This is a genomic window from Paramesorhizobium salinisoli, from assembly GCF_003335045.1.
In the GTDB taxonomy this organism is placed as follows: domain Bacteria; phylum Pseudomonadota; class Alphaproteobacteria; order Rhizobiales; family Rhizobiaceae; genus Paramesorhizobium; species Paramesorhizobium salinisoli.
The window spans coordinates 455,535-550,275 of record NZ_QOZG01000003.1 but is presented as its reverse complement, the minus strand read 5'-3'; the positions used below and the strand labels follow the sequence as shown (position 1 = coordinate 550,275).

The window sequence follows — 94,741 nt, the reverse complement described above, 5'->3', positions numbered from 1 at the left end:
CGGGCGATCACTCGGCGCGATGAAAACCATGCGCGCGACGAAGCCGTCTGAAAGGTTCTTCTCGGACAGGCCGCCATAAAACCGCGAAGGCGTCGATGTCCCAACAATGGTTAGAGACGGGCAGTGTATCGGCTCGCCCACACGCTCCTCGTCTGCTGTCTCCTTTCCGAACCAGACGCCTGTGGATTTCGAATAGAGCTCCAGCATCGCCTTGCGGATGGTCGATGCCCAGTTGCCCGTCCCGGGAGCGTTGATGGCCTCGAGCACATCCCCGATCTCATCCCACGGCAGAACCACAACGGGCTTCCGGCGTAGAATTTTCTCGATTGCGCTCGAACTGGACACTTCGCCCGCACCGACGAGATAGGCCATGTCGCTATCCTGCAGCGCTTTTACGAGCCGCTGCAGGGGTGCTTCCTTGCCAAATCCGGGGCCTGCAATCCCGGCGAGATATAGATTAACACCGCACCCCGTGGGGCCGACAACGCGACGACCATAAAAAGCTGACATGAAGGCCACTGCGGCCATTACGGCGAGTTCTGGTGACCGCCTGCGCGAGGTGTCTAGTATCCATCGGCAGATATCGCCCATTAGGCCGCCGGCGGCGTCGGCAGTGAACGGGTTTATCATATCGATTGGCTTGCGCTTCGATGCTACAAGCGCCGTAATGGCTGCTGCTGTTGGCATCAGCGGTGCGCCCTTGTCGATCCAGCCTAAGGCCTCTTTATCCTTTCCCAGACGATCGCACAGCCATTGCGCAGCGCTGGTCACGCCATCGCCCACACCTGCGTGAACCGTCACATCGATGGCGGTATGTGTCTCTCCGCTTCCCCAATCTGTGATGCCATCTGGGTGGAAGGAAAGATTGGCATTCTTCACACCACGCCATTGGCAAACAGCACGATAACCAGCGCCCTGAAGCGTGGTTTTCGGTAGCCCAAGGGCCGGAACCCACGCGCCCAGATCGTCAAGCGCAGCTTGGTTCACACGCCGGAAAAAATTATCGGCCACGTTGTCATTCGAGGCGGTGCGCGGCTTCGGCGCGGCCCTCCGCTCGCCATGCGGCGATAGCAGGGTTTCGACGTCGCGCATGAAGTTTTCGAGACACGGCCAGTCGATAAGCGGAAGCTCTACCGCCTGCTTCATCAACGCGGTTGCCGGCGTCCAGACATATGGCTTGCGAGTTTCAGGATGAATGCCATCGACCACTACCTGCTGGCCGATACCCATGATTTCGATTCGCTGCTCGATGCCGTCGATTTTGAACCAGGACGACTGCATCTTATCCCGAGGCTCAGTCGTCCTGAAAAGAAACAGCGACTTCGGGGCTTTTCCCACACGCATCGGCGCATACTCGCCGCCGGGCAGTTCCCGCACCATGGCAATTACCGCCGCTGCCAGCTCAGGTCGCATGATATCAACGTCGATTGCCACGACGTCGCCGGTCAATATCCCGGTGTTCGTATGCTCCGGGAACGCTGTTTCCCAATAGGCGGCGTTTTCGTAGGTGGCGTTAAGATTTTGCCAGCCTCTGAATGCATCCGGAGCCTTCCCCTTGCAGGGGACGATGCGGTAGCCGTACGAAATCAAATTCTGTCGCGTCGCCAGGATACTGGACGTGTTCTGTCTTACTGTTTGGGCCACAAAAACCTCGCGTGTGTGCCATGCCCATTCCGCACCTCGGAACAGGCTTTTCTAGATTCATGATGATGGGGTTGGGGTTGTTCGCCGGGGTTTAGTCCGCTACGCGCGGCTCTTCTTGGCACCGAGGCGCGGGTAGGGGGCTAGGCGGCGCTCGGCGCCAACGTCCCCGGCTTGAGCATGGTGCGCCCGTCGATATGGCCGACCACGGTGCCGTCCTGCTTAGGGGTGGAGGTTGTGTTGTCGTTGGCGGCTTGCCGGTTGGCGATCTTGTCTGAAATCCATTTCACGACCTCCGTTTTCACGAACGCCACACGCCGGTCCCCGAGCGGGACGGCATTGGGGAATCGGCCCTCTGCGCGGTACCGGTTAATCATTGTGCGGCTTAAGCTAGTCAGCCTGGCGGCGTCGTTGATGGAAATTAGAATCTGGGTATCGTCGGGAATCATCAAGCCTCCTCTTCGCGCGGGACGGAATCCAAGCGCGTCAAATCTCGTTGCAGATTGAATAATGAGATTGGTGTTGATCGCTGACCCTAAGGGCCGGTTTTGGCGCGGAGCGCCGAGGTCTCACGCTGCAAGAGCAGCAGCCTCAAAATCAACGGGCGGACCCGGTGAGATTACTATTGAATGACGGCACCACCCGTCGAGGAGATAGAATCATACCATAGACGATAATGATATCCATTGCAACCATAAAATTACCATATCTTGTATTTTATGACCTACTTATGTTCTGAGCTACAATATGTAGTCCAATCCTGCAACAGGGTGCGGCGCCTATCGAACAGGTCGGACCTGGCATATGCACGTTCGACAGCATTTCCAGTCTGATGGGCGAGGCAGGCTTCCGCGACTGCGTCAGGGTGCCCGTTCTCCTGCGCCCAGACGCGGAAGCTAGATCTGAATCCGTGGACGGTGAAATCGCCGCCTCCCGCGGATTTCAGAGCTTTCGCGAGGCTCATATCTGAAAGCGGCGTGTCTTTCTTCATGCCCGGAAATACCAGCGAGGAGAGCCGCTGCTTCTCCATCCTCTTTATAACGGCAAGGGCGTCGTCGGTCAGAGGTACGCGATGCGCACGGCCCATTTTCATCCGGTCCGGGGGCAGGGACCACGTTGCGGCATCTAGGTCAAATTCGCTCCATACCGCGCCGCGAACCTCGCCGGATCTTGCGGCGGTGAGGATGGCGAATTGTAAGGCAGCCGAACCCATGCCTCGGACTTTCGTCAATTCGATCATAAAGGCCGGCACGTCCTGCCACGGCATCGATGCATGATTGCGCTTGCGGAGCACATCAGGCGTCGGCAGCACTCGTGCCAGATGGTCACCCCACGCGGCCGGATTATCGCCGGCGCGCAATCCTTCCGTTTTTGCCGCATCTAAGATCACCTTGATCCGCTCGCGGAATTTCGACGCTGTTTCGTTTTTCTCGGCCCAGATCGGCTTCACGACGCGGAGCACTTCATCCGTCCCGATATCGGCGATCGGTATCTTGCGGATCGATTTCGCATGGTTCGACATAGCGTTTCGCCACGACGCTTCAGTTTTATCAGAGCGCCATTTTCCAGCGTTCACCATATCCTCTATGAACTGATCGGCGAACTCGCCGAATGTCTTCGGCTTGACGACGACCTTGCGCTCCGGCAGTTCCTTGAATGGATCACCGCCGTTGCCGACGATTTCCCTGATCGCATCGGCTTTCCTCCTGGCCGTAGCGAGCGAAACCTGTCCGGTTCCTGAGCCGTACGAGCCAAGACCCATTTCACGGCGCCGGCCATTCTTTACATAGATGAAGACCCATGAGCGCGTCCCAGTCTTGGATCGATGGAGCCACAAGCCATCCCCATCGCGCAGTTTGGCCTTGTCGCTGTTGTCGATTTCCTTAACGGTAAGGAGGTTCCGCGCCATGGTGCGCCATATCCTTTTTCCTAATTTCTTTCCTAATCCTGATCGGTTGCTATAGCGGACACGCCATAATATCCATTATGATAATATCCATACAATACATTGAATTAAAACAAGAAATTTTATGCTTGAGATTTTCATGAAAGTCAATAAGGACATAAAAATGGCGCATGTCGGGTGCGCCATTCTCGAATGGTCCGCTCTGGCTCCTTTTCATGATCCCTGGACGAGTTCTCTAACTTCGCTCAACACACTGACGCCCAAGATAGCCGGGCAACCCCAATAGTCGAAGATGCCGGCGCGTCTGCTGTTTTGGCCGCATACGACAAATACGCCGGTGCCGAATGTCTCCTTGAGATGGTTCGCCAGCCAGCCAACGAAGCCGCTGTTATCGTCACCTTCGGTGAAATGAAATCGCCAGATCGCGAATAGTTCTGCACCCTCATCGGTACATGGTACCAGTTGGCTCCAGATCTCGTCGTCCCGAACCAGAGCCAGGGCGTCTTGTCGTGCCCGCTGTGCAAACTCCGCGTGGGAGAATTCGTCAAAAGCGTATGTCCCGTCGTATACCTTCAGGTCGCACCGCGTAATCACGCGCCTGAGCCGCGCTTGGGTCTGCTCCGGCGTCTCAGTTGAAATGTTCACCATTTTATCCACCTGTTTATCGACCGTTGTCGCGATCCAGAGGTAAACGACCCCGAGAGAGGATGTGTCCTTTTTGGCAGTCGTACGGCGGAAATTCTTCTGATCCTTTGCGCCCAAATCATCCTTCTTTCCGGGTGCAGCTCAGGAGCAGTCATGAAGCGCAGATCATTTTTCGCAATGCTGGAGCTCGCGCCTGCGGCTGCCGGTGCGCCCGCGGTTGCGAAGCAGGTCTCGCCTCCCGGCAAATTCTGCAACGAAGTGCTTCAGCGACTGAAGCGCTCACGCCACAGCCGCATCCCGACTTTCCTTCATCCTTGGCGACAGGATCCGCCACGCAACAGGCATCAACCGTGTTTGGTGCTGGACCTCCGCAGCAAACCGCGGCCTCGCGGCCTGCCGCGAAAAATGACGTGCGACAGACGCCGGTCTCCGGGAGCACGAGATGAACATCGTCGGCCGCCACCAATTCGCCCGCGAGGGCGGCGAGATGCGCTGCCGCTTTTCGACGATTATAGAAAAAGATATGCGTCAGATCGCCTCCAGCGTCACGTTCTCAAAAGGGCAGGCGCGGCGCTACCAGCGAGAATATGCCCTCATCCGGAACCGTCCGAAGCACGAGGTCTGATCTCCAGCCAGTACACTCAATGCTGATTGATGTCCTCAAGGAAGCCAAGCACGGCATTGTTGAACAGCTTCGGCCGTTGCAGCGGGGCAAAATGACTGACATCCGGCAGGATGAGGAAGTTCGCCCCTGGGATACTGTCAGCAAGATATTGGGCATGCTCCAGCTTGATGAACTCGTCATGTTCGCTTTGCACGATCGTGACCGGCACCCGAATTGCCTCCAGGTCCGTGACCGTGTAATTCGGTTCAGTCCCCATCATCAGACTGACAGCCTCAACAAATGCCTGAAACGCATCAGGTGTCGCCGAGAGTTCGGCATAGTCTTTGGCGTGGCGAGCAAAACACCTGTTGACCACGGGCGTGGACACAAATTCTTTGGTGCCGCCCGGGTCCATGTTGCAGCCGAAGAAGAAAACCCCGGTCACACGATCGGGGACCTTGGAAGCAAGGATCAGGGCGATACACGCTCCATCGCTCCAGCCCACGAAAGATGCTTTTTCGAGATGCAATCTATCCATGACGGCTACGACATCCGTTGCCATCAGTTCATAGGTATAAGGCCGTGAATCGCGTGTGCTGCGGCCATGGCCGCGGCTGTCGATGACCACCACATGATATCCGGAATCGACGAGTGCGGAGATTTGGCAGCCCCAGTTGCCGCTGTGTCCAAGCCCGCCATGCAGTAAAATCACTGGAATGCCGGAGCCATAGGACGCGTACCAGATGCGGGCACCGTCATGTTCGACATGGCCTTGGCTTGATGCAGCAGGCAGCGGCACCGCCCCCTCAGCCTCGAAGGTCTTCAACTCGTCATCGTGAAAATCCATTCTTGATCCGTCCTGGAATGTCGTGGCCCCTGCGGTCCCGCGATCAGCTTTGCCCGACCTTGTAAAGCCGGACCGGCCTGTCCGGTGCGCGTTTGATCATGCCTTTGGCCTCGAGATCGAGTTGCACCGCTTTCAGCCACCATCCTGCAGTTTTGCCCCCAGGGAACAAATCGTCCGGAAGACCGGGGAGCAGCGCTTCTTTCGCATCGGCCACGGTCAGCCCCGGCGCGTTGCCGGGCAGCACGGCCAGAAGCGCATGGCGCATCGCCACGTATTTGGTGCGATTGACCCGCTCCGTCCGTCCGGGCGTCGTAATGCTCTCGATTTCAATCTTGTCGTCAGACATCGATCTTCCCCGCGGCTTTGATTTCAGGATTTCGGAACCCCATTCCAATCCATGCCCAAAGAAGCTTCGCATAGAAGGAAATGCTGTGGGTCTTGAGATTCGGGATGTCGTTCGGCAGATTGGACGCATCGGGTAAATCGCCGGTCATCGTCCTCAATTGCGGTGCCGGGCGTGTGTCGTCGGGCCACAGGTGCAGATAGATGCTCAGCCAGTGCGCGCCCTTTAGTTCGAGAAAAATGGGCGTGTTGCAGCAGGTTGCAACAAAGCGGCGCGAGCCGGCATCGGCAGACAGCCGGAATTCCTTCAGATGCTCTGCGCCAGAAAGCACCCGGACGCGGTCTTTGCGGTAATCGGCGCACGGCGTCGCGGCGTAGGACGTGAGAATATTTTGCGCGCCGGGAAGAGCCGCAAACCGAGCGGCAGCCGTTCGGCAACTGGTGCACAGGCACTCGGACACGAGGAACGGCTCTCCTCGCAGCTCCAGGCGTGTCTGTCCGCATGCGCACCCGATATGCGTCTTGCTCATGCTGCGTTATCTTTCGTGACGTGGAACAGGTGCCGGATGTACCGGTCGAGATGGTCGAGACTTTCTCGTGCGAGTTCCGGATTATCGCCCGCTTTCGCCAGGACGAACCCGCCCTGGATAATGGTTTGCGTGTGCCGGGCAAGGCTTTCGGCGGTCCAGTCGCCGGTGATTCCCCGCGCGCGCCGGGCCATCTCGATGTCGGCCTCCAGTGTCGCCGCATGGCCGAAGATGCTGCGGCCACAGGCATCGCGAATGTCCGGCGAGCTTGCATAGATTTCCTGCGCCATGGTGCCGACCAGACACGTGAATTCGGACAAGTCGCCCACGATAATCGCTTTGCGGAAAGCGATATAAGCAAGAACGCGCTCCAGCGGATCGGCCTGCGCGTGATATGGTGCTGCCTCGAAGAAGCGGGACGTCGTCTCGGCCCAGAATTCGGCCACCGCAACGCCCAATGCTTCCTTGCTTCCGAAGTTGTGGAAGAATGCCCCCTTGGTGACGTCTGCCGCCTTGCAGAGGTCATCGACTGTGGTCGCTGCGAAGCCCTTGGCGCGGATGATATCGCGCGCTGCTTCGAGGAGCCGGGTTCGTGCGTTTCCACGTTCCGGCGATTGTTTCGTGGGTCTCGACATCGCAAATACATACCATACAGTCGGTATAATGCAATAATATAATTCGATATGGGCGGCCCAGCTTAGTTCCGGCCGGTCGGCCGAAGTTGTATTATCCGGAGGCGTGAACCATAATCCCTGATCGCCCTTCGGTGGGTGCCTGACATGCTGAAATCGAGAAATAACAGAAGATATTGCACGGTAATCGGCGGTACGGCGGAACATAACGGTTGAGCGGACAGGCACTGCAGTTTCACCATTCCTCTGAAACCGCAGGTGCTCGCAGAGCCTATGATCCAACCGTGGCTGCCGATCAGCTATCCGGGTGGGGCGAGGAAATTCTGCATCATCGGAGAGTGAAGCGGCTCGCTACGGCCGGCTCATTGCGCATTGCGTCAGGTTCATTGTAGATAGCGGGTTCGCTGTGCTCTTTTTGGCGGCTTAATAGCGGATACTGTCATGACCACCCTCCAGCAGGTTGCCTCCCGTGCTGGCTGTTCGCTCGCAACGGCATCGCGAGTTTTGAACGGCACCGGGCCGGTCAGCGACGAGATGGTTCGGAAAGTCCGCCGCGCCGCGGCCGAGGTGGGATATCGTTCAACGGCGGGAACGTCGGGCTCGTCCAGGCGACGGCCGGTCGTAGGGGTGCTCATTCCGAGCATCACCAATCCGGTGTTTGCAGCGTCCCTCAACGGTATCCAGAACCGCATGCTGATTGCCGGCCATGGTGTTCTGATCGCTCAGTCGGAGTATGATCCGGCGCGCGAGGTGGATGCGGTCGCTTCCCTTCTCAATCAGCAACCAACGGGGCTGATCCTCACGGTCTGCGATGCTCAAAACAGCAAGGTATTGTCAGCGGACCTGCCGCCGTGGGTGCTCCTCGGCAATCCAGCGACCCCAGGCGCTCCGGCAGTAATATGTGCTGATAATCGCCAGGCCGGACGCGACATCACCGAACATCTTCTGGCCTGCGGCCACCGACGCATCCTGTTCGTCTCCGGTTATTTCAAGGCTTCAGACCGGGCAAGGCTGCGCTACGACGGATATCGCGATGCCATGAAGGCAGCGCATGTGGCTGCGCTCGAAGCCGTGCAAATTCCTTTCGTCGATGAACTCGAAACGCTCGATCTCTCGGCAACCCTTTCGCATTTCGCGCCTTCGGCCATCATCGCGTCGAACGATCTTCTGGCGCTTTGCGTCATCGCGGCGGTCAGGCGTCATGGGCTGTCCGTGCCGGACCATATCTCGGTCGCGGGTTTCGACGGCATCGCTATCGGGCGGTTGACCGAGCCGGTGCTGACGACTGTGGAGTTGCCGGATGCGACCATGGGGGCGGCCGCCGCGTCGCTGCTGCTCGATATGGCGGAAAACGGCGCCATGCCGCGGCAATTGCAGGTTGCACACCGGCTGCGCCGGGGCGGTACGGTACGCGACATCACGTGAGGGCACTGATTTTGTGTAGAAAGCGGCCGCCACGGGCGCGGCGGCCGCTGAATTCGAGTGCATTTAGCTGCGCGGCAGCAGGCCTTCGACCTCGGCGGCTGCGTCGTTCAGCGCTTCTTCAGGTGTTGCGGTCTGCTCGACGATACGTGAAAGGTTCTCGACGATGGTCTGGGTAACCTTCACGCCATTGCTTCCCGGAAACGCATACCAGGGGATCATGCGCGGCATTTGCTCAAGGCCGGCGCGAAACAGCGGGTTTTCCTTGTAGAACGTGCCGAGATATTCCGGGGAAGCGGCTGCCAGTTCATTGTTGGGAACATAGCCGGTGCCGGGAACCACGACCGATGCGCCATAAGGCCCGGCGGCGAATTTGGCAAATTTCCATGCGGCCGCCTGTTTATCTGCATCCTTGGTCAGGATGACAACGGCATTGCCGCCGGTAGGCAGCTTGCCATTGACCGGATCGATCAGCGGAATGGGGGCCGTGCGCAGATCGAATTTGGTGCCGACATTCTTGATGGTGTTGCGCAGCGCGCCGGTAGTCTGAAATGCGAGACCAACCTTGCCGGCAACGAAGGCCTGTTCGCCGGCCTGCTTGGTGAGGACAGGAAGACCGCCCTCCTTGACCATGCGGTCAAGAACTTGGACAGCTTTCTGGCCTGCGGGACCGTTGAAGGTCACTTTGCTCTCGTCCTCGCTGAGCATGGTGCCCCCGGCGCCGAACAGCAGCGCGGAGAACATCCAGTCGTCGCCCTGCCAGCGAAAATCGATGCCTTCATTGCCGTTGCCGAGCGCCTTGATCTTGCCACCGAGCGCGATCACCTCGTCCCATGTCTTCGGCGGAACGTCCGGATTGCCGCCGGCGGCGCGCACCAGATCGGCGTTGTAATACATGATCGGATTGGACGTGGCGAAGGCGAGGCCGACCTGCTTGCCCTTGACCTGGGCGAGCTTCAGGATGTTTTCGGAAAAGCCCTGGGCGGCCATGTCGCCTTCCCCGGTGATCAGGGGGCCGAGATCAACGGGGATATCGCGTTCGTTCAGCATACGCAGGCGATTGAGGCCGATGAAGGTTACATCAGGCATTTCCGCCGTGCCCGCCTGACGCATGATCGTCTGGATGCCTTCTTCATAGGTCGCCGAGGGATTGGCGAACTGGATCTTGATATCCGGATTTTCTTCCATGAACTTCTTCGAGATCGTGTCCATCACGTCCTTGAAGAAGCCCGGCATGGGATAATGAACGGTCAGGGTCGTTTCGGCATGGGCCGGGATCGACATGGCAACCGACATTGCCGCGGCGGCGAGGGCCTGCTTGATATGTTTCATCGCATGGTCTCCTTGAGTTGAACTTACGACTGGTCAGCCTTTGAGACCGGTCATGGTGATGCCCTCGACGAAGCGCTTCTGCGCGAGCAGGAATGCTATGACGAGGGGAAGGGTGATGATGAGCGTGGCGGCCATCAGCGCGCCGTAGTCGTCGCCGGCCTCGGCCGCCAGGAAGAACAGCACGCCGAGCGGCGGCGTCGCATAGGACTGGTTGGTGACGACGATCAGCGGCCAGAACAGGTCGTTCCAGTGCGCGACCACCGAGAAGATGGCAAAGGCCGTGACCGCCGGCCACGCATTGGGCACGATCACGCGCGCGACGATGCCTGCCTCCGACATGCCATCGAGACGCGCCGCGTGAATGAGGTCGTCCGGCATGGCCCGGAAGAACTGCAGGAACAGGAAAATGCCGAACACCGAAATCGAAAATGGCGCAACAAGTGCCGTGTAGCTGTTGAGAAGCGCCAGCTTGTCGAACGCCACATAGAGCGGCAGGGCGGCGGCGTGGATCGGAACCAGAAGTCCGAGCATGACCGCGGCCATCAAAATGCGCGCAGCGCCGAATTTCAACTTGGCCATGGCGTAGGCGCAGGGCACCGCGACCACCACCTGCAGCACCAGGATCAAGCCGCAGACGATCACGCCGTTCAACAGGAGGTTCGGCATCGACACCCGTGTCAGGGCCTTGGTGAAATTGGCCATATAGGCGAAGTGCTGCGGGATCAGCGACAGCGAGGCGGAAAATATCTCGCTCTGATCCTTTCCGGCGGTCGAAATCATGAAGATGTAGGGCGCGAGAAAAATCAAGGCGCCGAGCGATAGAAGCGCGAGGCGGAAAACCCGCCCGAGTGTCAAGGGCTGGGTCATGTGTAGTGCACCTGCCGGTCGAGGAAGCGGTACTGGAGGATCATCAAGACCACGAGGATGGCGAGAAACACCACGGTCATTGCCGAGGCATAGCCGACCTTGAGGTAAACGAAGCCTTCCTGATAGATGGTGAACAGCAGCATTTCCGATGCCTTGTTCGGTCCGCCTTCAGTCAGGGTCTTGACCGTCTCGAACACCTTGACCGAATTGATGACGCTGATCGTGGTGACGAAAAGCGTGGTCGGCCCGAGCATCGGCCAGGTCACGAGGCGGAAGCGGTCGATGGCGGATTGCGCACCATCGACTTCGGCCGCCGAATATAATTCACGCGGGATGGCGGTCAGACCCGCCATGAACAGCACCATGTTGAAACCGACGGATTGCCAGATGCCTATGATCGAAAGGCCATAGAGCACCGTGCTCGACGCTCCGAGCCAGTTCGGACCAGCAATGCCGAACAGGGCAAGAAAGGTGTTGAGAGGGCCGATGCTCGGATGGAAGAGATATTGCCAGACCGTCGCCATGGCGACGAGCAGCGAGGCGACGGGAAGAAAATAGACCGTTCGGAAAAAGTTGCGGCCGCGCGGTTCGGATTCAATCAGCAAGGCGATGCCGAGGCCCAGCACGATCGATATGGGCGTGACGATCGCCGTATAGACGGTGGTGTTCCACAATGAGCGGCGGAAGGTCCGGTCGCTGATCAGGTCGGCATAATTTTCCAGGCCGACGAATCGGAAGCTGCCATAGCCGAGTTCGAAATCGGTGAAGCCGAGGACAATCACGGCGATTGTGGGAAGCACGATGAAAACAAGCATCAGCACGATGGCGGGCGAGGCGAGCAGCCAGGCTATCCGCGCCTCGCGCCGGGCGGCTGTTTCGACCGCTGAAACGGGGAGGGCGATATCAGCCATGAACGGTCTCCCTCACAGCGGCTGAAACAGGCGTGGACGGAAGGCGATGGCCGTCTTCGGCAAAGAGCATTATGCGCGAGGGGTCGAGATCAAGGCCGATCGCCTGGCCGGCAACCAGCCCGCGTGCTTCGGCAGGCGTGACCTTGGCGAGCACGGTGTCGCCAATGGCGGAAAGCCTGGCAAAGACGATGACTTCTGAACCGAGGAACTCCAGGCGCTCCACCCGTGCGGCAAGCGTGCCCTGGCCTTCGGCGCGCAACTGCACGAATTCCGGACGGATGCCGAGCGTAACATTTGCAGCGCCTTCCCGGCTTGTGGAGGACGCCAGGCGCAACGTGCCGAACTGCACCATGCCCCGCGCATCACGAATGGTCGACAGCAGGTTGATGCGTGGCTGGCCGATGAAACGGGCAACCTCGACGTGATCTGGATCGTCGTAGATCGTCTGGGGCGCAGCGATCTGGAGCAGATTGCCGCCGATCATCACGGCCACCCGGTCGGCCATCGACAGCGCTTCGGACTGATCGTGGGTGACGTAGAGGGTCGGCACGCCAGCGCGGCGATGCAGTTCGACGATCTCGCCGCGAGCATGGACACGCAGATTGGCGTCGAGATTGGACAGCGGTTCGTCCATGAGGAAGACGCCCGGATCGCGCACCATGGCGCGGGCGAGGGCCACGCGCTGGCGCTGGCCGCCGGACATCTGGCCCGGCTTGCGGTCGAGCAGATGGTCGATCTTCAGCGACGCGGCGGTGGCCGCAACCTGCTTCTGGATATCGGCGCAGATCCGGCGCTGGCCAGGTAGCATCGGACCGATGAAAGGTAGCCGCTGCGCGCTGCTCAGCCTGCGCATGGCGAGAGGGACGGCGATGTTCTGGCCGGCGGTCAGATGCGGGTAGAGCGCATAGGATTGGAACACCATCGCGACATTGCGATCTGCGGCTCTCAATTGCGAGACTTCACGGCCCCCGATCCGGATTTCTCCGCTGTCGGCGTGGTCCAGCCCGGCGGCAATGCGCAGCAGCGTGCTCTTGCCGCAGCCGGAAGGGCCGACCAGAGCGATGAATTCGCCCGCCTCGGCCTCCAGCGAAACGCCTTTCAAAATAGCGTTTCCGGCAAAGGATTTCCTGATATCGCGCAGCCCAAAGACGCTCATTGCGCAGCCTCAACTATCGGCTTGGGAGCGGAGTGCGGATAGACCTCGTGGATCACTTCATCGATGTAGTACGGCGTCAGTTCCGGCAGGGCGACGATCTCGCTCGAGACATCATCGCCAAGCGTGTGGATGACTGCGCCGACGATCCGTTCGCCGGGCATCTCGCGCTCCAGCGTGTCGATGATGAAGGCGGAAGAGGGGCCCCAGACGAGCGCGGTGTTTTCAAACGTACCTTTCCAGGCCCAATGCAGATGGCCGCTGGCAAAAAGCGCCACGTCATGAGCCGCGAGCAGATCGTAGAGGCGCTGGCGCGGCGCCGGATGGGTGCCCCAGTAACCGGTGTCGCCTTCATGCGGCTCGTCGACGAAAAGCGGCTTGTGGGTGAAGATCGCCACGCGCCGGTCGGCACGACCCGCCAGCACCTCTGCGAGCCAGGCAAATTGCAGCTCTTCCTCGACGTCGCCCTGACCGAACAACAGGCTGTTCAGGCCGATCAGCCGCCAATTGCCGTGGTTCGACACCCAGTAATCCTGCCCGACCATACGGCGCCAGCGCTTAAGCCGGGCGATATCCACGGGCTGGCGCGAACCGGGGAAATGGCCGACATCATGGTTTCCCGGCACGATCAGCACCGGGACAGGAAGCTGGCGCATCAGCTCCATCGAAAAGGCGATATCGTCCTCGCGATCGGCGCCATCGATGGTGAGATCGCCCGTATGGATGACAAGATCCGCGCCCGTTTTGGCGATCCAGGCAGCAAGCGGCTCCCAGTTGCCGTTGAAATGCACCTTGCTGGGGCTGAGATGGGTATCGGTGATCTGGACGATCTTCATGCTGCGTTCTCCGCATCGGCTTATTGCAACCGCGCCAGAGTAGTCCGGCACTTCGCAGCCTCTGTAGAGTCTGCATATGTCAGGCGATTGACGCGTGTTTTCAGTGGGATTTCAGGTTTGTCACATTACCGTCAAACCGGGGAGTTCCGGCTGCGCCCGTGGTGATCCTGAGACTGCCGCCTTTGTGGCGGCGCCGGGAACAATTTGTCTGCGGTATCGTTCCTCGCTGCACATCGCCAAACCGCAGGAGGTCGCGTGCGTTTCATTCCCACTGTCTTCCATGGAATTGCAGATTATGTCGTCGGTGTTCTGGTCATCGCCCTGCCGTTTCTGCTTGCGCTTGAGGGAAATGTGCGAGGCATCACGATCGCGCTTGGAGCGTTCGTTCTTCTTTACAGCCTGATGACCGATTACGAATTGGGTGTGGTTCGCTTCCTGCGCATCCGCTTTCATCTCTTGCTGGACGCGCTCTTCGGTGCGGGGATGCTTGTTTTGCCGTTTGTCCTGGAGATACCCGCAGCCAGTCGCTGGCCATTTTACCTCATCGGCGTTCTCGCCCTGCTATTGGCCGCAACCACGAGGATCCGCGCGGAAGGCACTGCCGCCCCCGGCAATCACAACGTGAACCCGGGATCACGACGTGAAGGAGATATACGATGAAGGCACTGTGCTGGCACGGCAAGGGAGATATCCGTTGCGACGAGGTTCCGGATCCCAAGATCGAAGACGGCCGCGATGTCATCATCAAGATGACTGCCTGCGCGATCTGTGGATCAGATATTCATCTGATGGACGGCTACATACCCTTCATGAAAAAGGGCGACATTCTCGGTCATGAATTTATGGGTGAAGTCGTCGAAGTCGGCAGGGATAACAAGAAGCTGAAAGTCGGCGATCGCGTCGTCGTCCCTTTCACCATCTGCTGCGGCGAGTGCCAGCAATGCCTTAGGGGCAACTGGTCGGTCTGTGAGCGCACCAACCGCAATGCCGATAATGCCACCAAGGCATTTGGTTATCCAACCGCGGGCCTGTTCGGCTATTCCCACCTTACCGGAGCTTATGCCGGGGGGCAGGCGGAATATGTGCGTGTACCCTATGCGGATGTTTCTCCGATCGTCATCCCGAACGGGATGTCGGACGAACAGGCACTATTCCTTGGCGATATCTTCCCAACCGGATGGATGGCGGCGGCGAATTGCGAGATCGAGCCGACGGATATCGTCGCCATCTGGGGATGCGGGCCTGTCGGCCAGTTCTGCATCAAGAGCGCGCTGATGCAGGGCGCGGCCCGCGTCATTGCCATCGACAACGTTCCGGAACGCCTGGCGCTCGCCCGGTCGGCAGGCGCGGAAATCATCAATTTCGATGAGATCGACGGGACGGTCCCCGACCATATCAAGGAAATGACCGGCGGTCATGGCGCGGACAAATGCATCGATGCCGTCGGAGCTGAATCCCACGCCACGGCTTCTTTTGACGCGATAATCGACAAGGTCAAGGCTGCAACGCTGCTGGGGACCGACCGGCCCCATGTGCTGCGCACCGCCATCATGGCCTGCCGTCCAGGCGGTATCGTTTCCGTACCCGGCGTCTATGGCGGTTTCCTCGATAAAATTCCCTTTGGCGCTGCAATGAACAAAGGGCTGACAATTCGAACGGGCCAGACTCATGTCAACCGCTACGCGCTGGACCTGCTGCGGCGTATCGAGGAAGGAGAAATCGATCCTACCTTCATTATCACCCATCGGGCGAAACTAAACGACGGTCCCGCCCTCTATGAAACGTTCCGCGATAAGAAGGACAATTGCATCAAGGTTGTTCTGACGGCGTGACACCATTTGCCAGGAGCGCGATATATCGATCCTTGCAAGACCTCATGGACTTGCCGCTGTCTGATTGGCCACCTCTGATTGGCACCTGCTGATTGGCCAACGTCACCATCTCCCGGCATCGCGCTTGGAGTCATCCCCGCCAACAGCGCCACGTCGGCCATAAGCGCCGCGGTTAAACGGACTATGATCCGCCGGGGAGTTATCCCCCGTCAGCACAACACGTAAATGGGGAAGACGATCAAGACCGTGAACGGCGCGATCCGCCTTGCCGGAGCCCAAGGCAAAATCCATCGGAAAATTGAATTTGGCGTCCGATTGAGTGATCAGTCCGACATAGCACATAGCAGCCAGCATCATTGTGCCAAGTACGGCCGTTACGAAAAGAACCATGTACTCAAACACTCTGGCCATAGGCTTCGCTTGCCCTCTACTGCAGTTCTTCCCTTAACCTTGCGATGGCGCGCAGCTCTTTTCTCGAGGGTTCCGTATCCGCTACGCTGTATCTCGTCCCGATCGGATGAATCATGGCCCGGCAACTTGGGCGGGGGAGCTTCAGGGACGCCGGGCCATGTGGCACATTGGATGCCATTGCCTGGCGCAGTCGGGTGTCCACGCTTCGGCGCGTCGGTAACGGTCTTGCCGAGACTTTGTTCCTCACCCGACAAAATATCTGCAGGAAATCATCATGACGCGTTGCGAGATTACCGATATCAACGAGGAAGGGATTGAATGAGATCGGCGATGCCGAACCAGATGATCTGGATTCCGATGCAAAGCACAATAAAGGCCGACAGGCGCACCAGTACGCTCGTACCGTTCTTTCCCAGCACTCTTTTCAGTTCGTCGGCATAACGATAGGCGAGATAGACCGTTGCGCAGATCGCCAGAAGCGCGACGATGACGGCGATATCATGGATGGCGGCCCCGTCGAAATCCGTCAGGAGGTCGGGCCGTTGGCTGCCGATGGTGATGGCCGTGGTGATTGTCCCCGGCCCGAAGGTAAGCGGCATCGTCAGGGGATAGAAAGCCAAGTCGAGAGCTCCCTCCTCGGACCTGGCGCGCCCGGGATCCGCCTCCGCCGGAGCGTCGGTGCTGTTAAGCATTTTCCAGCCCATCACAGCGATCACCAAGCCGCCGGCGACGCGAACGGCCGGAAGGCTGATGCCGAAAAACCCCAGGATGTACGATCCGCTGAAAAGCGAGCAGGCGAGCAGCAGGAAGCCGCCGACGGCGATACGCCATGCCAGCTTATGGCGCATCAGCTGCGAGCAATTGTTCGTCACGTTCAGAAAGATCAGCGCTCCCCCAAGCGGATTGACGATAGGAAACAGCGCCGCGTAGGTCAAAAAGAAGGCATCGATGACGTTGTTCAAAGCACCTACTCCCCGCCGTCCTTTCAACCTGATCGTAATGACTGGTTGAAGACTTAGGAGCATGATCCTAAAAAGTTGCCGAATTATGCAGTAGCGCCTTGGCTTCAGCTCCAGAGAAGACCTTACTCGCAGCGAAACCGTCGATATTCCGCTTGAACTCGACACCGACAAGCAGATCCCGCCTTGCCGCGATTACCAACACGACGGCGCGAACCGATGCCCCAATTTTGCCGCTCTGCCAATGCACCCAAGACAGGCGCAACGGAGACAGCGGAATCGTGAAAGCGGCCATGCCTTTGGAGAGGGTCCAGTCCCTTCGAAAACTCGTCCTCGCGGTTCTGTTGGTGGGGATACTTGCGTTATGCCTGGTCTCCGGGTCCCGGTGGCCAGATGATGGACCGGTGGAACTCACCATCGAAGCGATAAGCTTCGTGCTTTTGGCGATCTGTATCCTCGGGCGGACCTGGTGCAGTCTCTACATCTCTGGTCGCAAAATTCGTGATCTCGTCGATTACGGTCCGTATTCGATCACACGCAATCCGCTCTATTTCTTTACATTTCTGGGTGCGGTCGGCGTGGGACTGCAGATGGACAGCGTATTGTTCGGCCTCACCGTAGGGATACTGACTTTTGTCGTTTTCTCGGTTGTGGTGCGCCATGAGGAGGCGGCTTTGACTGTCGCCCATGGCTCGAGCTATACCGATTACAGGGCGAGGGTGCCAAGGTTCATGCCCCGACTTCGGCAGTGGACTTCGGTCAGCAGGCTCGAGGTGCAGCCGCATCTCGTGGTTCGCACCTTCTTCGATTCCCTTCTGTTCCTGCTGGCCGGCCCTGTCGTTCAGGCCATCATCGCCATCCGGAAATCAGCCGATCTCCCGGTACTTGTGCTGCTGCCCTGATCGCTGGAGGCGGAGCTGTGGCTCCGTTCAGATGCGCTCCTTCTTCGGCAGATGGCTTTGGAATTTAGCGGGATCGATGTCATCCCAACTGCCGTTCAGCGCCATGTAGACCTCTTCCGGATCAAAGCCCATATCGCGTATGATATGCGGTCCAAGGCGGGAGAGCGCGACAAGTTCCCGGCGCTCCTCACGGTGGCGGCGCATGGCGCGCCATCCCATAAGCAGAGTGCCCAAGACGTCGTAACGGACGCGCTTTTCGCGCAATCTGGCAGTTAATTCTATTGCAGTCATTTTCATGCTCCATCCGATCGCGACATTGGACCGGTTCAAGCTGTGAGGGTTATCGTCATTGAACCGGTTCAATTATATATCGTTGCCTGCGATCGTCAAGTAAAATTTGAACCGGTTCAAGATTGATGCTATATCAAGTGTTTAGGCAATGAGACCAAGGTTGGCATGGCGAAAATCAATTTCGGAAAGGCGCCGACGCTGCACGATCTGGCCCAGGCGGCGGGCGTGTCCAAGGGGACGGCGTCCAATGTCTTCAACCGGCCGGAGATCGTGCGGGAGGAGGTGCGCGAGCGCGTTCTCGAACTCGCCAAGGCGATGGGCTACCGCGGACCCGACCCGAAGGGACGCCTGCTTAGCGCCGGCAAGGTGAATGCCATCGGCGTCGCGACGGTGCTCCCGCTCAGCTATTTCTTCGAGGATCCTTACGCGCGCGTGCTGATGTCGGGTATCACGGAAGCATGCGACGCCAGCGGTACCGGCATCTCGCTGGTCTCGGCGGCCAACGAGGAGGAGCTTGCATGGAACATGCAGAACGCGCTCGTCGATGGCTTCATCCTGTTTTGTCTCGAAGGGGCGGACAAATTGATCCAATCGTCGCGCGAACGGCAACTGCCTTTCGTCGCGCTGGATCTCGGAAGCGGCGATGAAACCATGTCGGCGGTGGGTATAGACAATTTGGCCGGCGCGCGCCTGGCCGCCCAACATCTCCTCGATCTGGGCCATCGTCGATTTGCCGTTCTCGGCATGCCTTTTGTCGAGCGTGGCTCTTCGGGGCGCGTGGGCATGGAGCAGGTGAATACCACCAGCTTTAATACCTCGCGCGATCGGGCGAAAGGCTATTTCCAGGCGCTCGAGGCGGCGGGAATAGATAGCGCGGAGGTGCCGATCTACGAGACCCGGATTGATCGGGAAACCGTCTATCCGGCGCTGGAGGAGATCTTTTCGTCACCGCTGCCGCCGTCGGCGCTTCTGGCGCAGTCGGACCGGATCGCGTTTATCGCGCTTGACTGGCTGAATAAGGAAGGGATCTCGGTTCCCGACGACGTTTCCATCGTCGGCTTCGACGGCGTGCCGGAAAGCGCTGCCTCGATCCCGCCGCTCACCACGATCCAGCAGCCGATTGCGGAGATCGGTCGCAGGGCGGTGAGGGCGATCCTTGACCACGCCGGCGAGGTCTGGCGCGAGAAGATCGATGTGGAACTGGTCGTTCGCAACTCGACCGCACCGCTAAAAGACCAATATCGCGCGGGATTGATCTGAGATTGCCGGCTCGGCTAGCCGAACATGAGCGAGCGGTGCGTTGCCGCCCCTGCCATGGCGCCATCGCCGACGGCGAGGGAAACCGACCCCGCTGCCCGGGCCGCGTCGCCACAGGCAAAGATTCGGGGGATGGTTGTTTCCTTCATGGCGTTGGTGGTGATGAAAGGTCCAAGCGGACCCTCTTCGAGCGCGCAGCCCAGTTGCTCGGCAAGCGGGCTCGTCGGCCGGGTGGCGGGGGCGGTGAAAAGACCGGCGAGCGAAATCACCCTGCCGCTGGCGAGCCGGATGTCGGCATGACCAGTAATCTCGGCGACCGGTTCGGACACCACGGTGACGCCGCGGGCGGAAAGCTGTGCAAGTTGCTCGTCGTCGGGCGTAAAGGTGTCATTGATGAAAAAGCTCGTCTTGCCCCAGTCAGGAAGCATCAGGGCCTGATGCATGGATATAGGACCAACGGCGAGAACGCCGATGCTCCCCTCATCGAGCTCATAGCCATGGCAATAAGGGCAGTGAAACACGCTCTTTCCCCAGCGCTCCTTCAGGCCGGGCACGTCGGGCAAGATATCCTCGACGCCAAGCGCCAGGATCAAATGCGTGCTTTCATAAGTCTGCCCGGCTTCCGTTTCGATGCGGAAACCGCCGCCCGCCTGAGCGGCGCCCAGAGCCTTGCCGTTGGTCCAGGTGACCGTGGGATAGGCGAGGAGTTGCTGCTTCGCTTCTTCTGCAATCTGGTCCGGCGCGTGGCCGTCACGGCCGAGGAAGCCATGCGAATGCTCGGCGAAGCGATTGCGGCGCTGGCCCGCGTCGATCATCATGATCCTGCAGCGCGCGCGGGCAAGCTGCAATGCCGCCGCCATTCCCGCATAGCTGCCACCGATGATGATTACGTCAAACTGCATTTTGTTGGCTCCGTATTTTCTCGTGGTGAGCGGCGAGGCGCCCGGTGAAATCCTCGGCGAGTTGCGCCAGGGTCAAGCGGCCGAACCGCTCCATCAAAAGCGTTTCCACCTCACGGAAGGTATCGTCCAGCGCCGCGTTGACGGCCTGTTCGACAAGGCATTCCGGCGCTGCGTTGCGATTTCCGATGGCGAACACGGCTGGCTCGCCCAGCGCTGCGTGGATGTCGCGCAGCGTCACCGCGTTGAGGTCGCAGGCGATTGTCCAGCCGCCATTGTGCCCCTTTTCGGAGCGGACCAGCCCTGCCTGGCGCAATCCGGCCATGGTGCGCCTGACGACGACGGGATTGGTATGCATGCAATGGGCAAGCGCTTCGGACGTCATGGGACCATCATTGGCGGCCATGTGCAGGAGTGCGTGGAGGACGGAGGAGAGGCGGCTGTCACGTTTCATGTAACTTTACGTATTACATGATGCAGCGAAATGCAAGAGACGTATCTTCTGCATCGAACAGGCACTCTTGCGTTTGCCCGGCCGATAGCAAGAATGGCGGAACGAGATTCATAAAGGGGAAATGGGATGCTCATCAAACGGGATTTTTATATCGACGGCAAATGGGTTCCTCCTCTGAAGGCTTGTGATTTCGACGTGATTAATCCAGCGACGGAGAAGCCGGTTGCCGTCATCTCGATGGGAACGCCTGGGGATATCGACCGGGCCGTGGCGGCAGCGAAGAAGGCGTTCGAGACCTATAGCCGGACATCCCTGGAGGAGCGGCTGGCGCTGTTGGAAAAACTGCTGGCGATTTATGAGCGGCGCTATGATGAAATGGCGCGGACCATCACGCTGGAACTCGGCGCGCCGATCACCATGAGTACCCAGCAGCAGGCCGATGTCGGCATCGGGCATCTTAAGGGTTTTATCGAGGCGCTGAAGAACTTGTCCACCCGCGAGAAGCTGCCGAACGGCGATATCGTCGTGCGCGAGCCGATCGGCGTGTGTGGGCTCATCACGCCGTGGAACTGGCCGATCAACCAGATCGCGCTGAAAGTGGTTCCGGCATTGGCGACGGGAAGCACCTGTGTGTTGAAGCCGAGCGAATTCACGCCGCTCAACGCAATGCTCTATGCGGAGATGATCGACGAGGCCGGGTTTCCCCGGGGGACTTTCAATCTGGTCAATGGCGATGGTTCGACCGTCGGCGCGGCTCTGTCGCGGCACAAGGACGTCGATATGATGTCGTTTACCGGCTCAACCCGCGCCGGTATTGCCGTCAGCAAGGACGCCGCCGATACGGTCAAGCGGGTGACGCTGGAGCTTGGTGGCAAATCGCCCAACATCGTCTTCGATGATGCCGATCTGGAGGACCGGGTGGCAAGCAGCGTGCTCGAATGCTTCAACAATAGCGGTCAGTCCTGCGATGCGCCGACGCGTATGCTCGTGCAGCGCCCGGTCTATGACAAGGTGGTCAAGATCGTCGAGGAGGCGGGCAGCAGGGCGCGGGTCGGCAATCCGGAAGAGGAGGGCGACCATATCGGCCCGCTCGTCAGCCATATCCAGTTCGACCGGGTGCAGAAATTGATCGAGGCGGGGATAGAAGACGGTGCTCGCGTCCTTGTCGGCGGCCCGGGCAAGCCTGAAGGCTTCGAAACAGGCTATTTCGTTCGCCCGACGGTTTTCGCCGACGTCCGCAACGACATGCGTATCGCCAGGGAGGAGGTCTTCGGCCCGGTCCTGGCGTTGATCCCGTTCGATACGGAGGAGGAGGCGATCGCCATTGCCAATGACACGCCTTACGGGCTCGCAGCCTATGTCCAGACGGGCGACACCGAACGCGCCGAAAGAGTGGCGTTAAGGCTGAAGGCGGGCATGGTGCATATCAATGGCGGCCCGCATCGTTATGGCAGCCCGTTCGGCGGTTACAAGCAGTCGGGCAATGGCCGCGAGGGTGGGAAATTCGGGCTTGAGGATTTCCTTGAGGTCAAGACCGTTCACCGGCCGTGACGGATTATTGGCCGATGGTCATCAACCGATCAGTTCCTCATCGATTTCAATGAGATATGGCTTGCCGCTCGCCCTTGCCTGCAAGAGGGTGGCGGGAAGATCGTCGAGATGCGCAAGACGTTGCGCCTGGATGCCGTAGGCCTCGGCGATCTTGAGGTAATCCGGCGGCGTCGGGCGCACGCCGACGGGAACGATGGCGACGTCGCGCATGGCGCGCTCGATCTCCTGATAGCCGCGATTGTTCCAGACGATGAAGATGACCGGCGCATTTTCATCAACGGCCGCGCCGAGTTCTCCGAGCACGAACTGGAAGCCGCCGTCTCCGACGATGCAGATGGTCGATGTCTGCGGTTGGCCGAGAGCGGCGCCGATGGCTGCGGGCGGGCCGAAGCCCAGTGCGCCGAAGCCGGTGGCGGCGTTGAACCAGCCGCCGGCGCGGTCATGATCGTAATAGAGATTGCCGGAATAAATCGCCTGGGTGGAATCGCCGATAATGAGTGAATTGGGCAGCGTATCGCGCAAAATATCGAGGAAATGCACATGGCTTTGGATCCTCGGTCCAATTTCCGCCCATGCGGCATCCCGGGTTGCCTGGGCACGCCTCGCGCCCGAGCCGGCGTTGCGCCGCTCGGGGAGACGCGCGGCGAGTGCCGTCACGGCCTCATTCGCGGATGCCTGGATCGGCATGAAGGCGGCATGGCGGCCGAGTTGATCCGCGTCGATATCGATACGGACGAGGCGCTGCAATTTGGGAAAGCCGCTATCGCCGTACATATCGTAATCGGTCGGTCCCATCTCGGTGCCGATGGCGATCACGAGATCACTGTCCGACAACAGTTTCCTGGCAGATTTCAGGCTAGGGCTGGCCGGAACGAGCAGCGGGTGTGCGTGCAGGATGCCGCGCGCGTTGGTCGTTGCCACGACAGGCGCGTCGAGCTTCTCCGCGAGATCCTTCAGGCTCTCCGTCGCATTATTCTTTGCGCCGCCGCCGATCAGTATGACCGGGCGCTCGGCCGTAAGACAGAGTTCGGTCAGTTCCGCCAGCGTTTCCGGTGATACCTGGGGAAATTGCGCGCTATCCGGCAATCGGCGTGCATCCGCCAGAGGCTCCGCCATGACATCGAGCGGGATTTCGATATGGACAGGCCCCGACCTGCGGGACGAGAAGAGGGCGAATGCCTGCGCCAGGACACCCGGCAGTTCATCGGGATTCTCGATCCGGTGCGAAAACATCGCGACAGTCCGCATCATAGCGCGCTGGTCGGGCAGTTCATGCAAAAAGCCCATGCCCTTGCCGAGCGTGTGGCGCTCATTGACGCCCGAGATGATCAGCATCGGAATGGAATCGGCGCGGGCCTGGCCCATGGCGGTGATGGTATTTGTAATACCAGGTCCGGTAATGACGAAGGCCACGCCCGGCTTGCCCGTGGCGCGGGCATAGCCATCGGCCATGAAGCCCGCGCCCTGTTCGTGGCGCGGGGTTATGTGGCGGATCTTCGAGGCGGCGAGACCGCGATAGAGCTCGATCGTGTGGACGCCGGGGATGCCGAAAACAGTGTCGACATCATAGGTCTCGAGCAGATGAACGAGGGCCTCGCCTGTCGTGGTCATCCGTATTTCCGTGGCTGGAGGCGGGATGCGAGACGCACGATGCCGGCGCAGGCCGCATCGATCTTGTCGTCGGCGACGCTGAGGCTGAGCCTGAGATAGCCGGACAGGTTCTTTCCGAAGGATTCGCCCGGCATGACCGCCACGTGCTCTTCCTCCAGGAGACGCATGGCGAATTCATTGCCGCTCAGGCCTGTCGCGCGAATATCGGCAAGAATGAACATGCCCGCCTGCGGCACCTTGCTGAGGATGCCCGCGATGCCGTCGAGCCGTTCGGAAATGCGCTCTGCGCGGCGCAGATAGTTCTCGCGCATGGTGGCCGCCGCCGCTGAGGGACGGCCAAGCGCATAGGCTGTCATATCGGCGATGAAAGGCTGCACGCCGAACAGCATGGATTCCGAGAGCGGCAGCAGACGCTGGGTAAACTCCTTCGGCCCGACGCACCAACCGCTCCGGAAGCCCGGCGCGGCATGGGATTTGGAGATCGAGGACACGGCGATGGTACGGTCGGCCAATTCAGGGAGATCGAGCGGCGACGTGAACGTGCCGCCGAAGATCAAGAGTTCGTACACCTCGTCGGAAACGATCCAGAGATCGTGCTTCCGGCAGACTTCGCCGATATCCGCCAGTTCTTCCTTGCTGAGCACGGCGCCGGTCGGATTGTGCGGCGTGTTGAGAAGCAGCACTTTCGCTTTCGGCGTGATGATCTTTTCCAGATCGGCGGCCTGCATGCGGAAGCCCTTTTCCGGATGCAGCGGCACGGAAACACGGGTGGCTCCCGTGGCGCGGATAACGCCGTCATAGGTGGCGTAGAGCGGATCTCCGGTGATGATTTCATCGCCGTCTTCGGCAAGCCCGAGCATGACCATGGACAATGCCGTCTGCGTTCCGGGAAAGCACATGATGTTGTCGGCGGTGATCGGCCTGCCGGTCCGCTCGCTGTATTTGGCGGCAAGGGCGGCGAGAACGCCGGGCTCGCCGCGCCCATTCGAATAGCCGGTCCGCCCGGTACGCATCGCCTTGTCGGCGACATCGATCATGTCGGAGGGCGTGGGGATATCGGGTTCGCCGATCGTCAGCTCGATGATTTCGGCCCCAGCCCGCCGCATCTCGCGCGCACGCAGGTGGACGGCCCATTTATCTGATCCCAACCCGGCCAGGCGGTCGGTAACGGATGCATAGCGCATTATGCTGCGCCTCCTTCTGATTGCAGAGAAATTCCCAGAACCGCCTCGATAGCCGAAACGCCCGTTTCCGCCAACTCACCTTTGGCGAACTCATCGGCCGCGAGGCAGCCTTCCAGCCATAGACCATCGATGATCGCATTGATCGCGATGGCATGGCGGCGGGTGTGGTGCGGTTCAGCAGGCCTGCCGGCGGCGAGCAATGCCTGGCGAATGAGGATCTCGAGTTCGTCGCGAAAGCCGAGATAGCCCTCGCGATGCACAGTAGCCATGGCCGGGTCGGCATGGACGAGCGCGATGAAACCTGCCCAAAGCGAGAGGTTGCGTGGGTCCATGATGGGCGCGCCGAGATTGGCGGTCACGAACGCGGAAAGCCGCGCACGCGCATCGTCGGGTGCGTTTTCCAGGGCCGCGCTTGCCTGAACCGTCATGCGGTCCATGACGGTCCGGTAGGCAGCGCCGATCAGATCATCCTTGGTGGGAAAATAATAGCGGATCAGACCGGGGGTTACGTCGGCGCGCAGGGCGATCTCGCGCACGGTCGCACCCACGAGCCCTCGTTCGGCAACGCATTCCAGCGTCGCCGCGATCAGGTCCTCGCGCCGCTTGTCCTCGCCCTCGCGGCGGAAGCTCTTGCGCGTGGCGATCTGTTCCGTCATTGCCGCCAGACCGGCCGCGTCAGGCAGGTCGGGCCGCCCTCGCAGGCTATGCACAACGCATCCGCCTCAAAAGTCGAGACCTTGCATCCCGCGGCCTCCATGGCGGCCTTCGTTCCCTCGAAACCGGCAACGGCAATGATTTCATAGGGGCTGGTGGGCAGTACATTCAAATTGAGCCCGTTGCTGGCGGCGAATTCGTCTTCCGGCGCCGCAACCAGGCGAATGCCCCGTTCCTTCAACAATTGATAGAAGGCGGCGGGGAGGAGGGGCATGTGGACCAGCGCCAGCTTTTCCGCCAGGGGGGAAATAATCGACATGAGATGCAGGCAGGCGTCTTCGCCATGCCAGAGCGGCAGGTCGAAACCAAGGACCGTGACGCCGAGCGGCTCCAGGATCGCAGCCAGTTGTTCGATTCCGGTCTGGTTGGTGCGCACGCCGCGCCCCACCGCCAGGGTCTTGTCATCTACCCAGACGCAATCGCCGCCTTCGACCGTTCCCGGCGCTTCGATGCGGCCGAGGATTGGAACATCCATCTGTCTGTAGGTTTCGTGATGCAGTTCAGGCTCCTCCTCGCGCAAGCGCTTGCCCATGCGCAGGAGGATCGCTCCCTTATTGGTGACCAGGGACGGATCATGGGTGAATATCGAATCGGCGAGACCATCATTCCCGTCGCGAATCCAGGTGATCTCCGCACCGGAGCGCGCAACGAGATCGGCAAAGACGCTATGTTGCTGCGACGCTTTCTGCGGATTGAACTGGGGGCCATAGTGCCAGATATCGGGCTCCGCCCCCGCCATGACGCGGTCCGGCAGGCGCATGATGACGCGTTTGAGGGGGAGGGCCATCGATTGTGAACCGAATGCGGTCATGCTTTTGCGCTCGCTTGAAAAATTTACACTGGGAGTATTTATACGCTTGCATAATTACAGCGCAAGTGGTGTGATGAGCCTAATTTGGGCAGTTCAGACCCATGGTGAGAAAAGAGGCGGATCGAGTGATTTGATGAGCAATCGTGCGGAACCACGATATATGGATGGCATGGAATGACTGCGCCTTTGGCCACAGCCGTTTCGGCGGATCCTCTCCATCCGGTGACGAGCGAGCAGGCCGAAGCCATCCATGTCCGGGACCTGCACAAATGTTTCGGCGAGCTCGAAGTTCTCAAGGGTGTTTCGCTGACCGCGCGAGACGGTGATGTGGTTGCGCTGATCGGCGGCAGCGGGTCGGGGAAGTCCACCTTTCTCAGATGCATCAATTTCCTAGAAAATCCGACCAGTGGCGTCATCCGCATCAATGGCGAGGATGTGCGGATGATCAGCGATGGCCATGGCGGGCAATATCCGGCCGACCGTCGCCAGATCGAGCGCATCCGCAGCCGCCTTGGCATGGTCTTCCAGAATTTCAATCTCTGGCAGCATATGACGCTGATCCAGAACGTCATCGAAGTGCCCATTCATGTTCTCGGCGTAAAGCGCGACGAGGCGATCGCGATTGGCGAGCAACTGCTTGAGCGGGTTGGGCTTTCCGAAAAACGCGATGTCTATCCTGCCTATCTCTCCGGCGGCCAGCAGCAGCGGGGCGCCATCGCGCGGGCGCTCGCCATCCAGCCGCGTGTCATGCTGTTCGATGAACCGACGTCGGCGCTCGATCCGGAACTCGTGGGCGAGGTTCTGAAGGTGATCGCCGATCTCGCGAAAGAGGGGCGCACGATGCTGCTCGTCACCCACGAGATGAAGTTCGCCCGCGAAGTGGCGAGCCATGTGATGTATCTGCACAACGGCGTCGTCGAGGAAGAGGGGCGGCCGGAAACAGTGTTCGGATCGCCGAAATCCGAACGTTTGAAGCAGTTTATTCGCAGTGTTTCTTGAAAAAACGGGGAGAAAATCCCGGGGAACGAAGGAAAAATGGAGATGAAAATGAAGGCTTTTCTGAAAACGGCCGTAACCGCCGTTACGCTGATCATGGCTGGAATGGGAACCGCAAGCGCCGAAACGATCAAGGTCGGTATCGCCGCCGAACCCTATCCGCCATTCGCCTCGCCGGATGCATCGGGCAAATGGAATGGCTGGGAAGTCGAGATCGCCATGGCGATCTGCGAACAGGCGAAGCTCGATTGCGTTATCACGCCGGTTGCCTGGGACGGCATCATTCCGGCGCTCACGACCAAGAAGATCGACATCATCACGGCCTCCATGTCGATAACCGACGAACGCAAGAAGACGATCGATTTTTCCGACAAGTATTACAACACGCCGACGGTCATCCTCGGCTCCAAGGACGTGAAGATGGATGCGACGCCGGAGGGCATGAAGGGCAAGGTGCTCGGCGTGCAGGTTTCGACGATTCATCAGGTCTATGCCAAGAAGCATTTCGCGGACACGGCCGCCGAAATCAAGGAATACCAGACCCAGGACGAGGCTAATCAGGATCTGGCTGCCGGGCGCATCGATGCGACGCAGGCGGATTCGCTGGCGCTGGAAACCTTCGCTGCGACCGATGCGGGGAAATGTTGCGAGATCAAGGGCACGGTGGCCGATGATATCGAAGTCCTCGGACCAGGCGTCGGCGTGGGCATGCGCAAGGGAGAAGACCAGTTAAGGGAAAAGATCAACGCCGCCATCAAGGACATCCGTGCAAACGGAAAATATGACGAGATATCGAAGAAGTATTTCACCTTCGATATCTATGGCGGCTGAGATGAGCCGGAGGAGCGACACGCTTCCTCCGGCATTTCATCATCTGGCGTCCATTCATAACCCGTAAAGCGAGAACGGCTTGGCCGACGCATCGATTTTTCCCGCCGCCATCTCCGGTATGTTCGAGCTTCTTTCGCCGGTACCGCCGGGCTGGGGCGGCAATCTGCTGCGTGGGCTGGCGAATTCGCTGCAGATCGCATTTGGCGCGTTCGGTCTTGGGCTGCTGATCGGCACATTGGGCGCGTATGGCAAGCTCTATGGCGGGCCGGTCATTCGCGATATCCTGGCGATCTACACCACCATCGTGCGCGCTGTTCCCGAACTCGTGCTGATCCTGCTGCTCTATTATGCGGGGACCGACCTGATCAATCGCGTTCTGGAGGCCATGGGCTATGCGCCCGTCAATATCAGCGGTCTGGTGGCGGGTATCGTCGTGCTCGGCTTCGTGCAGGGCGCCTACGGAACCGAAGTGTTGCGCGGCGCGATAAAGGCGATCCCGCAGGGCGAAATCGAGGCTGCGCGCGCCTATGGCATGTCACCCGGCGTGATGATGCGGCGCATCATCCTGCCCGCCATGCTGCCCCATGCATTGCCGGGGCTCGCCAATCTCTGGCTGATCGCGACCAAGGACACGGCCTTGCTCGCCGTTGTCGGCTTCAGCGAATTGACGCTTGAAACCCGGCAGGCGGCGGGCGCGACCAAGGCCTATTTCCTGTTCTACATGGCGGCTGGAGTACTCTATCTGCTGGTCACTCTCTCTTCCAATGCGATCATCGGCAGGGTGGAAATATGGGCGCGCCGCGGCATGCCGTCGATCAGGGAGGCCTGAGGGAGATATGAGGATGACCGAGACGGCGGTTCAAACCTTTCGCATCGCGCCCAAGCAGAATGGAGACACGGAGGCTCGCCGTCTCGCGCCACATCGCATCGTGCTGGCGCTGATCGGGCTCGGGCTGGTTGCCGCCTCGATCTTCTTTCTCAGATGGGACTGGCTGCCCAACTATTACGGCCTGATCGCGCAGGGCCTGTGGCGCACGATCTGGATCCTCGCGGTGACGTGCGTCCTCGGTTTCCTGCTGGCGGTGCCGCTCGGACTGGCGCAGGCGGCGGGGCCTGCCATTGTCGCAGTGCCGGCGCGCGCCTTTTGCACAATCATTCGTGGCACGCCGCTGCTGTTGCAGCTCTGGCTGCTCTATTACGGGCTCGGCTCGCTGTTCCCGCAATATCCCTGGATACGCGAATCGGAACTGTGGCCCTATCTGCGCCAAGCCTGGCCTTATGCAGTGCTGGCCCTGACGCTGTCCTATGCCGGGTACGAGGGTGAGGTGATGCGTGGGGCGTTTGCCGGCGTGCCGAAAGGGCAATTGGAGGCGGCACGTGCCTTCGGCATGCGGCGCTTTACGATTTTGCGGCGGATATGGCTGCCGCAGGCGATCCATCGGGCCTTGCCGACACTGGCGGGCGAGGCGGTGCTGCAATTGAAGGCGACGCCGCTTGTCGCGACGATCACCGTGATCGATCTCTACGCGGTGGCGTCACGCGTGCGGCAGGATATGTTCATCACCTATGAGCCACTGCTGCTGCTCGCCGCCTTCTATCTCGTCATCACCGGCGTCATTGTTTTCCTGTTCCGCCGGCTGGAGAGGTTGATCCCGTCGAAGCTGGGGTGAAGATCAGAGCGGTTCATTTTTAAATAGAAACGCTGGCGGGACAGCGCCCCCCTCTGCCCTGCCGGACATCTCCCCCGCAAGGGGGGAGATTGGCTGTTCTCATGACGGTTCACTATTCTGCGACGCTGGCGATTGGCTGGACAGCCGTGAAGGCCAATCTCCCCCCTTGCGGGGGAGATGCCCGGCAGGGCAGAGGGGGGCGCCTCGCGATTCCATCAAAACCGTTCTAGAAAACAGGCCAGCCGTTCAGCCCAAGCGCCTGAACCGCCTCGCAAATGCGGCGGAAGCTTGCGCCTGCACGTTCGACGCTGTGGCGTGCGCGGAGATAGCCATGGACGAGGCCCTGCTCGTTTCTCCACAAGGCTTTGCCGCCCGCGGCGACGATCCGGTCGCAATAGTGCCGCCCGTCATCGGAAAGCGGGTCGCATTCGGCGGATATGACGATGGTGGCGGGGAGGTTGGAAAAATCAGGATCGGAAAGCGGCGCGAAGCGGGGATCGTTCGACCAGTCACGGCCGCCGCTCCTGATTTGCGCATAATATTGCACATCGCCGGTCGTGAGCATGGGCGCTTGCCCATGCGCGAGGTAGGAGCCCTCATCCATCCTGCCGCCCAATCCCGGATAGATCAGAACCTGACCGACGGGCGCGCGTTCGCCGCAGCGTGTATGATGCGTGACGGAAGCGGCAAGATTGCCGCCGGCGCTATCGCCGCTGAGCACGATCGGTAGATGCGACGCCGCAGCGATATGGTGGAAGACAGCAAGGCAATCCTCGAATGAAGCGGGATGCGGATGCTCCGGGGCGAGCCGGTAATCGACAGAGATAATGCGAAAGCCGGTCGCCTCGCACAGTTCGGCGCAGACATCGTCATGGCTGTGGAGCCCGCCGACGACAAAACCGCCGCCATGGAAATAGAGGCAAATGGCATCCGGCTCGATGGCTTTCTTGACATAGACCCTGATCGGAATGCGATGCATGCGGGCTTCGATAACGTATCGACGGAGACGATGCTGGCGGGCTTGCCTGCGTGAAACGCCTGGGCCATGCGGTCATAGATTTCGCGCTGCTGCTCAACCGTGAGGTTCACCGTGTCAGGTGGATAGAAACTGTGGGTGCGCTCGATAAACGCCCATGTTTCCCCGTCGATCAAACTGACATAGTCGGTGCTCATCTACCTTTCCACACGGGATCGCGCTTCTCAGCGAAGGCCTTGAAGCCTTCCTGACCGTCTTCGGATGCATAGAGAATATCGACGGTGCGGAATTTGCGCTTGGTGATCATGTTCATGGCCTGCTGGAAATTCATGTTCTCCGCTTCCCGCGCGACCTCCTTGATGGCGGCGAATACCAGTGGCGGGCCGCTTTCGAGCAGGCGGGCGATCTCCCAGACGCGGTCCATGAGCCTGTCCTTCGGCAGGATTTCGTTGACGAGACCCCAGCGATGCGCCTCGGCGGCATCCATCCAGCGGCCCGTAAAAAGCAGGTCCATGGCGACATGATAGGGGATGCGCTTCGGCAGCTTGACCGTCGCGGCATCGGCCAGCGTTCCCGCGCGGATTTCCGGCAGGGCGAAGGTGGAATGATCGGAGGCGTAAATCAGGTCGCAGGAAAGCGCCAGTTCGAACCCGCCGCCGACGGCCATGCCATTGACAGCGGCGATGACCGGCTTGTTGAGGTCGCGCAGCTCCTGCAATCCGCCGAAGCCGCCCACGCCGTAATCGCCATCGACCGCATCGCCGCCTGCCGCGGCCTTCAAGTCCCATCCGGCGCAGAAGAACTTGTCGCCCGCCGTCTGAACGATGGCGACGCGCAGATCGGGATCGTCGCGGAATGCCTGGAAGGTTTCGCCCATCAGCCGGCTGGTCTTCAGGTCGATGGCATTGGCCTTCGGCCGGTCCAGCGTGACTTCGAGAATACCGCCTTCGCGGCGCGTCCTGATCACGTCGCTCATTTCAGCTCTCCTTTGGTGACGAGCAGGGCATCGGCAATCCATGCGCCTTTTCCCTCGCCGCAGACAAGTAGCGGGTTGATATCGAGTTCCGAAATCCGCCCGGCATGCGCCACGGCGAAGGCGGCGATCGCATGAATGGCGTCCAGTGCTGCCTCCAGGTCCGCCTTCGGCCTGCCGCGATAGCCGTCGAGCAGGGGGAACATCCGGAGGGAACGCAACGCGGCCTCGATGTCGTCACGGCTCGAAGGCAGGAGGACGGTTACGGTATCCTGCAACAGTTCCACGAGAACGCCGCCTGTCCCGAGTGTCATGACGGGTCCGAATTGCGGGTCGTCGACGATGCCGACCAGCAATTCGCAAACCGTTCCGGTGACCATCCGTTCGACATAGAGGCCGGAACCGAGATGCACGAGTTCGCCGGCTGCCGACCGGATCGCTCCAGCATCGTCCAGACCGAGTCGCACGGCATTCATCTCGGATTTATGGGCGACGCCCAACGCTTTCAGCGCGACGGGATAGCCGAGGCTTTCGGCGGCGGCCACGGCCTCATCGGCATTCACGCAGCTTCTGCCTGCCGGGACCGGCAAGCCATGGCGGCGAAGAAGGGATTTCGCCTGCGCTTCGTCCACCGTTTGCTGATCTGCATCAATCTTTGCCATTGGGCAGGCAACAGGCGGGGCAAGCGGCTTTTTCCACGCCTCGCCGATGAAGGCTGCGGCTTGCGCGGCGTCGAAGGCCTCGGTGATGCCGCAGAGGGGGGCGATGCCGCGCGCCATCAGATCCGCCATATAATCCTCGGGAATATTCTCCGACAGCGAGGCGATCATGGCGCCTTTGGCCCTGTTAGCCTTCAGCGCGGCTTCGAAGCCACGCACCGTCGCCCACCAGTCGACATCCGAACAACGATCCCTGCGCGGGAAATCGATGACGAGGCAGTTGAGCGAAAAGCCGCCGGAAACCATGGCGGTGAATGTCCGCGTCAGCGCCGGCTCATCGTTCCAGATGAAGGTGTGATAGTCGAGCGGGTTGGCAACGGCGACCAGCGGCCCGAGCGTCGATTTGACATGGGCGCGATGTTCTGGCGTCAGCGGCGGGAATTCGACGGTCCTGCCTTCAGCGGCATCGGCCATGACGGACGCCTCGCCGCCGGAACAGCTCATCGATGAGAGCGTATTGCCGTCGAGAGGTCCATGCACATGAAGGAGCTTCAGCGTTTCAAGGAAGGATGAAATCGAATTGACGCGGGCGATGCCAAGCCTTTTCAGGAAGGCGTCGGATGCGGCGTCCGATCCTGCCAGCGAGGCTGTGTGCGAGACGGTTGCCGCTTGCGCCTGGGCTGAGCGGCCAACCTTCATGGCGACGATGGGTTTTTGCAGCTCGCGGGCGCGTTTCGCCAGCGCCTCGAAACTGGATGCCGACTGGAAGGCTTCGATATGGAGGCCTAGCGCCGTCACGCGTTCATCCTCGATCAGCGCGATGGCCATGTCGGGCAGGCCGGTCTGCGCCTGGTTGCCCGCCGTCATGATATGGGCGATCGGCAGGCCGCGCGTCTGCATCGTCATGTTGATGGCGATGTTGGAGGATTGGGTGATGATGGCGACGCCCTTCTCGTCAGGTGAAAGCCGCCGCCCGCCATGCTGGTCAGGCCAGAGCAGCGCGCCGTCGCAATAGTTGATGAGGCCGTAGCAGTTCGGCCCGATGATCGGCATGTCGCCTGCGGCTTCGACAAGCTCGTCCTGCAGCCTCGCGCCGTCCGCATCGTCCGCGCCGGCTTCCAGAAAGCCCGAGGCATAGCAGACGGCGACGCCCGCGCCTACTTCGCGCAGTTCGCGCACGATATCGAGAGTGAGGAAGCGGTTGACGCCGACGAAGGCGGCGTCAGGGCTGCCGGGCAGGTCGGCGACGGAGCGATAGGCCCTGAGGCCCAACACCTCGTCATGCCGGGGATGCACAGGCCAGATTTCACCTGAAAACCCCATTTTCTGCGATTGCTTTATGACTTCGGCGGCTTGCAGGCCGCCAAAGACGGCGATGGATTTCGGGCGAAGCAGACGGTCAAGCTTATGGGCCATCATGCACCGTGAGAGCGCAGCAGGGCGCGGGAGATGATGTGACGCTGGATCTCGGATGTACCTTCCCAGATGCGTTCGACGCGGGCGTCGCGCCAGATGCGCTCGAGCGGCAGATCGTCCATCAAGCCCATGCCGCCATGGATCTGGATCGCCTCATCGGCGACGAAGGCGAGAACTTCCGTTGCCTTGAGCTTGGCCATGGCCATGTCGGCATCCGTCACTGTACCCTGGTCGAATTTCCAGCCTGCCTCGAATGTCAGGAGGTCGGCGGCTTTCAACTCGGTTGCCATATCGGCGAGCTTGAAGGACACGCCCTGGAACTTGCCGATCTTTTGGCCGAACTGTTCGCGTTGCGCGGCATATTCGATGGCATGGGAAAGCGCGCGTTCGGCGCGGCCAAGGCAGGTGGCGGCCACCTGCAGGCGCGTCGCGCCGAGCCAGCTATTGGCCACCTCGAAGCCTTTATGCACCTCTCCGAGAATGGCGTCATGGGGCAAGCGGCAATCGTCGAACTCGATAATGGCGTTGGAATAGCCGCGATGCGAGACGTTGCGATAGCCTTCGCGGATCGTCATCCCGGGATGACCCTTGTCTACGAAGAAGGCGGTGATCTTCTTCTTTTTGCCGCGCGGGGTGTCCTCCTCGCCGGAGGCCACGAAAAGAATGACGAAATCGGCCTCCATCGCATGGCTGATGAAGTGCTTGGTGCCGTTGACGATCCAGTCGCCGCCTTTTTCCACGGCGGTCGCCTTCATGCCGCGCAGGTCGGAACCCGCGCTGGGCTCGGTCATGGCGAGACAATCGGATTTCTCGCCGCGAATGCAGGGATAGAGGTATTTTTCCTTTTGGGCATCCGTGCCCGCGAGAAGGATGTTGGAAGGCCGCCCCACGCAGGTCCAGTGGAGCGCGTAATTGGCGTGGCCGAGCTCCTTTTCGTAAAGCAACCAGGTGACCGTATCGAGGCCTGCGCCGCCGACCGATTCAGGCATATTGGCGGCATAGAGGCCCGATTCAATGGCCTTTTGCTTGATCTCGTCCACAAGTTCCGGGCGCAGGACGCCGGTGCGCTCGACTTCCGCTTCATGCGGATAAAGCTCGTTTTCGACAAAAGCCCTGGTTGTCTCGACGATCAGCCTCTGCTCTTCGCTCAGACCGAAATCCATGGCGTCAGCCTTTCTTTTTCCTGGGCTTGCCGGCCTTGGCCTTTTCCGCCGTCTTCGAAATCGCAGGCTTCTGCGCCAATTTCGATAGGCGTTTGGTGTAGTCCTTGTAGAGCGTCCCGGCGCCCCAGCCCTTGCCCTTGTTCTGGCGTGACAGGGCTTCCATGATGGCGACCAGATTGTCGTCCCGGATGCGTTCGAGCTCGCGGATGGAGAGGCCATGCGCCTGCTCGTCGGACTGGTCGGCGATCTTGTCTACCAGTTCGTCCGTCAGTTCCGGCACATCCATCAGCTTGGTCCACGGCCATGACAGGCAGGGGCCGAACTGTGCCATGAAGTGACGCATGCCCGCTTCGCCGCCGGCGACACGATAGACCTGGAACATGCCCATCTGCGCCCAGCGTATGCCGAAGGAATAGCGCATGATATCATCGAGTTCCTCGACCGTGGTGATGTCGTCCTTGATCAGCCACAACGCCTCGCGCCATACCGCTTCCAGAAGCCGGTCGCCGACGAAGGCCTCGATCTCCTTGCGGATCACCACCGGCTTCATGCCGATCGAGGCATAAAGCGCATGCGCTCGTTCGACGGCTTCGCTGGAGGTGAGCTTGCCGCCGACGATCTCGACGAGCGGCAGGAGATAGACCGGGTTATAGGGGTGACCGACGACCAAGCGCTCGGGATGCTGCATGGCGGTCTGCATCTGCGAGGGGAGGATGCCCGAGGTAGACGAGCCGACAATCGCATCGGCTGCCGCGTGCCGGTCGATTTCTGCCAGCACCTTGTGCTTGAGATCGAGCCGTTCCGGCACGCTTTCCTGAATGAAATCAGCGCCCGCGACCGCTTCGGCAATGGTTTTGGCGAAAGTGAGCTTTCCCTCGCGGGGCAGGCCGTCCGGCAGCATGGCCTTATAGGCGCGGCGGGCGTTTTTCATCACCTCGCTCACCTTGCGCTCCGCTTCCGGGTCAGGGTCGAAGATCGAGACGTCGATACCGTTGAGGAGGAGGCGGGCGACCCAGCCGGCACCGATGACACCGCCGCCGATGGCTGCGGCCTTGCGAATTTTCACCATGATGATCTCACATTGTCCTACCAGCGCTTCGTCAGTTTCATGCGGGCGCGGACCTCGTCCGGCCCCAGGATCTTCGCGCCCATGCCCTCGGCAATCCTGACGGCGCGTTCGACCAGCGGCCCGTTGGTGGCGAGAACGCCCTTGTCGAGCCAGAGATTGTCTTCGAGCCCGACGCGGATATTGCCGCCGGCCAGCACCGCCATCGCCGCATAGGGCATCTGGTTGCGGCCGATGGAGAAGGCCGAGAACGTCCAGTTGGCGGGCAGATTGCTGGTCAGCGCAAGGAGCGTGGTGATATCGTCCGGCGCTCCCCAGGGGATGCCCATGCAGAGCTGCACCATGACGGGATCGTCCAGCAGGCCCTGATCGTAAAGCCATTTGGCAAGGACGAGATGGCCGGTGTCGAAAATCTCGACTTCCGGGCGCACGCCCAATGCCTGGATCTGCGCCGCCATGGCTTTCAGCATGGCGGGCGTATTGGTCATGACATAGTCGCCCTCGCCGAAGTTCATCGTGCCGCAATCGAGCGTGCAGATTTCAGGCAAAAGCTTCGCCACATGCTCCAGACGCTCGGTCGCGCCCACCATGTCGGTGCCATCGGGGGATGGCGGCAGCGGCTTTTCGACATTGCCCAGCGTCAGGTCGCCGCCCATGCCGGCGGTGAGGTTCAGCACCATGTCGACGCCGGATGCCTTGATATGCTCCACGACTTCAGCATAGAGCGCCACGTCCCGCGCGCCTTTGCCGGTCTCAGGGTTGCGGACATGGATATGCGCGATGGCCGCACCGGCATTGGCGGCGGCGATGCACTCATCGGCGATCTGGCGCGGCGTCACCGGGACCTTGTCGGAACGGCCGGTCGTATCGCCCGCGCCGGTGACGGCGCAGGTAATGAACACCTCGCGATTGGGGGTCAATCCCATTGCTGTTCTCCCTTTATTTTGTTGTCCCGATCATGCCCGGATTGTCAGGCCATGATTTGCGATATACGAATTGCAATTGATGAATAGCGAAGCCTCGCCACTCTTTATGCCTGACGCAAAAGCGCTTGAGGTGACCGTGCTGGTCTTCTCCGGCGCGTCGCTGATGTGCGTCGCCTCGACGATCGATCCCATGCGCGCGGCCAACCGCGTTTCCGGCGGCACGCTGTTTAAATGGAGGATCGTTTCGCTCGACGGCAAACCTGCCATCACGACATGCGGCCTGCCGATTGCCGTATCCGGTTCATTCGACGCATCAGAAAAGGCGGATATGCTGCTGGTTGTCGGCGGTTTTGGAACGTCCGAAATTGCGCGCACGACTTTCACCGCCAATCTGCGCCGGGCCGTCCACAATTACCGGATGATCGGCGGCATCGAGGCTGGCTCCTGGCTGCTTGGCCGCGCCGGGCTTCTCTCGGGGCGGAAGGCAACGACCCATTGGGAGGACATGGAGGAATTCACCGCCGCATTTCCCGATACCGACGTGCGGCCCGACCGCTATGTCATCGACGGGCCGGTATTCACCAGCGGCGGCGCGTCACCGACCTTCGATCTGATGCTGCACCTGATCCGCTCGCGCGTCGGCATGTCCGTGGCCCTCGATGTGGCGAGCGTGTTCATCTATGACGAGGCTCATGCCTCCAGCGATGCGCAGCCGCTGGTCTCGCTCGGGCGGCTCGACGACGTGCACCCGAAACTGGCGGAGGCAATCCGGCTGATGGAACGCCATATCGATGCGCCGCTCACCGTCGGGGCCATTGCGAAACGCTGCGGGCTCAGTGCGCGCAGCCTCGAAAAGATATTCCTGAAAGCGGTCGGCGAGGGGCCGGGGCGCTATTATCTGCGCCTGCGGCTGAAAGTGGCGCGGCGGCTGGTCACCGATACGCGGTCGCCGCTCGCCGATATCGCGGCGAGGACGGGGTTTTCCTCCGCTGCCGCCTTCACCCGCACGTTCAGACATTTCGAGGGCAGGCCGCCCAGTGCGATCAGGGCCGCCCATCGCTAGTTCAACAAAAAATCCAACAAGGAGCACGGCATGCCAGAGGGTGAATTGTACCGTTCCGCACCGATCGCCATCGAGAAGGAATGGATCGACTATAATGGCCATCTGAATATGGCCTACTACAATGTCGTGTTCGATCGCGGCGGCGATGAGTTCCTGGCCGAGCTCGGCTTCGGCCCGTCCTATGCGGCCGAGCGCAAGCTGACCATCTACACGGCCGAAGTCCATATCTGCTATGTCAGGGAATTGCATCTGGACGACGCCGTGACTGTGACGAGCCAGCTCATCGATTTCGACGAAAAGCGCCTGCATACCTATAATGAGATCATCCACCGGGACGGCTGGGTGGCGGCGACCGCGGAAGTCCTGTCGCTGCATATCGACATGAGCGGACCGAAGGTCAGCCCGTTTCCGGCCGACATTCGGCCGAAGCTTGAATTCTACCGGGATGCCCATTCGAAGCTGCCGATGCCGACGCGGGTTGGGCGAGCGATCGGCATCAGGAAGAAGTAGTCCCAGCAAACTGCTCGACCAGCCAGCGCTCGAACTGCCGGATACGCGTCTCGTTGACGCGTTCCCTGCGGCAGATGAAGTACCATGCGCCGGGCTGGGGAATTTTCGCCTCGAAAGGCGCCATAAGCCGGCCGGCCCGAAGATCGTCTGCGACGAGAAAATCGGGCGCAACGGCGAGCCCCTGGCCGTCAAGAGCGGCCTGAAGGGCGGCCAGATAGGTATCGAATTTCAGCGTGATCGCCCGGTTCGTATCGCCAATGCCAGCGCCCTCCAGCCATGTGCTCCAGTCCTCGGGCGCGGTGTAGAGGGAAAGACGCGGCACCCTGGCGAGCGCCGCGGTGCCGGTTTCCCCATCCATGCGCGCCGCGACCGCCGGGCTGCATACGGGAAACATCTCCGCCTTGGTGATCAGCCGATAGTGCAGGTTCAGCCGCTCCGGGCGGGTGGTGTGGATGATGCCGATATCGGAACTGTCAATGTTGAGTTCCCAGTCGAACTGGCTGGTGCCGATGCGGATGGCGAGGCTCGGATTGATCCGCCGGAAATCAGGGAGTCGCGGGATCAGCCAGCGGATCGCGAAAGTCGGATAGGTCTCGAGTGCGAGATCGTCCGTCGTGCCGATCCGGTTGATCAGCGCCGTACCCCTGGCGATCTTTTCAAAGGCGTCGTGCATATAGGGATAATAGAGCGTGCCGGCATCCGTCAGCGACACGCCGCGCGGCAGGCGCTCGAACAGCTTGACGCCGAGGATGCTCTCCAGTTCCGCGATGCGGTGGCTGATGGCGGATTGGGTCACGCCCAGCTCGTCACCGGCGAGACGGAAGCTCAGGAGCCGGGCCGATGCCTCGAAGGCCCTCAGGGAGCCGAGCGGCGGTATGCGATGCCTCATGGCGGCAGGTTCCTGTTGAAACGCAGGGGTGAGGATAATTCATGTCTGCCTGAATAACCATCGCTTGAACGCGGCTCAATGCGGAATCATTCTAATCTCTGCCGCATGAGACGGCGGGGAACACTCCATCAGCAAGTCATGGGCCATCAGCAAGTCATGGGCCATCAGCAAGTCATGGGCCATCAGCAACAGATGGCCATTTGCAAGAGGCGAGAATGAGAGCGGAACAGACATTGGCCGACAACGCGCCCGCTCCGGACAGGATCGACCAGCTCATCGCTGCGCATCGTCCCGGCCACGGACTTGTCCGCGCCTTCTACACCGATCCCGATATTTATGCCCGCGACATGGAGCGGGTTTTCCGCCGCCATTGGCATTGCATCGGGCATGCGAGCATTATTCCCAATTCGGGCGATTTCGAATTGTTCAAGATCGACAGCGAGGCGATCATCGTTTCGCGTACCGAGGATGGATCGGTCCATGCCTTCCTCAATGTCTGCCGGCACCGGGGTGCGGAGGTCTGCACCAAGCCAAAGGGCAATGCCCGTTTCTTCGTCTGCCCCTACCATGCCTGGACCTATGCCAATGACGGCAGGCTGCATGCAGCGCGACTGATGCCGAAGGAATTCGACCGCAGCGCGCACGGGCTGAAAAAGCTGCATGTGCGGGTGGCGGAAGGGCTGATCTTCATCTGCTTTGCCGATGAGCCGCTGGATTTCTCCATCGTGGAGCAATCACTGCGCACCACCTGCGGCCAATATGGCTGGGGGGAAGCGAAGGTGGCGCATCGCGAGACCTATCCGGTCGATGCCAACTGGAAGCTCGCCGTTGAAAATTATGTCGAGTGCTACCATTGCGGGCCGGCGCATCCGGAATATTCGCAGACCCATGCACTGGAGCAACCGCTTGAAAAGATCGCCGAACTGAACGCCAGGATGGAGCAGCGAACCTGCGCGCTCGGTCTCGATATCGCCACGGGCGACCATTGGCAGAATTCGGCCGGGGGGCGCGAGGCGATCCATACGTTCCGCTATGCGCTTTATGACGGGGTTTCGAGCGGTAGCGAGGATGGGTCGCCGGTCGGGCCGCTGATGGGGCGCTTCCAGGCATTTGACGGCGGGGTGACCTCCATTCATCTCGGGGGCACCAGCTTCCTCGTCTGCTACCCCGATCACGGCATGATCTACCGCTTCATCCCGAAGAACGTCGAGACATGCGAGATGGAGCTCATCTGGCTGGTGCGCGGCGATGCGGAGGAGGGCCGGGATTACGATCTGGAAAAGCTGACCTGGCTCTGGAAGGTCACCACGGCGGAGGACAAGACCATCATCGAGCACACGGCCCGCGGGGTCCGCTCGCATTATTTCGTGCCGGGTCCGATCGCGCCAATGGAGCAGAATGAGCTGCGGTATATCCAGTGGTATCTCGATGAGATCTCGCGGTCCTGACCTGAATCTCAACGCATCCCAGGCGGGTCGGGTAGAGCAAAAAGAAGAACATGAGGGGACTGTGAATGTCTGAATTCCCAACGTCGGCGCGCGTCGTCATCATTGGCGGTGGAGCGGTCGGCGTTTCATCGCTCTACCACCTCGCCAAGGCCGGGTGGACGGATTGCGTTCTGCTTGAAAAGAACGAACTGACCTCGGGCTCCACATGGCACGCCGCCGGCAATGTGCCGACCTTTTCCGCCTCGTGGTCGGTCATGAACATGCAGCGTTATTCGGCGGAGCTTTACCGCAGGCTGGCGGATGAAGTCGATTATCCCATGAACTATCACGTCACCGGCTCGCTGCGGCTTGCCCATGGTAGGGAGCGGATGCGCGAGTTCGAGCGGGTCAAGGGGATGGGCCGCTACCAGGGGATGGACATCGATGTTCTCGGCGCGGACGATATCAAGGGATATTATCCGTTCCTCGCCACGCATGATCTTGCCGGTGCGCTCTACGATCCGAACGATGGCGATATCGATCCGGCGCAGTTGACGCAGGCGCTCGCCAAGGGCGCGCGCGACCTGGGCGCCAGGATCATCCGGTTCTGTCCCGTTACCGACGCGCGGCGCGAAAACGGGGAATGGGTGATCTCGACGCCGCAGGGCGAGATCCGCTGTGAATATGTGGTCAATGCCGGCGGATATCGCGCGCAGGAGATCGGCAGCCTGTTCGGGCGGCAGGTGCCCATGATGGTGATGAGCCATCAATATCTGCTTTTCGACGATATCCCCGAGATCGTCGCCTGGTCGCGGGAGAGGGGGCATAAGCTGCCGCTCCTGCGCGATGTGGATTCCTCCTATTATCTCCGGCAGGAAAAGAACGGCATGAATCTCGGCCCTTATGAGCGCAACTGCCGGGCGCATTGGGCGACCGCCGATGATCCGATGCCGGAGGATTTCTCATTCCAGCTCTTCCCCGACGATCTGGAGCGGCTCGAATGGTATCTAAACGACGCCATCGCCCGCGTGCCGATCCTTGGGACAGCAGGCCTTTCCAAGGTCATCAACGGCCCGATACCCTATGCGCCTGACGGCAATCCGCTGATCGGGCCGATGCCGGGCGTTCCCAATGCGTTCGAGGCCTGCGTCTTCACCTTCGGCATCGCCCAGGCGGGCGGCGCGGGTAAGGTGCTCGCCGAATGGGTGACGGAAGGGGCGACGGAATGGGACATGTGGTCCTGCGATCCGCGCCGCTTCACCGCATTCGCTTCCGATCCTGATTATTGCGTTGCCAAGGGAATGGAGGTATACGGCCACGAATATGCCATCCATTTTCCGCGTCACACATGGCCGGCGGGGCGCAACAGGAAGCTTTCGCCGGTCCACGATCGTATCGCGGCGCTTGGCGGCCAGTTCGGCGTCTATAATGGCTGGGAGCGGGCGAACTGGTATGCGGGGCCCGGCGACGATATTTCGGAAGAGGCAACGCAGACCTTCGCCCGAAGCGGGCCGTGGCTAGAGCGTATCCGCGAGGAATGCCACGCGGTGCGCGATGCCGTGGGCATTCTCGATTTGCCCGGCTTTTCGCGTTTCAGGGTGGAGGGCGAAGGCGCGCGGAATTGGCTGGGTGGGTTGATCACGGGTCTCGTACCGAAGCCGGGACGCATCGGTCTTGCCTATTTCGCCGACGAGAAGGGGCGCGTCGTCACCGAGATGTCCATCATGGCGGTCGAGGAAAATTTGTTTTACCTCGTCACTGCCGGCGTTGCCGAATGGCATGATCTGGAATGGCTACGGAAGCATCTGCCGGAGGGCAGCGCGATCGATATCAGTAATGTCACCGACCAGTTTTCCTGTCAGATCGTCACGGGGCCGAAGGCGCGGGATCTTTTCCGCGACATCTGCGATACGGATCTGGAAAAGTCCTGGCTGTCGCACCAGGCAACGCAAATCGCCGGGCGGGATTGCAGGCTGGTGCGTGTGTCCTTTGCAGGCGAACTCGGCTGGGAGGTGCACAGCGCAAATACCGATACGGCTGCGATCTTCGACGCGGTGTGGGATGCGGGGCAGAAATATGGCCTCAAAGCCTTCGGGATGTTCGCGCTCGACTCGCTCCGGCTCGAAAAGGGTTATCGCGCCTGGAAGGGCGATCTTTCGACCGACTACACGCCGCTGCAAAGCGGTCTTGATCGCTTCATCAAATGGGAAAAGCCTGACTTTCTCGGCAAATCCGCTCTGCAACGCGAAAAGCAGCAGGGTGTGAAGAAACGTTTCGTGACGCTTACGGTCGAGGCCGGCGATTGCGACGCGCCGTATATGTCGACGCTCTGGCACAAGGGCGACATTGTCGGCGAGACGACATCGGGCGGCTGGGGGCACCGGATCGACAAATCCATCGCACTCGGCATGCTGAAGACGGAACTGACGGAACCCGGCACCGAGATCGAAATCGAGATATTCGGCGAGCGCTTCAAGGCGACGGTGCATCCGGATCAGCCGCTGTGGGATCCGAAGAACGAAAGAATTCGCGCATGAGCTTTCTTCCGGCCAAGGCCAGAGCCGTCATCATCGGAGGCGGCATTTCGGGCTGTTCCGTTGCCTATCACCTCGCCAAGCTCGGCTGGACGAATATCGTCCTCCTGGAGCGCAAGCAACTGACCTCGGGCACAACGTGGCATGCGGCGGGGCTCATCGGCCAGTTGCGCGCTTCACAGAACATGACGCGGCTCGCCAAATATTCAGCCGACCTCTACGTCAAACTCGAGGCCGAGACCGGCGTCGCCACGGGGATGCGGCAGGTGGGTTCGATCACGGTGGCGCTGACCGAGGAGCGCAAGCACGAGATCTACCGGCAGGCTTCGCTGGCGCGGGCGTTCGATGTCGATGTCAGGGAGATATCGCCTCGCGAAGTCAAGGAGATGTATCCGCATCTTGATATCCAGGATGTAGTCGGGGCCGTGCATCTGCCGCTCGATGGCCAGTGCGACCCCGCTAATATCGCCATGGCGCTGGCGAAGGGCGCGCGGCAGCGTGGCGCGAAGATCGTCGAGGGCGTCAAAGTCACCGAGGTTCTGAAGAAAAACGGTCGTGTTTCGGGCGTTTCATGGTCGAAAGGCGAGGAAAACGGCACGATCGAGACCGATGTCGTGGTCAATTGCGCCGGCATGTGGGCGCGCGATCTTGCCGCCATGTCAGGCGTCACGGTGCCGCTTCATGCGTGCGAGCATTTTTATCTCGTGACTGAAGCCATCGAGGGGCTGGGCCGCCTGCCGGTGCTGCGGGTGCCGGACGAATGCGCCTATTACAAGGAGGATGCCGGCAAGATGATGCTCGGCGCCTTCGAGCCGGTGGCCAAGCCATGGGGCATGAACGGCATTTCCGAGGATTTCTGCTTCGACCAGTTGCCGGAGGATTTCGAGCATTTCGAGCCGATCCTGGAGATGGCGGTCAAGCGCATGCCGATGCTCGCCACCGCCGGCATCCATACCTTCTTCAACGGTCCTGAGAGCTTTACGCCCGACGATCGTTATTATCTCGGCGAAGCGCCGGAACTCGGCGGCTACTGGGTCGCAGCCGGCTATAATTCCATCGGCATTGTCTCTTCCGGCGGCGCGGGCATGGCGCTGGCGCAATGGATTCATGACGGAGAGTCGCCTTTCGATCTCTGGGAGGTGGATATCCGCCGCGCCCAGCCTTTCCAGAAGAACCGGCTTTATCTCAAGGAGCGTGTCTCCGAGACGCTCGGGCTGCTCTATGCCGATCATTTTCCCTACCGGCAGATGGCGACGTCGCGCAATATCCGCCGCTCGCCGCTGCATGAGCATCTGAAAGCCCGCGGCGCGGTGTTCGGCGAGGTGGCGGGATGGGAACGCGCCAACTGGTTTGCCAATGAAGGGCAGGAGCGCGAATACCGCTATTCCTGGAAGCGTCAGAACTGGTTCGGCAATCAGCGCGAAGAGCATCTTGCGGTGCGCAACGGCGTCGGCCTGTTCGACATGACGTCCTTCGGCAAGATCCGCATCGAGGGGCGCGATGCGGCTTCATTCCTGCAAAGGCTTTGCGCCAACCAGATCGATGTAGAGCCGGGCCGCATCGTCTATACGCAGATGCTGAACCACCGCGGCGGCATCGAGAGTGACCTGACCGTCACGCGCCTATCGGAAACTGCCTTCCTCGCCGTCGTTCCCGGTGCGACGCTGCAACGTGACCTTGCCTGGATGCGCGGACATCTGGGGGATGAATTCGTCGTGATCACCGATGTCACGGCGGGGGAATCAGTGCTCTGCCTGATGGGGCCGAAATCCCGAGCGCTGATCCAAAAAATCAGCCCGAACGATTTTTCCAACGCGGTCCATCCGTTCGGAACGGCGCGCGAGATCGAAATCGGCATGGGGCTTGCCCGGGCGCACCGCGTGACCTATGTCGGCGAGCTCGGTTGGGAGCTTTACGTCTCCACCGACCAGGCGGCGCATGTCTTCGAGGCCATCGAGACGGCGGGGCAGGGTATGGGGCTGAAGCTTTGCGGCCTGCACACGCTCGATTCCTGCCGAATCGAGAAGGCCTTCCGGCATTTTGGCCACGACATCACCGATGAGGATCACGTTCTTGAGGCAGGCCTTGGCTTTGCCGTGAAAACTGACAAGGGCGATTTCATCGGCCGCGACGCGGTGTTGAAGAGGAAGGAAGCCGGGCTTGACCGGCGGCTGGTCCAGTTCCGTCTGTCCGATCCGGAGCCGCTGCTCTTCCACAATGAAGCCATCGTGCGCGACGGGCGGATTGTCGGAACCATCACCTCGGGCAATTACGGCCATCACCTCGGCGGCGCGATCGGCCTTGGCTATGTCGCCTGCAAGGGCGAGAGCGCGGAGGAGATTCTGGGGTCGGATTATGAGATTGAGATCGCGGGACGGCGGGTGAAGGCCGAGGCGTCGCTGAAACCGATGTATGATCCCAGGGCGGAGCGGGTGAGGGTGTAGTCAAAGCGAGCCGATTGAGGGGATTGCCTCCGCCTATGATGGTGGATGGTACGCCAATGCGGCGGTTTCGGGATAGAGCCGGTCGAAGAAGGGCAGGCATTGTGCGCCTTTGAGCGTCAGGAAGTCCTGAAAAGCCTTCATCGCCGGTGATATCGTCCGATCCGTCCTGGCGACCGAAAACCACTGCCGGCGGATTGGCATGCCGGTCACATCAAGGATGACGAGCCGTCCCATTTCAAGCTCCATCGCGATCGTGTGGGCGGAGATGAAGGCGATGCCGAGGCCGGCCATGACGGCCTGCTTGATGGTTTCGTTGGAGGACATCTCTGTTCCCAGATCGTCCAGCCTTCCCGGCAACTCGCTCAGGAAGATCTCTAGCGAAATGCGTGTGCCGGAACCCGATTCCCTGACCAGGAAATGCTCCTGCGCGATCCGTTCCTTGGTGATGTCCCGGCACTTGGCGAGCGGATGGTCGGGGGCGGCGATCATGACCAGGGGATGATCGCCGAAGACGGACGACCGCAGGGGGATATCCCTCGGCGGGCGCCCCATCAGGGCAATGTCCACCTCATGGTTCTTGAGGCTCGCTATCGTCTCCGCCCGGTTGCCGATGGCGAGCTTGATGGCGATATCGGGATGATCCTTGCCGAAGGTCGCCATCATGCGCGGCGCGAAATATTTGGCCGTCGATACGACCCCTAGTCTCAAGCTGCCGACCCTCAATCCCTTGATGGCGTCGATCTCGTCGTCGAGGAGGCGCAGCCTTTCCTGAATCATCTGGCCCGCATCGACAAAGGCGAGGCCGGCCGCTGTCGGCTTGAGGCCTTCATTGGTCCGGTCGAACAGAATGATGCCCGCATCCTCCTCGACCTGTTTCAGCTGGAGCGTGACGGCCGGCGGGGTCAGGCCCAACTCATTGGCCGCGCCGACAATGGTGCTGTGGCGAAGGATCGCCTGAATAGAATTCAACTGTCTCAAGGTCAGATTGCGCATATGGTCTAAGTTAGAGAAATTTACTGAAGTCGTAAATATAATAAATTTTACTTAAAGCACCCCATCTGTTTCCATCCTCCCACAGACCCGTCGAGGATGCGGGTCACGGGAGGGACACCATGATCACGGCGACACTTGACGCCTTTCTCGGTTCTTATGCGGGTGACGCCGACGGATTGCGCAGCGCCGTATCCGCTACTATTCGGCATTTGTCGTTAACCGCCGTCAAAATCCGTAACACGATCAATCAGGGCGCGCTCGGCAAGGCCTTCAACGGCAGCCACAGCGGCAGGAATGCCGATGGCGATGCCCAGAAGGATCTCGATGTCTTTGCCGACGACATGTTCCTGGAGGCCATGCGCCATGCGCCGATCGCGCTTTACGGTTCGGAGGAACTGGACCAGCCAGCGGTGCTCGATCCGCGCGCGGTGCTTGCCATTGCCATCGACCCGCTGGACGGGTCTTCCAATATCGATACGAATGTCTCGCTCGGGACCATCTTCTCCATCCTCCCAGTGGTTGGCGAACCGGTCAGCGAGCCTGGTGCCTCCTTCTACCAGGAAGGCAGGCATCAGCTCGCTGCCGGCTTTTTCATTTACGGGCCGCAGCTCGCTTTGGTGCTGACGGTCGGCAGCGGCACACATGTCTTCGTGTTTTCTACGCGGCTTGGAACCTTCGTTCAGGCCTATCCGGGAATCGCTATTGCGCCGCGCACGCAGGAGTTCGCCATCAACGCCGCCAATTACCGGCAGTGGGATGAAGCGGTCAGGCTTTATATCGATGATTGCCTGAAGGGAACCGAGGGCCCGCGCGCCAAGGATTTCAACATGCGCTGGATCGCTTCGCTGGTGGCCGAAGCCTATCGGATCCTGGTGCGCGGCGGCGTGTTTCTCTATCCCGGCGACAAGCGCAAGGGTTACGGCTCAGGGCGGATCAGGCTCGTCTATGAGGCCAATCCGATAGCCTTCCTCGTCGAGCAGGCGGGCGGTGCTGCGACCGATACGATCCATCGCATTCTCGATATCGTCCCACAGAACATGCACCAGCGGGTTCCGCTGGTCTTCGGATCGTCACGGGAAGTCGAGCGAATCGGACGTTACCACACGGAGCCCAGCAATATCGGCGAGCGCGCGCCGCTCTTCAGCAATCGCGGCCTGTTCAGGGCCTGAGGGGGAGACGAGCGACATGTCGACAAAGCATCCCATCATATCGATTACCGGCTCCTCCGGCGCGGGGACGACATCGGTCAAGCGGATTTTCGAACTGATATTCCGGCGCGAGGAGATCGAGGCGGCGTTCATCGAGGGCGATGCGTTCCATCGCTACGACCGGCAGGCCATGAAGACCAAGGTCGCGGAGGAGGAGAAGAAGGGCAATCCGAACTTCACGCATTTCCATGTCGATGCCAACGAGTTGGAGACGTTGGACGGGGTTTTCGAGGAATATGGCCGCCGGGGCACGGGAAAGACCCGGACCTATATTCACGATGAGGAGGAAGCCAAAAAGTATGGCGTGCCGCCCGGTTCCTTTTCTGAATGGAGGGAATTTCCCGCGAGCGACCTCCTGTTCTACGAGGGGTTGCATGGCTGCGCGGTGACGGACAAGGTCAATTTGGCGCGGCATGCGGATCTGAAGATCGGCGTCGTTCCCGTCATCAATCTCGAATGGATCCAGAAGATCCATCGCGATCGCTCGACGCGCGGCTATTCGACCGAAGCGGTCATGGATGTGATCCTGCGGCGCATGCCGGACTATGTGCGCTACATCACGCCGCAATTCACGCTGACCGACATCAATTTCCAGCGGGTTCCCATCGTCGATACGTCCAACCCGTTCATTGCGCGCTGGATACCGACGCCCGATGAATCGATGCTGGTGATCCGCTTCGCCCGGCCGCGCGGCATCGATTTTCCCTATCTCCTGTCGATGATCCACGACTCCTTCATGTCGCGGGCCAATTCCATTGTCGTGCCGGGGAACAAGCTCGACCTTGCCATGCAACTCATCCTGACGCCGCTGATCATGCAGTTGATCGAGCGCAAGAACCGTGCCTCGTGAGGAGAAGACGATGAACACGCAAGCTTTGCTGCAAACCGCGACCGAACCGCAACTCGTCAGCGAGAGGGACATGGCCAATGCCATCCGCGCCCTTGCCATGGATGCCGTGCAGAAGGCCAATTCCGGCCATCCCGGCATGCCGATGGGCATGGCGGACGTCGCCACGGTGCTCTTCAACCGTTTCATCAAGCTCGATCCGCTGCACCCGCAATGGCCGGACCGCGACCGCTTTGTGCTTTCGGCCGGCCATGGCTCGATGCTGCAATATGCGCTGCACTATCTGATCGGCTACCCCGACATGCCGGCCGAGGAGTTGCAGCGTTTCCGCCAGCTCGGCGCGCGGACGGCGGGCCATCCCGAATATGGCCATGCGCAGGGCATCGAGACGACAACGGGCCCGCTGGGGCAGGGGATTGCGACGGCGGTCGGCATGGCGCTTGCCGAGCGGCTGATGCGCGAGCGCTTCGGCGCGGAAATCGTCGATCATTTCACCTATGCGATTGCCGGCGATGGATGTCTGCAGGAAGGCATCAGCCATGAGGCGATAGACTTGGCGGGGCATCTCGGTCTGTCGCGGCTGATCGTGCTTTGGGACAATAATTCCATCTCGATCGACGGGCCTACCTCGCTTTCCACATCGATGGACCAGCTTGCCCGGTTCAGGGCGGCGGGCTTCGACGTCTGGGATATCGACGGCCATGATTTCGAGGCGATTGCCGACGCGATCGGCCAGGCGCGGGAGACGGACAGGCCGTCGCTGATCGCCTGCCGGACGATCATCGGCAAGGGTGCGCCCAATCTGCAGGGCACGGAAAAGACCCATGGCGCGCCGCTCGGCGACGCCGAAATCGCGGCGGCGCGGGCGGCGATCGGATGGCCGCATGCGGCATTCGAGGTCCCTGAGGCTATCGTTGAAACCTGGCGCAATGTCGCCCGTCGCGGCGCGGACCAGCGGCGCGACTGGTGCGCCCGGCTTGCGGCATCGCCCGACATGGGCGTCTTCAAGTCGGCGGTCGCAAAGGAGCTGCCGGAGACGCTTTTTGAAGAGCTGGACGCTTTCCGCCGCGAGCATCTGGAAAAGGCGACGAAGGTCGCCACCCGCAAGGCTTCCGAGATGGTGCTCGGCGTCATCAACAAGGCGACGGCGCTCACCGTCGGCGGCTCCGCTGATCTCACCCATTCCAACCTGACGCTTACATCCGGGATGGGCAGCATCTCGGCGCGCGATTTCAGCGGGCGCTATGTCCATTATGGCATCCGCGAGCATGCGATGGCGGCGGCGATGAACGGCATCGCGCTGCATGGCGGCTTCATCCCCTTTGGCGGCACATTTCTGGCTTTCGCCGACTATGCGAGGGGCGCGATCCGGCTTTCGGCGCTGATGGGCCAGCAGGTGATCTATGTCATGACCCATGACTCGATTGGGCTTGGCGAAGACGGGCCGACGCACCAGCCGGTCGAGCATCTCGCCATGCTGCGGGCAACCCCCGGGATCGACGTCTATCGCCCGGCCGACATCATTGAAACGGCCGAGTGCTGGGAGCTGGCGTTGAAGCATAGGAACAGGCCGAGCGTTCTCGTGCTGTCGCGCCAGAACCTTCCCATGCTGCGCCTTGCGCACGGCAAGGAGAACCGGTCGAGCCGTGGCGCATACGTGCTGCGCGAGACGGCGGGACCGCGGGCGGCGACGCTGATTGCCACCGGCTCCGAGGTCGAGATCGCCTGTGCCGCCGCCGATATTCTGCGCGCCCAGCACGGAATTGCCGCTGCTGTCGTCTCTATGCCGTGCTGGGAACTCTTCGAAAAACAGATGCCTGCCTATCGCCGCTCCATCCTTGCGGCGGCCCCGCGCGTCGCCATCGAGGCGGCCGCGCGGCAGGGATGGGACCGTTGGATCGGCGAGAATGGCGATTTCATCGGCATGAACGGTTTCGGCGCCAGCGCGCCTGCCGCCGATCTCTACCGGCATTTCGGCATTACGCCGGAGGCCGTCGTCGAACGCGTAAGAAAACTGATCGATTGAGACAAACGGCACCTCGCTTAGGAAAGGAGCATGGATCATGGCTCGCATTACGTTACGTCAGCTGCTCGATCATGCTGCAGAGCACAGCTACGGCGTTCCCGCCTTCAACATCAACAATATGGAGCAGGGCCTCGCCGTGATGCAGGCTGCTGCGGCATGCGATGCGCCGGTCATTCTTCAGGCCTCGCGCGGCGCGCGCTCCTATGCCGGTGACGTCATGCTTTCGAAGATTGTCGAGGCGCTCATCGAAATGTATCCGGCGATCCCTGTCTGCTTGCACCAGGACCACGGCAACAATGAAGCCACCTGCCTGACGGCTATCCGCCACGGCTTCACTTCGGTGATGATGGATGGCTCGCTGGAGGCGGATGCCAGGACGCCGGCGAACTACGAATACAATGTGGCGATCACCGAACGGGTGGCGCGGATGGCCCACTGGGTCGGCGCGTCGGTGGAAGGTGAGCTCGGCGTGCTCGGGTCGCTGGAAACGGGGCAGGGCGAGGCAGAGGACGGGCATGGCGCCGAAGGGACGCTGTCGCACGACCAGCTTCTCACCGATCCCGAACAGGCGGTGGACTTCGTTATGCGGACGGGGGTTGACGCGCTGGCGATCGCCTGCGGCACTTCGCACGGCGCCTACAAGTTTTCGCGCCGGCCGGATGGCGGCATCCTCGCCATGCATGTGATTGAGGCCATCCACTCCAAACTGCCCGATACGCATCTCGTCATGCACGGCTCCTCCTCCGTGCCGCAGGAACTGCAGGACATCATCAACAGGCATGGCGGCGAGATGCCCCAGACCTATGGCGTACCGGTCGAGGAGATCGAGCGCGGCATTCGCCACGGGGTGCGCAAGGTCAATATCGACACGGATTGCCGCATGGCGATCACCGGTCAGTTCCGCCGCATCGCCTCCGAAAGTCCGGCTGAATTCGACCCCCGCAAGTTCCTCAAGCCGTCGATGGACGCGATGCGCGACCTCTGCCGCGACCGTTTCGAGAGGTTCGGCACTGCCGGCCGCGCATCGAAGATCAGGGTTATTTCGATGGACGAGATGGCGAAGCGCTATGCCGCCGGCCAACTCGATCCGCAAATCGCAACCGCCAAGGCCGCCTGACAAGCAAGCGACCAGTATCCCTAGAAAGGACCAGTGCCATGGCAGACTTGACCAGCATGACCAAGACCGTCACCGGAGCCGAACGCTACAAGGCCGGCGTGATGGAATACCGGAAGATGGGCTATTGGGAGCCTGATTACGAGCCTAAGGATACCGACATCATAGCGCTCTTCCGGATCACTCCGCAGGATGGCGTTGATCCGATCGAGGCGGCGGCGGCGGTGGCGGGCGAAAGCTCGACTGCGACCTGGACCGTGGTCTGGACGGACCGGCTGACGGCCTGCGAAAAATACCGCGCCAAGGCCTACCGCGTGGATCCCGTGCCCAACGCGCCTGACCAGTATTTCGCCTATATCGCCTATGATCTCGACTTGTTCGAACCGGGGTCGATCGCCAATCTGACCGCGTCGATCATCGGCAATGTCTTCGGCTTCAAGCCGCTGAAGGCGCTGCGGCTCGAGGATATGCGCCTGCCGGTCGCTTATGTGAAGACATTCCAGGGGCCTGCAACCGGCATCGTGGTCGAGCGCGAACGTCTCGACAAATTCGGCAGGCCGCTGCTCGGCGCGACGGTCAAGCCGAAGCTTGGCCTGTCGGGCCGCAACTATGGCCGCGTCGTCTATGAGGCGCTGAAGGGCGGGCTCGACTTCACCAAGGATGACGAGAACATCAACTCGCAGCCCTTCATGCATTGGCGCGAGCGGTTCCTCTACTGCATGGAGGCGGTCAACAAGGCGCAGGCCGAGACGGGGGAGATCAAGGGAACCTATCTCAACGTCACCGCGGCGACGATGGAGGACATGTATGAGCGGGCGGATTTCGCCAAGGAGCTCGGCTCCAACATCGTCATGATCGACCTGGTGATCGGCTACACCGCCATCCAGTCAATGGCGAAATGGGCGCGGCGCAACGACATGATCCTGCATCTGCATCGCGCCGGCCACTCGACCTATACGCGACAGAAAAACCATGGCGTCTCGTTTCGCGTCATCGCCAAATGGATGCGGCTTGCCGGTGTGGATCACATCCATGCGGGGACGGTCGTCGGCAAGCTGGAGGGCGATCCCGCCACGACGAAGGGCTATTACGATGTCTGCCGCGAGGAATTCAATCCAATGCGGCTCGAAAACGGCATCTTCTTCGACCAGCCCTGGGCCTCGCTCAACAAGATGATGCCGGTCGCCTCCGGCGGCATTCATGCCGGGCAGATGCACCAGTTGCTCGACCTCCTGGGCGAGGATGTCGTGCTGCAGTTCGGCGGCGGCACCATCGGCCATCCCATGGGCATCGCGGCTGGAGCTACGGCGAACCGCGTGGCGCTCGAATGCATGGTGCTGGCCCGCAATGAAGGGCGGGACATCGTCCATGAAGGGCCGGAGATCCTGCGGGCGGCGGCGCGGCATTGCCAACCATTGCAGCAGGCGCTCGATGTCTGGAAGGACGTCACCTTCAACTACACCTCGACCGATGCGCCGGACTTCGTGCCGACGGCCACCGCAGCTGAATAGGAGAGAACCATGCGCGTTACCCAGGGAGCATTCTCGTTCCTGCCTGACCTGACCGACGAGCAGATCGCAAGGCAGGCGCAATACTGCATCGACAATGGCTGGGCAGTCAGTCTCGAATTTACCGACGATCCGCATCCCCGCAATACCTATTGGGAGATGTGGGGGCACCCGATGTTCGACAATCCGGACGCGGCGGCGCTGATGATGGAGCTGAAGGAATGCCGCAAGGTCTATGGCGACCGTTATATCCGTCTGGTCGCCTTCGACGCCAGCCATGGATGGGAGTCGGTGAAGCTCTCCTTCATCGTCAACCGGCCGGCGAACGAGCCGGGGTTTCATCTGCAGCGGGAGGAAGCGCCGGGACGTGTGATCCGTTACACCACCCGGTCCTATGCGGCGGACAAGCCTGCGGGAGACCGTTATGGCTGATGCAGCGGTCCAGTTGTCCGCTGAAGATGGCGGCGATATCCCCGCCGCCATCGACCTGCGGGCGGAATATGTCAAGTCGGGCGTGAAGGATGTGCTCGATGAACTCGACCGCGAGCTGATCGGCCTCAGGCCGGTCAAGCAGCGCATTCGGGAAACGGCAGCGCTGCTCCTGGTTGAACATGCGCGGCGGCGGCTCGGGCTCGCGCATGAGACGCCGACGCTGCATATGAGCTTCAGCGGCAATCCCGGAACCGGCAAAACGACTGTCGCCTTGCGCATGGCCAATCTCCTGCATCGCCTCGGCTATATCCGCAAGGGCCATCTCGTCTCCGTCACGCGGGACGATCTGGTGGGGCAATATATCGGCCATACCGCGCCGAAGACCAAGGAGATCCTCAAGAAGGCGATGGGCGGCGTGCTGTTCATCGACGAGGCCTATTATCTCCACCGCCAGGAGAATGAACGCGATTATGGCCAGGAGGCGATCGAAATCCTGCTTCAGGTGATGGAAAACCAGCGCGACGATCTGGTCGTCATCATGGCCGGCTATGCCGACCGGATGGACCGGTTTTTCGAGAGCAATCCGGGTTTTCGCTCGCGCATCGCCCACCACATCGATTTTCCGGATTATTCGGGTGATGAACTCCTGCAGATCGCGGAAACCATGCTCGCGAAGCAGAATTATCAATTCGACGGGAAGGCGCGGGTAGTCATGGCGGACTATATTGCGGCTCGCCGCAAGCAGCCGCACTTCGCCAATGCAAGGTCCATCCGCAACGCGCTCGACAGGGCGCGGCTGCGGCAGGCGAACCGCCTGTTCGAGACCGTGTCGGGTCCGGTTGATGCCGAGGCGCTGTCGACGATCGGCGCGGAGGATATAAGTGTCAGCCGCGTTTTCGCGATGGCGGAGGCTGCAAAGGAGGAAAAACGCTCATGACGTCCAAGACGATTATCGCGCCATCGGTGCTTTCCGCCGATTTTTCCCGGCTGGGCGACGAGGTCGAGGCAGTGGTTGCGGCGGGTGCCGACTGGATTCATCTCGACGTGATGGACGGGCATTTCGTGCCGAACATCACCTTCGGTCCGCCGGTGATCAAGGCGATCCGCAGCCGAACCAAGGCGTTCTTCGATTGCCATTTGATGATCGCTCCGGCCGATCCATATCTTGCCGCTTTCGCCGATGCGGGCTGCGATCTCATTACCGTGCATGCGGAAGCGGGGCCGCATCTCGACCGGTCGTTGCAGGCGATCCGCAATCTCGGCAAGAAGGCTGGTGTCTCGCTCAATCCTTCGACGCCCGAAAATGTGATCGAGTATGTGCTCGACCGGCTTGACCTCATCCTCTTGATGACCGTCAATCCGGGTTTCGGCGGCCAGGCGTTCATTCCGTCTGTCGTCGAGAAGGTCAGGCGGATCAGGGCGATGATCGGAGCGCGCCCGATCCATATCGAGATCGATGGCGGTGTGACGCCTGAGACAGCGCCGCTCGTTGCCGCAGCCGGAGCTAATGTGCTGGTCGCCGGTTCTGCGATCTTTGGAGGTAATGATCAGGCTGCCTATGCGGCGAATATTGCGGCGATACGGCGTGCCGCCGACAGCGCGATACGCAAGGCGGCCTGATAGTGAAAGGAGATATAAAATGGCTTCAATGCCGCCGGTTTGCGATTTTGGCTGGAAGGCGATCGACGCGACGCTGATCGGTGTGGATGGCGAACGCCATTCCGTTCTGGGCCAGGCCGGGCCCAATGGGCTGGTTGTCGCCTTCATCTGCAATCACTGTCCCTATGTGAAAGCAGTGATCGAAAGGATCGTTCGTGACGCGCATGATCTGAAGGATTTCGGCGTCGGGTTCGTCGCCATCAACTCCAACGATGCCGAAGCCTATCCCGCCGATTCCTATGAGAATATGAAAATCTTCGCGCGGGAGAACGGCTTTCCATTCCCCTATCTCCACGATGCGGAGCAAACGGTCGCCCACGCATATGGCGCGGCGTGCACGCCGGATTTCTTCGGTTTTAACGGTGCGGGAGAATTGCAATATCGCGGGCGTCTCGATGCCTCGCGCAAGGCGGAAGGCGCACCCGATCTGCGCCGCGATCTCTTCGAGGCGATGCGGCAGGTGGCGGAAACCGGGCAGGGACCACGCGAGCAGGTTGCCTCGACAGGCTGCTCCATTAAATGGCGCGAGTCCGTCTGAACAGACAATCGCCGGCAACTTTGCCGGCGATTGGGTCCGCTATTGCACGTTCTGTTTGAGATAGGCGAGCAGATTGGTGATATCGGCATCGTCTTTCAATCCGGCAAAGGCCATTTTCGTGCCTTTCACCTTGGCTTTCGGAGCGTGCAGATAGTCACGCATTGAGGCGTCGTCCCAGACGAGGCCAGCCTTTCCCGCCTCAACCATGGCTGGAGAAAACTTGAAGCCGGGATGCGTACCGGCCGTTCGGCCCATCACGCCCTTCAGGGACGGGCCGACCTTGTTCTTGTCGGAATCGACCACATGGCAGGCGGTGCATTTCTTGAAAACATTTGCCCCGGCTGTTGCATCCCCCTCTTGTGCTCCAGCTTCGGCAGCAGCAAAAATCGCGACTGATACGCCGATCAGAAGGACTTGATATCGCATGGCATTTCCTCATTCTCGCCAAGGGTGCCCTAGACGAAGGCGCCGCCGGTTCCATGTGCCGACAACCGCCATTTTGGATCGCCCCGGATATCCTGCCTCCCGACAAGGCCGGTTCGATCACCCGAAAAATTACTTGTCGGGACAGATAAGTCAATCATTCGGCAGCGTATTCGTCTGGGGCATTTTGTCTGGGACGTATCCGGTGATTTTGAGACCGCTCCGGGATTTCGAAAACACCCTGGATTGACGCGCGGGATGCGTGGTCGTAGTCTCGGCAGATAATTTCTCATCCGGGCACCTTGAGAAATCCTGAGACGGAATAGCTCTGTTCGTCAGCCGACGGTCGCGCAGATAGACCGACGGATTGGAGGTGCCGACATGGATATGATTGATCTGGTCCTTACTATCTGCGTCATTGCGAATCCGTCGGACTGCCGGGAAGAGCGGCTGCATTTCGAGCGGCGCGGCAATCTCAACAGTTGCATGTTCACCGCCCCGACCGAAATCGCGAAATGGGCGCAGGCGCATCCCCATCTTCGCGTCGTGCGCTGGAAATGCGCCTATCCGACAGAAGAGCGGATGCTTTGACGGATGCTTACCGGGCTGAAGACATTCTCTCGCCGGACGATTTTGAAGCAGGGCAAAGCGGCGATTGCCGGAGTTCTGTCATGTCGCGTTCTTCCGCCGGGTCCGGTTTTTGCCGCGGGAGGCGTTCTGCCGGTCAGGCAAGTGGCGGATGGCATATTCGCCTTTGCCGGAACCGATGCGCTGATGACCGACGCCAATCGGGGCGAGATTTGCAATGTGGGTTTTGTGATCGGCGGCGATGGGGTTGCCGTCATCGACAGCGGCGGGAGCGTCGCGGAGGGAAGGGCGCTGATCGCCGCCATCCGCGCCGTCACCGACAAGCCGATTGCCTACCTCATCAACACGCATATGCATCCCGACCATTGCTTCGGCAATGCGGCATTCGAGGGCACGGGAGCGGTCCTCGTCGGCCATCATAATCTGCCACGCGCTCTGGCGAGCCGAGGCGAGTTCTATCTCTCCAGTTATCGCGAAAGCATGGGCGAGGCACTGATGCGGGAGATCAGGATCATCCCGCCGACAAAGCTGATCAACGACGAGGAAAATCTCGATCTGGGTGGGCGGATCATCAGGCTGAAGGCCTGGAAACCGGCTCATACGGACAATGATCTGACGGTTCTCGATGAGAAGACAGGCGTTCTCTTTACCGGCGATCTCTGCTTCATACGGCATCTGCCGACGCTGGACGGATCCCTCACCGGCTGGATCGCGCAGTTGGAGGCGTTAAAGGCGATCAGGGCAAAAATCGCTGTTCCCGGCCATGGGCCGGTTCCGGCCAAGTGGCCTGATGCGCTCGAAGATGAGCGGCGCTATTTCGAGGTGCTCACGCATGACATCCGCCAGGCGATCGCCGCCGGCGTTCCGCTTGCAATGGCCATCAGGACGGCGGCCGAGAGCGAGCGCGGCAATTGGCATCTCTTCGACGCATATAATGTCCGCAACGCCACGGCTGCGTATGCAGAGCTCGAATGGGAGTAGGGGGCGGCGCGGTTTGATTTGATCTCGGACGGTGGTATGATGGAGCCAGCCGGGCACCGCCAAACAATCTGGTGGAGGCTGAGATGAATGCTCAACCGCAACGAACGCGCAGCATGCGCCATCGTATCAGTCTGGTCGTGCTGACGGCGCTGCTGGGTGCATTTCCCTTGCTGCCGGTTCACGCTGAGCAGACGAGCGTTCCCGAAAATGCTGTATGGAGCAGTCTGAAGAGCGATGTCTTCGGCGACAGGGTCATAGAGGCCGCGAACGGAGTTATCAGGATCGAAGCGCCGAAACGCGCCGAGGATGCCGCGATCGTCCCCGTCGACCTGCATTTCAATTCCGAGAAGGCGGGCAGGATCAAGGCCGTTACCTTGATCGTCGACGAAAATCCGTCTCCGGTGGCGGCCGTGTTCAAATTCGGACCGGACGCCGGGGTGACGCATCTGGCGACACGGCTCAGGGTCAACGCCTATTCCTATGTACGCGCCATCGCCGAGACCGAAGACGGCAAGCTTCACATGGTTCAAGCTTTCGTTAAAGCCTCGGGCGGCTGCTCCGCGCCTGCCATGAAGAACCAGGATGAAGCGATGGCGTCGCTCGGCAAGATGAAGCTGCGGGTGTTTCCGCCGAAAGCACCCGGCGCCGAGGCCATGAATCGTGCGACCGAGATGCAACTGATGATCCGCCATCCCAACAATTCCGGGCTGCAGATGGATCAACTCACCCGTTATTACATCCCGGCCCATTTCATCCAGGGACTGACCATCTCGCAGGGCGACCGCCTGATCATGACGATGGAGGGCGGCATCTCGATCTCGGAGGATCCGAATTTTCGATTCGAATTCCATTCGAATCCGGGAGAGGACATCAAGGTCGAGGCGTCGGATACAGAGGGAATGAAGTTCGAGAACCAGTGGCCGCTGGCATCATCCGCGCTTTAGAGCAGGATGAAATTAGCTGAGCCGGATATCCTGAACCTTTGTTTTTGCCACATGTTCCTCTCCGAAAAGTCTGCACCTTTTCGGGGTCATGCTTTAGAAACAACGAACATCCGCTTCGGCCTGCGCGCGCTTGAGGTCAGTGGTGGCTGATTTTGCCGGTGCGCTCTGTCGGAAGATGACGCCTTTCTCTCCTGGAACGAGCCCCATCTGCTTGAATGTCTCCGCGGTGACATAGCGGTCATAGGGGATAACCGAGGCGATCACATCGATCGAGCAGGAGCAGCGCTGGAGCGTGTCGCGGTTCTCGCCATTGGCCTTCATGCAACCGTAGACATATTCCGCCAGGACGGCCGTCGGGTAATCCGCTGCCGCGTTCGCAGGTGCACAAACCGTTACAGACATTGCAGCGGCAAATGCGATTTTCATGAGTTTCACCATGGTTTACGGCCTCCCTTCCAACTTGCAGTTCTATAGTGTAGTTTTCATATTTTCTTCTAATTCAAATGTAAGTTCAAAGAATTCAGAAGTCATCAAGTATTGTTTTATATCTGTAGAGTAGATTTATTTACGTCATCATTCTTTCATTTATTGTGCGTTGCAAAATAAGTATCGCGGCGCAGCGTGATGCGTGCGCTGCAATATATATTAATTGATAAACATGCTTGCGCAAAGCATTTCTATCTCCTATCGTTCAATTGTTTCCGGCTTCAAGGACGTTACCGTCAAGGGAGTGGTGACAGTCTTCGTAGGCCAAGTGGGGTGGGTGGTAACGGTGCCCTCCACGCGCCTGGCTTAGGTCGTGACACGCTGCCGGAAATACTTCCCATTTGCGTGAGCTGGTGGTTCGGAACGCTTGTGAAAGCTTCTCCGTCCATGGCTCATCGAGATGATCTAGGGAGGATTTCAAAATGCGTGTACATAAACATTGTATGACAGTTGCTTTGGCTGCGACTGCATTATCTTTTTCTATGATGGCCGGTGCGTCAGCTAATGACGAACTTCAAAGCCTTGCCTCGGATGCCAAAAACTGGGTGATGCCAACCGGCGATTATGCAAACACCCGTTATTCCAAGCTGAACAAGATCAATAAGGACAATGTCAAGGATCTCCAGGTCGCCTGGACGTTCTCGACCGGTGTCCTGCGCGGCCATGAAGGCGGCCCTCTGATTATCGGCGACGTCATGTATGTCCATGCGCCGTTTCCGAACACAGTCTACGCACTCGATCTGAACAATGACGGCAAGATCCTCTGGAAGTATGAACCCCGGCAGGATTCCAACGTCATTCCGATCATGTGCTGCGATACGGTCAATCGTGGCGTTGCCTATGGCGACGGCAAGATCTTCCTCTATCAGGCCGATACGACGCTCGTCGCGCTCGATGCAAAAACGGGTGAAGTCGCGTGGTCCGTGAAGAACGGCGAGGCGGCGGACGGCAGCAAGGGCGAATCCGGAACATCGGCGCCCATGGTCGTCAAGGACAAGGTCATCGTCGGCATCTCAGGCGGCGAATTCGGCGTCCGGGGCCATTTGACGGCCTATAACGTCAGTGATGGCAAACAGGCATGGCGCGCCTATTCCATGGGTCCTGATTCGGAGATGCTTATCGATCCGGAAAAGACCACGCATCTCGGCAAGCCGGTCGGTGCCGATTCGGCCACCAAAACCTGGGAAGGCGATCAGTGGAAGATCGGTGGCGGAACGACATGGGGTTGGTATTCCTATGATCCGAAGCTGAACCTGATCTATTATGGCACGGGTAATCCCTCGACATGGAACCCCAGCCAGCGACCGGGCGACAATCGCTGGTCAATGGCTATCATGGCCCGCGATGCGGATACCGGCATGGCGAAATGGCTCTACCAGATGACCCCGCACGACGAGTGGGATTATGACGGCGTCAACGAAATGATCCTTGCGGATGGCATCGAAATCGAGGGAAAGCCGCGCGACGTTCTCGTGCATTTCGACCGCAACGGCTTCGCTTATACACTGGATCGTGCTTCCGGCGAGCTTCTGGTGGCCAAGAAATATGATCCGGCAGTCAACTGGGCGACGGAAGTCGTCATGGACAAGAACAGCGAGCAGTATGGCCGGCCTCAGGTCGTCGATAAATATTCGACTGCCAAGAACGGCGAGGACGTGAATACGACAGGTATCTGCCCGGCAGCGCTTGGCACGAAGGACCAGCAGCCGGCGTCCTATTCGCCGAAAACCAAGCTCTTCTATGTCCCGACGAACCATGTCTGCATGGATTACGAGCCATACAAGGTCAGCTATACCGCAGGCCAGCCCTATATCGGTGCAACATTGTCGATGTATCCCGCGCCGAACAGCCATGGCGGCATGGGTAATTTCATCGCCTGGGATGCGGCCAAGGGAGAGATCGTCTGGTCCAAGCCGGAGCAGTTCTCCGTCTGGTCCGGGGCGCTCGCCACGGACGGCGATATCGTGTTCTACGGAACGCTGGAGGGCTATCTGAAGGCGGTCGATAAGGATGGCAAGGAACTTTACAAGTTCAAGACGCCATCCGGCATCATCGGCAACGTCACCACCTATGAACACAACGGCAAGCAATATGTCGCTGTTCTGTCGGGTGTCGGCGGCTGGGCAGGCATCGGTCTTGCAGCGGGCCTGACAAAGGGCACGGACGGTCTCGGCGCGGTCGGCGGCTATGCCGGTCTGTCGGAATATACCGCACTTGGCGGTCAGTTGACCGTCTTTACGGTTCCCGAGCAATAAGGGAACCCAACCGGAAGGTTGAGCTTGCGTTCGCAGGCTTTGACAAGGGAGCCCGGATCTGTCGACGACGCGGTCAGACATGGGCCGGGCTCCCTTTGCCTTCCATCCTCACGAATACGAATAAAGCCACCGCGGGAGCAGCATGGATGCATGTTGCTTCAGGTTTGGAATGCGAGGTTATGAATGCCCGTTCGGATGAAACAGTTTTGCGTCGCGATCGTTGTTAGCGTGCTGGCAGGGACGGTTAATGTCCATGCCGACGACAAGGCAACGGCAGCCGCTGTCTCCAACGAAGACGGCAAATATTTCGACAAGGATGGCACGCCCACTTTCAATATCAAGGAAGACGGGACGGTGGATTGGTATACTTATAGCGGCTATCGCCGTTTCAATTCGGAATGCAATGTATGTCATGGCGCCGATGGCGCCGGATCGTCCTTTGCGCCCGCACTTGCCAATTCGCTGAAGACGATGAGCTATGCCGACTTCCTGTCCACCGTCGCAGAGGGCCGGAAAAACCTCAGTGCCGGCAAGGAAAGCGTCATGCCGGCATTCGGCGACAACAAGAACGTCTATTGCTACCTGGACGACATCTACGTCTATCTGCGGGCGCGCGCCGTCGGCGATCTGCCGCGCGGGCGACCGGCGAAAAAGGATGACAAGCCTGCGGCGGCGAAAGAGCAGGAAACCTCCTGTATGGGTGGATAAAATGGGAAAGGTCAATAGGATCAAAGGCATGTGGCGGATTCTGGCTGCAGTGCTGTTCATGACCGCAATGGCTGCCCCCTCTCGCGGGTTGGCGCAGGAGACGGGGCTGGGTGCCGCCGGTGAACTGGTCGATCCGGATGTCCTGCGGGTCTGCGCCGATCCGTCCGACATGCCGTTCTCCGACGAAAACGGCAAAGGCTTCGAGAACAGGCTGGCGGAGCTCGTGGCTGCCAAGACCGGACGCAAATCCGTGTCCTATACCTGGTATCCAATGGCGACCGGATTCGTGCGCAACACTCTGCGGTCCAATCGCTGCGATATCATCATGGGGTATGCCCAGGGAGACGAACTGGTCCAGAACACCAATGCCTATTATCGCTCGACCTATGTCATGGTCTACAAGAAGGGAAACGGCCTCGACGGCATAGATACGGTCGAGGATCCGCGACTGGCGACGAAGAAGATCGGGATCGTCGCAGGCACGCCGCCTGCCGCCAATCTGGCAAAAGCCGGTTATATGCGCAATGTCCGTCCGTACCCTCTAATGGTCGATACGCGCCTGGCGCCTTCGATGGCCGAACTCATGCTGAAAGAGCTTCAGAGCGGCGTGATCGATGTTGCCATTCTTTGGGGACCGATGGCCGGGTACTATGCGCATGAACTCGCGCCCGAACTCGCCATCGTTCCGCTTCTCAAGGAAAAGACCGGGCGGATGGCATTTCGCATCACCATGGGCGTGCGTCCCTCAGACCAGGAGTGGAAGCGGACGTTGAACAAGGTCATTCGCGAAAACCAGCAGGAAATCAACAAGATACTGCTCGATTATCATGTGCCGCTGATCAACGAGCAGGACAAGCCAATCACGCAATAGGGACCGGCACAGAAACCGGTTACGATTGGAGGAAAAGAAAATGCCGGTGCGCCGGTGGGTGTCAGCAATCGTCGCAGCATTGGTCCCATGGACCGTTGCGCAGGCTTTTGCCGAAAGTTTGCCGGAACCCGACGGTTACAGGACAGAGAACTATCGCGCGGCGGTCCCAGCGACGTTGAAGGGGGCCAAGGTGGTTTCTACCGAGGAAGCGGTCGCACTCTGGAAGAATCGGTCAGCTCTTTTTGTCGATGTGCTTCCCTATGATCCCAAGCCGGAAAAACTTCCGGCGGGAACTATTTGGAAGGAAAAGATAAGGCAAGATATACCAGGTAGTATCTGGTTGGCGAACGTAGGGTACGGTGTCCTCAACATGGAGACCGAAGCTTATTTTCGTAAGGGACTGGAATCGCGCCTGGGTGATGACAAGGATGCTTTGGTGTTATTCTATTGCATGGAAAACTGCTGGATGTCTTGGAACGCCGCCAAAAGGGCGGTGGGATGGGGATATCGGGCGGTGCTCTGGTATCCCTTGGGTACGGATGGCTGGGTGGCTGCGGGGCAGCCGACGGAAAAGAACGTACCTTTAGGGTTCTGAATCGTGCGCAAAAAGCGTATGATAAAAGGAGATCAGCTTTCTGATCTTTATTGAGAAGGAGAAGAGCATGAAGAAGACATGGACCAAGCCGACCATGTGCCAGGTCGCTGCGGGAATGGAGATGTCACGCTACCTTTCCGCAGAACTGAAGGCCAAAAAGTAAGATGGTCGATCTGCTCCGCGCAAACTCTGCGCGGAGCAGATATCTCTGCTGATTGGATTGGTGCCGGAGACAGGAGTCACCGGCAGGGTGGGTGCGCGTAATGCATTTGAAGATCATCGGCTCCGCGGCGGGCGGCGGTTTTCCCCAGTGGAATTGCAATTACCGCCTCAGCCGGGCGGTGAGGGCGGATAAACCGGGCTTCCAGCCACGGACGCAATCCAGCCTCGCCGTAACGGCCAACGGAACGGCCGAGGGTGCAGCCTGGGTGCTGTTCAATGCGTCTCCCGACATACGCCAGCAGATCGCGGCAACACCTGAGTTGCAGCCACAGCCGGACGGCCCATTGCGCTCGACGCCGATTCGGGCGGTGGTGCTGACCAATGCCGATGTCGATCATATCGCCGGCCTCCTTACCTTGCGCGAGCGCGAACCTTTCGCGATCTATGCGACGGATCGGGTGCTGGAAGTGCTCGACGCGAATTCGATTTTCAACGTGCTCGACCGCTCGATCGTTCAGCGCCGCAGGCTTTCTCTTGGCGTGCGCACGGATATTCTGGACGCCGAGGGGCAGCCCACCGGGATTGCCATAGAAACCTTCTCCGTGCCGGGAAAAGTGGCGCTGTTCCTGGAGGATGAGGCGAGGTCGGCAGAAGGCTTCGGCACGGAAGAGGGCGACACGATCGGCGTGCGGATCGGGGCGGTAAGCAGCGCCGAAACGGCGTTCTATATTCCCGGTTGCGCGCGCATCGATGCGCGGTTGAAAGAGCGTATCGCGGGTGCCGCCTGCCTGCTCTTCGACGGCACAGTCTATCATGATGATGAGATGGTAAGGGCCGGCGTTGGCGCAAAAACCGGGGCGCGCATGGGGCATCTGCACATCGCAGGCGAAGCGGGGTCGATGAAGATGCTTGAGGATCTGCCCATCGGAAAGCGCATCTATGTGCATATCAACAACACCAATCCCATCCTGGATGATGCCTCCCCCGAACATGCGGCGGTGAGGGCAGCGGGATGGGAAGTCGCCTATGACGGAATGGAGATCCGGCTTTGAAAGATTTTGCCAGCGCCGCAAGAGAAGGGCTGACGAACACGCAACTGGAGACAGTGCTGCGGGATGTCGGCTCAGCGCGCTATCACAATCTCCATCCGTTCCATCATCAGATGGTGAGCGGCGCGCTGACGAAGACGCAGATGCAGGCCTGGGCGCTCAACCGCTATTGCTACCAGTCGGTCATTCCGCGCAAGGATGCGATGATCCTGGCGCGCGCGGAAGATCCGGCCTTCCGCGCGGAATGGCGCAAGCGTATCGAGGACCATGACGGCGGCGACGGCTGGAACGGCGGCATTGCCCGTTGGCTGAAGCTGGCTACGGGCCTCGGGCTGGACGCCGGGATGGTCAAGAGCGAGCGGCTGGCGCTTCCCGCCACGCGGTTCGCCGTCGGCGCCTATCTCTCCTTCTGCACCAATCGCAGCCTGCTCGAAGCCGTGGCGTCGTCGCTGACGGAACTTTTCTCGCCGGTCATCATCGGCGAACGGGTGCCGGCCATGCTGGCGAAATATGACTATGTCTCGGAAGACATCCTCGCCTATTTCAAGCCGCGCCCGACACAGGCCTCGCGCGACTCCGATTTCGCGCTCGCCTATGTGCTCGAACATGCGACGACGCCGGAAAAGCAGCAGGCGGTGATCGACGCGCTGGTTTTCAAATGCGATGTTCTCTGGGCGATGCTGGATGCGCTCGACTACGCCTATGGCGAAAAAGGACATGTGCCGCCGGGCGCCTTCAATCCGGAGGAGGGATGATGGAAGCCATCCGCATCCGTGCTATAGTGTCGATGCAGTCGAGGCCCAAATTGCGGCGGCATGCACGGCTGCAATATGATCCGGTTCGAGATGCCTGGGCGCTTCTGTCGCCGGAGCGGATATTCTGGCCCAATGAAGTCAGCCTCGATATTCTGCGGCTTTGCGACGGCACGCATGACGTTGCGGAAATGATCGCATTGCTTGCCGACCAATATGGCGCTGATGAAGCCGATATAGCCCCTGACGTGACGGCATTCCTGCAGGAATGGTCGGACAAATTTCTGGTGACGCTGCAGCAAGTCCAGGAAAAGTGTGATGCGGTTTTCCGTCCGGACTTGAGAGAAAACGAATGACCGAAGCCATTCTACCACCTATTGCCATGCTGGCGGAGCTGACGCATCGCTGTCCGCTGCAATGCGCCTATTGCTCCAATCCGGTCGAGCTTCTGAAGGCCAACCGCGAGATGGGGACGCAAGGCTGGCTCACGCTTTTCGAGGAGGCGGCGGATCTGGGCGTTCTGCAGGTGCATCTGTCGGGCGGCGAGCCGACGCTGCGCAGCGATCTCACGGAAATCATCGCCTGTCTGGCGGGACGCGGCGTCTACACCAATCTCATCACCGCCGGCGTCGGCATCCCGGAAGGGCGGATCGAGGCGTTTGCCGCGGCGGGTCTGGACCATGTGCAGCTCAGCTTCCAGGGTGCGCATCCCCAGACCACGGAAAAGGTCGGCAATCATCGCGGCGCGCATGAAAAGAAGATCGAGACGGCAAGGCGCGTCCGCGAGGCGGGCCTGCCGCTGACGATCAACGCGCCAATCCATCGCCACAACATGCATGAAGTGCCGGATTTCATCGAGATGGCGCTGTCGCTCGGCGCGGAACGGCTGGAAATCGCCAACGTGCAATATGCCGGCTGGGCGCTCATCAATCGCGATGCGCTGATGCCGGACCGGGAGTCGGTCGAGCGCCAGGTGCAGATCGTCGAGGAGGCGCAGGAGCGGTTGCGCGGTATCATGACGATCGATTTCGTGACGCCCGATTATTTCGCGATATATCCCAAGCCCTGCATGGGCGGCTGGGCGCGTGACGCCTTCATGGTGGCGCCCGATGGCACGGTGTTGCCCTGCCATGCTGCCCATACCATCAAATCCCTGCATTTTGAACAGTTCGGCGACTGGAAACTGGGCGATATCTGGCGCGATTCTCCCGCGTTCAACGCGTTCCGTGGCACTGACTGGATGGCGGAGCCGTGCCGCAGCTGCGAGCGGCAGGAGCTCGACTGGGGCGGCTGCCGCTGCCAGGCGATGGCCATTGCCGGCGATGCCGCGGCAACGGACCCGGCCTGCATCAAGTCCCCGTTGCATGCGCGCATGGGCGCACTCATCGAAGAGGCCGCCAGGATGGGCGCTGCGTCCAGCGACACCGGGTTTCAATACAGGCGGATAGGGAAGGTGGCGGAACCTATTCTTTGATGATCGACTGGCTGATGGTATTTGCAAGCTTGTAGAGGCGCTGTTCGAGGATCGTCGGCACCTCGCAGATATAGGTCAGCGATTGTGTACGCTCTTCGAAAATCCGCGTTTCCCAGGTCAAGCGGTCGTTGTGTTTGGTGAGTTCGGCCTGATCGGCGTCTGGTTTTGCCCGCATTGCATCGACTTTCTGTGCTTCCCGACGCAAATCGGCCGCCATATCGCGCTGTTTGGCGGCATAGCGGGAGATGCCCGAAATGATCTGCTGGCGTTCCCAATTGAGCTTTTCGAATATCCCCTGGAAAAGCTGCATCAGCTTGTCGTTGATCTCGTGGCGGGGGATGCTTTGGATATAGGTCGCCAGCAGCTTCTGCGCGTCCTCGACGGTATTGCGTCGCGCGGCCATCTCAGTGGCCAAATGCGATATTGCGGGATCATCGGCCCATTTCGCGGCATTTTCCGGCAGGTCCGGTCCTGTCCATACCTGCGCGATGGAAAGCTGCGGGACCTTGCGCTGGATACAGGGCCAGTCGGGATCGGTATTGGCAGCGGCGAAAGCCGGCACTGGCGATGCTGCGGCTAGCAGCAGGGCGATGAAGCCACGACATAGTATCTTCAAGCGTTTCAACTGTTTCCTCCCGTATCCTGTTTGCGGATGATGAGACCTCTTGACGGGTCGTAGGCGATGATGGCGCCGCCGAGGAAGATGAGCGTAAACGCCGCGACGACGGCGAGCGAAGTCCATTCGATCTGGCCGTAGAAGGCAAAGCGGACGAGTTCGACCGCGTAGGTAAATGGATTGAGCAGACAGATCTTGTAGAGGAGCGGGCTCGCCTCCTGGACGCGCCAGAGCGGATAAAGGGCGGAGGAGGCGAAATACATCGGGAAGATCACGAAATTCATGATGCCCGCGAAGTTTTCAAGCTGCTTGATCATCGACGAGAGGAACATGCCGAGCGCGCCCAGCATCAGCCCGGCAAGGAACAGCGCAGGCAGGATCATGAGATAGCCAATGAATGGCGCCTTGACGTCCCAGAACCAGGCGATGGCGAGGAATACATAGACCTGGATCAGCGAAACCGCGACGCCGGCCAAAAGTTTGGAGACCAGCAGGAACCAGCGCGGAAAGGGGCTGACAAGCAGGGTGCGCATATTGCCCATTTCCCGGTCGTAGACCATGGAGAGCGAGGATTGCATGCCGCTGAAGAGCAGGATCATTCCGCAAAGGCCGGGGGTGATGTAGACCTCGTAGAGCACATAGGTCTGGTACGGTGGAATGATGGAGACGCCCAGCACCTGCCTGAAGCCTGCGGCGAAGATGAAAAGCCAGAGCAGGGGACGCACCAGCGACGAGATGAAGCGCTCACGCTGGTTGAGATAACGCAGGCCCTCGCGAACCAGAATGCCCTTCAGGCAGATCATGTAATGGGTGAAGCCGAAGCGTTTGTGCTCGGTTATTGCATGGGGAATCGGGTGGGCCGCATCGGTCATGGCTGGCCCTCAGGCAGTGGAGGCGGTGGTGAGCCGGTAAGGCGGGCGAACGCCTCACTGATCGTGCCGGCGCCGGTTGCCTCAATGAGGTTCGCGACGCCGCCATCGGCCATCAGCCGGCCCTTGTCGAGAACGATCACCTGATCGGCGTCGTTGACCTCATCAATCAGATGCGTCGCCCAGAGAACGCTGATGCCCTCTTCCTGCACGAGCTTGCGGATATCGGCGAGGATGGTCGCGCGCGAATTCACGTCGAGGCCCACCGTCGCCTCGTCGAGCAACAGCAGCGAAGGGCGGTGCAAAAGGGCGCGGATGATCTCGACACGCCGCATCTGCCCGCCCGAGAGGCTGCGCGCCTTGTCGTTCAGGCGATCGCCCATGTCGATCGATTCAAGCAAGGCCTCGATCCTCCGGCGGGTCTCGCGCGCGCCGATGCCATGCAGGGCGGCGTGATAGGAGAGGTTCTGCCGCACGGTCAGATCGAGGTCGAGCGTGCGCGCCTGGAAGACGATGCCAAGTCGGCGCAGCGCATCGCCCGGCTTGCGGCTGATATCGTAGCCGAAAACGCGTATCTCGCCGCTACCAGTCGCAAAGAGATGGCTGACGAGCGAAAACAACGTCGTCTTTCCCGCTCCGTTCAGTCCAAGCAATACGGCGAAGCGTCCGGGCTGGATAGCGAAGGAAACGTTGTCGAGCGCCTTCCGCGCGGCATAGGAATGGCTGACCGACATCAATTCCAATGCGGGAACCGGCGGCGTTTCGTGCCGCGCGGCAACATTTCGTCCAGCATTGATGTTCATCGGGTTGGCCTCCCGGCGGATAGCGTTTCAGTGCTAACCGCCCCATTCCCTGCTGCATAATTCTTTATATCGGAATCGATCTAAGGATAAAATTATGCAGCATTTAAACGTGTTAGAGCGTCATTTGCGCGTCCATAGGATACGCGGCGCTCTATGCATCGGGGGCGGCTATTTGATGATTATCTTGCCCTTCATCCCCTTATCCGCCAAGTCCGGAACCGACCACGTATATTCACCGGGCCTGACGGCGGTGAACTGCACGTTGATCGTGCCTTCCGCATCGAACTCCAGCCATGCCGGCGCGCCGTTCATGTGCACTTCCAGATCGTTGATGACGATCTGGTTCATCCAGACATTGCGGAAGAGATCGGTGACGAATTTATATTCCAGGCCTGCGGCAGAGGTGATCTTCCAGCGATAGCCCTGGCCCGCGACCAGTTCGAAATCCTTCTGGTTGACCGCGAAATTGTCGGTCTTCGATCCCAGGATGAGTTCGGGAACATTCTTGCTTGCGCGGGTGACCTTCGGCGCCTGTGTCTGTTCCTGGGCCTTTGGCGCATCATCATCGTCATCGTCGGCCTGAGCCAGGGCAGGCGAGGCGATCGCAACGCCGATGAGTGCCGTAAAGGCGATAATGCTGAATTTCGACATAGTGTCCTCCCATCAGATAGATCAGCGCTTGAGAAATCAGTTCGGGGCGACGGCGACACCCCAGGGCAGGGCCCCGACCGTTACTGATTTGACCGGTTCGTCCGCCGCCGTGTCGATAAAGGTAACATCGTTTGACAAGCCATTGGTGCTGATGATGAATTTTCCGTCGGGGGTAAAGGCGAGCTGCCAGACCCGCTGGCCGACGAGAACATATTTCTCGACCTCATAGGTTTCGGCATTCACCACCGCGACGCGGTTGGCGGGGCCGAGCGCCACATAGGCTTTCTTGCCGTCGGCGGAGATGCGCACGCCCACAGGCTGGATTGCCTCCGACCGCAGCCCCTGGATCTCGAAGGTGATCTTGTGCTTCACCTCCCGCGTGCTGTTGTCGATGACCGAGACCGTCCCGCCGATCTCCGAGGAAACCCAGACTTCCGATCCATCAGGCTTGAACTCGGCGAAGCGCGGACGCGAATCCACCAGCACATTATGGGTGATTTCATGCGTCGACGTATCGATGAAATGCGCCATGTTGGTCGTCTCTGATGTGTTGACCATGGTTTTTCCGTCGGGGCTGATGCCCATGCCCTCCGGCTCGACGCCAACGGGGATTTCCGCGATCACACTCTTTTTTTCAACGTCGATGGCTGTGACGAGATTGTCGTCTTCATTGGCGACGTAGAGCGTCTTGCCGTCGGGCGATAGAACAAAGAGTTCCGGGTCCGGGCCGGATGGCAAGGAGCCGACGATCTCATGGGTGGCGGTATCGATGATTTCGACCGTGTCGTCATCGCTGGCGCAAACATAAAGAAACTTGCCATCATGGGAGACGGTGATGCCGCGCGGCCGCTGTCCGACATCGATGGTCTTGACCACCTCCATCGTCGCGGAATCGAGGAGCGTGACGGTGTTATCCTTCTCGTTGGAGACATAGACCATGTTGGCCCATGCGGCCTGCGCGGAAAATTGCAATGCCGCCGTCACCGCGAGCATACTCATGTGACTTCGCATTCTTGTCCTCCCCTTAATTCAACTTGCATTTTGTCTCCGGTCTATCGATGCCGAGCGTGTCGAGTTCGCTGTACTGATGCAGAAAGCCCTCCTGCGGTGAGGTGGAGACGACCCCGCGGCCGTCCGCAAGCAGGATGGGCTGTCGCAACTGCCAGTTCCAGTTGCGGAAGGTCACCTTCTGGCCCTTGAAGGCGGCGATCGAGAAATCATCGGCTTTGATGAAAGCCTCTATTTTCGCGGGATCGTTTCCGCTGGTGCGCGTCGCCGCCTCGCCGAGGATACGCACCGCCGTCCAGGCCTGCATGTCCTTCGAAAGCATCCGGCGCTTGGTTGCCTTGAGGAAGCGGCTCTGGATCTGCGATCCGCCCCATTGCTCGCTTGCAGGATGCCAGCTCGACGCGATCAGGCCGGCGGTGCCTGCTACGGGGCGCGGCGTCCAGGTGCGATAGGGAACATAGCTGCCGAAAACTTCGCTTTCGTCCGCGACTATGACCACGTCATGCTCCGGCAGATTCTGCGTGAAAACCGGCATCTGCTTCTGCACCTGGATCACGCCGGTATCGGTGCGCCGCGCGGAGCCGCGGTCCTCATAGAGACGCTCCTCTACGATGGTCGCGCCAAAGCGCGTCGCCGCGCGGCGGATAGCATCGGCATAGAGCTGGTCGGGCTGATGCGAGCCGTAGAGCAGCACCCATTTGCGCCATTGCTTCCAGACCAGATATTGGGCTAGCCCATCGGCAAGCATGGTTCGGGTCGGCGCGGTATGGAAGATATTGGCGCGGCAATTCTCCTCGCGAAGGCTGTCATCCGTCGCGCCGACATTGAAGAGTAGCACGCCATTGTCGCGCGCGATATCGGCGATCGACATCAGCTGCCCGGCCGAGACATCGGTCAGGACAAAGCGGTCGCCGCGCGCAAGCATTTCCTTGAAGACGGGCACGACATCGGCATCAAATTTCGTTTCGGTCACGTCGAGCGTGAAGCTCTGGCCGAGGAACCGTCCCGTCGTGTTGTTGTCGTTGATGGCGACACTCGCCCCGGCCACGCCTTCGTCGCGCGGCGGCACGTCGAGCACCGAGAGGGCGAGTTGCGGTTCATAGGCGCGCAGATAGCCGATCTGGACATCAATGGGGGGCTTTGCCGTTTTTTCTGTCGAAGTTTGTTGCGCCTGCAGTGCGGATGCGTTGACGCAGAGAAAAAAAAGGCCGAATAAAAACGCGGGAGTGTTTGGCACCATACTCTTCATGACCATACCATTCGTACTTGCCGCCGTACCGCGGTGGCAGTCGTATTCAGATCGTAGTAGGTGCCCACAATGTTTTTAAACAACCCTGCCGTAATCTCAAGTGATAAACTGATTATTTCCAGGTGGAGGGGTATTTCCCATGACCTTGGGGGAGACCTGCGATGACTAAAATGCTGGCAAGCGTTCGCGACCGCCGGGAAGTCGAAATCGTTCTGAAGGGCGGGGCCGATATCATTGACCTGAAAGACCCCGACAATGGCGCTCTGGGCGCTGTCGCGCCCGAAACAATCAGGGACGTGGTTGATTTCGTGGCGGGCGTGCGGCCGGTAAGTGCGGCCTGCGGCGATCTTCCGATGGAGCCCGAGGTACTTTTGCGGGAAGCAGGCGAGATCGCGGCTACCGGCGTGGAATATGTCAAGATTGGTTTTTTCCCCTCGGAGCATTTGCCTGAGTGCATCGCGGCACTGAAGGGGCTTGCGCAACAGCGCAAACTCATCGGCGTACTGTTTGCAGATCATGCCTATCCGGACGATCTGCCGGCTGCTTTCAAGGAGGCAGGCTTTCACGGCATCATGATCGACACGGCCAACAAGGCAGGCGGGCGGCTGCTTGACCATCTGAGCCCCGATCGCATCGGCGGCTTCATCAAGTCGGCCCATGATTTGTCGCTGATGGTGGGGGTGGCCGGGTCGCTGGAAGCCCCGGATATTCCGAGACTTCTGGTTTTCGCGCCCGATTTCCTCGGCTTTCGCGGTGCCTTGTGTGAAAATCAGAAGCGAAATGCTGGAATCAGCGAGGAAGCGACGGCGAAGATCAGGGCGCTTATCCCCGAGGAACGGACACCGGCTACAGATGCTTCGCGCGTCGATTATCAATTGCTGGCGGCGAGGGGTTATTTCCCTAGCCCGGAGGATTCCAAGCTCGGAACCGACAAGATCTTCGTGCGGGACTTCGTCCTACCGGTGCAGATCGGCGCCTATAGTTTCGAGCATGGCAAGGCGCAGAAGGTGCGCTTCGATGTGACCGCCGATGTGCTGCGCGTAACGCTCAATCCGGAGGATATGCGCCATGTCGTTTCCTACGATTTGATCATGGATGGGATCAGGACCATCGTCGCGCGCGGGCATGTCGAACTCGCCGAAACACTGGCGGAGCAGGTCGCGGCCTTCATTTTGGAGAATCCGCGTGTTACGCGCGTGGTGGTGCGTGCTGAGAAGCTGGAGCTCGGGGCGGGCGGAGTCGGTGTAGAGATCGAGCGCCGGCGCGAGGCGCAAAGCGCATCCAAGCCACGCCGATCTTCACCGGATACCGGGGCAGGCGCCGGGACGACCCACGCCCATGGAGGCAGAAAAGGCAGCAATTCATGAAGGCAGTCGTGAAACTGGGAGGAAGCACGGCGGGACATGAGGAATTGCAGCGCTGGGTGGAGGGGCTCGCAACGGCCAGGTTTCCGCTGGTCATCGTGCCCGGTGGCGGGCCGTTTGCAGACGAAGTGCGCGCCTTGCAAAAGCCTCTGGCCTATTCGGACAATGCCGCCCACGGCATGGCCATTCTGGCCATGGACCAATTCGGCCTGGTGATCGCCGAGCGCCATGAGCGGCTGCGTCCGTGCCGTTCGCTGGAGGCGATCAGGCAGACGCTGGATGCGGGCGGCATTCCCGTCTGGCTGCCCTCGCAGATGACATGGGAGGCGTCGGATATACCGCGCTCCTGGGATGTTACATCGGATTCGCTCGCTGCATGGTTATGCCGGCAATGGGGTGCGGAGCGGCTGCTTCTGGTCAAACAAAGCAATGAGTTTCTGCAGCATATCGGCGTTGCCGGGCTCGTCAGATCAGCCATCGTCGATCCGATGCTGCCCGACATGCTGGGAAACGACATCACGCTGCATCTCGCAGGGCCACAGACGCTCGCCAGCATAGCCGAGGGGGCGCCTCTGGCGGATATCCCGGGAATTGTCATGCACAACGAAGCGGCGGATGAGGAGATGCTTGAGCAATGACGAAATTGCAGACGCCGCGCTGGGCGTGGGTTTTGACCGGCTCGGGCCATTTCTTTGTCGAAAGCTTTGAACTAATCCGCACGCTCGAGCATTGTGACATATTCGTATCCAAAGCGGCCAATGAAGTGTTGCGCATGTACAAGCTGAAGCTCGATTTTCCGGATACGATGCGCGTGCTGCACGACAAGACCGCGAGCGCCGTGCCTGTCGGCGGCTTCTATCACGGCATCTATCACACCGTGGTCATCGCTCCCGCCACATCGAACACGGTGGCGAAATGTGTCGTGGGCATTTCCGATACGCTCGCCACCAATGTCTACGCCCAGGCCGGCAAATGTCAGGTTCCATCCATCGTTTTCGCTTGCGACACGGCGCCTGAACTTGAAACCATGGCGCCCGGAGGGATGGTCAAAGTCTATCCCAGGCCCATCGATCTCCAGAATACGGCGCGGCTGAAGGAATTCGAGCGAACCCATGTGGTGGAATCCCTTCTGGAATTGAAGGATGCGATCGCTCGGCGGCAAGAGGAAATAGCTGGGGATGGCTGAGCGGCTGCTCTTTCTTACAGGGCATCTCGCCCGCGCCCGGCTGGAGCGCGTGCTCGCCGATCTGGGAGAGACATCCTTTTCGCATGAGATTATCGATATCGGCGTTAAGGTCGCGGCGCTGATGACGGAGGAGATCATCATCCGCCGCCTGAAACAGCCCGTGATGGCGGATCGTGTCGTCCTGCCTGGCCGCTTCAAGGGCAATCTCGAACGCCTGAGCGACTTGTTCGGCGTCCCGTTCGAGCGCGGCCCGGACGAACTCGCCGATTTGCCTGCCTATCTCGGCCGGGCTGGAAAGCCCGTCGATCTATCGCAACACGAGATGCGGATATTCGCGGAGATCGTCGATGCTTCGATCATGAGTATCGACGCGATCGTGGCGCATGCCTCAAGGCTTGCCGCTGCTGGGGCCGACGTAATCGATCTCGGCTGCCTGCCGGAAACACCGTTTCCGCATCTGGCGGAGGCCGTGCAGGCACTCAAGGCGCACGGTCTGGCGGTGAGCGTCGATTCCGCCAATGTCGAAGAGCTTGAAGCCGGTGCAAAAGCGGGTGCGGACTATCTCCTGAGCCTCAATGAGGAGACCATCGCCCTTGCGTTTAAGTATGGGGCCATCCCTATCCTGATCCCGGCCATCCCCGGCGATCTGGATTCGCTTGACCGCGCCATCGATGCGGCGAGCGAGGCGGGGATTTCCTTCATCGCGGACCCTGTTCTCGATCCTATCCATTTCGGCTTCGCCCATTCGCTTGGCCGCTTCATCGAAGCCCGCCGCCGTTGGCCGGATGTCGAGATGATGATGGGCACCGGCAATCTGACCGAACTGACCGATGCCGACACATCGGGGATAACGGCGGTGCTTGCGGGGCTCTGCTCGGAACTGGTGATCCGCAATGTGCTGGTGGTCAATGTCAGCCCCCATACGATGCGCACCGTGGAGGAGCATGACCGGGCGCGGCGCATCATGTTCGCAGCGAAGCGCGATCACGCGCTGCCGCGCGGCTATGATGCAGGCCTCCTGCAGGTTCATGACCGCAAGCCCTATCCCAATTCCAATGAGGATATAGACGCCCTTGCCGGGGCGGTGCGCGACGCCAATTTCCGCATCATGACGGCAGCCGATGGTATTCACATCTTCAACCGGGACGGGCACCGGGTGGCGCAGGATGCGTTCGAGCTATTTCCGGGGCTCCATGTCGAGAATGACGGCGCGCATGCCTTCTATCTCGGTGCCGAGTTGACCAAGGCCGAACTCGCCTGGAAACTCGGCAAACGCTATGTCCAGGACGAGCCGCTCCCCTGGGGCGTGGCCGTTCCGCCAGCCGAGGAAGATCGGATGCGGCTTGCCAAGGCGGGCCATACGCTGCGCGCGAAGAAGGATGCACCGTGAGCTATATCAGGGAAACGATCATAACGACCGTCGATGCCGATGGCCTCGTGCATATCGCGCCGCTCGGGATTATCGAGGAGGGCGATGGCTGGATCATAGCGCCGTTCCGCCCGTCAAAGACATTGGATAATCTGACTGCCGTTCCCTATGCCGTTGCCAATTATACCGACGATATGCTGGTCTTCGCGGGGTGCCTGAGCGGGCGGAAGGACTGGCCGGTGGCGCCAATCGAGGATTGTCCCGTTCCCCGCCTCAAATCGGCGCTGAGCCATTCCGTGCTCAAGGTGGTTTCGATGACGGATGATGGATTGCGTCCGCGCTTTTTCTGCCGGATCGTGTCGGAGGAGATACACGCACCTTTTACGGGGCTCAACCGCGCCAAGGCGGCTGTTCTGGAACTGGCGATATTGGTAAGCCGTCTCGATATGCTGCCGGCGGAGAAGATCGATGCCGAACTCGCCTATCTCAGCATAGCGCTGGAAAAGACGGCGGGGCCGGACGAACGCCTTGCCTGGTCATGGCTGATGCAACGTGTTGAATCCCACCGCGATGCCACTGATGCGAAAGGCAAGTCCGCGCATACGCCGGATCAGAAATTCATCTGAGGTGGTTCTGGTTGGAGATGCGGTGGTCGTGTTTTTGCGGAACGGCGTGGCCTCGATGAGGAATGGATCCCAAGTGCTTGTCACTGGGATCCATTCCTCATCCTCTCCACTTCCGGGCCGGTACAGAATAGGGCCTCTTTAAGAGAAGTGCTCCAGCCCGAGAAGCGCCACCGCAGCCGCGGGGGCGGCCTTGCTGGCGGCGTCTCTTGCCTCATTGCTTGCAGGAATGAGTGAGCCAAAATCCACATAGGGCCGTTCCAGGCGTTCGGCGAGGCGCTTGATCTGCGGCCTTCCGATGCCCGCGCCGACGACCGGTGCTCCTGCATTCGATGAAAGCAGCGCCGCCACCCGGAAGGCGCCGTCATGGATCATGCGCAACTGGTGTTCGCTGAACCAGCGGGCGATGTCTATCCATTCCTCTTTCCGGAGATCGCCGCTGTCACGGCCGACCATACGCGCCAGGCGTTCGATCGATCCTGCAAAAGTCTTGGGCCCATGATCCGCCGCCTTGTATTGATCGTCGGCCTCGTCGAGCGTGCCGAGGACGCGGCTGAGATCGGCGGTATTGGCGAAATATTCGTTCATCAGCGGTGTCATGCGGCCCCGCACCGGAACCAGTGAGGCGATGCCGATCAGGGCGCTGCGCGCGAAGCCGGTATAGACGAGTTCGCCCGTCAGCAGGCGTTCGGCATCGGAATAGCCCTGGTGGATGACCGCGCCGTCCCTCATGGCAAGGATGTCGGTGGTGGTGGAACCCATGTCGATAAAGAGGCCGTTGCCGGCAAGCTTCGCGCTCAGCGATGCCGTCGCATGCCAATTGGCCGAGGCGATGTCGCCGCCGAGCTGTCGCGCGGAAGCCAGATCGACAAGTCCGGACCGGCCGGCATAGATCAGCGTTTCCTCCTCGCCGAATTCCTCCTCGATCAGGTCCAGCAGGGTGGCGACACCGACATCGCGGGAGGGGAAGGCGTCGGAGAGTTCGCCCGTCATGGTGAAGACATTGCCGCCGCCTTCGGTGCGCAGATCGGCGAGATTCTTCAGCGCTTCCTTCACGCGATCGGTCCCGAGCCACATCGGCGTCATAATGGTTCGGGCCATGACGATCTCGCCATTCCGGCACTGCGCCATCTTGAGATGTGCGCCGCCGATGTCCCAACCCGTCACAAAACTCGTGGCAGGGCTCTTTCCTTCCGTTTCCTTTCGGGCTTTCATAGCTGGATCGTCCCTCCGATATCGGCTTTGTCAGTGCTTATCATTCCCGTTCTCGACATCAAAGGCGGACTTGTCGTGCGTGCCCGCAAGGGCGAGCGCGGCAGCTACAGGCCGATCGAAACGCCACTCAGCCCATCGGCCGAAATCGGCGATGTCGCGGCTGGATTGTGGGAGATTTTTCCGTTTCCGGCTTATTATGTGGCTGATCTCGACGGGATCGAGAGGCGGACAAGCGGCGTAGACAGGTTGGGTCCTCTGGCGTCCTTGCGGGCGCAATCCTCCGTCTGGCTCGATGCCGGATTTTGCAAGAGAGGTGATCTCGAAACCGCGTTGGCACTCGATGGCGTGGTGCCTGTGCTCGGTTCCGAATCGCAATCCGATATTTCGCTGCTCCAGGCGTTCCATGGGCATTCGCAACTGGCCTTGTCGCTGGACTTTCGCGGCGATGAATTCCTCGGGCCGCCCGCCATTCTGGATGACGATGCCCTGTGGCCCTCGCGGGTGATCGTCATGACGCTCGCGCGGGTGGGTGCAGGAGATGGGCCGGATTTCGAGCGCCTGGCTGCAATCAGGGAACGCGCAGGAGACAGGGCAGTGATCGCCGCCGGCGGCGTGCGGTCTGCAAAGGATCTGGAGCGGCTGGAGGAAATGGGCATTGCCGGATCGCTGGTGGCGACGGCATTGCACGATGGGGCGCTGACGCCTGAAATGGTCAGGGATTTTATGGCGAGGGCGGAGGGGACGTTTGCTTAGAGCATTTCAGAATGAAGTGGAAAGGCCGGCAGGCCAGAGGGGGCGCCTCGCGACTCCATCAAAACGAGAACGCTCTGGCTGTTCTACGACCATGACGTTCTACGAAGCATGATAATGAATCAAAAGGAGGGATTGCTCCCTCCTTTTCGTCAAAAGCCTAGACGTTTGGCCAACCGGCGCATCAGGCCATCCGATTCCACAGAGGGCATGCTCTGTGCGGGGTTGTCTCTTGTCTAGGCGCTGAAGGGATGCTTGACCGAATTGCGCTGGGCGGTCGCTTCAGCGGCGGTGGGCTTGCCTGTTACCGCGCGCTCGATGGCTTCCTTGGTTGCGCGATAATTGAAATCCTGGATCTTCGCGTCGTCTTCGGCCTCCCAATGGATGAAGACGCCGACGCAGATGAAGAGATCGTCGGCTTCGTCAGCGGGGATCGTGCCATCGGCCACGCTGTCCTGCACGGCCTTTGCAACGGCATGCTGCGCCGGGCCGAACATCTGGACCGCCTGCTTGGCGCCCTTGATGGTGACCTTGTTGAACATCACCGTGTTCGGCTTGCACGCCAGATTGGGCGCGATCACCGCGAGGAGGGAGGTAAATCCGTCCTTGTTGTTGGTCAAAGCATTGCAGAAAGCTGTTTCGACGGCGCTGCCGCGCGGTCCGATGAGAAGATCGATATGGGCAACTTCATTGCCGTCACCGATCAGAGATTCGCCAACCATTACCTTAGTGATTTTCGCCACGATCTGATTCCTCCCTAAACCGTTTCCAAAAATGGATTGTCCAAAGATGCCGTACGTCGAGACACGGTTCTCGATGGACAGCTATCCTTGTTCACAGCACCCTTGTTCACCAGCATATGGAGCGCGGGTCGGTTGGCCAGATAGCAGCGGAAGCAAACCCTCCGCTTTCAAAATTCAACCATTTACCCCGCGATTATGCAAGACTAAGTTGATGATGCCGTGCGCAAAAAGCGTTGCCACCGTCAGGTCGGCGGATGTGCCCGGGTTTATGCCGTCGGCCTTGAGCTTCTTATCGAAGGCAAGCAGCAGTTTTTCCCGCTCCGTGCCATCACGCATCTCTGCTGCGCTCTCGCGGATCGTCTCGGCTTCGGCACGAATTTGTTCGGCGACCGCTGCGCCATGCTTGCGCGCGACGTGGCTGTCGGGAAAGCGTGAGAGAAAATCAAGATAGACGAAGACGATGGGCCACATGTCTTTTTCATCGCGGGCCAGGGCCGTGGCATGGGCCGAAAGGCCTATGTCAAAGATATCGGCAAAACCGGTGACATATTGCCGGGCGATCATGTCGCGATGGGCGGCCTCCTGCATCGCCTCCAGAAGTCCGACTTCAGGTTCCTCGGAAACATCGTGCTTTTCCGCCGAGCCAAGCCCGCCGGGCTGCGCCAGCCTTATGGCGGCAAACACGTCGCGCGCGTCGTCACGGTCGAGTGTATCGAGCACCTGCGCCACATTGCGCCGCAAGTCCCGGCCCGGCTTTTCCGCCGCTTTGGCGAGCGGCGCGCAGAGGAGAAGGATGCCGAGATTTGTGTTGGTGCCCACCCGTTCGCGCGTCATGGCCACAGCGTCGCGGATGCGCCGCCCGACGCGCAATGCGGGATCGGTCAGCGGATCGGCGGAAATTTCGGCGCTGTCGAGGAACTGCGTCGCGGTCATGCGGTGACCATCGGCGAAGCGATGCACATTGCCGGGCTTCAGCGCCTGGATTTCACCGAGGCAGGCGGCGATATAGGCATGCCTGATCTGGTCCCGCGTCGGGGTCACGCCGCCGGCCTTTCTCATTTTATTAAAGTTAGAGCGGGATGCGGGCGGAAAACCGCCGCACACTTTTCCTCATCCCGCTCAAAGCGCGGGAAGACGCGGGCGGTCAGCGCCTTGGCGATGCGATCAGCCACGCGCACTGGAACGACGGATTGCAATCCGCTCCAGGCGGGCATGCTGTTGACTTCGAGGACGAGGAGTTCGCCGTCGGATGTGGGGACGATGTCAATGCCGGCGAAATCGGTGCCGATGGCTTTCGACGCGGCCAGCGCCAGCGCCTCAAGCTTCAACCGCAGCGGACCGGTGACCGGTTCGGCCTTGGCACCTTTGGCGATGTTGGTGATCCACCCGTCGGCGCAGCGCGCCATCATGCCCAGAACCTCGCCGCCACAAGTGAACACGCGATAATCGCGAAACGGTGGACCGGCCCGGGCCACGAAGCGCTGGAGATAATAGACATCGTCGACCTCTTCAGGCACCGGCAAATCCTCCGGCCCGTTGATCAGACGGATGCCGCGGCCTTGCGAGCCGAACAGCGGCTTGAGCACCAGCGGACCACTGGCGATCTCACGCTCGATGATGGCTCTGGCGTTTTCCAGGTTCTCAACGGTGAAGGTTTCCGGTGTGGGCAGACCGGCCTGAGCCAGCAAAAACGTCGTGGTGGATTTGTCGACACAGCGCTCGATGGCCTTGGCGGAATTCCAGACGGGAACGCCGAGATGGGCGAAGGCGTGGAGAATGCCGAGGCGGCGCGTGATCGCCTCGAAGGTTCCCGACGAGACGGAGCGCACGACGACAGTGGCGGGCAGGGCACCATCGAGGCCTGGAATGGCAAGGCCTGACTTATATCTGCTGTCGAAGCCGATATCGGCCAGATGCATGGAAAGCGTCTTCACGCCGAGCTTGTTAAACGAAGAGGAAAGCTGTTTCACCTGGCCGTCCGGCCTGTCCGACAGGATCAGTATCGTATCAATTCTTTCAGCCAAGGGATTGTTCCAGCATTGCATTGTCAATTCCACCACTGCGAAAAGTCTCGCCGCTTTCGATAGCTGTAACGATCACTTCGGCCGGGCTGAAGAGATGCGGGTCTATGGCGTAGAAATCACCTTTGAAAGCCCTGAAAATATCGGCGAAGGGCTGGCCATAGTCGCGCGACGTTCGGCTTGGAAGCTGCTCGGCGAGCGCCCTGGCATCGCTGGCTGCGCCATGCACGAAAAGCTGCACCAGCCCGCCATAGATAATGGCGTCATTGGTCCGGCCCATGGCCTGCAGGAAATCCGGGTGCGGGGCGGGCAGCGGCGCATAGCCGGCGCCGTCGATGATCGCATCGAGCGGAAATTTCAGATCATGCGCCTTGTGCAGCGCGACTTCGAGTACGCGCCCGACGATCTGCACCGATCCTGTCAGGCTCTGGGTCGGCGCATAGATGAAGGTGAGCGCCTCTGGTGCGAGGCCCGTCGACCGAGCAACCTTCTCCACGATCTCGCGCGGCGGCGGCGCGGCTGTTTCCAGCACGATCACCGATGTTTTTGCATCGGGTTCCTCATAGACGATCTCCTCGAACAGGTGCTCGACGCGGGCGAGCGTCCGGATCGGGCCCGAGCCCATGGCAAAATATTTTCCGTGCGACAGGTTCCAGCCGGCATATTGGCTGGCAAGGCAGGCAAGAACGGGCTGGGACGAACGGACATGGATGCCGAGCGGCCAGCGTCCCGCGCCGCGATTCAGTTGCGTCGAAACCGCGCCTAGGCCGCCCATGCATATCTCGATAATACGCATGCCGGCGTCGATGCCGCCCTCTTCATTCGCCCCCGCATCGATCAGATGTTCGCCGAGACTGCCGCGGCTATGCGCGATCCGCAGGCGGTCGGCGTTGTCGATCATCTCGTCGACGATACGCTGGGCATTGCGGTTCAGGAATGCTTTTCCATTCCTCATATGACCGTTCCTCCTGGGGAACCCGTTCCCCACGGGGAAGCTTCTTTCCAATAGGCAGCCAATGCCTTGACACGGTTCTTGACGGCCCTTTCGGCGGTCGCGGCCGAGCGGGCGCTGGCAAAGACGGTGCATACCGGATCGCCGGCATCGAGTACCGAGCCCGGGGGCTGGTGATCGGCGGTCAGTTCGGGCCATTCGATCGGCGGAAAAATGCGAATTGGATGCGGCGTATAGGCGATCGCCGAGGCGACCGAGCCGGCATAGGTCGGGCGTTTCGCCCCAGCGCCCCTGACGGCATTCAGATGCTCGCGCAGGAGAGGCGTCTCATCACTGTCAAAAATATCGAGCGTCGCGCCAGGGCGCGGATTGATCTCGATCAGCCAGAGACCTGAGGGGCCGTCGATAAAATCGGCGGCGCAGAGCCCGACAAGGCCTGTCCGGGCTGTCAGCGCGATCAACCATTCGCCGATTTGCGCGCGGTTTTTCTTGCTGTAGCGCATGAGCCGCACCGCGCCGCCATAGCGGTATGGGCTGCTCTGCGACGGCGCCACCCATTGGCGGCTGAAGCCAATGAGGCGGGCCTCTCTTCCATCGGCGATAAAGAGCGCCGAGACGTTTCTTCCCGCGACGAAACGCTGGAAATAGCGGTCCGGCCTGTTATCGCCGCCGCTGGCATGGCCGACATGCGAACCACCTGCGCCGCCGGCGAGCTTCACGAGCCAGCCTTCGAGATTGTCGGGCCGCTCGCTGCTTATCTCGGGGTGCGGGATCGACAGCGAAGTGCAGAGGTCGGCAAGTCTCGCCGGGTTCTTGACGGCTCGGATCGTCCGGGCGGTGTTTCCGGCCACAAAAAAATGGCGTGCGATCGCGTCCACCATGTCAGGCGTTCGCTCGAAACCCGAACCATAGATTACCGCTTGCGGGGCATCGTCTCCGGCAAGTTCAACCAAGCGGCCCATGAGGCCATCGGCTTCGATGCCGGTCTGGATGCTGCCGGGCAGCCTGATGGCGCGCTCGGCGAAACTCATTGTGTCGGTATCGTTGAACAGGTCAGCCACGAGCGGGCGCAGGCCTGCCCGGCGGGCGGCGGCGGCAAGCGAGCGGCCCGATATCGCGGCGATCAGGACCGTATCGTTATTTTGCAAGGTCGCGGGCAAGGCTGAATGCATCCTGAAAATCTAGGATAATCGGTTTCTCCGCCTTGAGCATGCGGACGAACAAACCGGATTGCGTCTTGTATTTCACATTGCCGATGGAGAGCGGGCCGATGCCGATGGCGCGCGTTCCCTCCAGCGGTTCGCCATTGGCATTGACCTTCAGCCCCTCGATGCCCGCCGGCGGCACGGCGTTGACGTCGGCGGCGACGAGAAGATCGGGTGCGTTGCGCAATTGCGCGCTGGAAATGACCTGCACGCCGGCTTTCGCGGCGGCAAGCAGGACGTTCGCGCCTTCGATGGCCGCGCCTTTCTTCGCGTCGTCCGAACCGTCGGCGGGGGTAACCGTTACGCCGAAGCGCTCCTTGATCGATGATGCGATGTCCTCAACACGGCGAAGCCCGTCATGGCCGACGATTGTTACGCGCGCGCCCTCCTTGGCGGCGATGACGGCTGTGCAATAGCCGACCACGCCGGTCGCGCCGAAGATCGCCACCGAGACATCGGCGAGCGTGCGATCGTAATGGCGGGCGAGTGCCTTTTCCACCTTGGCGACCATCGCGGCGGCAGTCGTGAAGGAGCCAGCCGGATCGGCGAAGACCGATATTTCGAATGGCGGCACCATGGCCTTCCTGGCGGCGTCGAGCATGTCGAGCGCGGTCGGCGCGTCTTTTCCCGCAAGAAAGATACCGGTCGCGACGCCGGCATCTGGGGGGCGTGAAAAGATCGCGTCCTGGACGAGATTGCCGACGTCGGAAAGGCCGACATCGGTATAGGGAACGACCGCGTCATAACCGGCGTCGAGCGCCATGTTCACGTCGAACGGGCTCATCTGCCTGAGGGGCGTCAGCATATGGAGGATGGTCTTGCGGGTCACGGCTTCCGCTTCCTTTCGATGGTGGTGCGCATCGGTTCCGGTGTCATTCATAGAGAGACAAGATCGAGCGCGCTGCGTGTGATTTCCGCGCCCTCGTTCCGGCCCGAGAGGATGCGGATGGAAACAGCGCCTGGAGCGGCGATGGCCCCGACAATCCGTTTCGCTTCAGCGTGCGATGGGGCGAAGGCAAATCCGGTCGGTCCCCACGAACTCTGGCCAATGCCGACGGCGCCGGCGGTTTTGAGTTCCGCCAGAACAGCTTCGACCGCCTTGCTGGTGAACGCGCCGCCCTGGGCGGGAGAGAAATAAGCGCCGATTTCCGTCTGCACGGCCTCGATGGCTTTGCCGAAGCCGGAAAGGTCCTGTTCGATGAGGGCTGGCAATATCCCCATCAGCACCTGCCGGCAGATCGCGGCGGAACTGGCGTCGGGGAAGAAGGGGAGCGTCCGAAACGCCTCCATCTCCGCCTCGCCATGGATGCCCTGCGTCGTCTCGTCGAGAACGAGGATGATACGCCAATCCCGGGGAAAGGGGATGTGCGTGATGACTGTCGGAGACTGGTTCTGACGGAACCGCCCTGCGTCGACGATCAGCCCGCCCTTTTCGAAGGCGGCGATACCGATGCCGGAACGCACGCCGCGGCCAAGCAGCAGCGCGTCGTTGCGGCTGTCGAGCGGAAATTTATGCAATGTGCGAAGCGCCGCGGCGACGGCAAGCGCGATCTGGGTGCCGGAGCCGAGGCCGGCATGGCGGGGAATGGTTCGGTGGATGACGATCCGGTGCTGCGCCCGGATGCCGAGATGAACGCACAGTCGCGCAAGATGCTCGGCGACCCGCTCGCGCTCATCGCCCTCGACGGAGGTTTCGCGCGCGCGCGCAATGGTCAACTCCGTCGCAATATCTTCGAGGGGCAAGCCGATGCTGCCGAAACGGCCATCATTCTTTCTCGGCATATCGAGGAAGCCGAGATGCAGGCGCGCAGGGACTTTTATGGAGACAGAGTCCGACATTCGTTCTCTTATACGTTGAACGCATTTTTCAGAAATCGGGCCCTGACTTATGATATCGTCTTTCGATCAGGACGCAAGCCGGATGCAGAGAAAGATTGCCGAGAAAGATTGTTGGAGGAATTCATCGATGACCGATCAGAACAGCGCGGCAAAAGCCAAGGCCAGGGTCTATTCGGAAGATGAAATCATGGAGCGGCTGCACAGGGATTTGCCGCATTGGCGCTATGAAAACGGCTGGATCCGCCGCAAATACAAGACGCATGGCTGGAAAGGCACGTTGATGGTCATCAACACGGTCGGCCATCTGGCGGAAGCCGCCTGGCATCATCCCGATATCAAGGCGTCTTACGCCTGGGTCGAAATCATCCTGATGTCGCATGATGCCAAAGGCATTACGGACAAGGATTTCGAACTGGCGCGGAAGATAGAGGATGTGGTGCAGTGGCAGCCCGGGAAGGAAGACGGCGCGCTCGGGGGAACACCTGCCTCGGACCAGCGCTTTGCGTATTTAAAATATGACGATTGAAGCCGCGGTATTGGGGTTCACATTCGGCGAAAATTGGCTAAGTTCGTAGCGGCACCAGAAAGTTGCGGGATTTATGTCGGTTGCATGGGTCGGCAGCCAGGCAGTATTTTTGTCAGACGCAATCCAGCATGCTGCAAAGCTTCTGGCGTCCAGCCGCTGCCCGGTCATTTCATTCGATGCGGATGTGCATGGCACCCGCAGCGTCATCGCTTTGGCCGAAAAGCTTGGCGCAGCCTATGATCATATCAGGGGCAGGGAACTCCTCAACGAGGTGGCCCTCTTCACCTCCCATGGCGGCATGTTCACGACGCCGGGCGAAGTACGCCGGCGTGCGGACCTGATTATCCTTGTCGGCGACCTCCCGGCCTCGCATCATGAACTGATCCTTTCATGGGCTTCGGCTCAGCCCGATCTCGCGGGCAAGCAGTCGCGCCGCTGGTTTCACCTGGAGGGAGGCGAGGCGGTGTCCGGTGGCAAGGACGCAGAAGGCGAGCTTTCGCGGCAGGTCAAAGCCGTCATCCTTTCCGCCGAGGCGGCTTCTCTGGGTACGGCTGTGGCGCTATTGCGGGCAGAACTTGCAGGCCGGCGAACCGCCACTCCCATCACCAATCTCGACAGCCTGAAAAAGGCGTTGGCGGAAGCCGATTTTCCGGTTTTCGTCTTTTCGGGCAATACGGAAGAGCCGACGAGCCTTGCCATGCTTCAGGGCCTTGTCGCCGACCTCAACAGGTCGAAGCGCGCCAGCAGCCTGTTCCTGCCGTCGGATGACGCGGCTTGGGGCGCGGTGCTGACATCCGTGTGGATGACCGGCTTTCCGCCGCGCACCGGTTTTCCCAACGGCGCTCCAGTCTATGATCCCGAGCGCTGGGATATCCAGCGCATGCTGCGGGACAAGGAGGCCGACTTGCATCTCTGGATATCGCCGGGTGACGAAATTCCGGCAAAGCAGGGCAGGATACCGCTCGTTGCCCTGGCGCACACTGCAAGTCCCGTGGCAGGCGCTGCCGTCACGATTTCGATTGCCGCGCCCGGTATCGACCATGATTGCGTGGCCTATTCGAGCCGGACCGGAACCTTCAGGGCAACACGCGCCAGCGCCCCCTCCGACAGACCTGCAATCGCCGGAATCGTCAGGCAGTTGGCGCAAGCGCTGCCCTCGGGGGAGGCGGAGTCATGCTGATCCGGCTGACCGGTGGCGAGATCATCGATCCCGTGAATGGCGCAAGCGGCAGACGGGACCTCTGGTTCGAGGACGGCTTCATCATCGACAAGCCCGAGGGCAGGCGCGCCGACAAGACCCATGACCTTTCCGGCTGTATCGTCATGGCCGGTGCGATCGACATCCATTCCCATATCGGCGGCGGCAATGTGAACACGGCGCGGCTTCTCCTGCCGGAACATCACGCCGCGCATCTGCCGCGCCCGGCCGCCACGCCGCTTTCCAATGCCGGCTGGTCGACCTTCACGACCGGATGCCTGTATGCGCAGATGGGGTTCACCACCGTCGTAGAGCCGGCGATGTCTCCCTACAATGCGCTGCACACGCATCTGGAGCTTTCCGATATTCCCATCATCGACAAGGCGACGCTCACGATCCTCGGCAATGACGATTTCCTCCTGTCACTGATCCGCGACAAGTCATCGACCGACATGGTGGATGATTACGTGGCATGGACGCTTGCCTCGACAAACTCACTCGGCGTGAAGGTGATCAATGCGGGGGCTGCCGCCGCTTTCAAGGAGAATGTCCGGTCCTTCTCCTTCGACGATGTGGTTCCGGCCTATGGCGTCAGTTCGCGCGGGATCGTCAAGACGCTGCAGGCCTCGGTCAACAGGCTTGGCGTGCCGCACCCGCTGCATGTGCACGCCAACAATCTCGGCCTTGCCGGGAGCGCCGACACGGCGTCGGTCACCATCGATGCCGCCGAGGGCGTGCCGCTGCATCTCGCGCATCTGCAGTTCTACGGCTACGGCACTGAGGGGAAACGGAAATTTTCCTCGGAGGCGGCCCGGCTGGCGGAGCAGGTGAACAACAATCCGGATGTCACCATCGATGTCGGCCAGGTCATGTTCGGGCAGACGGTGACGGTTTCGTCCGACGTCACGAGGCAGTTCCTGGCGATCGGCAATGCGGACCCGAAGAAGACCGTCATCATCGATGGCGATGGCAATGGCGGGGGCATCGTGCCTTACCGCTACAGGAAGAATTATTACGGTTCGCTGCAATGGGCGGTGGGGCTGGAACTGTTCCTGCTGATCGATGATCCCTGGCGCGTCTTCTTCACCACAGACCATCCGAACGGCGCGCCTTTCACGGCTTATCCTGATCTGTTCGAGCTGCTGATGAGCCGCGAGGCCCGCGATGCGAAGTCGGCGGAGCTTAATGCTGCGGCGCTGGAACTGACGACACTCGCCTCGATCCGGCGCGAATATACGCTCGAGGAGATCGCCATCATGACGCGCGCGGCCCCAGCGCGGCTTTTAGGGCTGAAAGATCGCGGCCATCTTGGTCCCGGCGCCATTGCCGATATCGCCGTCTACCGCAGGGGCAGCGATATTGCGGGCATGTTCCGCGAAGCGGCACTTGTCTTCAAGAATGGCGATCTTGTGGTGGAGAATGGCAAGGTCGTTCATTTCCGCTGGGGCAAGGCGCTGCGCCTCAAACCGACACCCGACAAGGCGATGGTCCGCCGCATGCAGGCCTATCACGAGGAGCGCTACGGCCTGTCGCTCGACTGGTTCACCTTTCCCGACAGCGCAATCGAACGCGACGAGCCCTTCGCGGAGGTGTCATGCAAGAGTTGATTCGCAACGGGATAGGGATTGACGACACGTTTGCCGAGGCCTTCGGTATGCGCGCGACGGCGATCATCATTACCGGGCCGACGCTGAAATGGGCGCGCCAGGCGGCGATCACCATGACCGGTTACGCAACATCGGTGATCGGTTGCGGCTGCGAGGCGGCGATCGATGTCGATCTGCCGCCGTCGCAGACGCCTGACGGACGCCCGGGCTGCCGTGTCATGCTCTTCGCCGTGAGCACGGACGAATTGCAGAGGCAGTTGAAGAACCGGGTCGGCCAATGTGTTCTGACATCGCCGGGCAGCGCCTGTTTTGCCGCAATGGAAGGCGGCACGCCGCTCAATCTCGGTGCGGCGCTGCGTTATTTCGGCGATGGCTGGCAGATATCGAAGAAGTTCGGCGGCAGGCACTACTGGCGGATCCCTGTCATGGATGGGGAATTCCTCTGCGAGGCGACGACCGGGATGACCAAGGAGGCGGTGGGCGGCGGCAATCTCCTGCTTCTCGCCGCCAATGCGGAGAAGGCGCTTCTCGCAGCCGAGCGCGCCGTGGCGGCAATCGGGAAAATTCCTGGTACGATCATGCCGTTTCCGGGCGGCGTCGTGCGTTCGGGATCGAAGATCGGCGCCAAGTACAAGGGGATGACGGCTTCGACCAACGAGGCCTTTGCGCCGACGCTGAGCGGCGTGGTGAAGAGCGCGCTCGGTCCCGATATCAATGCCGTTCTGGAGATCGTGATCGATGGCGAGACGAGCGAGGCGGTTTCCGCCGCCATGCGCGCCGGGCTGAAAGCCGTGATCGATCTGGGACCAAAGCGCGGCGCGCTGCGCATCAGCGCCGGCAATTATGGCGGCAAGCTCGGCAAGTTCCACTATCACCTCAAGGATTTGCTGCCATGAAAGGGCTGACCTTCACGCTGCGCGCCGAACCGGAGGAACGGCTCGATCTCTTGGCGCTCACCCCTGACAGGCTCGACGGGATGAGCGTTGCGGAGATCGCTCGCTTGCGCATCGGCACCAGCCGAAAGCCGGCGAGTGTCGGCGACCTGTTCAAGATCGCCGGGAAGGATGCTTCCCGCATCGTCTTTGACGGTGGGAGCGCGCATTTCGACGGCATCGGCGCGGGCATGAGCAGCGGCATGGTCTATGTCGCGGGCGATGCGGGTGCTCAGGCCGGGCGCAAGATGCGCGGCGGCGCCATCGTCATCGAAGGCCGTTGCGGAACGCATGCCGGCTCCTGCATGGCGGGTGGCCGGCTCGAAATCCGGGGCAACTCGGGCGATTGTCTCGGTGGGCCGCTTGCCGGGGAAATGCTCGGAATGGCGGGCGGGGTGCTGGTCGTGCGGGGCAGGGCCGGCGATTATGCGGGGGACCGCATGCGCCGGGGCGTCATCGCCATCCTCAAAGGATGCGGCGACTATGCCGGCAGCCGGATGATCGCCGGGAGCGTTGCCGTGAGGGGCAAGGTCGGAGCCATGCCGGGATATCTGATGAAACGCGGCTCGCTGCTGTTCGACCGGCGGCCGGAGGCGCTTTCGCCGACCTTCATCGATTGCGGCCGGACGGATATCGCTTTTTCCGGCCTTTTCGACCGCTATCTGATCGAGGACGGGATACTCGATAAGCCGCTATTGGGCCGCCGCCCCGGAAAATACGGCGGCGACACCGCTGTGCTTGGGAAGGGGGAAATCCTGTTCCGGATGGGTGGATAGTTCAGGCGATTCCCGCCGGCAAGCGGAGAGGGCTGGGTTGAAAACACGGCGATACCGCTTCCACGCTCAGACGTGCCGCGTGATGCCGCCATCGACGCGGATGTTCTGGCCGGTGATGTAGCCCGCATCGTCGGAGAGCAGGAACGCTGCCGTCTTGGCAATTTCCTCGACCGTGCCGATTCGCTTCATCGGTATCGGCTCCGCCGTTCCCTCCTTGTGGTCGAGGCTGTCGATATAGCCGGGGAGAAGGGCGTTCATGCGGATATTGTCGGCACCGTAGCGATCTGCATAGAGCTTGGTATAGGCCCCGACCGCCGCGCGATAGGCGCAGGAGACCGGGAATTTCAGCGATGGCTCGAAGGCCGCGAAGGTGGTGACGTTGACCCACGCGCCCTTGCCTTGGCTGAGCATGAGCGGCGTCACCAGGCGCGCCATCCGCACCACGTTGAGAATCATCATCTCGTTGCCGAGTACCCAGCCCTCATCCGTGATGTCGAGAAGATCGCCTTTCGGCGGATGGCCGGTATGATTGACCACGGCGTCGATGCGGCCATAGCGGCTTACCGCCGCATCCACCAGCGCTTCGAGGTCGGCGAGGTTCTGCGCCGAGCCCTTGATGCCGACGCCTCCCAGTTCGTCTGCCAGTTCGACGGCGCTACCGGAGGGGGACATCAATGCGAGGCGATAGCCGCGTTCGCCCAGTTCCCGGGCAATCGCGGCGCCCATGCCGCGTCCACCGCCCGTTATCACGGCCACCGGCTTTGCATTTTCCGCCTGCATTCGCCTTCTCCTCTGCGAGGGCCATTCGCCCAAATAATTCCAGGACGATAACCACTCGCGGTCGCGTTGGCCAGAGACGGGAGCGGCTTCGTCGGCATGGTGGGGTTCCAAAAAGCCGTTAACCAAGTCTTCACCTTATTGCCGCAATCGCTATTATCATGTGCGACGCAATTCCAATCGGGGTCCATCACCAAATGATCAAGAAGTTTACCATTGCTGCCCTGGCGGCCACTTTCCTCGCAGGCTGCACCACCGATCCCTATACGGGGCAGCAGAAAATTTCGAATACGGCGGGCGGAGCGGCCCTCGGGGCAGCCGTTGGCGCGCTGGGCGGCCTGGCCGTCGGCGGTTCGAGCCGTGCGCAGCGCAATGCCGTGCTGATTGGTGCAGGTATCGGCGCATTGGGTGGCGGCGCCATCGGCAATTACATGGACCGGCAGGAAGCGGAACTGCGGGCGCAGCTTCAAGGCACCGGCGTTTCGGTCACGCGCAATGGCGATCAGATCATTCTGAACATGCCATCGAACATCACCTTCGACACCGACCAGGACGCGGTGAAGAGCCAGTTCTATCCGACGCTCAATTCTGTCGCGATCGTTCTGCGCAAATTCAACCAGTCGCTTGTCGATGTCTACGGCCATACCGATTCGACCGGCAGCGCCAGCCATAATCTGCAACTGTCGCAGCGCCGGGCCCAGTCCGTGGCCAATTATCTCGGAAGCCAGGGCATCGACCAGCGCCGCTTCGCCGTCACCGGTTTTGGCGCGACGCAGCCCATCGTCACCAACGCCACGGAAGCCGGACGCGCGCAGAACCGCCGTGTCGAGATCCAGATTTCGCCGCTTACCCAGGGATAAATTTCAGAAAATTTACCCAGGGATAAATTCCAGAATTTACCCAGGTATAGATCCGCCGGGGTATGTCCAGGCTGGTCTTAACGGAAAGCGCGGTCCTTCAGGGTCGCGCTTTTTTGTATCTGCCGGCAGGGGTTCTTCCGCGTCGCGGCTTCCCGCCGTCGCCGAATCGCTAAGAGGGGGGATGCCCCCGAAACGGGGATGAGTGGGCATTTTAAAAAATAAGAGTTAACGTGTCCAAGCTAGAACATATATCGAACATTTTTGTAACGTCGATATTTTTCAACACGTTACCCGTCTTGTCAATTTAGAACAAAACGGATACAAATAGTTTTCAAGAACGGGTTGTCCGGGCTTCATGCACCACACAGGGGTAGTGTAACATGTCTCAGAAATCATTGCGACTTGTTGAGGATAATTCAGTGGACAAGACTAAGGCTCTGGACGCGGCACTGTCTCAGATCGAGCGGGCGTTCGGCAAAGGATCGATCATGCGGCTCGGACAGAACGAGCAGGTGGTCGAGATTGAAACGGTTTCGACCGGATCGCTTTCGCTCGATATCGCGCTTGGCGTGGGGGGGCTTCCCAAGGGGCGCATCGTCGAGATCTATGGCCCGGAAAGCTCCGGCAAGACGACGCTGGCGCTGCACACGATCGCCGAGGCGCAGAAGAAGGGCGGCATCTGCGCCTTCGTCGATGCGGAGCATGCGCTGGATCCCGTCTACGCACGCAAGCTTGGCGTCGATCTGGAAAACCTTCTGATCTCGCAGCCCGATACAGGCGAACAGGCGCTGGAGATCACCGATACACTGGTGCGCTCGGGGGCCATCGACGTGCTGGTGGTCGATTCCGTCGCGGCGCTGACCCCACGCGCCGAAATCGAAGGCGAGATGGGCGATTCCCTGCCGGGCCTGCAGGCCCGCCTGATGAGCCAGGCTCTACGCAAGCTGACGGCCTCCATCTCGCGTTCCAACTGCATGGTCATCTTCATCAACCAGATTCGCATGAAGATCGGCGTCATGTACGGTTCGCCCGAGACGACGACGGGCGGCAATGCGCTGAAGTTCTACGCTTCGGTGCGTCTCGATATCCGCCGTATCGGCGCGGTCAAGGAACGCGACGAGGTGGTTGGCAACCAAACCCGTGTGAAGGTCGTCAAGAACAAGCTCGCGCCGCCCTTCAAGCAGGTGGAATTCGACATCATGTATGGCGCTGGCGTCTCGAAGATGGGTGAACTGGTCGATCTCGGCGTCAAGGCCGGCGTGGTCGAAAAGTCGGGGGCATGGTTCTCCTATAATTCGCAGCGCCTCGGGCAAGGGCGTGAAAATGCCAAGCTGTTCCTCCGGGACAATCCGGAACTGGCGCGGGAGATCGAACTCACCTTGCGCCAGAATGCCGGCCTCATCGCCGAGCAGTTCCTCGATAACGGGCCTGGCGGGGATGATGATGGTGACGCAGATACGGCCGAAATGTGAGGCAGGCGCTGATTTCCGGAGTGCCTGAAATCCAGGACACCGCAGCCTTGCGATAAAGGAACAAGCCCGCGTTTTCCCTCCCTCATGGAGGAGATAGCGCGGGCTTTTACATTTGGGCCCGCGGCTAGCCTGGAGTTTGTAGCGGGTTTTGGAGCCGCTTTTCGGCTGCTGGATTGGCTGGACAGGGTTTCGCGGCGTCGCTAAAAGCATGCGGTCCGGGCCGCTTGCCCGAAGGAGCATTTCAAGAAGGCGAAGCCTGTTGGGGTAACCCTGCGGGTCAAAGCCTCTAAAGGTTGGAACATGAGTGGCGTCAACGAGATACGGTCGACATTTCTGGAGTATTATAGAAAGAACGGACATGAGATCGTGCCGTCGAGCCCGCTCGTGCCGCGCAACGATCCGACATTGATGTTCACCAATGCCGGCATGGTGC

The 94,741-nt window shown here is 60.4% G+C and carries 98 protein-coding genes (1 of these 98 running past the window's edge); 50 read left to right on the top strand and 48 right to left on the bottom strand.

The window, feature by feature from the left end:
- The 4 genes from DUT91_RS09645 to DUT91_RS09630 all read right to left on the bottom strand — a co-directional run.
- The coding region (locus DUT91_RS09645; RefSeq protein ID WP_147272170.1) for a bifunctional DNA primase/polymerase at nucleotides 1-1,644 on the bottom strand (1,644 nt) is incomplete at its 3' end.
- A 140-nt stretch (nucleotides 1,645-1,784) separates the two neighbouring features.
- Nucleotides 1,785-2,090: a helix-turn-helix transcriptional regulator gene (locus DUT91_RS09640; RefSeq protein WP_114440134.1), complete on the bottom strand. Its 306-nt coding sequence runs from the start codon at nucleotides 2,088-2,090 to the stop codon at nucleotides 1,785-1,787.
- Between the two features lie 275 nt (nucleotides 2,091-2,365).
- Nucleotides 2,366-3,550, bottom strand: a complete 1,185-nt coding sequence (locus tag DUT91_RS09635) for a tyrosine-type recombinase/integrase (protein ID WP_114440133.1) — start codon at nucleotides 3,548-3,550, stop codon at nucleotides 2,366-2,368.
- Between the two features lie 210 nt (nucleotides 3,551-3,760).
- On the bottom strand, nucleotides 3,761-4,309 hold the full coding sequence (locus DUT91_RS09630) for a DUF6196 family protein (RefSeq protein WP_200834934.1): 549 nt from the start codon (nucleotides 4,307-4,309) through the stop codon (nucleotides 3,761-3,763).
- Nucleotides 4,310-4,634: 325 nt separating this feature from the next.
- Between DUT91_RS09630 and DUT91_RS09625 the strand changes: the two genes are divergently transcribed.
- The gene (locus DUT91_RS09625) at nucleotides 4,635-4,817 is read left to right on the top strand and encodes a hypothetical protein (protein WP_114440132.1); all 183 of its coding nucleotides are present in this window, start codon (nucleotides 4,635-4,637) and stop codon (nucleotides 4,815-4,817) included.
- 16 nt (nucleotides 4,818-4,833) lie between these two features.
- Here DUT91_RS09625 and DUT91_RS09620 read toward each other — a convergent pair whose 3' ends face one another.
- Genes DUT91_RS09620 through DUT91_RS09605 form a run of 4 tightly spaced genes read right to left on the bottom strand, consistent with a single transcriptional unit; the run spans nucleotide 4,834 to nucleotide 7,147 of the window.
- Nucleotides 4,834-5,643, bottom strand: coding sequence for an alpha/beta fold hydrolase (locus DUT91_RS09620; protein ID WP_114440131.1), 810 nt, complete (start codon nucleotides 5,641-5,643; stop codon nucleotides 4,834-4,836).
- Nucleotides 5,644-5,686: 43 nt separating this feature from the next.
- Complete coding sequence (locus tag DUT91_RS09615; RefSeq protein ID WP_114440130.1) at nucleotides 5,687-5,989, bottom strand: DUF6958 family protein; 303 nt, start codon at nucleotides 5,987-5,989, stop codon at nucleotides 5,687-5,689.
- Nucleotides 5,982-6,515, bottom strand: coding sequence for a GFA family protein (locus tag DUT91_RS09610; RefSeq protein WP_114440129.1), 534 nt, complete (start codon nucleotides 6,513-6,515; stop codon nucleotides 5,982-5,984). The genes DUT91_RS09615 and DUT91_RS09610 overlap by 8 nt, the downstream gene beginning before the upstream one ends.
- On the bottom strand, nucleotides 6,512-7,147 hold the full coding sequence (locus DUT91_RS09605; protein ID WP_114440128.1) for a TetR/AcrR family transcriptional regulator: 636 nt from the start codon (nucleotides 7,145-7,147) through the stop codon (nucleotides 6,512-6,514). The genes DUT91_RS09610 and DUT91_RS09605 overlap by 4 nt, the downstream gene beginning before the upstream one ends.
- A 438-nt stretch (nucleotides 7,148-7,585) precedes the next feature.
- On the opposite strand from DUT91_RS09605, the gene DUT91_RS09600 reads away from it, so the two are divergent.
- A complete protein-coding gene (locus tag DUT91_RS09600; RefSeq protein ID WP_114440127.1) occupies nucleotides 7,586-8,569 on the top strand; it encodes a substrate-binding domain-containing protein in 984 nt (327 codons plus the stop codon).
- A 63-nt stretch (nucleotides 8,570-8,632) separates the two neighbouring features.
- Here DUT91_RS09600 and DUT91_RS09595 read toward each other — a convergent pair whose 3' ends face one another.
- Genes DUT91_RS09595 through DUT91_RS09575 form a run of 5 tightly spaced genes read right to left on the bottom strand, consistent with a single transcriptional unit; the run spans nucleotide 8,633 to nucleotide 13,665 of the window.
- Nucleotides 8,633-9,898 (bottom strand): ABC transporter substrate-binding protein, encoded by a 1,266-nt coding sequence (locus DUT91_RS09595; protein WP_114440126.1) that lies wholly within the window; start codon nucleotides 9,896-9,898, stop codon nucleotides 8,633-8,635.
- A 33-nt stretch (nucleotides 9,899-9,931) separates the two neighbouring features.
- Entirely contained in the window at nucleotides 9,932-10,765 is an 834-nt protein-coding gene (locus DUT91_RS09590) for a carbohydrate ABC transporter permease (RefSeq protein ID WP_114440125.1), read from the bottom strand.
- Nucleotides 10,762-11,676, bottom strand: coding sequence for a carbohydrate ABC transporter permease (locus DUT91_RS09585; protein WP_114440124.1), 915 nt, complete (start codon nucleotides 11,674-11,676; stop codon nucleotides 10,762-10,764). The genes DUT91_RS09590 and DUT91_RS09585 overlap by 4 nt, the downstream gene beginning before the upstream one ends.
- Entirely contained in the window at nucleotides 11,669-12,832 is a 1,164-nt protein-coding gene (locus DUT91_RS09580) for an ABC transporter ATP-binding protein (protein ID WP_114440123.1), read from the bottom strand. Before DUT91_RS09580 ends, DUT91_RS09585 begins: the two co-directional genes overlap by 8 nt.
- Nucleotides 12,829-13,665: a metallophosphoesterase family protein gene (locus tag DUT91_RS09575; protein ID WP_114440122.1), complete on the bottom strand. Its 837-nt coding sequence runs from the start codon at nucleotides 13,663-13,665 to the stop codon at nucleotides 12,829-12,831. The genes DUT91_RS09580 and DUT91_RS09575 overlap by 4 nt, the downstream gene beginning before the upstream one ends.
- A 255-nt stretch (nucleotides 13,666-13,920) precedes the next feature.
- Here DUT91_RS09575 and DUT91_RS09570 point away from each other — a divergent pair, with 255 nt between their 5' ends.
- Complete coding sequence (locus tag DUT91_RS09570; RefSeq protein WP_114440121.1) at nucleotides 13,921-14,325, top strand: SPW repeat domain-containing protein; 405 nt, start codon at nucleotides 13,921-13,923, stop codon at nucleotides 14,323-14,325.
- Nucleotides 14,322-15,497 (top strand): zinc-dependent alcohol dehydrogenase, encoded by a 1,176-nt coding sequence (locus tag DUT91_RS09565; protein ID WP_114440120.1) that lies wholly within the window; start codon nucleotides 14,322-14,324, stop codon nucleotides 15,495-15,497. The genes DUT91_RS09570 and DUT91_RS09565 overlap by 4 nt, the downstream gene beginning before the upstream one ends.
- A 102-nt stretch (nucleotides 15,498-15,599) precedes the next feature.
- On the opposite strand, the gene DUT91_RS09560 is transcribed toward DUT91_RS09565, so the two are convergent.
- The 3 genes from DUT91_RS09560 to DUT91_RS26420 form a co-directional block, all read right to left on the bottom strand.
- Nucleotides 15,600-15,908 (bottom strand): hypothetical protein, encoded by a 309-nt coding sequence (locus DUT91_RS09560; protein ID WP_114440119.1) that lies wholly within the window; start codon nucleotides 15,906-15,908, stop codon nucleotides 15,600-15,602.
- A 299-nt stretch (nucleotides 15,909-16,207) separates the two neighbouring features.
- Nucleotides 16,208-16,870: a MarC family protein gene (locus DUT91_RS09555; protein ID WP_200834933.1), complete on the bottom strand. Its 663-nt coding sequence runs from the start codon at nucleotides 16,868-16,870 to the stop codon at nucleotides 16,208-16,210.
- A gap of 67 nt (nucleotides 16,871-16,937) precedes the next feature.
- Nucleotides 16,938-17,162, bottom strand: a complete 225-nt coding sequence (locus tag DUT91_RS26420) for a hypothetical protein (RefSeq protein WP_114440117.1) — start codon at nucleotides 17,160-17,162, stop codon at nucleotides 16,938-16,940.
- Nucleotides 17,163-17,271: 109 nt separating this feature from the next.
- Between DUT91_RS26420 and DUT91_RS09545 the strand changes: the two genes are divergently transcribed.
- Nucleotides 17,272-17,769, top strand: coding sequence for a methyltransferase family protein (locus DUT91_RS09545; protein ID WP_160113635.1), 498 nt, complete (start codon nucleotides 17,272-17,274; stop codon nucleotides 17,767-17,769).
- A 27-nt stretch (nucleotides 17,770-17,796) separates the two neighbouring features.
- Here DUT91_RS09545 and DUT91_RS09540 read toward each other — a convergent pair whose 3' ends face one another.
- Complete coding sequence (locus DUT91_RS09540; protein WP_147272169.1) at nucleotides 17,797-18,060, bottom strand: YjiS-like domain-containing protein; 264 nt, start codon at nucleotides 18,058-18,060, stop codon at nucleotides 17,797-17,799.
- Nucleotides 18,061-18,225: 165 nt separating this feature from the next.
- On the opposite strand from DUT91_RS09540, the gene DUT91_RS09535 reads away from it, so the two are divergent.
- Nucleotides 18,226-19,320 (top strand): LacI family DNA-binding transcriptional regulator, encoded by a 1,095-nt coding sequence (locus DUT91_RS09535; RefSeq protein WP_114440114.1) that lies wholly within the window; start codon nucleotides 18,226-18,228, stop codon nucleotides 19,318-19,320.
- 14 nt (nucleotides 19,321-19,334) lie between these two features.
- On the opposite strand, the gene DUT91_RS09530 is transcribed toward DUT91_RS09535, so the two are convergent.
- Together DUT91_RS09530 and DUT91_RS09525 are read right to left on the bottom strand one after the other, a co-directional pair.
- The gene (locus tag DUT91_RS09530; protein WP_114440113.1) at nucleotides 19,335-20,219 is read right to left on the bottom strand and encodes an NAD(P)/FAD-dependent oxidoreductase; all 885 of its coding nucleotides are present in this window, start codon (nucleotides 20,217-20,219) and stop codon (nucleotides 19,335-19,337) included.
- Nucleotides 20,209-20,670 (bottom strand): Rrf2 family transcriptional regulator, encoded by a 462-nt coding sequence (locus tag DUT91_RS09525; RefSeq protein WP_114440112.1) that lies wholly within the window; start codon nucleotides 20,668-20,670, stop codon nucleotides 20,209-20,211. Before DUT91_RS09525 ends, DUT91_RS09530 begins: the two co-directional genes overlap by 11 nt.
- Nucleotides 20,671-20,796: 126 nt before the next feature.
- Between DUT91_RS09525 and DUT91_RS09520 the strand changes: the two genes are divergently transcribed.
- Nucleotides 20,797-22,221: an aldehyde dehydrogenase family protein gene (locus DUT91_RS09520; RefSeq protein ID WP_114440111.1), complete on the top strand. Its 1,425-nt coding sequence runs from the start codon at nucleotides 20,797-20,799 to the stop codon at nucleotides 22,219-22,221.
- A gap of 21 nt (nucleotides 22,222-22,242) precedes the next feature.
- Here the strand turns inward: DUT91_RS09520 and DUT91_RS09515 are convergent, their stop codons facing one another.
- Genes DUT91_RS09515 through DUT91_RS09500 form a run of 4 tightly spaced genes read right to left on the bottom strand, consistent with a single transcriptional unit; the run spans nucleotide 22,243 to nucleotide 26,541 of the window.
- Nucleotides 22,243-23,832, bottom strand: coding sequence for a 5-guanidino-2-oxopentanoate decarboxylase (locus DUT91_RS09515; RefSeq protein ID WP_114440110.1), 1,590 nt, complete (start codon nucleotides 23,830-23,832; stop codon nucleotides 22,243-22,245).
- Nucleotides 23,829-25,016, bottom strand: coding sequence for a pyridoxal phosphate-dependent aminotransferase (locus DUT91_RS09510; protein WP_114440109.1), 1,188 nt, complete (start codon nucleotides 25,014-25,016; stop codon nucleotides 23,829-23,831). Before DUT91_RS09510 ends, DUT91_RS09515 begins: the two co-directional genes overlap by 4 nt.
- A complete protein-coding gene (locus DUT91_RS09505; RefSeq protein WP_114440108.1) occupies nucleotides 25,016-25,672 on the bottom strand; it encodes a TetR/AcrR family transcriptional regulator in 657 nt (218 codons plus the stop codon). The genes DUT91_RS09510 and DUT91_RS09505 overlap by 1 nt, the downstream gene beginning before the upstream one ends.
- Nucleotides 25,669-26,541 (bottom strand): dimethylarginine dimethylaminohydrolase family protein, encoded by an 873-nt coding sequence (locus DUT91_RS09500; RefSeq protein ID WP_114440107.1) that lies wholly within the window; start codon nucleotides 26,539-26,541, stop codon nucleotides 25,669-25,671. Before DUT91_RS09500 ends, DUT91_RS09505 begins: the two co-directional genes overlap by 4 nt.
- Nucleotides 26,542-26,715: 174 nt before the next feature.
- Here DUT91_RS09500 and DUT91_RS09495 point away from each other — a divergent pair, with 174 nt between their 5' ends.
- The 4 genes from DUT91_RS09495 (at nucleotide 26,716) to DUT91_RS09480 (ending at nucleotide 30,038) form a co-directional block, all read left to right on the top strand.
- Nucleotides 26,716-27,540 carry an ABC transporter ATP-binding protein gene (locus DUT91_RS09495; protein ID WP_245419650.1) on the top strand — a complete coding sequence of 275 codons (825 nt, stop codon included), beginning with the start codon at nucleotides 26,716-26,718 and terminating at the stop codon, nucleotides 27,538-27,540.
- A 48-nt stretch (nucleotides 27,541-27,588) separates the two neighbouring features.
- The gene (locus DUT91_RS09490) at nucleotides 27,589-28,368 is read left to right on the top strand and encodes a transporter substrate-binding domain-containing protein (RefSeq protein ID WP_114440206.1); all 780 of its coding nucleotides are present in this window, start codon (nucleotides 27,589-27,591) and stop codon (nucleotides 28,366-28,368) included.
- 118 nt (nucleotides 28,369-28,486) lie between these two features.
- Nucleotides 28,487-29,197, top strand: a complete 711-nt coding sequence (locus DUT91_RS09485) for an ABC transporter permease (RefSeq protein ID WP_114440205.1) — start codon at nucleotides 28,487-28,489, stop codon at nucleotides 29,195-29,197.
- A gap of 13 nt (nucleotides 29,198-29,210) precedes the next feature.
- Nucleotides 29,211-30,038 carry an ABC transporter permease gene (locus DUT91_RS09480; protein ID WP_114440106.1) on the top strand — a complete coding sequence of 276 codons (828 nt, stop codon included), beginning with the start codon at nucleotides 29,211-29,213 and terminating at the stop codon, nucleotides 30,036-30,038.
- 226 nt (nucleotides 30,039-30,264) lie between these two features.
- Here the strand turns inward: DUT91_RS09480 and DUT91_RS09475 are convergent, their stop codons facing one another.
- From DUT91_RS09475 to DUT91_RS09450, 6 genes are all read right to left on the bottom strand, one after another.
- Nucleotides 30,265-31,017: an alpha/beta hydrolase gene (locus tag DUT91_RS09475; protein ID WP_342634447.1), complete on the bottom strand. Its 753-nt coding sequence runs from the start codon at nucleotides 31,015-31,017 to the stop codon at nucleotides 30,265-30,267.
- A 190-nt stretch (nucleotides 31,018-31,207) separates the two neighbouring features.
- Nucleotides 31,208-31,990, bottom strand: a complete 783-nt coding sequence (locus DUT91_RS09470; protein WP_114440105.1) for a carnitinyl-CoA dehydratase — start codon at nucleotides 31,988-31,990, stop codon at nucleotides 31,208-31,210.
- Nucleotides 31,987-34,065: an acetate--CoA ligase family protein gene (locus DUT91_RS09465; RefSeq protein ID WP_114440104.1), complete on the bottom strand. Its 2,079-nt coding sequence runs from the start codon at nucleotides 34,063-34,065 to the stop codon at nucleotides 31,987-31,989. Before DUT91_RS09465 ends, DUT91_RS09470 begins: the two co-directional genes overlap by 4 nt.
- Complete coding sequence (locus DUT91_RS09460) at nucleotides 34,062-35,225, bottom strand: acyl-CoA dehydrogenase family protein (RefSeq protein ID WP_114440103.1); 1,164 nt, start codon at nucleotides 35,223-35,225, stop codon at nucleotides 34,062-34,064. Before DUT91_RS09460 ends, DUT91_RS09465 begins: the two co-directional genes overlap by 4 nt.
- A 4-nt stretch (nucleotides 35,226-35,229) precedes the next feature.
- Nucleotides 35,230-36,294, bottom strand: a complete 1,065-nt coding sequence (locus tag DUT91_RS09455) for a carnitine 3-dehydrogenase (protein WP_114440102.1) — start codon at nucleotides 36,292-36,294, stop codon at nucleotides 35,230-35,232.
- Nucleotides 36,295-36,311: 17 nt separating this feature from the next.
- Nucleotides 36,312-37,217, bottom strand: coding sequence for a beta-keto acid cleavage family enzyme (locus tag DUT91_RS09450; RefSeq protein WP_114440101.1), 906 nt, complete (start codon nucleotides 37,215-37,217; stop codon nucleotides 36,312-36,314).
- Between the two features lie 76 nt (nucleotides 37,218-37,293).
- Here DUT91_RS09450 and DUT91_RS09445 point away from each other — a divergent pair, with 76 nt between their 5' ends.
- Together DUT91_RS09445 and DUT91_RS09440 are read left to right on the top strand one after the other, a co-directional pair.
- On the top strand, nucleotides 37,294-38,280 hold the full coding sequence (locus tag DUT91_RS09445; protein WP_425373768.1) for a GlxA family transcriptional regulator: 987 nt from the start codon (nucleotides 37,294-37,296) through the stop codon (nucleotides 38,278-38,280).
- Nucleotides 38,281-38,310: 30 nt separating this feature from the next.
- Nucleotides 38,311-38,790 (top strand): thioesterase family protein, encoded by a 480-nt coding sequence (locus DUT91_RS09440; RefSeq protein WP_114440099.1) that lies wholly within the window; start codon nucleotides 38,311-38,313, stop codon nucleotides 38,788-38,790.
- Here the strand turns inward: DUT91_RS09440 and DUT91_RS09435 are convergent.
- Nucleotides 38,777-39,679 carry a LysR substrate-binding domain-containing protein gene (locus tag DUT91_RS09435; protein ID WP_114440098.1) on the bottom strand — a complete coding sequence of 301 codons (903 nt, stop codon included), beginning with the start codon at nucleotides 39,677-39,679 and terminating at the stop codon, nucleotides 38,777-38,779. The genes DUT91_RS09440 and DUT91_RS09435 overlap by 14 nt on opposite strands.
- 215 nt (nucleotides 39,680-39,894) lie before the next feature.
- Here DUT91_RS09435 and DUT91_RS09430 point away from each other — a divergent pair, with 215 nt between their 5' ends.
- The 3 genes from DUT91_RS09430 to DUT91_RS09420 all read left to right on the top strand — a co-directional run bounded on the left by DUT91_RS09430 (nucleotide 39,895) and on the right by DUT91_RS09420 (nucleotide 46,084).
- Nucleotides 39,895-41,127 (top strand): aromatic ring-hydroxylating oxygenase subunit alpha, encoded by a 1,233-nt coding sequence (locus DUT91_RS09430; protein WP_114440097.1) that lies wholly within the window; start codon nucleotides 39,895-39,897, stop codon nucleotides 41,125-41,127.
- Between the two features lie 65 nt (nucleotides 41,128-41,192).
- Nucleotides 41,193-43,643 (top strand): GcvT family protein, encoded by a 2,451-nt coding sequence (locus tag DUT91_RS09425; RefSeq protein WP_114440096.1) that lies wholly within the window; start codon nucleotides 41,193-41,195, stop codon nucleotides 43,641-43,643.
- Nucleotides 43,640-46,084 carry a GcvT family protein gene (locus DUT91_RS09420; protein WP_114440095.1) on the top strand — a complete coding sequence of 815 codons (2,445 nt, stop codon included), beginning with the start codon at nucleotides 43,640-43,642 and terminating at the stop codon, nucleotides 46,082-46,084. The genes DUT91_RS09425 and DUT91_RS09420 overlap by 4 nt, the downstream gene beginning before the upstream one ends.
- 33 nt (nucleotides 46,085-46,117) lie before the next feature.
- Here DUT91_RS09420 and DUT91_RS09415 read toward each other — a convergent pair whose 3' ends face one another.
- Nucleotides 46,118-47,077 carry a LysR family transcriptional regulator gene (locus tag DUT91_RS09415; protein ID WP_114440094.1) on the bottom strand — a complete coding sequence of 320 codons (960 nt, stop codon included), beginning with the start codon at nucleotides 47,075-47,077 and terminating at the stop codon, nucleotides 46,118-46,120.
- 119 nt (nucleotides 47,078-47,196) lie between these two features.
- On the opposite strand from DUT91_RS09415, the gene DUT91_RS09410 reads away from it, so the two are divergent.
- From DUT91_RS09410 to DUT91_RS09370, 9 genes are read left to right on the top strand one after another with little or no spacing between them, the layout of a single operon-like run.
- Nucleotides 47,197-48,246, top strand: coding sequence for a class 1 fructose-bisphosphatase (locus tag DUT91_RS09410; protein ID WP_114440093.1), 1,050 nt, complete (start codon nucleotides 47,197-47,199; stop codon nucleotides 48,244-48,246).
- Between the two features lie 16 nt (nucleotides 48,247-48,262).
- Nucleotides 48,263-49,135 (top strand): phosphoribulokinase, encoded by an 873-nt coding sequence (locus DUT91_RS09405; RefSeq protein WP_114440092.1) that lies wholly within the window; start codon nucleotides 48,263-48,265, stop codon nucleotides 49,133-49,135.
- A gap of 10 nt (nucleotides 49,136-49,145) precedes the next feature.
- Nucleotides 49,146-51,158, top strand: a complete 2,013-nt coding sequence (gene tkt / locus DUT91_RS09400; protein WP_114440091.1) for a transketolase — start codon at nucleotides 49,146-49,148, stop codon at nucleotides 51,156-51,158.
- Nucleotides 51,159-51,195: 37 nt separating this feature from the next.
- On the top strand, nucleotides 51,196-52,275 hold the full coding sequence (fba, locus tag DUT91_RS09395; RefSeq protein ID WP_114440090.1) for a class II fructose-bisphosphate aldolase: 1,080 nt from the start codon (nucleotides 51,196-51,198) through the stop codon (nucleotides 52,273-52,275).
- 56 nt (nucleotides 52,276-52,331) lie between these two features.
- Nucleotides 52,332-53,783, top strand: a complete 1,452-nt coding sequence (locus DUT91_RS09390) for a form I ribulose bisphosphate carboxylase large subunit (protein ID WP_114440089.1) — start codon at nucleotides 52,332-52,334, stop codon at nucleotides 53,781-53,783.
- Nucleotides 53,784-53,792: 9 nt separating this feature from the next.
- Nucleotides 53,793-54,212, top strand: coding sequence for a ribulose bisphosphate carboxylase small subunit (locus DUT91_RS09385; protein ID WP_114440088.1), 420 nt, complete (start codon nucleotides 53,793-53,795; stop codon nucleotides 54,210-54,212).
- Nucleotides 54,205-55,149, top strand: a complete 945-nt coding sequence (gene cbbX, locus DUT91_RS09380; RefSeq protein WP_114440087.1) for a CbbX protein — start codon at nucleotides 54,205-54,207, stop codon at nucleotides 55,147-55,149. Before DUT91_RS09385 ends, cbbX begins: the two co-directional genes overlap by 8 nt.
- A complete protein-coding gene (gene rpe, locus DUT91_RS09375; protein WP_114440086.1) occupies nucleotides 55,146-55,832 on the top strand; it encodes a ribulose-phosphate 3-epimerase in 687 nt (228 codons plus the stop codon). The genes cbbX and rpe overlap by 4 nt, the downstream gene beginning before the upstream one ends.
- Before the next feature lie 19 nt (nucleotides 55,833-55,851).
- Nucleotides 55,852-56,409 (top strand): thioredoxin family protein, encoded by a 558-nt coding sequence (locus DUT91_RS09370; RefSeq protein WP_114440085.1) that lies wholly within the window; start codon nucleotides 55,852-55,854, stop codon nucleotides 56,407-56,409.
- Between the two features lie 39 nt (nucleotides 56,410-56,448).
- On the opposite strand, the gene DUT91_RS09365 is transcribed toward DUT91_RS09370, so the two are convergent.
- Entirely contained in the window at nucleotides 56,449-56,835 is a 387-nt protein-coding gene (locus tag DUT91_RS09365) for a c-type cytochrome (RefSeq protein ID WP_114440084.1), read from the bottom strand.
- Between the two features lie 378 nt (nucleotides 56,836-57,213).
- Between DUT91_RS09365 and DUT91_RS09360 the strand changes: the two genes are divergently transcribed.
- The 3 genes from DUT91_RS09360 (at nucleotide 57,214) to DUT91_RS09350 (ending at nucleotide 59,345) form a co-directional block, all read left to right on the top strand.
- On the top strand, nucleotides 57,214-57,423 hold the full coding sequence (locus DUT91_RS09360; RefSeq protein ID WP_114440083.1) for a hypothetical protein: 210 nt from the start codon (nucleotides 57,214-57,216) through the stop codon (nucleotides 57,421-57,423).
- Nucleotides 57,424-57,426: 3 nt separating this feature from the next.
- Entirely contained in the window at nucleotides 57,427-58,401 is a 975-nt protein-coding gene (locus DUT91_RS09355) for a quinoprotein relay system zinc metallohydrolase 2 (RefSeq protein ID WP_114440082.1), read from the top strand.
- A 113-nt stretch (nucleotides 58,402-58,514) separates the two neighbouring features.
- Nucleotides 58,515-59,345 carry a quinoprotein dehydrogenase-associated SoxYZ-like carrier gene (locus DUT91_RS09350; protein ID WP_245419649.1) on the top strand — a complete coding sequence of 277 codons (831 nt, stop codon included), beginning with the start codon at nucleotides 58,515-58,517 and terminating at the stop codon, nucleotides 59,343-59,345.
- Nucleotides 59,346-59,438: 93 nt separating this feature from the next.
- On the opposite strand, the gene DUT91_RS09345 is transcribed toward DUT91_RS09350, so the two are convergent.
- Nucleotides 59,439-59,771, bottom strand: coding sequence for a hypothetical protein (locus tag DUT91_RS09345; RefSeq protein WP_425373767.1), 333 nt, complete (start codon nucleotides 59,769-59,771; stop codon nucleotides 59,439-59,441).
- Nucleotides 59,772-60,274: 503 nt separating this feature from the next.
- Between DUT91_RS09345 and xoxF5 the strand changes: the two genes are divergently transcribed.
- From xoxF5 to pqqE, 8 genes are all read left to right on the top strand, one after another.
- On the top strand, nucleotides 60,275-62,086 hold the full coding sequence (xoxF5, locus tag DUT91_RS09340; RefSeq protein ID WP_114440079.1) for a lanthanide-dependent methanol dehydrogenase XoxF5: 1,812 nt from the start codon (nucleotides 60,275-60,277) through the stop codon (nucleotides 62,084-62,086).
- A 195-nt stretch (nucleotides 62,087-62,281) separates the two neighbouring features.
- The gene (locus DUT91_RS09335; RefSeq protein WP_245419648.1) at nucleotides 62,282-62,794 is read left to right on the top strand and encodes a c-type cytochrome, methanol metabolism-related; all 513 of its coding nucleotides are present in this window, start codon (nucleotides 62,282-62,284) and stop codon (nucleotides 62,792-62,794) included.
- Nucleotide 62,795: 1 nt separating this feature from the next.
- Nucleotides 62,796-63,665, top strand: coding sequence for a substrate-binding domain-containing protein (locus DUT91_RS09330; protein WP_342634446.1), 870 nt, complete (start codon nucleotides 62,796-62,798; stop codon nucleotides 63,663-63,665).
- A 40-nt stretch (nucleotides 63,666-63,705) separates the two neighbouring features.
- Entirely contained in the window at nucleotides 63,706-64,260 is a 555-nt protein-coding gene (locus tag DUT91_RS09325) for a PQQ-dependent catabolism-associated CXXCW motif protein (protein ID WP_114440077.1), read from the top strand.
- 263 nt (nucleotides 64,261-64,523) lie between these two features.
- Nucleotides 64,524-65,474, top strand: a complete 951-nt coding sequence (gene pqqB / locus DUT91_RS09320) for a pyrroloquinoline quinone biosynthesis protein PqqB (protein WP_114440076.1) — start codon at nucleotides 64,524-64,526, stop codon at nucleotides 65,472-65,474.
- Nucleotides 65,471-66,226, top strand: coding sequence for a pyrroloquinoline-quinone synthase PqqC (gene pqqC, locus DUT91_RS09315; RefSeq protein ID WP_114440075.1), 756 nt, complete (start codon nucleotides 65,471-65,473; stop codon nucleotides 66,224-66,226). Before pqqB ends, pqqC begins: the two co-directional genes overlap by 4 nt.
- Nucleotides 66,223-66,579 (top strand): pyrroloquinoline quinone biosynthesis peptide chaperone PqqD, encoded by a 357-nt coding sequence (gene pqqD, locus DUT91_RS09310; protein ID WP_425373766.1) that lies wholly within the window; start codon nucleotides 66,223-66,225, stop codon nucleotides 66,577-66,579. Before pqqC ends, pqqD begins: the two co-directional genes overlap by 4 nt.
- Nucleotides 66,576-67,697, top strand: coding sequence for a pyrroloquinoline quinone biosynthesis protein PqqE (pqqE, locus tag DUT91_RS09305; protein WP_114440073.1), 1,122 nt, complete (start codon nucleotides 66,576-66,578; stop codon nucleotides 67,695-67,697). The genes pqqD and pqqE overlap by 4 nt, the downstream gene beginning before the upstream one ends.
- On the opposite strand, the gene DUT91_RS09300 is transcribed toward pqqE, so the two are convergent.
- The 6 genes from DUT91_RS09300 to DUT91_RS09275 all read right to left on the bottom strand — a co-directional run bounded on the left by DUT91_RS09300 (nucleotide 67,687) and on the right by DUT91_RS09275 (nucleotide 72,893).
- Nucleotides 67,687-68,322 carry a hypothetical protein gene (locus DUT91_RS09300; protein ID WP_114440072.1) on the bottom strand — a complete coding sequence of 212 codons (636 nt, stop codon included), beginning with the start codon at nucleotides 68,320-68,322 and terminating at the stop codon, nucleotides 67,687-67,689. The two genes, pqqE and DUT91_RS09300, sit on opposite strands and share 11 nt — an antisense overlap.
- The gene (locus DUT91_RS09295; protein WP_245419663.1) at nucleotides 68,319-69,116 is read right to left on the bottom strand and encodes an ABC transporter permease; all 798 of its coding nucleotides are present in this window, start codon (nucleotides 69,114-69,116) and stop codon (nucleotides 68,319-68,321) included. Before DUT91_RS09295 ends, DUT91_RS09300 begins: the two co-directional genes overlap by 4 nt.
- Nucleotides 69,117-69,181: 65 nt before the next feature.
- Nucleotides 69,182-69,985 carry an ABC transporter ATP-binding protein gene (locus DUT91_RS09290; protein WP_114440070.1) on the bottom strand — a complete coding sequence of 268 codons (804 nt, stop codon included), beginning with the start codon at nucleotides 69,983-69,985 and terminating at the stop codon, nucleotides 69,182-69,184.
- Nucleotides 69,986-70,153: 168 nt separating this feature from the next.
- Entirely contained in the window at nucleotides 70,154-70,636 is a 483-nt protein-coding gene (locus tag DUT91_RS09285) for a cupredoxin domain-containing protein (protein WP_114440069.1), read from the bottom strand.
- Nucleotides 70,637-70,672: 36 nt separating this feature from the next.
- Nucleotides 70,673-71,635 carry a YVTN family beta-propeller repeat protein gene (locus DUT91_RS09280; protein ID WP_425373765.1) on the bottom strand — a complete coding sequence of 321 codons (963 nt, stop codon included), beginning with the start codon at nucleotides 71,633-71,635 and terminating at the stop codon, nucleotides 70,673-70,675.
- Between the two features lie 25 nt (nucleotides 71,636-71,660).
- Entirely contained in the window at nucleotides 71,661-72,893 is a 1,233-nt protein-coding gene (locus tag DUT91_RS09275) for an ABC transporter substrate-binding protein (protein ID WP_245419647.1), read from the bottom strand.
- A 161-nt stretch (nucleotides 72,894-73,054) separates the two neighbouring features.
- Between DUT91_RS09275 and DUT91_RS09270 the strand changes: the two genes are divergently transcribed.
- From DUT91_RS09270 to DUT91_RS09250, 5 genes are read left to right on the top strand one after another with little or no spacing between them, the layout of a single operon-like run.
- A complete protein-coding gene (locus tag DUT91_RS09270; protein WP_114440067.1) occupies nucleotides 73,055-74,260 on the top strand; it encodes a (5-formylfuran-3-yl)methyl phosphate synthase in 1,206 nt (401 codons plus the stop codon).
- Nucleotides 74,257-74,895, top strand: a complete 639-nt coding sequence (locus DUT91_RS09265; RefSeq protein ID WP_114440066.1) for an amino acid kinase family protein — start codon at nucleotides 74,257-74,259, stop codon at nucleotides 74,893-74,895. Before DUT91_RS09270 ends, DUT91_RS09265 begins: the two co-directional genes overlap by 4 nt.
- Nucleotides 74,892-75,443 (top strand): flavoprotein, encoded by a 552-nt coding sequence (locus DUT91_RS09260; protein WP_114440065.1) that lies wholly within the window; start codon nucleotides 74,892-74,894, stop codon nucleotides 75,441-75,443. The genes DUT91_RS09265 and DUT91_RS09260 overlap by 4 nt, the downstream gene beginning before the upstream one ends.
- Nucleotides 75,436-76,833 carry a DUF6513 domain-containing protein gene (locus DUT91_RS09255; protein ID WP_114440064.1) on the top strand — a complete coding sequence of 466 codons (1,398 nt, stop codon included), beginning with the start codon at nucleotides 75,436-75,438 and terminating at the stop codon, nucleotides 76,831-76,833. The genes DUT91_RS09260 and DUT91_RS09255 overlap by 8 nt, the downstream gene beginning before the upstream one ends.
- The gene (locus tag DUT91_RS09250; protein ID WP_114440063.1) at nucleotides 76,830-77,438 is read left to right on the top strand and encodes a DUF447 domain-containing protein; all 609 of its coding nucleotides are present in this window, start codon (nucleotides 76,830-76,832) and stop codon (nucleotides 77,436-77,438) included. Before DUT91_RS09255 ends, DUT91_RS09250 begins: the two co-directional genes overlap by 4 nt.
- A 138-nt stretch (nucleotides 77,439-77,576) precedes the next feature.
- Here the strand turns inward: DUT91_RS09250 and DUT91_RS09245 are convergent, their stop codons facing one another.
- The gene (locus DUT91_RS09245; RefSeq protein ID WP_114440062.1) at nucleotides 77,577-78,650 is read right to left on the bottom strand and encodes a hydantoinase/oxoprolinase family protein; all 1,074 of its coding nucleotides are present in this window, start codon (nucleotides 78,648-78,650) and stop codon (nucleotides 77,577-77,579) included.
- Nucleotides 78,651-78,683: 33 nt separating this feature from the next.
- On the opposite strand from DUT91_RS09245, the gene DUT91_RS09240 reads away from it, so the two are divergent.
- Nucleotides 78,684-79,403 carry a HisA/HisF-related TIM barrel protein gene (locus DUT91_RS09240; RefSeq protein ID WP_245419646.1) on the top strand — a complete coding sequence of 240 codons (720 nt, stop codon included), beginning with the start codon at nucleotides 78,684-78,686 and terminating at the stop codon, nucleotides 79,401-79,403.
- A gap of 233 nt (nucleotides 79,404-79,636) precedes the next feature.
- Here DUT91_RS09240 and fae read toward each other — a convergent pair whose 3' ends face one another.
- The 7 genes from fae to DUT91_RS09205 all read right to left on the bottom strand — a co-directional run bounded on the left by fae (nucleotide 79,637) and on the right by DUT91_RS09205 (nucleotide 86,160).
- Nucleotides 79,637-80,143 carry a formaldehyde-activating enzyme gene (gene fae / locus DUT91_RS09235; RefSeq protein ID WP_114440061.1) on the bottom strand — a complete coding sequence of 169 codons (507 nt, stop codon included), beginning with the start codon at nucleotides 80,141-80,143 and terminating at the stop codon, nucleotides 79,637-79,639.
- Nucleotides 80,144-80,317: 174 nt separating this feature from the next.
- Nucleotides 80,318-81,184 carry a triphosphoribosyl-dephospho-CoA synthase gene (locus tag DUT91_RS09230; RefSeq protein WP_245419645.1) on the bottom strand — a complete coding sequence of 289 codons (867 nt, stop codon included), beginning with the start codon at nucleotides 81,182-81,184 and terminating at the stop codon, nucleotides 80,318-80,320.
- Between the two features lie 14 nt (nucleotides 81,185-81,198).
- Nucleotides 81,199-82,167 (bottom strand): ATP-grasp domain-containing protein, encoded by a 969-nt coding sequence (locus tag DUT91_RS09225; RefSeq protein WP_245419644.1) that lies wholly within the window; start codon nucleotides 82,165-82,167, stop codon nucleotides 81,199-81,201.
- The gene (mch, locus tag DUT91_RS09220) at nucleotides 82,160-83,119 is read right to left on the bottom strand and encodes a methenyltetrahydromethanopterin cyclohydrolase (protein WP_114440058.1); all 960 of its coding nucleotides are present in this window, start codon (nucleotides 83,117-83,119) and stop codon (nucleotides 82,160-82,162) included. The genes DUT91_RS09225 and mch overlap by 8 nt, the downstream gene beginning before the upstream one ends.
- Nucleotides 83,116-84,276: an ATP-grasp domain-containing protein gene (locus DUT91_RS09215; RefSeq protein WP_245419643.1), complete on the bottom strand. Its 1,161-nt coding sequence runs from the start codon at nucleotides 84,274-84,276 to the stop codon at nucleotides 83,116-83,118. The genes mch and DUT91_RS09215 overlap by 4 nt, the downstream gene beginning before the upstream one ends.
- On the bottom strand, nucleotides 84,254-85,150 hold the full coding sequence (locus DUT91_RS09210) for an NAD(P)-dependent methylenetetrahydromethanopterin dehydrogenase (protein ID WP_114440200.1): 897 nt from the start codon (nucleotides 85,148-85,150) through the stop codon (nucleotides 84,254-84,256). The genes DUT91_RS09215 and DUT91_RS09210 overlap by 23 nt, the downstream gene beginning before the upstream one ends.
- A gap of 47 nt (nucleotides 85,151-85,197) precedes the next feature.
- Nucleotides 85,198-86,160, bottom strand: a complete 963-nt coding sequence (locus DUT91_RS09205) for a beta-ribofuranosylaminobenzene 5'-phosphate synthase family protein (RefSeq protein ID WP_114440057.1) — start codon at nucleotides 86,158-86,160, stop codon at nucleotides 85,198-85,200.
- A 127-nt stretch (nucleotides 86,161-86,287) separates the two neighbouring features.
- Between DUT91_RS09205 and DUT91_RS09200 the strand changes: the two genes are divergently transcribed.
- The 5 genes from DUT91_RS09200 to DUT91_RS09180 all read left to right on the top strand — a co-directional run bounded on the left by DUT91_RS09200 (nucleotide 86,288) and on the right by DUT91_RS09180 (nucleotide 91,199).
- Nucleotides 86,288-86,686 (top strand): 4a-hydroxytetrahydrobiopterin dehydratase, encoded by a 399-nt coding sequence (locus DUT91_RS09200; RefSeq protein ID WP_114440056.1) that lies wholly within the window; start codon nucleotides 86,288-86,290, stop codon nucleotides 86,684-86,686.
- 109 nt (nucleotides 86,687-86,795) lie between these two features.
- A complete protein-coding gene (locus DUT91_RS09195) occupies nucleotides 86,796-87,866 on the top strand; it encodes a molybdopterin-binding domain-containing protein (protein ID WP_245419641.1) in 1,071 nt (356 codons plus the stop codon).
- Nucleotides 87,860-89,491 (top strand): formylmethanofuran dehydrogenase subunit A, encoded by a 1,632-nt coding sequence (locus DUT91_RS09190; protein WP_114440054.1) that lies wholly within the window; start codon nucleotides 87,860-87,862, stop codon nucleotides 89,489-89,491. Before DUT91_RS09195 ends, DUT91_RS09190 begins: the two co-directional genes overlap by 7 nt.
- Nucleotides 89,479-90,387: a formylmethanofuran--tetrahydromethanopterin N-formyltransferase gene (fhcD, locus tag DUT91_RS09185; RefSeq protein WP_114440053.1), complete on the top strand. Its 909-nt coding sequence runs from the start codon at nucleotides 89,479-89,481 to the stop codon at nucleotides 90,385-90,387. The genes DUT91_RS09190 and fhcD overlap by 13 nt, the downstream gene beginning before the upstream one ends.
- A complete protein-coding gene (locus DUT91_RS09180; protein ID WP_114440052.1) occupies nucleotides 90,384-91,199 on the top strand; it encodes a formylmethanofuran dehydrogenase subunit C in 816 nt (271 codons plus the stop codon). Before fhcD ends, DUT91_RS09180 begins: the two co-directional genes overlap by 4 nt.
- A gap of 66 nt (nucleotides 91,200-91,265) precedes the next feature.
- Here the strand turns inward: DUT91_RS09180 and DUT91_RS09175 are convergent, their stop codons facing one another.
- Nucleotides 91,266-91,979, bottom strand: coding sequence for an SDR family oxidoreductase (locus tag DUT91_RS09175; RefSeq protein WP_114440051.1), 714 nt, complete (start codon nucleotides 91,977-91,979; stop codon nucleotides 91,266-91,268).
- Between the two features lie 194 nt (nucleotides 91,980-92,173).
- On the opposite strand from DUT91_RS09175, the gene DUT91_RS09170 reads away from it, so the two are divergent.
- The 3 genes from DUT91_RS09170 to alaS form a co-directional block, all read left to right on the top strand.
- A complete protein-coding gene (locus DUT91_RS09170; RefSeq protein WP_114440050.1) occupies nucleotides 92,174-92,836 on the top strand; it encodes a YiaD family glycine zipper/OmpA-like lipoprotein in 663 nt (220 codons plus the stop codon).
- A gap of 380 nt (nucleotides 92,837-93,216) precedes the next feature.
- Complete coding sequence (gene recA / locus DUT91_RS09165) at nucleotides 93,217-94,308, top strand: recombinase RecA (RefSeq protein ID WP_114440049.1); 1,092 nt, start codon at nucleotides 93,217-93,219, stop codon at nucleotides 94,306-94,308.
- Between the two features lie 300 nt (nucleotides 94,309-94,608).
- Nucleotides 94,609-94,741: the start of an alanine--tRNA ligase gene (gene alaS, locus DUT91_RS09160; protein WP_114440048.1), read on the top strand. It continues 2,525 nt past the right edge of the window; only the first 133 of its 2,658 coding nucleotides appear in the window; it begins with the start codon at nucleotides 94,609-94,611; the stop codon falls past the right edge of the window.

Bases quoted from the DNA above. Each gene is read 5' to 3' on its own strand.
- fba (WP_114440090.1), top strand. From the start codon at position 51,196: ATGGCTCGCATTACGTTACGTCAGCTGCTCGATCATGCTGCAGAGCAC.
- DUT91_RS09480 (WP_114440106.1), top strand. From the start codon at position 29,211: ATGACCGAGACGGCGGTTCAAACCTTTCGCATCGCGCCCAAGCAGAAT.
- DUT91_RS09585 (WP_114440124.1), bottom strand. From the start codon at position 11,676: ATGGCTGATATCGCCCTCCCCGTTTCAGCGGTCGAAACAGCCGCCCGG.
- DUT91_RS09385 (WP_114440088.1), top strand. From the start codon at position 53,793: ATGCGCGTTACCCAGGGAGCATTCTCGTTCCTGCCTGACCTGACCGAC.
- DUT91_RS09520 (WP_114440111.1), top strand. From the start codon at position 20,797: ATGCTCATCAAACGGGATTTTTATATCGACGGCAAATGGGTTCCTCCT.
- DUT91_RS09625 (WP_114440132.1), top strand. From the start codon at position 4,635: ATGAACATCGTCGGCCGCCACCAATTCGCCCGCGAGGGCGGCGAGATG.
- DUT91_RS26420 (WP_114440117.1), bottom strand. From the start codon at position 17,162: ATGGCCGCTTTCACGATTCCGCTGTCTCCGTTGCGCCTGTCTTGGGTG.
- xoxF5 (WP_114440079.1), top strand. From the start codon at position 60,275: ATGACAGTTGCTTTGGCTGCGACTGCATTATCTTTTTCTATGATGGCC.
- DUT91_RS09350 (WP_245419649.1), top strand. From the start codon at position 58,515: ATGCGCCATCGTATCAGTCTGGTCGTGCTGACGGCGCTGCTGGGTGCA.
- DUT91_RS09605 (WP_114440128.1), bottom strand. From the start codon at position 7,147: ATGTCGAGACCCACGAAACAATCGCCGGAACGTGGAAACGCACGAACC.
- DUT91_RS09485 (WP_114440205.1), top strand. From the start codon at position 28,487: ATGTTCGAGCTTCTTTCGCCGGTACCGCCGGGCTGGGGCGGCAATCTG.
- DUT91_RS09460 (WP_114440103.1), bottom strand. From the start codon at position 35,225: ATGGATTTCGGTCTGAGCGAAGAGCAGAGGCTGATCGTCGAGACAACC.
- pqqB (WP_114440076.1), top strand. From the start codon at position 64,524: ATGCATTTGAAGATCATCGGCTCCGCGGCGGGCGGCGGTTTTCCCCAG.
- DUT91_RS09200 (WP_114440056.1), top strand. From the start codon at position 86,288: ATGACCGATCAGAACAGCGCGGCAAAAGCCAAGGCCAGGGTCTATTCG.
- rpe (WP_114440086.1), top strand. From the start codon at position 55,146: ATGACGTCCAAGACGATTATCGCGCCATCGGTGCTTTCCGCCGATTTT.
- DUT91_RS09430 (WP_114440097.1), top strand. From the start codon at position 39,895: ATGAGAGCGGAACAGACATTGGCCGACAACGCGCCCGCTCCGGACAGG.
- DUT91_RS09525 (WP_114440112.1), bottom strand. From the start codon at position 20,670: ATGAAACGTGACAGCCGCCTCTCCTCCGTCCTCCACGCACTCCTGCAC.
- DUT91_RS09370 (WP_114440085.1), top strand. From the start codon at position 55,852: ATGGCTTCAATGCCGCCGGTTTGCGATTTTGGCTGGAAGGCGATCGAC.
- DUT91_RS09205 (WP_114440057.1), bottom strand. From the start codon at position 86,160: ATGTCGGACTCTGTCTCCATAAAAGTCCCTGCGCGCCTGCATCTCGGC.
- DUT91_RS09335 (WP_245419648.1), top strand. From the start codon at position 62,282: ATGAAACAGTTTTGCGTCGCGATCGTTGTTAGCGTGCTGGCAGGGACG.
- DUT91_RS09175 (WP_114440051.1), bottom strand. From the start codon at position 91,979: ATGCAGGCGGAAAATGCAAAGCCGGTGGCCGTGATAACGGGCGGTGGA.
- DUT91_RS09595 (WP_114440126.1), bottom strand. From the start codon at position 9,898: ATGAAACATATCAAGCAGGCCCTCGCCGCCGCGGCAATGTCGGTTGCC.
- DUT91_RS09535 (WP_114440114.1), top strand. From the start codon at position 18,226: ATGGCGAAAATCAATTTCGGAAAGGCGCCGACGCTGCACGATCTGGCC.
- DUT91_RS09440 (WP_114440099.1), top strand. From the start codon at position 38,311: ATGCCAGAGGGTGAATTGTACCGTTCCGCACCGATCGCCATCGAGAAG.
- DUT91_RS09495 (WP_245419650.1), top strand. From the start codon at position 26,716: ATGACTGCGCCTTTGGCCACAGCCGTTTCGGCGGATCCTCTCCATCCG.
- DUT91_RS09260 (WP_114440065.1), top strand. From the start codon at position 74,892: ATGACGAAATTGCAGACGCCGCGCTGGGCGTGGGTTTTGACCGGCTCG.
- DUT91_RS09365 (WP_114440084.1), bottom strand. From the start codon at position 56,835: ATGCGATATCAAGTCCTTCTGATCGGCGTATCAGTCGCGATTTTTGCT.
- DUT91_RS09470 (WP_114440105.1), bottom strand. From the start codon at position 31,990: ATGAGCGACGTGATCAGGACGCGCCGCGAAGGCGGTATTCTCGAAGTC.
- cbbX (WP_114440087.1), top strand. From the start codon at position 54,205: ATGGCTGATGCAGCGGTCCAGTTGTCCGCTGAAGATGGCGGCGATATC.
- DUT91_RS09275 (WP_245419647.1), bottom strand. From the start codon at position 72,893: ATGAAGAGTATGGTGCCAAACACTCCCGCGTTTTTATTCGGCCTTTTT.
- DUT91_RS09515 (WP_114440110.1), bottom strand. From the start codon at position 23,832: ATGACCACGACAGGCGAGGCCCTCGTTCATCTGCTCGAGACCTATGAT.
- DUT91_RS09435 (WP_114440098.1), bottom strand. From the start codon at position 39,679: ATGAGGCATCGCATACCGCCGCTCGGCTCCCTGAGGGCCTTCGAGGCA.
- DUT91_RS09510 (WP_114440109.1), bottom strand. From the start codon at position 25,016: ATGCGCTATGCATCCGTTACCGACCGCCTGGCCGGGTTGGGATCAGAT.
- DUT91_RS09290 (WP_114440070.1), bottom strand. From the start codon at position 69,985: ATGAACATCAATGCTGGACGAAATGTTGCCGCGCGGCACGAAACGCCG.
- DUT91_RS09455 (WP_114440102.1), bottom strand. From the start codon at position 36,294: ATGGTGAAAATTCGCAAGGCCGCAGCCATCGGCGGCGGTGTCATCGGT.
- DUT91_RS09500 (WP_114440107.1), bottom strand. From the start codon at position 26,541: ATGACCGCATTCGGTTCACAATCGATGGCCCTCCCCCTCAAACGCGTC.
- DUT91_RS09565 (WP_114440120.1), top strand. From the start codon at position 14,322: ATGAAGGCACTGTGCTGGCACGGCAAGGGAGATATCCGTTGCGACGAG.
- DUT91_RS09170 (WP_114440050.1), top strand. From the start codon at position 92,174: ATGATCAAGAAGTTTACCATTGCTGCCCTGGCGGCCACTTTCCTCGCA.
- pqqD (WP_425373766.1), top strand. From the start codon at position 66,223: ATGATGGAAGCCATCCGCATCCGTGCTATAGTGTCGATGCAGTCGAGG.
- recA (WP_114440049.1), top strand. From the start codon at position 93,217: ATGTCTCAGAAATCATTGCGACTTGTTGAGGATAATTCAGTGGACAAG.
- DUT91_RS09450 (WP_114440101.1), bottom strand. From the start codon at position 37,217: ATGGGATTGACCCCCAATCGCGAGGTGTTCATTACCTGCGCCGTCACC.
- DUT91_RS09420 (WP_114440095.1), top strand. From the start codon at position 43,640: ATGAGCTTTCTTCCGGCCAAGGCCAGAGCCGTCATCATCGGAGGCGGC.
- DUT91_RS09410 (WP_114440093.1), top strand. From the start codon at position 47,197: ATGATCACGGCGACACTTGACGCCTTTCTCGGTTCTTATGCGGGTGAC.
- DUT91_RS09180 (WP_114440052.1), top strand. From the start codon at position 90,384: ATGAAAGGGCTGACCTTCACGCTGCGCGCCGAACCGGAGGAACGGCTC.
- DUT91_RS09490 (WP_114440206.1), top strand. From the start codon at position 27,589: ATGAAGGCTTTTCTGAAAACGGCCGTAACCGCCGTTACGCTGATCATG.
- DUT91_RS09405 (WP_114440092.1), top strand. From the start codon at position 48,263: ATGTCGACAAAGCATCCCATCATATCGATTACCGGCTCCTCCGGCGCG.
- DUT91_RS09280 (WP_425373765.1), bottom strand. From the start codon at position 71,635: ATGAGTATGCTCGCGGTGACGGCGGCATTGCAATTTTCCGCGCAGGCC.
- DUT91_RS09415 (WP_114440094.1), bottom strand. From the start codon at position 47,077: ATGCGCAATCTGACCTTGAGACAGTTGAATTCTATTCAGGCGATCCTT.
- DUT91_RS09635 (WP_114440133.1), bottom strand. From the start codon at position 3,550: ATGGCGCGGAACCTCCTTACCGTTAAGGAAATCGACAACAGCGACAAG.
- DUT91_RS09270 (WP_114440067.1), top strand. From the start codon at position 73,055: ATGACTAAAATGCTGGCAAGCGTTCGCGACCGCCGGGAAGTCGAAATC.
- DUT91_RS09575 (WP_114440122.1), bottom strand. From the start codon at position 13,665: ATGAAGATCGTCCAGATCACCGATACCCATCTCAGCCCCAGCAAGGTG.
- DUT91_RS09355 (WP_114440082.1), top strand. From the start codon at position 57,427: ATGCTTACCGGGCTGAAGACATTCTCTCGCCGGACGATTTTGAAGCAG.
- mch (WP_114440058.1), bottom strand. From the start codon at position 83,119: ATGAGGAATGGAAAAGCATTCCTGAACCGCAATGCCCAGCGTATCGTC.
- DUT91_RS09425 (WP_114440096.1), top strand. From the start codon at position 41,193: ATGTCTGAATTCCCAACGTCGGCGCGCGTCGTCATCATTGGCGGTGGA.
- DUT91_RS09615 (WP_114440130.1), bottom strand. From the start codon at position 5,989: ATGTCTGACGACAAGATTGAAATCGAGAGCATTACGACGCCCGGACGG.
- DUT91_RS09325 (WP_114440077.1), top strand. From the start codon at position 63,706: ATGCCGGTGCGCCGGTGGGTGTCAGCAATCGTCGCAGCATTGGTCCCA.
- pqqE (WP_114440073.1), top strand. From the start codon at position 66,576: ATGACCGAAGCCATTCTACCACCTATTGCCATGCTGGCGGAGCTGACG.
- DUT91_RS09530 (WP_114440113.1), bottom strand. From the start codon at position 20,219: ATGCAGTTTGACGTAATCATCATCGGTGGCAGCTATGCGGGAATGGCG.
- DUT91_RS09580 (WP_114440123.1), bottom strand. From the start codon at position 12,832: ATGAGCGTCTTTGGGCTGCGCGATATCAGGAAATCCTTTGCCGGAAAC.
- fhcD (WP_114440053.1), top strand. From the start codon at position 89,479: ATGCAAGAGTTGATTCGCAACGGGATAGGGATTGACGACACGTTTGCC.
- DUT91_RS09465 (WP_114440104.1), bottom strand. From the start codon at position 34,065: ATGATGGCCCATAAGCTTGACCGTCTGCTTCGCCCGAAATCCATCGCC.
- tkt (WP_114440091.1), top strand. From the start codon at position 49,146: ATGAACACGCAAGCTTTGCTGCAAACCGCGACCGAACCGCAACTCGTC.
- DUT91_RS09640 (WP_114440134.1), bottom strand. From the start codon at position 2,090: ATGATTCCCGACGATACCCAGATTCTAATTTCCATCAACGACGCCGCC.
- DUT91_RS09285 (WP_114440069.1), bottom strand. From the start codon at position 70,636: ATGTCGAAATTCAGCATTATCGCCTTTACGGCACTCATCGGCGTTGCG.
- DUT91_RS09245 (WP_114440062.1), bottom strand. From the start codon at position 78,650: ATGAAAGCCCGAAAGGAAACGGAAGGAAAGAGCCCTGCCACGAGTTTT.
- DUT91_RS09560 (WP_114440119.1), bottom strand. From the start codon at position 15,908: ATGGCCAGAGTGTTTGAGTACATGGTTCTTTTCGTAACGGCCGTACTT.
- DUT91_RS09265 (WP_114440066.1), top strand. From the start codon at position 74,257: ATGAAGGCAGTCGTGAAACTGGGAGGAAGCACGGCGGGACATGAGGAA.
- DUT91_RS09590 (WP_114440125.1), bottom strand. From the start codon at position 10,765: ATGACCCAGCCCTTGACACTCGGGCGGGTTTTCCGCCTCGCGCTTCTA.
- DUT91_RS09620 (WP_114440131.1), bottom strand. From the start codon at position 5,643: ATGGATTTTCACGATGACGAGTTGAAGACCTTCGAGGCTGAGGGGGCG.
- DUT91_RS09255 (WP_114440064.1), top strand. From the start codon at position 75,436: ATGGCTGAGCGGCTGCTCTTTCTTACAGGGCATCTCGCCCGCGCCCGG.
- DUT91_RS09610 (WP_114440129.1), bottom strand. From the start codon at position 6,515: ATGAGCAAGACGCATATCGGGTGCGCATGCGGACAGACACGCCTGGAG.
- DUT91_RS09190 (WP_114440054.1), top strand. From the start codon at position 87,860: ATGCTGATCCGGCTGACCGGTGGCGAGATCATCGATCCCGTGAATGGC.
- DUT91_RS09295 (WP_245419663.1), bottom strand. From the start codon at position 69,116: ATGATCTGCCTGAAGGGCATTCTGGTTCGCGAGGGCCTGCGTTATCTC.
- DUT91_RS09345 (WP_425373767.1), bottom strand. From the start codon at position 59,771: ATGAAAATCGCATTTGCCGCTGCAATGTCTGTAACGGTTTGTGCACCT.
- DUT91_RS09540 (WP_147272169.1), bottom strand. From the start codon at position 18,060: ATGACTGCAATAGAATTAACTGCCAGATTGCGCGAAAAGCGCGTCCGT.
- DUT91_RS09330 (WP_342634446.1), top strand. From the start codon at position 62,796: ATGGGAAAGGTCAATAGGATCAAAGGCATGTGGCGGATTCTGGCTGCA.
- DUT91_RS09600 (WP_114440127.1), top strand. From the start codon at position 7,586: ATGACCACCCTCCAGCAGGTTGCCTCCCGTGCTGGCTGTTCGCTCGCA.
- DUT91_RS09505 (WP_114440108.1), bottom strand. From the start codon at position 25,672: ATGACGGAACAGATCGCCACGCGCAAGAGCTTCCGCCGCGAGGGCGAG.
- DUT91_RS09475 (WP_342634447.1), bottom strand. From the start codon at position 31,017: ATGCATCGCATTCCGATCAGGGTCTATGTCAAGAAAGCCATCGAGCCG.
- DUT91_RS09360 (WP_114440083.1), top strand. From the start codon at position 57,214: ATGGATATGATTGATCTGGTCCTTACTATCTGCGTCATTGCGAATCCG.
- DUT91_RS09390 (WP_114440089.1), top strand. From the start codon at position 52,332: ATGACCAAGACCGTCACCGGAGCCGAACGCTACAAGGCCGGCGTGATG.